Annotated in this window: 89 protein-coding genes (2 of these 89 cut by a window edge); 30 read left to right on the top strand and 59 right to left on the bottom strand. The window is 42.5% G+C overall.

Annotated features, from left to right (window positions below; all coding sequences use genetic code 11):
- From V6252_RS06430 to V6252_RS06470, 9 genes are all read right to left on the bottom strand, one after another.
- On the bottom strand, positions 1 to 5 hold the 5' portion of the coding sequence (locus V6252_RS06430; protein WP_341609792.1) for an enoyl-CoA hydratase/isomerase family protein. The gene continues 805 nt to the left of window position 1, outside the view; the window shows 5 of its 810 coding nt (coding positions 1-5); its start codon is at positions 3 to 5; its stop codon lies beyond the left edge, outside the window.
- Positions 6 to 170: 165 nt separating this feature from the next.
- Entirely contained in the window at positions 171 to 1,781 is a 1,611-nt protein-coding gene (locus V6252_RS06435; RefSeq protein WP_341609793.1) for a carboxyl transferase domain-containing protein, read from the bottom strand.
- A gap of 239 nt (positions 1,782 to 2,020) precedes the next feature.
- On the bottom strand, positions 2,021 to 3,796 hold the full coding sequence (locus V6252_RS06440) for an AMP-binding protein (RefSeq protein WP_341609794.1): 1,776 nt from the start codon (positions 3,794 to 3,796) through the stop codon (positions 2,021 to 2,023).
- 371 nt (positions 3,797 to 4,167) lie between these two features.
- Positions 4,168 to 5,418, bottom strand: a complete 1,251-nt coding sequence (locus V6252_RS06445) for an FAD-dependent oxidoreductase (RefSeq protein WP_341609795.1) — start codon at positions 5,416 to 5,418, stop codon at positions 4,168 to 4,170.
- A 99-nt stretch (positions 5,419 to 5,517) separates the two neighbouring features.
- The gene (locus V6252_RS06450; RefSeq protein ID WP_341609796.1) at positions 5,518 to 6,126 is read right to left on the bottom strand and encodes a DJ-1/PfpI family protein; all 609 of its coding nucleotides are present in this window, start codon (positions 6,124 to 6,126) and stop codon (positions 5,518 to 5,520) included.
- 403 nt (positions 6,127 to 6,529) lie between these two features.
- Positions 6,530 to 7,261, bottom strand: coding sequence for an amino acid ABC transporter ATP-binding protein (locus V6252_RS06455; protein ID WP_057762314.1), 732 nt, complete (start codon positions 7,259 to 7,261; stop codon positions 6,530 to 6,532).
- 171 nt (positions 7,262 to 7,432) lie between these two features.
- Entirely contained in the window at positions 7,433 to 8,101 is a 669-nt protein-coding gene (locus V6252_RS06460; RefSeq protein WP_296209595.1) for an ABC transporter permease subunit, read from the bottom strand.
- Entirely contained in the window at positions 8,098 to 8,844 is a 747-nt protein-coding gene (locus V6252_RS06465) for an amino acid ABC transporter permease (protein ID WP_057758328.1), read from the bottom strand. Before V6252_RS06465 ends, V6252_RS06460 begins: the two co-directional genes overlap by 4 nt.
- Before the next feature lie 97 nt (positions 8,845 to 8,941).
- Complete coding sequence (locus tag V6252_RS06470; protein WP_180958124.1) at positions 8,942 to 9,916, bottom strand: glutamate/aspartate ABC transporter substrate-binding protein; 975 nt, start codon at positions 9,914 to 9,916, stop codon at positions 8,942 to 8,944.
- A 376-nt stretch (positions 9,917 to 10,292) separates the two neighbouring features.
- Here V6252_RS06470 and V6252_RS06475 point away from each other — a divergent pair, with 376 nt between their 5' ends.
- Positions 10,293 to 11,273, top strand: coding sequence for an Hsp33 family molecular chaperone HslO (locus V6252_RS06475; protein ID WP_341609797.1), 981 nt, complete (start codon positions 10,293 to 10,295; stop codon positions 11,271 to 11,273).
- 118 nt (positions 11,274 to 11,391) lie between these two features.
- Here V6252_RS06475 and V6252_RS06480 read toward each other — a convergent pair whose 3' ends face one another.
- The 11 genes from V6252_RS06480 to V6252_RS06530 form a co-directional block, all read right to left on the bottom strand.
- Positions 11,392 to 12,054 (bottom strand): hypothetical protein, encoded by a 663-nt coding sequence (locus tag V6252_RS06480; RefSeq protein ID WP_341609798.1) that lies wholly within the window; start codon positions 12,052 to 12,054, stop codon positions 11,392 to 11,394.
- Positions 12,055 to 12,102: 48 nt separating this feature from the next.
- Positions 12,103 to 13,596: an alpha/beta fold hydrolase gene (locus V6252_RS06485; RefSeq protein WP_341609799.1), complete on the bottom strand. Its 1,494-nt coding sequence runs from the start codon at positions 13,594 to 13,596 to the stop codon at positions 12,103 to 12,105.
- Positions 13,597 to 13,832: 236 nt separating this feature from the next.
- Positions 13,833 to 16,049, bottom strand: coding sequence for a PhoX family phosphatase (locus tag V6252_RS06490; protein ID WP_341609800.1), 2,217 nt, complete (start codon positions 16,047 to 16,049; stop codon positions 13,833 to 13,835).
- 293 nt (positions 16,050 to 16,342) lie between these two features.
- Entirely contained in the window at positions 16,343 to 16,972 is a 630-nt protein-coding gene (locus V6252_RS06495) for a fumarylacetoacetate hydrolase family protein (RefSeq protein WP_425355866.1), read from the bottom strand.
- 216 nt (positions 16,973 to 17,188) lie between these two features.
- On the bottom strand, positions 17,189 to 17,914 hold the full coding sequence (locus tag V6252_RS06500; RefSeq protein ID WP_341609802.1) for an ABC transporter permease: 726 nt from the start codon (positions 17,912 to 17,914) through the stop codon (positions 17,189 to 17,191).
- 12 nt (positions 17,915 to 17,926) lie between these two features.
- Positions 17,927 to 18,661, bottom strand: a complete 735-nt coding sequence (locus V6252_RS06505; RefSeq protein WP_057758316.1) for an ABC transporter permease — start codon at positions 18,659 to 18,661, stop codon at positions 17,927 to 17,929.
- 436 nt (positions 18,662 to 19,097) lie between these two features.
- A complete protein-coding gene (locus V6252_RS06510) occupies positions 19,098 to 20,051 on the bottom strand; it encodes an ABC transporter substrate-binding protein (protein ID WP_341609803.1) in 954 nt (317 codons plus the stop codon).
- A 72-nt stretch (positions 20,052 to 20,123) separates the two neighbouring features.
- On the bottom strand, positions 20,124 to 21,020 hold the full coding sequence (locus V6252_RS06515; protein ID WP_341609804.1) for a transporter substrate-binding domain-containing protein: 897 nt from the start codon (positions 21,018 to 21,020) through the stop codon (positions 20,124 to 20,126).
- A gap of 152 nt (positions 21,021 to 21,172) precedes the next feature.
- Positions 21,173 to 21,973: a transporter substrate-binding domain-containing protein gene (locus V6252_RS06520; protein ID WP_179799075.1), complete on the bottom strand. Its 801-nt coding sequence runs from the start codon at positions 21,971 to 21,973 to the stop codon at positions 21,173 to 21,175.
- Between the two features lie 335 nt (positions 21,974 to 22,308).
- On the bottom strand, positions 22,309 to 23,106 hold the full coding sequence (locus tag V6252_RS06525) for an ABC transporter ATP-binding protein (RefSeq protein WP_057758311.1): 798 nt from the start codon (positions 23,104 to 23,106) through the stop codon (positions 22,309 to 22,311).
- A 348-nt stretch (positions 23,107 to 23,454) separates the two neighbouring features.
- Entirely contained in the window at positions 23,455 to 23,760 is a 306-nt protein-coding gene (locus V6252_RS06530; protein WP_179799076.1) for a hypothetical protein, read from the bottom strand.
- A gap of 431 nt (positions 23,761 to 24,191) precedes the next feature.
- On the opposite strand from V6252_RS06530, the gene V6252_RS06535 reads away from it, so the two are divergent.
- The 4 genes from V6252_RS06535 to gltS all read left to right on the top strand — a co-directional run bounded on the left by V6252_RS06535 (position 24,192) and on the right by gltS (position 28,225).
- Entirely contained in the window at positions 24,192 to 25,493 is a 1,302-nt protein-coding gene (locus tag V6252_RS06535; RefSeq protein WP_134292587.1) for a glutamate-5-semialdehyde dehydrogenase, read from the top strand.
- 121 nt (positions 25,494 to 25,614) lie between these two features.
- Entirely contained in the window at positions 25,615 to 26,361 is a 747-nt protein-coding gene (locus tag V6252_RS06540; RefSeq protein ID WP_341609805.1) for a ribonuclease domain-containing protein, read from the top strand.
- Position 26,362: 1 nt separating this feature from the next.
- Entirely contained in the window at positions 26,363 to 26,812 is a 450-nt protein-coding gene (locus tag V6252_RS06545; protein ID WP_341609806.1) for a barstar family protein, read from the top strand.
- 138 nt (positions 26,813 to 26,950) lie between these two features.
- On the top strand, positions 26,951 to 28,225 hold the full coding sequence (gene gltS, locus V6252_RS06550) for a sodium/glutamate symporter (protein ID WP_102078318.1): 1,275 nt from the start codon (positions 26,951 to 26,953) through the stop codon (positions 28,223 to 28,225).
- 115 nt (positions 28,226 to 28,340) lie between these two features.
- On the opposite strand, the gene V6252_RS06555 is transcribed toward gltS, so the two are convergent.
- From V6252_RS06555 to V6252_RS06580, 6 genes are all read right to left on the bottom strand, one after another.
- On the bottom strand, positions 28,341 to 29,426 hold the full coding sequence (locus tag V6252_RS06555) for a helix-turn-helix domain-containing protein (protein ID WP_341609916.1): 1,086 nt from the start codon (positions 29,424 to 29,426) through the stop codon (positions 28,341 to 28,343).
- Positions 29,404 to 30,087, bottom strand: coding sequence for a hypothetical protein (locus tag V6252_RS06560; RefSeq protein ID WP_057758299.1), 684 nt, complete (start codon positions 30,085 to 30,087; stop codon positions 29,404 to 29,406). Before V6252_RS06560 ends, V6252_RS06555 begins: the two co-directional genes overlap by 23 nt.
- 327 nt (positions 30,088 to 30,414) lie before the next feature.
- A complete protein-coding gene (locus tag V6252_RS06565; RefSeq protein WP_341609807.1) occupies positions 30,415 to 31,950 on the bottom strand; it encodes an alanine/glycine:cation symporter family protein in 1,536 nt (511 codons plus the stop codon).
- A 409-nt stretch (positions 31,951 to 32,359) separates the two neighbouring features.
- The gene (gene glyA, locus V6252_RS06570) at positions 32,360 to 33,616 is read right to left on the bottom strand and encodes a serine hydroxymethyltransferase (RefSeq protein ID WP_057758295.1); all 1,257 of its coding nucleotides are present in this window, start codon (positions 33,614 to 33,616) and stop codon (positions 32,360 to 32,362) included.
- A 687-nt stretch (positions 33,617 to 34,303) separates the two neighbouring features.
- On the bottom strand, positions 34,304 to 34,792 hold the full coding sequence (locus V6252_RS06575; RefSeq protein ID WP_341609808.1) for a chorismate--pyruvate lyase family protein: 489 nt from the start codon (positions 34,790 to 34,792) through the stop codon (positions 34,304 to 34,306).
- An 80-nt stretch (positions 34,793 to 34,872) separates the two neighbouring features.
- A complete protein-coding gene (locus V6252_RS06580) occupies positions 34,873 to 36,243 on the bottom strand; it encodes a GNAT family N-acetyltransferase (protein WP_341609809.1) in 1,371 nt (456 codons plus the stop codon).
- 607 nt (positions 36,244 to 36,850) lie between these two features.
- Here V6252_RS06580 and V6252_RS06585 point away from each other — a divergent pair.
- Positions 36,851 to 39,070 (top strand): NADP-dependent isocitrate dehydrogenase, encoded by a 2,220-nt coding sequence (locus V6252_RS06585; protein WP_191114679.1) that lies wholly within the window; start codon positions 36,851 to 36,853, stop codon positions 39,068 to 39,070.
- A gap of 235 nt (positions 39,071 to 39,305) precedes the next feature.
- On the opposite strand, the gene icd is transcribed toward V6252_RS06585, so the two are convergent.
- On the bottom strand, positions 39,306 to 40,565 hold the full coding sequence (gene icd, locus V6252_RS06590; RefSeq protein WP_341609810.1) for an NADP-dependent isocitrate dehydrogenase: 1,260 nt from the start codon (positions 40,563 to 40,565) through the stop codon (positions 39,306 to 39,308).
- 401 nt (positions 40,566 to 40,966) lie between these two features.
- Here icd and V6252_RS06595 point away from each other — a divergent pair, with 401 nt between their 5' ends.
- Positions 40,967 to 41,581, top strand: a complete 615-nt coding sequence (locus V6252_RS06595; RefSeq protein WP_341609811.1) for a pseudouridine synthase — start codon at positions 40,967 to 40,969, stop codon at positions 41,579 to 41,581.
- Positions 41,582 to 41,755: 174 nt separating this feature from the next.
- Here V6252_RS06595 and V6252_RS06600 read toward each other — a convergent pair whose 3' ends face one another.
- Positions 41,756 to 42,631 (bottom strand): P63C domain-containing protein, encoded by an 876-nt coding sequence (locus V6252_RS06600; RefSeq protein ID WP_341609812.1) that lies wholly within the window; start codon positions 42,629 to 42,631, stop codon positions 41,756 to 41,758.
- A 420-nt stretch (positions 42,632 to 43,051) separates the two neighbouring features.
- Between V6252_RS06600 and copM the strand changes: the two genes are divergently transcribed.
- The gene (copM, locus tag V6252_RS06605) at positions 43,052 to 43,915 is read left to right on the top strand and encodes a CopM family metallochaperone (RefSeq protein WP_341609813.1); all 864 of its coding nucleotides are present in this window, start codon (positions 43,052 to 43,054) and stop codon (positions 43,913 to 43,915) included.
- Positions 43,916 to 44,086: 171 nt separating this feature from the next.
- Here copM and V6252_RS06610 read toward each other — a convergent pair whose 3' ends face one another.
- Positions 44,087 to 46,117 carry a M61 family metallopeptidase gene (locus V6252_RS06610; RefSeq protein ID WP_425355862.1) on the bottom strand — a complete coding sequence of 677 codons (2,031 nt, stop codon included), beginning with the start codon at positions 46,115 to 46,117 and terminating at the stop codon, positions 44,087 to 44,089.
- A 326-nt stretch (positions 46,118 to 46,443) separates the two neighbouring features.
- Here V6252_RS06610 and V6252_RS06615 point away from each other — a divergent pair, with 326 nt between their 5' ends.
- On the top strand, positions 46,444 to 46,929 hold the full coding sequence (locus V6252_RS06615; RefSeq protein WP_057758283.1) for an FKBP-type peptidyl-prolyl cis-trans isomerase: 486 nt from the start codon (positions 46,444 to 46,446) through the stop codon (positions 46,927 to 46,929).
- A gap of 505 nt (positions 46,930 to 47,434) precedes the next feature.
- Here the strand turns inward: V6252_RS06615 and V6252_RS06620 are convergent.
- Positions 47,435 to 49,645, bottom strand: coding sequence for a carboxy terminal-processing peptidase (locus V6252_RS06620; protein ID WP_341609814.1), 2,211 nt, complete (start codon positions 49,643 to 49,645; stop codon positions 47,435 to 47,437).
- Between the two features lie 461 nt (positions 49,646 to 50,106).
- On the opposite strand from V6252_RS06620, the gene nagZ reads away from it, so the two are divergent.
- Positions 50,107 to 51,183, top strand: coding sequence for a beta-N-acetylhexosaminidase (gene nagZ / locus V6252_RS06625; RefSeq protein WP_341609815.1), 1,077 nt, complete (start codon positions 50,107 to 50,109; stop codon positions 51,181 to 51,183).
- Between the two features lie 112 nt (positions 51,184 to 51,295).
- Here nagZ and V6252_RS06630 read toward each other — a convergent pair whose 3' ends face one another.
- A complete protein-coding gene (locus tag V6252_RS06630) occupies positions 51,296 to 52,894 on the bottom strand; it encodes an OmpA family protein (protein ID WP_341609816.1) in 1,599 nt (532 codons plus the stop codon).
- 294 nt (positions 52,895 to 53,188) lie between these two features.
- On the bottom strand, positions 53,189 to 54,820 hold the full coding sequence (locus tag V6252_RS06635) for a hypothetical protein (protein ID WP_341609817.1): 1,632 nt from the start codon (positions 54,818 to 54,820) through the stop codon (positions 53,189 to 53,191).
- A 436-nt stretch (positions 54,821 to 55,256) separates the two neighbouring features.
- Between V6252_RS06635 and V6252_RS06640 the strand changes: the two genes are divergently transcribed.
- The 6 genes from V6252_RS06640 (at position 55,257) to V6252_RS06665 (ending at position 60,484) form a co-directional block, all read left to right on the top strand.
- The gene (locus V6252_RS06640) at positions 55,257 to 55,865 is read left to right on the top strand and encodes a rhomboid family intramembrane serine protease (RefSeq protein ID WP_341609818.1); all 609 of its coding nucleotides are present in this window, start codon (positions 55,257 to 55,259) and stop codon (positions 55,863 to 55,865) included.
- A gap of 103 nt (positions 55,866 to 55,968) precedes the next feature.
- Positions 55,969 to 56,925: a metallophosphoesterase gene (locus V6252_RS06645; RefSeq protein ID WP_341609819.1), complete on the top strand. Its 957-nt coding sequence runs from the start codon at positions 55,969 to 55,971 to the stop codon at positions 56,923 to 56,925.
- Between the two features lie 107 nt (positions 56,926 to 57,032).
- On the top strand, positions 57,033 to 57,584 hold the full coding sequence (gene purE, locus V6252_RS06650; RefSeq protein WP_341609820.1) for a 5-(carboxyamino)imidazole ribonucleotide mutase: 552 nt from the start codon (positions 57,033 to 57,035) through the stop codon (positions 57,582 to 57,584).
- Between the two features lie 197 nt (positions 57,585 to 57,781).
- The gene (locus V6252_RS06655; protein ID WP_341609821.1) at positions 57,782 to 59,158 is read left to right on the top strand and encodes a 5-(carboxyamino)imidazole ribonucleotide synthase; all 1,377 of its coding nucleotides are present in this window, start codon (positions 57,782 to 57,784) and stop codon (positions 59,156 to 59,158) included.
- Positions 59,158 to 59,607, top strand: a complete 450-nt coding sequence (locus V6252_RS06660; RefSeq protein WP_102093310.1) for a YaiI/YqxD family protein — start codon at positions 59,158 to 59,160, stop codon at positions 59,605 to 59,607. The genes V6252_RS06655 and V6252_RS06660 overlap by 1 nt, the downstream gene beginning before the upstream one ends.
- A 235-nt stretch (positions 59,608 to 59,842) precedes the next feature.
- Positions 59,843 to 60,484, top strand: a complete 642-nt coding sequence (locus tag V6252_RS06665) for an NAD(P)H-binding protein (RefSeq protein ID WP_341609822.1) — start codon at positions 59,843 to 59,845, stop codon at positions 60,482 to 60,484.
- A 158-nt stretch (positions 60,485 to 60,642) separates the two neighbouring features.
- On the opposite strand, the gene epmA is transcribed toward V6252_RS06665, so the two are convergent.
- The 3 genes from epmA to V6252_RS06680 form a co-directional block, all read right to left on the bottom strand.
- Positions 60,643 to 61,671, bottom strand: a complete 1,029-nt coding sequence (epmA, locus tag V6252_RS06670) for an EF-P lysine aminoacylase EpmA (RefSeq protein ID WP_341609823.1) — start codon at positions 61,669 to 61,671, stop codon at positions 60,643 to 60,645.
- 50 nt (positions 61,672 to 61,721) lie between these two features.
- Positions 61,722 to 62,831 (bottom strand): 4-phosphoerythronate dehydrogenase, encoded by a 1,110-nt coding sequence (locus tag V6252_RS06675; RefSeq protein WP_341609918.1) that lies wholly within the window; start codon positions 62,829 to 62,831, stop codon positions 61,722 to 61,724.
- A 108-nt stretch (positions 62,832 to 62,939) separates the two neighbouring features.
- Positions 62,940 to 64,067: an AI-2E family transporter gene (locus tag V6252_RS06680; RefSeq protein WP_201548554.1), complete on the bottom strand. Its 1,128-nt coding sequence runs from the start codon at positions 64,065 to 64,067 to the stop codon at positions 62,940 to 62,942.
- A gap of 875 nt (positions 64,068 to 64,942) precedes the next feature.
- Here V6252_RS06680 and V6252_RS06685 point away from each other — a divergent pair.
- Positions 64,943 to 66,634 (top strand): NAD+ synthase, encoded by a 1,692-nt coding sequence (locus tag V6252_RS06685; RefSeq protein WP_341609824.1) that lies wholly within the window; start codon positions 64,943 to 64,945, stop codon positions 66,632 to 66,634.
- A gap of 212 nt (positions 66,635 to 66,846) precedes the next feature.
- On the top strand, positions 66,847 to 68,121 hold the full coding sequence (locus V6252_RS06690) for a hemolysin family protein (protein ID WP_341609825.1): 1,275 nt from the start codon (positions 66,847 to 66,849) through the stop codon (positions 68,119 to 68,121).
- 46 nt (positions 68,122 to 68,167) lie between these two features.
- Here the strand turns inward: V6252_RS06690 and V6252_RS06695 are convergent, their stop codons facing one another.
- Complete coding sequence (locus V6252_RS06695) at positions 68,168 to 68,884, bottom strand: YggS family pyridoxal phosphate-dependent enzyme (protein ID WP_341609826.1); 717 nt, start codon at positions 68,882 to 68,884, stop codon at positions 68,168 to 68,170.
- Positions 68,885 to 69,241: 357 nt separating this feature from the next.
- On the opposite strand from V6252_RS06695, the gene V6252_RS06700 reads away from it, so the two are divergent.
- Positions 69,242 to 70,297, top strand: coding sequence for a type IV pilus twitching motility protein PilT (locus V6252_RS06700; RefSeq protein WP_296209488.1), 1,056 nt, complete (start codon positions 69,242 to 69,244; stop codon positions 70,295 to 70,297).
- Between the two features lie 131 nt (positions 70,298 to 70,428).
- Complete coding sequence (locus V6252_RS06705) at positions 70,429 to 71,550, top strand: PilT/PilU family type 4a pilus ATPase (protein WP_114701246.1); 1,122 nt, start codon at positions 70,429 to 70,431, stop codon at positions 71,548 to 71,550.
- A 126-nt stretch (positions 71,551 to 71,676) separates the two neighbouring features.
- Here the strand turns inward: V6252_RS06705 and fur are convergent, their stop codons facing one another.
- Complete coding sequence (gene fur / locus V6252_RS06710; RefSeq protein WP_057758249.1) at positions 71,677 to 72,111, bottom strand: ferric iron uptake transcriptional regulator; 435 nt, start codon at positions 72,109 to 72,111, stop codon at positions 71,677 to 71,679.
- Positions 72,112 to 72,428: 317 nt separating this feature from the next.
- On the opposite strand from fur, the gene V6252_RS06715 reads away from it, so the two are divergent.
- Positions 72,429 to 72,848, top strand: a complete 420-nt coding sequence (locus V6252_RS06715; RefSeq protein WP_102078086.1) for an outer membrane protein assembly factor BamE — start codon at positions 72,429 to 72,431, stop codon at positions 72,846 to 72,848.
- Between the two features lie 33 nt (positions 72,849 to 72,881).
- On the opposite strand, the gene V6252_RS06720 is transcribed toward V6252_RS06715, so the two are convergent.
- From V6252_RS06720 to V6252_RS06735, 4 genes are all read right to left on the bottom strand, one after another.
- Positions 72,882 to 73,253, bottom strand: coding sequence for an RnfH family protein (locus V6252_RS06720; protein WP_341609827.1), 372 nt, complete (start codon positions 73,251 to 73,253; stop codon positions 72,882 to 72,884).
- On the bottom strand, positions 73,241 to 74,374 hold the full coding sequence (locus V6252_RS06725; protein ID WP_341609828.1) for a hypothetical protein: 1,134 nt from the start codon (positions 74,372 to 74,374) through the stop codon (positions 73,241 to 73,243). Before V6252_RS06725 ends, V6252_RS06720 begins: the two co-directional genes overlap by 13 nt.
- A 354-nt stretch (positions 74,375 to 74,728) precedes the next feature.
- The gene (locus V6252_RS06730) at positions 74,729 to 75,397 is read right to left on the bottom strand and encodes a c-type cytochrome (protein ID WP_101205531.1); all 669 of its coding nucleotides are present in this window, start codon (positions 75,395 to 75,397) and stop codon (positions 74,729 to 74,731) included.
- 318 nt (positions 75,398 to 75,715) lie between these two features.
- Entirely contained in the window at positions 75,716 to 76,051 is a 336-nt protein-coding gene (locus V6252_RS06735; protein ID WP_057758239.1) for a c-type cytochrome, read from the bottom strand.
- A 404-nt stretch (positions 76,052 to 76,455) separates the two neighbouring features.
- Here V6252_RS06735 and yihA point away from each other — a divergent pair, with 404 nt between their 5' ends.
- Positions 76,456 to 77,226: a ribosome biogenesis GTP-binding protein YihA/YsxC gene (gene yihA, locus V6252_RS06740; protein ID WP_341609829.1), complete on the top strand. Its 771-nt coding sequence runs from the start codon at positions 76,456 to 76,458 to the stop codon at positions 77,224 to 77,226.
- Between the two features lie 124 nt (positions 77,227 to 77,350).
- On the opposite strand, the gene V6252_RS06745 is transcribed toward yihA, so the two are convergent.
- Together V6252_RS06745 and V6252_RS06750 are read right to left on the bottom strand one after the other, a co-directional pair.
- Positions 77,351 to 78,058: an HAD-IA family hydrolase gene (locus V6252_RS06745; protein WP_341609830.1), complete on the bottom strand. Its 708-nt coding sequence runs from the start codon at positions 78,056 to 78,058 to the stop codon at positions 77,351 to 77,353.
- 133 nt (positions 78,059 to 78,191) lie between these two features.
- A complete protein-coding gene (locus tag V6252_RS06750) occupies positions 78,192 to 79,202 on the bottom strand; it encodes an RluA family pseudouridine synthase (protein WP_101205527.1) in 1,011 nt (336 codons plus the stop codon).
- Positions 79,203 to 80,392: 1,190 nt separating this feature from the next.
- On the opposite strand from V6252_RS06750, the gene V6252_RS06755 reads away from it, so the two are divergent.
- Positions 80,393 to 84,544 carry an Rne/Rng family ribonuclease gene (locus tag V6252_RS06755; RefSeq protein ID WP_341609831.1) on the top strand — a complete coding sequence of 1,384 codons (4,152 nt, stop codon included), beginning with the start codon at positions 80,393 to 80,395 and terminating at the stop codon, positions 84,542 to 84,544.
- A gap of 116 nt (positions 84,545 to 84,660) precedes the next feature.
- Here the strand turns inward: V6252_RS06755 and V6252_RS06760 are convergent, their stop codons facing one another.
- Positions 84,661 to 85,602 carry a DUF808 domain-containing protein gene (locus tag V6252_RS06760; protein ID WP_341609832.1) on the bottom strand — a complete coding sequence of 314 codons (942 nt, stop codon included), beginning with the start codon at positions 85,600 to 85,602 and terminating at the stop codon, positions 84,661 to 84,663.
- Between the two features lie 405 nt (positions 85,603 to 86,007).
- Here V6252_RS06760 and V6252_RS06765 point away from each other — a divergent pair, with 405 nt between their 5' ends.
- The 5 genes from V6252_RS06765 to V6252_RS06785 all read left to right on the top strand — a co-directional run bounded on the left by V6252_RS06765 (position 86,008) and on the right by V6252_RS06785 (position 91,969).
- Positions 86,008 to 86,859: a DsbC family protein gene (locus tag V6252_RS06765; protein WP_341609833.1), complete on the top strand. Its 852-nt coding sequence runs from the start codon at positions 86,008 to 86,010 to the stop codon at positions 86,857 to 86,859.
- A gap of 417 nt (positions 86,860 to 87,276) precedes the next feature.
- Positions 87,277 to 88,617: a homoserine dehydrogenase gene (locus V6252_RS06770; RefSeq protein WP_341609834.1), complete on the top strand. Its 1,341-nt coding sequence runs from the start codon at positions 87,277 to 87,279 to the stop codon at positions 88,615 to 88,617.
- 109 nt (positions 88,618 to 88,726) lie between these two features.
- Positions 88,727 to 89,908: a thiolase family protein gene (locus V6252_RS06775; protein ID WP_102090797.1), complete on the top strand. Its 1,182-nt coding sequence runs from the start codon at positions 88,727 to 88,729 to the stop codon at positions 89,906 to 89,908.
- A 398-nt stretch (positions 89,909 to 90,306) separates the two neighbouring features.
- Positions 90,307 to 91,155: a DUF2382 domain-containing protein gene (locus tag V6252_RS06780; RefSeq protein ID WP_191114655.1), complete on the top strand. Its 849-nt coding sequence runs from the start codon at positions 90,307 to 90,309 to the stop codon at positions 91,153 to 91,155.
- A 247-nt stretch (positions 91,156 to 91,402) separates the two neighbouring features.
- A complete protein-coding gene (locus V6252_RS06785; RefSeq protein ID WP_341609835.1) occupies positions 91,403 to 91,969 on the top strand; it encodes a YsnF/AvaK domain-containing protein in 567 nt (188 codons plus the stop codon).
- A gap of 125 nt (positions 91,970 to 92,094) precedes the next feature.
- Here the strand turns inward: V6252_RS06785 and V6252_RS06790 are convergent, their stop codons facing one another.
- Positions 92,095 to 92,628, bottom strand: coding sequence for a hypothetical protein (locus tag V6252_RS06790; protein WP_341609836.1), 534 nt, complete (start codon positions 92,626 to 92,628; stop codon positions 92,095 to 92,097).
- A gap of 241 nt (positions 92,629 to 92,869) precedes the next feature.
- Positions 92,870 to 95,671: a preprotein translocase subunit SecA gene (secA, locus tag V6252_RS06795; RefSeq protein ID WP_102090801.1), complete on the bottom strand. Its 2,802-nt coding sequence runs from the start codon at positions 95,669 to 95,671 to the stop codon at positions 92,870 to 92,872.
- Between the two features lie 455 nt (positions 95,672 to 96,126).
- Between secA and mutS the strand changes: the two genes are divergently transcribed.
- Both mutS and fdxA read left to right on the top strand, forming a co-directional pair.
- Positions 96,127 to 99,228, top strand: a complete 3,102-nt coding sequence (gene mutS / locus V6252_RS06800) for a DNA mismatch repair protein MutS (protein ID WP_341609837.1) — start codon at positions 96,127 to 96,129, stop codon at positions 99,226 to 99,228.
- 206 nt (positions 99,229 to 99,434) lie between these two features.
- Positions 99,435 to 99,758 (top strand): ferredoxin FdxA, encoded by a 324-nt coding sequence (gene fdxA / locus V6252_RS06805; protein WP_101205516.1) that lies wholly within the window; start codon positions 99,435 to 99,437, stop codon positions 99,756 to 99,758.
- 97 nt (positions 99,759 to 99,855) lie between these two features.
- Here fdxA and tfpZ read toward each other — a convergent pair whose 3' ends face one another.
- The 13 genes from tfpZ to dsbD all read right to left on the bottom strand — a co-directional run.
- Complete coding sequence (gene tfpZ / locus V6252_RS06810) at positions 99,856 to 100,599, bottom strand: TfpX/TfpZ family type IV pilin accessory protein (RefSeq protein ID WP_341609838.1); 744 nt, start codon at positions 100,597 to 100,599, stop codon at positions 99,856 to 99,858.
- Positions 100,600 to 100,687: 88 nt separating this feature from the next.
- On the bottom strand, positions 100,688 to 101,137 hold the full coding sequence (locus V6252_RS06815; protein ID WP_341609839.1) for a pilin: 450 nt from the start codon (positions 101,135 to 101,137) through the stop codon (positions 100,688 to 100,690).
- Positions 101,138 to 101,229: 92 nt separating this feature from the next.
- Positions 101,230 to 101,661 (bottom strand): pilin, encoded by a 432-nt coding sequence (locus V6252_RS06820; RefSeq protein ID WP_341609840.1) that lies wholly within the window; start codon positions 101,659 to 101,661, stop codon positions 101,230 to 101,232.
- Between the two features lie 587 nt (positions 101,662 to 102,248).
- A complete protein-coding gene (locus V6252_RS06825; RefSeq protein WP_341609841.1) occupies positions 102,249 to 102,692 on the bottom strand; it encodes a type IV pilin protein in 444 nt (147 codons plus the stop codon).
- A complete protein-coding gene (locus V6252_RS06830) occupies positions 102,692 to 103,246 on the bottom strand; it encodes a type IV pilin protein (RefSeq protein WP_341609842.1) in 555 nt (184 codons plus the stop codon). The genes V6252_RS06825 and V6252_RS06830 overlap by 1 nt, the downstream gene beginning before the upstream one ends.
- 173 nt (positions 103,247 to 103,419) lie before the next feature.
- Positions 103,420 to 107,388, bottom strand: coding sequence for a pilus assembly protein PilY (locus tag V6252_RS06835; protein WP_341609843.1), 3,969 nt, complete (start codon positions 107,386 to 107,388; stop codon positions 103,420 to 103,422).
- Positions 107,389 to 107,484: 96 nt separating this feature from the next.
- Positions 107,485 to 108,312 (bottom strand): PilX N-terminal domain-containing pilus assembly protein, encoded by an 828-nt coding sequence (locus V6252_RS06840; RefSeq protein WP_341609844.1) that lies wholly within the window; start codon positions 108,310 to 108,312, stop codon positions 107,485 to 107,487.
- Between the two features lie 32 nt (positions 108,313 to 108,344).
- On the bottom strand, positions 108,345 to 109,229 hold the full coding sequence (locus V6252_RS06845) for a PilW family protein (RefSeq protein ID WP_341609845.1): 885 nt from the start codon (positions 109,227 to 109,229) through the stop codon (positions 108,345 to 108,347).
- A 50-nt stretch (positions 109,230 to 109,279) separates the two neighbouring features.
- On the bottom strand, positions 109,280 to 109,933 hold the full coding sequence (gene pilV, locus V6252_RS06850; RefSeq protein WP_341609846.1) for a type IV pilus modification protein PilV: 654 nt from the start codon (positions 109,931 to 109,933) through the stop codon (positions 109,280 to 109,282).
- A complete protein-coding gene (locus V6252_RS06855) occupies positions 109,930 to 110,415 on the bottom strand; it encodes a pilus assembly FimT family protein (protein WP_341609847.1) in 486 nt (161 codons plus the stop codon). Before V6252_RS06855 ends, pilV begins: the two co-directional genes overlap by 4 nt.
- A 327-nt stretch (positions 110,416 to 110,742) precedes the next feature.
- Positions 110,743 to 111,579: a ComF family protein gene (locus V6252_RS06860; protein WP_341609848.1), complete on the bottom strand. Its 837-nt coding sequence runs from the start codon at positions 111,577 to 111,579 to the stop codon at positions 110,743 to 110,745.
- Positions 111,580 to 111,654: 75 nt separating this feature from the next.
- Positions 111,655 to 113,103 carry a phospholipase A gene (locus tag V6252_RS06865; RefSeq protein WP_341609849.1) on the bottom strand — a complete coding sequence of 483 codons (1,449 nt, stop codon included), beginning with the start codon at positions 113,101 to 113,103 and terminating at the stop codon, positions 111,655 to 111,657.
- 384 nt (positions 113,104 to 113,487) lie between these two features.
- Positions 113,488 to 115,343: the 3' portion of a protein-disulfide reductase DsbD gene (gene dsbD / locus V6252_RS06870; RefSeq protein ID WP_341609850.1), read on the bottom strand. Its footprint extends 274 nt past the window's final position; 1,856 of the gene's 2,130 nt are visible here — the last part of the coding sequence; its start codon lies off the right edge, out of view; it ends in the stop codon at positions 113,488 to 113,490.

The following is a 115,343-nucleotide window of genomic DNA, read 5'->3' on the forward strand; positions in this document are numbered from 1 at the left end:
TGCATAACTTTCTCTATATTTTTTATATAAATATTTAAACAAACTCTTGGTCAATCCATAATAATATTAATACAAGGAAACCAAGTGCAAAGACTAAGCGTAGATGTACAAATCGTACTTCAAATGAGGTTAACGCAGTAGTCGCTTATTATGAGAACACCTTAGAATGCTTACATTCTAAAGACACCAAACTTTGTCTCTTCAATCGGCGCGTTATACGCAGCGCTTAATCCTAATGCTAATACATTACGCGTATCAGCAGGGTCAATTACGCCGTCATCCCACATACGTGCGGTAGCATAATACGGATGACCTTGCTCTTCATACATCTCGCGAATCGGCGCTTTAAATGCGGCTTCGTCTTCATCACTCCACGCTTCACCCTTACGATCGAAATTATCACGTTTGACCGTTGCCAGTACTGACGCTGCCTGCTCACCGCCCATGACAGAAATACGGGCATTTGGCCACATCCATAAGAAACGCGGGCTGTAAGCGCGACCACACATACCGTAGTTACCAGCGCCAAACGAACCACCGACGATGACCGTGAATTTTGGCACTTTTGCATTGGCCACTGCCATTACCATCTTGGCGCCATGACGAGCGATCCCTTCGTTTTCGTATTTGCGACCCACCATAAAGCCAGTAATGTTCTGGAGAAATACTAATGGGATTTTGCGCTTACAGCACAGCTCAATGAAGTGCGTACCTTTTTGTGCTGATTCACTGAACAAGATACCGTTATTTGCAATAATACCAACAGGCATCCCTTCGATATGAGCAAATCCACAAACCAATGTCGTACCAAAGCGTGATTTGAACTCATCAAAGGCACTATCATCAACGACACGCGCGATGATTTCTCTGATATCAAATGGCTTGCGCTTGTCTGTTGGAATCACACCATATAGTTCTTTTGCATCATAACGCGGCGGACGCGGTGTGATTTGATTGGGGATATTTTTCGCAGGGCGATTTAGATGACTGACGATATTACGCGCAATCGATAACGCGTGAGTATCATTCTGCGCTAGATGATCAACCACGCCCGAAAGTCGGGTATGTACATCGCCACCGCCCAAGTCTTCTGCGGTGACCTCTTCGCCCGTCGCTGCTTTAACCAGTGGCGGACCACCCAGAAAGATCGTACCTTGCTCTTTGACGATAATAGATTCATCGCTCATGGCAGGCACATAAGCACCCCCAGCCGTACAGCTGCCCATAACCACAGCAATCTGTGGAATGCCTGCCGCACTGAGGTTAGCTTGATTAAAAAATATACGGCCGAAATGTTCTTTATCAGGGAACACATCATCTTGGTTGGGTAAGTTGGCACCACCGGAATCGACTAGATAGACGCATGGCAAATGGTTTTCTTGCGCAATCTCTTGAGCTCGTAGGTGTTTTTTGACCGTCATTGGGTAGTACGTGCCGCCTTTTACCGTGGCATCATTACAGACAATCATACACTCAATGCCATTGATACGGCCGATACCCGCAATTACGCCAGCCGCTGGAATCTCTTCGCCATACATATCATGTGCGGCCATCGGCGCCACTTCTAGGAACGGCGTACCTACATCCAATAAACGCTCGACGCGCTCACGTGGTAACAACTTGCCACGCGCTAGATGCTTGGCTCGTGCGCACTCTGAGCCACCTTGGGCAACTTTACGCAAGTGTACATACAGGTCATCGACTATCTCTTGCATCGCGGCACTGTTTTGCTGAAAATCGCTTGAGTTTGGACTCAGTTTACTGGTTATGATAGCGCTCATGATATCCCTTTTTTCTTATACATAGATAGATACGTAGATGTGAGTAGCTTGTTATATAAATGATACTAACTACTATTTTTAAGCGTTGCTCACATATAGTCGATTCAATTTAAAAGTAGTACAAGGCAACCGAGTGCAGATGTATGTGTGATACTTCAAGCGAGGTTAACGCTGTAATACTTTCATAGTGAAATGAATATGGTTAGTCTTTTGTTTTTTAGAGCAGATAAGTAAGCTTACTACAAACCCAACTCTTCTTTCATTTGCTCAATGATTTTATATTTTTGAATTTTCCCAGTGATGGTCATTGGGTATTCAGTCACAAATCGATAGTAAGTTGGCACTTTATAATGAGCGATATGCTCGCTACAGAACTCGCGTACTTCCTGTTCAGTTAAGCAGCCAGGTTCTTTCGGAATAATCCACGCCGCGAGTACTTCACCATAACGCTCATCTGGTATACCCACGATTTGTACATCACGAATCTTCGGATGACGATAGAGATAATTTTCAATTTCTACTGGATAGATATTTTCGCCGCCGCGAATCACCATATCTTTACTACGACCGACGATTTTGACGTAGCCGTCTTCATCCATTGTGGCCAAGTCACCCGTATGCATCCAACCATCTTGGATAGCCTCACGCGTTTTAAAGCGGCTGCCCCAATAGCCTTTCATCACTGAATAGCCTCGTGTAAGCAACTCACCCGTCTCGCCTAGCGGTACAATTTCACCTGTTTCTGTATCGACGACTTTCACCTCAAGCGCAGGCTGTACCAGTCCTACCGTCGAGACCTGTTTATCAAGTGGCGTGTGCTCATTGGTCTGACAAGATACAGGACTGGTCTCTGTCATACCATAGGCAATAGTGACTTCGCTCATATGCATCTTATCGATGACACGGCGCATAACCTCAATCGGACAGCTAGATCCAGCCATGATGCCAGTACGCAGGGTAGACAAATCAAAGTTTTCAAACTTAGGATGGTCAAGCTCTGCGATAAACATCGTTGGCACGCCGTGCAGACCTGTACACTTTTCTTCTTCGACTGCTTGTAATACGGTCAATGGCTCAAAGCCATCGTTTGGATATACGATACAGCCGCCATGCGTGAGAATCGCTAGATTACCAAGCACCATACCAAAGCAATGATACAAGGGTACTGGAATACACAGCCTATCCTCTTCAGTAAGGTTCATGGCCTCACCGATGAAGTAGCCATTATTTAAGATATTGCGATGGCTTAAGGTTGCACCTTTTGGTGTACCTGTCGTACCACTGGTGAACTGTACATTGATGGCATCGGTGTTTTTAAGCTGGGCTTGGCGCTCGGCAACACGCGGATCGTTGGCATCGCCCTCGCTCATCCACGCAGAGAATTTTTGCATAAAACCAAAGGTCTCGTCCGACTCTGGCTCATCAATCCAGATGATACGTTCAATCGTCGGAATCTCAACCAAATCAAGCTGAGTGTAATCTTTGTGGTAAATCTCAGGACATAGCTCACGGATTAAACTGGCATAGTCACTGGTTTTGAAATGACGCATTAGTACCAGCGCTGAGCAGCCCAGTTTATTTAAGGCATATTGCAACTCAAAAGTACGGTAGGCAGGATTGATATTAACGAGGATAACGCCGACTTTTGCCGTGGCCAATTGCATGAGCAACCATTCAGCATTGTTGTGTGACCAGATACCGATACGATCGCCAATCTCTAGTCCCATCTCAATCATACTACTGGCTAGCTGATTCACTTGCTGCTGTAGCTCACGATATGTCCAGCGGATATTTTGATGGCGGACGACCAGTGCTTCGCGCTCAGGATATTTGGAAACAATAGCATCAAAAAAGTCACCGATTGTCGCTTCAATCAGCGGTACATCAGGACCTTTGTCATAGCTTTGAGTAAGTGGTGCATTGGCTGAGCGTGCGCCCATATTGATACTAGGAATGTTGTTTAAAATAGTGTCGAAGTCAACGCGAGTCGAATCGAAATCAGGAGTTTGAGTCATAACGAGTCCTTTCGTTTTACTTTTTATATTATTTATAAATAGCACTTATTGATAGCCTGCGTGTAAACCTTCTTCCTTGGGCAGGTCTTACATAGCATTCAGCTACTATAACGCCATCAATGAAAGCCTGTCAACAATATCAATACAGTATGTATCATTTAATTAGATAGTCTGCCTTTCTACTTAGTAAAAGGTAGCATAGAATCATGGCAAATATTTGACACAAAAAAGCCAGCCACATCATAAATAATGGGCTGGCTCAATCATCGATACTGTCTTTTCACAGAATTGTCTGGAAAGGAATCTAATAAAGGATATTACTTATAAATACTGTGCTTTTATTAGTTTTTCAAAAGACGGCATTGTAATTTTTATGCTTTAGGAACTGCAGGCGCTTTAATCGTTATTGTTGCGCTAACGGCTTCATTATCATCGATCAAATCCATGATTAGCTCATCATCACTTTCAGACTTTACTTGCCAATTGCCCGCTGCTTGCGGTACGCCTGTCACCATCACAGAGATAGCTTTGTTCTTAAGGCGAATCATTGGCGGCTTATGATCATAGCCACTATGCTCGTGACCTAAGATATCGTCAGCGATAGTCGCAGCCTGCGCGCGTAATGGCGCAACATAACGACATGCAACCCCGTTGATAGACATACAGTCGCCGATGGCATAGATATTCGCTGCATTGGTGCGCAACGTCGCTGCATCCACCACGATACCCGTACGGCGATCGAATTCCACACCAGCCGCAGCAGGTAATTGCTCATCGACTGTCAGACCTGTACTGGCAATCACATGATCTACAATCAGTGGTTCGAGCGGCTGAGTATCAGTATTATCTGCATCCGATGATAACGGTGCATAGTCCACTTGTAGCTTCTCAGCATCGTCGCTGTCGTCGTCGTTACTGCCAACACGAGTGACAGCTGATACTTGATAACCACCTAAGAATTGAATACCCTGCGACTCAATCGCTTTGGCGATACGTGCAGTCGCTTTTGCTGGTAGCATCTGTGAAAGCGGTGCATCGTTTAAGTCAATGAGCGTTACTTTATGACCAGCTTTAAGTAGGTCTTCTGCGATTTCTGTACCCACCATACCAGCACCAACGATCGCAACATGCTGGCTACCGGTTGTTAGCTTTTCTTGTAGCTGACTAAAGCGCTCGATATGATTGACATGCCAGACCAAATCTTGTGGCAGACTTTTAGGAAAGATAGGATGCGCGCCCATCGCTAGTACCATTTTCTCATAGCCGATAGTCGTCAGTGCGTCATCTGACTGTGCAGTAGATCGTACCTGTACAGTTTGGCTCACTGGATCAATATCTGTCACTTGCGTATTGGCTAACAAAGTCACTTCTGCTGTGTTCGCCGCCTCGCTACCAGATGCCCGTACCAAATCTGATGCTCGTTTGTTTTGGCTGATTGCCATTGTCAACATCGGCTTGTGATAACGGTCGCCACTATCAGCCGTGATTAGGGTAATTGGAATCTCTGTATCTTTGGCACGAATGGCATCAATGACATGCCAGCCTGCCAGTCCTGCACCAATAATAACCACACCTTTTTTTGCTGCTGTGCTCGATGCTACAGATGGATTTTCTACGCTCATACAAACTCCAATATGGTTTATGAATTATTTTAATTATCAAAAATATTGACCGCTATTGTATCAGTAAACAGCCATTCACTCACCTATCTAGCAATTCACTTAGTCAATATCGAACTCCATGCGATGCGCTGTTGCACGCATGGTTTCACTATCTATTAATTTTTCTATACAGTATAGACTTGCATGGATGCCTGCACTTATCCCCGCTGATGTGATGATATTACCAGTATCATCACTAGCATCTACAAAACGAGTATGCGAGATTACATCGATATCAGGATAGGATGCTAAATTATCCAAATCCATCCAGTGCGTGGTTGCTGGCTTACCAGTTAGCAAACCTGCCTTAGCCAACAGCAACGCTCCTGTACACACTGAAAGCGTCAGCTCTGCCAAACTTGCTTGAGTGATAATCCAATCAATTACCACCTTATTATATATTTCTGTTTTTTCGGCACCGTATCCACCGGGGACGATTAAGACATCAATATCTGGATGATTGGCAAAACTATAGTCAGGAATGACTTGTAGACCGTTTCTAGCGGATATTGGAGCTTGGTTCTCAGCTATAGTAATAACATCAAAGTACTTATCATCACTAGCACTGGCAGCATTTTCAGCCAACGAAAACACCTCAAAAGGTCCTGCAAAATCCAATACTTCTACTTCATTGAACAGTAGTATGCCGACGGTTCGTTTTAGCGTCATATTCAATCCTAATTCAGTTGATAGCGTTAAATTAAATTAAGTTTATCTATATTACGATTATTACCTTTTTAAATTTATTTGATTAATCAGATGTGCCATTTCATCTGCCTTTACCGTTTGCGATTTCTCTAACCCTGTGACTATTCCCGCTCTATTTTCAGCGGCTTTATAGTCTCACAGCTATCTTATTTAAATTCCTTATGTGTAAACATCATAGGCTCTAAATCGTTTTTCAAATAGCTATACAAAAAAGGCTAAATACAAAGCGCCCTATTAAAGATAGCGTTTAACTGTCTTTAATAGGGCGCTTTGTATAATTATTAGCAGTGGAAAGAAAAGTAAGCTTTAAAACACGTCTTCATATTCTAAAAACTGCTATAAACAATCGTAAATCAAAGTGTTTTTAATGATTCAAAATCTTCGATAAGAACATCTGCGCACGGTCACTTTTTGCCCCTTCAAAAAACTCATCCTTACTACAGTTTTCTACGATATGTCCTTCATCCATAAAGATAATACGATTGGCCACCTGACTGGCAAAGCCCATTTCATGCGTCACGCACATCATAGTCATACCATCGCGAGTCAGCTCGACCATCACATCTAGCACTTCTTGAATCATCTCAGGATCAAGCGCGGAGGTTGGCTCATCAAATAGCATTGCGACTGGATCCATGGCTAACGCTCGTGCAATCGCAACACGCTGCTGCTGACCACCAGAGAGTTCTGCTGGATATTTCGCCGCTTGTACTGTCAGACCAACACGGTCGAGATAGGCCATCGCTTTTTGTTTGGCCTCAGACTCTTTACGGCCCAACACTTTGATTTGTGCCACGGTCAAATTATCAATAATAGTCAAATGTGGAAACAACTCAAAATGCTGAAACACCATGCCGACACGGCTGCGTAACTTGGGCAAGTTGGTCTTTGGATCACCGACAGAGATACCATTGACCATGATGTCACCTTTCTGAAAAGGCTCAAGTCCGTTAACTGTCTTAATCAAAGTTGATTTACCACTACCTGATGGACCACAAACAACAACGACATCACCTTTATGTACATGCGCCGTACAGTCAGTCAGTACTTGAAAATCTCCATACCATTTACTGACATTAGATATCTCAATGACCATCTCATCACTAGCATGACCACTATTGGTAACCAGCCCGCCAAAGGCATTTAAGTACGTATCAGCATTGCTCATCACTGGCTCCTAACCACATTGTTTTCGATAATCATTATTTAAAAAAGGTAAATCAAATACTCAAGATCTCAACACTCAAAAGAGCAAGCGATAGATGTACTAAAATCGCAAACGCTTTTGTAATTGTTGCACACCAATAGAAGCACTTAAGCTAATCACAAAATAGACAGCACCAGCACCTAAGATATACGGCGTGAGTAATCCCATTAGCTCACCGCGAACGTAGGCTGCGCGGAAAAAGTCGGTCAAACCAATGGCAAATACCAGTGTCGTATCTTGGAATAAAATAATACATTGCTGCAAAATCAGTGGCAGCATCTTACGAAAGGCTTGTGGCAAGATGACCAGACGCATGGTCTGCCCATAAGTCATGCCGAGCGCTTTTGCCGCATTGACCTGCCCGCTACCAATCGATTGAATACCAGCACGCACTACTTCTGAGAAATAAGCCGCCTCAAACATCATAAATGCGACCACACAAGAGGCAAACGCAGCATCGAGTTGCAGGTACTTACCCGCTACCCAAAGATAAATCATCGGTACGGCAAAATAAAACCATAGCAGTACCAATAGCAGCGGCACGGAGCGAAAGTAATTGACGTATAGTTTAGCTGGAATCTCAAGTGCTTTAATACCTGACAAGCGCATCAATGCCAGTACAGTTCCTAAACTGATACCGCCCAAAATAGCCAAGAACAATACTTTTAAAGTGGTAAGCATGCCACCCATCAAACCAGGATAGGCTGTTGCCAATTCGGCCATATTCATTTCTGACCTCCCGCAATAAGCCCAGGCACACGCAATTTACGTTCAATCAACCCCATAATAGCGATCAAGGATAAATTGAAAACCAAATAAATAATCGTCGCGTAAGTATATATCTCGATACTATTTTGAGTATATTCGCTGATGGTTTTGGTTTGGCTAATCAGCTCCATTACCCCCACTAGCGAGGCCACAGAGGCGTTTTTGAAACAGTTGGTTAGCTCAGAGCTGAGCGGTGGTAAGATAATACGAAATGCCTGCGGTAGCAGTACTTCTTTATAGACTTGTGGAATGCTAAACCCTAACGCATAGGCCGCGTTAATCTGTCCATCTGGTAATGATTCAATACCTGTCCGTACCTGTTCAACAATACGAGCAGCAGTAAATAAGCCCAAACCGATACTGGCTGATAGCATGGCTGAAGTATTCGGAGACAAGTCCTTATACCACCATTCTTGTATCGTCGGCGTGAGCCAACCAGGGGCGATATAAAACCAAAAGAACAGTTGAACAAGCAGTGGAATATTACGAAAAAATGTCACATAAGCCGTACCGATTGCACGAGCGGTCTTGTTTGGCAAGGTACGCATGATACCGAAGATAGTACCGACGACCATCGCAATGGCCCATGCGATACTGCCAATCAATAGCAGCCAGCCAAGACCAGTGATCATCCAATGGATATAGAGCTCGTTGCCAATACCAGTCTGCTCAAAGAGCACACCCCAGTTCCAGCTATAATTCATGGTTGTCTCTCCGAGCAACGATTGATAAGCCTATACGTCAAATAAAATTACTGGCTATCTGAACGTATAGGCAAGCTATGTTGAGGGACAATGAGCGTTACTGCGCTGCTGCTTCTTTAGGCTGAGCGCTGTCATGCGGATTGGCAATCAAGGCCTTTAAGTTGTCTGACATCTCAAAGTTTAGATTGACGTTCTTTGGTGGGATTGGGTTCAAGAACCACTTGTCATAAATGCTATTGATTTCGCCTGAGCTAAAGACATTAGCAAGTGCTTCATCGACCACAGCTTTGAATTCAGGATCATCTTTACGCATCATACAACCATAGATTTCAAACGATTGCGGCGTACCGACGATGACCCACTCATCAGGATTTTTTGCTTTGGCTTTTTCGCCCGCGAGCAGTACATCATCCATCATAAAGGCATCAGCGCGACCATTTTCTAGCATTAGGAAGCCTTCGCCATGATCTTTTGCTGAGATGATATTGGTATCCATTTTATTATCATCGTTGTACTGACGGATATAACGCTCTGAAGTCGTGCCTGCTGTCGTTACCAGAGTTTTGCCTTTTAGGTCTTCAAAATCTTGAATACCAGAGTCTTTTTTGGTCAACAGACGCGTACCAATTTCAAAGAAACCGTTTGAGAAAGCAACTTGCTTTTGTCGTTCTTCGTTATTAGTAGTTGAGCCACACTCAAAATCTACCGTGCCGTTTTGTACCAATGGGATACGAGTTTGCGAAGTGATCAGGTTATAGCGAACGTTAAGGTCTGGCATGTTTAGCTTTTGCTTAACGGCTTCAACCACTTTCATTTCCAAATCGTGTGCATAGCCAATCGGCTGATTAGGATCATCAGCGATATAAGAAAAAGGAATAGAGGAATCACGGTGACCGACGACGATGGTGCCAGAATCTTTGATTTTCTGTAGCGTGCCGTTGGTGGTGGTTTCGGTCGTCGCTGCATCATCTGCTGGCGCATCAGTGCTGGTCTGGCTGCTGTTATTACATCCCGCTAAGCCTAATGCCATAACAGCAGCTAAAGTCAACGGTTTGGAAAATGAGTATGTCATGAAATACATCCTTTTATCGCAAGATTGAGTGAGTGCTTGGACGACATAGGTCTGATTGACCCGACTGCCCCGCATCCGTACGGTTGTTGCTGTTGTTTATCACAATGCAACTTAATGTTACTGTACAACAAATTTGCAGTAGAGGGTGAATTTTTTTTGAGAGAGTACATATTTATGAATATATTTATATTCTAACTATAAGATGATGGCTTATAGCGGCTATCTACTCAGAGTTTTGTACAGACAGCTGCTTGGTTTTTTAAGCCTATTATTAACTTTTGCTGCTTATAATCATCAAAACAGTCTACTAAGTGAGATTGATAAATCAGCAGTAATCCCCATAAAGCAAACAACTTCTCTATACTACAAATGACTTATGACTCAAGATATCCAAGTCCCAAATACGGACAGCCAAACTACTGGCAATCATGGCAGCAACGACATTCGCCAACGTTTCTTCGTTGAAGACTCGCCTGTGCGCGGTGATGTGGTACGCCTATCACGCAGCTACGCAAGCACGATTGCACAAAAGCCCTACCCTGAAGCCATCAAACGCTTATTGGGTGAAATGCTAACCGCAGCAAGTTTGCTAATCAGTACGGTCAAAATCAATGGTCGCCTGTCTATTCAGTTGCAGTCATCAGACAGTGACAGCTTACTAAACTGGGCGATGGCAGAATGCGATCAAGACGGTATCATTCGTGCACTTGCTAGTTGGAAAGGCGAAACGGATGAGCAAGTACAAGCGTGGGACAATATGATCCATGCCAAAGAAGCGTTTGCTGAGCTTGGTGCGATGGGACAAGGCGTATTGTTTATCAATATTCAGCCTGATGGCGGTGAGCCATACCAAGGTATCGTTGAGCGTAGCCATGACAATCTAGCGGACTGCTTAGCGCATTATCAAAAGCAATCAGCCCAGATTCCAACGTTGATTAACTTGGCATCTGACGGCTTGCAAGCCGGAGGTATCTTGGTACAAATGCTACCGCGTACTGCTGAAGAAACGTCTGAAGTTGAGCAAAACCAAGATGCGGGTATCGACGATGATTTATGGACACGCTTGTCTGTATTGACGCGCACGGTAAAAGCAGAAGAGCTAACAACACTGGATGCCAACGAAATACTCTATCGCTTGTATCACGAAGAAAACATCGTTGCCCCTGAGCCTGCGCCTCTATCATTTGGCTGTACTTGCTCACGCGAGAAGTGTGAAATAGCAATCGAGCAAATCGGCGAAGTAGAAGCGTTAGATATTGTCGAAGAGCAAGGCGGTACATTTGAGATGGATTGCGGATTCTGCGGTGAAGTCTATAAGTTCAATAAAGATGATGTAGCAGCGATATTTGCTGAGTAATTTTTTTTCTTACCTACTATAAGTCAGCCTTTATAAAAAAACCCTCAAACGTCATGCTTGAGGGTTTTTTATTTTTGGAATTTTAAAAATATATGACTGCTTTTACGTTGAATTGCCTTTAGTCTTGATGCCATTTTTTCATATAATCAATCGCCATAGTGTTGATTGCCTGCCAGTCAGCTAAATGATTTTTTGAAAACTGAACTCTTACATAATTATTGTATTCAGTATACATATACTCCATTTGGCACATTCTATCTTGGTCTTCATTAATTGTAGGCATACAGCGAATCGTAATCGGCGCGTCTGTATAAGTACTTCCTATATAGTATATGGCATAAAGATCACCTGACCCAACGTATGCCTCTAATTCATAGTCATCTCTATCAAAATCTCTATTCTCTTCCTGCTTGATACTATCTATTCTAGTCGGTATATCAGCACCTTCAATTTTCGAGTTTTTAGCTGCCCAGTAAAACTCTATAATATTATTGTCATAATCAAAGACATTTGGATTTTTATCACTATTATTAAGGCCACGACCGCTAGGCCAAAAGAAATAACCATGACCCATATCCGTCTCAAAACTGGCATAACTACCAGTATCTGGTCTGACAATATGGTTTAAGGGAATGAGATAATTGTCACCATCTACATTTACTTCAATTTGAGCGTTAGGGTCGTATATATTTGGCTTTGCACAACTAATGACTATGAGTGCGCCGCCTAATAGCAAAGACAAATTTCTCAGTAGCCCTTTCTTAAATGATAAGAACGTCATTGCGCAGTACACATAGCGTAGGTAACTCGAAATGATACCCACTGTTCTCTACACCGCCACATCTAAACTTCTAGGATAAGAATGTATGCGCGGACGTCCAGCATAGTCACTTCGACCATTATCAAGTAGCCATTCAACCACTTGTTCGCGTACTCGTCTACTATGAATCAAGTTCATATGATTGACGCCGTAGAATACCGCTTTATGACCATCTGGCACAAACAAAGCATGCTCAGCGTCATCTTCACCTAAGGCTGAAGCCACCGATACCAAACTGTCTCCTAGAAGATCCGTCACCTTAGAATCATAATGCGTCTCAAGCAACGCACTGGCGACAAAGTAAGTTTTAATACCACTTGGTAGCCGCGCAGGATGACGAAAATCTTGTGGTAGTACGCTACGCCCTTCTAATGCTTTCCAATCTGCATCCCGAATACTGCCATGACGTAGATCGATAATACCGGCACTGCGCATATCACCGAGCTTGGCCAGTGAGCCTGCAAACGGCAGCTTGGCAATGATGTCTTGCACATAATTACCGATACGCTCAAGCACTGCCCCATGATGCGGCGAACCTAGCGTGATGAGATTGCCCACGCGCTTGATCCAGTCTAGGCGGTCTTGCTCACCATAGAACAGTGCACTGCGAGAGACCAAGCCGCCCATACTATGTCCAACCAGATCTATCTGACTGATATTTGGGTTGTCATCGACTAGCGCTTGTAGCAATTGAGAGAACTTACGGCCGCTACGAGAGATACGGCGACCTGTGTTGTAATCCAAATACAGCACCGTGGTATCAGGCTGGCTGACATGAATGGCCTCGCCCAAATCATTATCCGCTTGGGCTTGCCAGCTCAAATGACTCATGCATAGACCATGGCACAAAATAGCGATGCGGCCTGATAGCACTTCATTCTGTGGCTTGCCGTCTTGAGTGTATAGCATCATCGGAATGGCAAGCGCATTTTGATTATTTACCAGATGATCACCCATGACACCATTGAGTACATTAACCAGTTTTTTTAGTGAATCTGGTAGTGGCTGCACTGACTTTTGGAGAATCAGGTTTTTGTATATGCGTAGTACAGACGCCAGATTATTACCGACCATTTGCATGACATGACGTATCGTGCCATAGATACGTCCAGTAAATCCGCGCGACCATTTATTTAAATGTTTGTCATTGAAGCGGCCTAGCGGACGCAAGATAACTTCACGGTGGATGGCTTCTACGATTTCTGTAACCTCAACCACACCCATGGTAGCAAGTTGCGCCAATCCTTCAAAAAAATCAGCCAAAGATACAGGTGTTTTGTTGATCTCATCGCTGTCATCCGAATCTGCCAGTAGCTTTACTAACTCATCCATATCGATGGCTTCGAGTTGATCGATTTGCTCATATAGATGACTATGTAGCGGTACACTAGCGTCTGGGACAAAATGCGCATCGAGCTCATGATGAGTACGAGTATAGCTGCTATCATTTTGAGCGTCGCTGTCACTAACACTGTCGTTATAAAACACCTTTGGACTGCTCATAATATTTGCACATTCAGCGAGAAAAGTAATGGTCTATATTATCCTGTAACTGCAGCAAAGAGAAGTGAATGGTTTGACTTTAGAGCGGGATGACGACTAGCAGAGCTAGATAGGTGATAGACGGTCTCTTTAACTATTAAATCAATATAATAATAAAAAATCCCAAGCCTTAACTTGGGATTCTTATGGTTATGAGTACTCTGGTTGTGTCTAATATACGCTTACAGCTTATCCATCTACGTCGTACTGTCAGCCGTATCAAATGATTCTGCCAGAATGACATCGCCATCCTCGCGAGTAATCATCACAGTCGCTGAGCGAGGAATACTACCGCCAGCGACAGCGCCCCATGTGTTGCCCGGATGCTGGATGTTGATAAACAGCGTTTTGAAATCTGGCGCCATGGTGATACCTGTTACTTCGCATCCTTCAGGACCGACAAAGAATCGTTTGATATTGTCATTGCTGGCAGATGTACCGACTCGGGTCGACTGCCCTGCCGATGTGGTCGTCATCGATCCATCACTGACCTTACCCGGTAGTGCCGCGAGCAACATACAGCTACTGGTATCAGTATAAGCGCCGTCATCTGTCTGAATCCATAAGACACCGCGCGGGTCAAAATATAGCCCATCAGGTGAAGAAAAGTCATTATTATCATTTAATTGAGAAAGGTTTTCTGCTGATAAGTCACTTGGCGCACCAAACAGATAAATATCCCATTCAAAGCTCGTTGCGGCATGGTCGCCGCCCGCTTCTGCCCAGCGAATGATATGGCCATTGTCATTACCAAGCGCTTTTCCGCTTGATTGATAGCTACGCGGATTGGAAGCTGAGACAGGCTGGTCGTCACGCACACCGCGATATTTGTTATTGGTCAATGTCACATAGACATCGCCCGTCATAGGACTGACCGATACCCATTCAGGTCGATCCATTTTGGTAGCACCAGCGGCATCGGCAGCTGCACGAGCAAAGACCAATACTTCATCTTGTCCATTGAATGGCAGTACACTATTAAAAGCATCCAGTCCGTTTTGACCATGGACGAGTGCCTTCCACTCACCGCTACCATCTTCGTTAAATACCGCCACGTATAGCGTACCGTCATTCAGATATTTGTCACCTGCTTTTAGTCCTCCACCGATGTCCAAGTTTGACCACATCGCTTTGGAGACAAACTTATAAATGTACTCACCTCGGGCGTCATCACCCATGTAGAACACCACTGGCTTACCTTGCTCAACCGGAGCATACGCGCAGTTTTCATGAGCGAATCGGCCCAGTGCGGTACGTTTCTGCGGTATAGAGTTTTGGTCAAATGGGTCAATTTCAGTAATATAACCAAAAGTGTTAAAGCCGTAGCGATAATCTTCAGCAGCACTGGCACCGACAGCTGTCATATCCCAACGTGAGAACTCGTCTGCTATCTTGGCATCCTTTGCCTCTGGGGTATGCCATAGATACTCCCAACCTGGGAAATTTTCGGTCGCACCGTAGCGCTCGCGTGCATAGTTATCACCAGCGCTCAATTGGCTGGCATCTTGTCCACGGGCAAACACACCTAAGAAGTTCTCTTCGGTCGTCAAATAAGTACCCCAAGGTGACAGACCTGCGCCGCAGTTGTTATTGATACCGCGAGTCTGATAGCCTGTCGGGTCAAACTTGGTCTTAACCAGAGCAGAGCCTGCCACAGGGCCAGCCAATTGTGCTGTTGTACTACTGGTGATACGGCGATTGTATTTAGAGTCAGGTACCATCTCATAACCCATACCATCTGCGCGGCGAGTTAACTCAACTACCGAGACGCCATGACAGTTGACTTCACGGCGGACGTCGCTCGCGAGACGACGGTTTTGAAAGATAGGCGCAGCATCGTTGTCTTGAGTAACGTAATAGCCAAATGGGCTAAGCTCACTGCTATTAACGTATTCATGGTTCATGACTAGCAAGCTATTTTCTGACGCTTTAGCATCGTAAGCGTTACCATTTTTGCCAAAGAACCACATCCCATCATGGTTGTCACCCATACGCCATTCAAATGACTCTGCTGATTGCTCACGATTGTCTTTCCAATCCTCGATACCAGAGTTCAGCGGTGTACCAAGTGGTAATATCATCTCTGCCTTGTAGCCTGCTGCTACGGTCATCGTATCAGCTGTTGAATGCGCGACTGCCTCAAACTTTAGGGTATCAGGACGCTTTAGATCACCTTGTGCAGGGATAGCGGCATTATCGTCATCACCAACAATACTGCTATCGTCGTCTTCACTACAACCGACCAAAGGTAATGCGCCAAAAAACGCAGCAGCCGTCAACCCTGTGCCACCTTTTAGGATACTACGGCGGTTCAATCGACGATTGATAATCGTCTGAAAGTCAGTATTGTTAGTAGGATTTGAGTCTTCAACCACTTCGTGGGCAAGCGTTCGCTCATTGTTCAATAATGTCATTATCAGTCACCTTGCTATTAGGCTAGATTGGCAGAGAGTTGATCGCGGCTTTATAATTACGACCACAAAAATACGAATTCCGCTTAAGTCTACTCAACCTTTATGACAGCACGCTGAACAATAGGTGACAAACTGATGACAATCGACCGTGCTAATAATCTAGAAATAGAATAATTTGAAGATAGAATTATTTTGCAGTTAGTGAACTTAAAAAATAAATATAAAAGCTTAAAAGTAAAAACCCCAAGCAATTGCTCAGGGTTTTTAATATGCATTTGTTATTGCAATCAAGCTTACTGTACTTGTGACACCCACTCATGAGCACCCAGTTTTAGCTTAAGCTGATCGCCTGCTTGCAATACACCAACGCCGCTTGGCGTGCCAGTCATAATCACATCACCTGCTTGCAAGCTAAAGGCGTGGCTAATATTGACCAGCAATTCATAGACAGGAAATAGCATTAAGGCACTATCGCCATCTTGCGTTAATTTATCATTGATAGATAGCTGATACTGTACATTCTGCAGATTGCCAAACGCTTGTGGGTCGACCCAATCAGCAAGGACGCAAGCTCCGTCAAAACACTTAGCACGCTCCCACGGATGACCTTTTTCTTTTAGCTTGCTTTGCAAATCACGCAAGGTCAAATCCAGTCCCAATGTCACGCCACCAATCGCTTGCTGAGCTTGCTCAATTGTCGCCATAGATAAGTCAGCTGATAGCTGAATACATAGCTCGGCCTCGTAGTGAGTCTCGCCAAATAGCTCTGGACTTGGGCGAACCACATCACCACGGATAGAGACCACTGAAGACGCAGGCTTCATAAATAGTATTGGCGTGGTTGGTACTTCATTGCCCAACTCTGCAGCATGTGCCGCATAGTTGCGACCAACACAGACGACTTTACCAATAGAAGCACGCAATCTTTCATTATGATTGATAGCGCCCTGCTCGGCATTGACACCAGCTGCAATGGCGTTCGCTAATGACTCGTGTGGCGATTGGCTCATACTAAACTCTCCCTGTAAATGATGGCTATTCTATCAGCAGTTCATACTCTATTGTCTACAGTGACTTTGACGATTTTTAGTTGCTAACTGCTAACTGCTAACTGCTAACTGCTAACTGCTAACTGCTAACTATGGAATCGTATTGGTCACCACATTTGGTGGTACATAACTGGCGTGGCGGTTCATACGTTTTTCAAACATTCTAAAGCTAAACAAGATAACCCATGACAGCAATAAATAGACGATACCAGCGGCAAAGAATAGCTCCATCAAGGTATAGGTACGCGCACTAATCGTACGAGCAACACCTGTGATATCCATCAATGCAATAGTCGAAGCGAGCGCACTACCTTTTAGCATAAAGATAACTTCGTTACTGTACGCTGGAATCACAATGCCAAATGCGCGCGGCAGCGTAACGCGTGTTAGCTTTTGCCATTTTGACATACCAAGCGCATCAGCCGCTTCAAGCTCTCCAATCGGAATCGTCTGAATCGCACCGCGTATAATCTCGGCTAGATAAGCACTGGTATTCAGGGTAAAGGCAATAATGGCACACCAATATGCTTGGCTAAGCACTGGCTCCCATAAGAACGACTCGCGTACGGCCTCAAATTGACCTAAACCATAATAAATCAGGAATATCTGTACCAGCAGCGGCGTACCACGGAAAAAGAAGATATACAGGAATGGTAGTATCTGTACCACCCAATTCTTAGACAGTCGTAATAACGCCAAAACCAAACCAAACAGCAATCCAATCACACCTGAAAACAAGACCAGCTGTACGGTCAATACCGCGCCGCCTAGTAAATCAGGGATATGGTCAAAAATGACCTGCCAATTCCAATCCATAGTATCTCTCCTCTACCCTATGGTCGATTGACTGTGAGTGGATTGACGGCTTATCTTTTTGGCATAGCGTGCCGCAGGATTGGCGCGCCACTCAAGCCACATCATAAAGCCAGTAATCAACATGGTCAGACCCAAATAAATAATCGCTGCTGCCATATAAAAGGTAAACGGCTGCTGTGTAGACTGTGCCGCACGCGATGACTGATACATGATGTCCTTGAGACCCACGACCGATACCAATGCGGTATCTTTGAGCAGTACCAGAAACAAGTTACCCAGACCTGGCAAAGCAATCTGCCACACTTGCGGCAAAGTGATGCGATAAAAAGTCTGAAAAGGACGCATACCAATTGCTTGCGCAGCCTCTCGCTGCCCTACTGGAATCTCTTGAATGGACATGCGAAAAATTTCAGTCGCATACGCACCAAAAGCAATAGACAGTGCCATGACACCACCCCAAAAAGCGCTAATCTCGACATAGTCGTTATAGCCGAACTTTTTGAGGATGCTCATCAATAAAATAGAGCCGCCATAATAAATAAAGAGCACCAATAGCAGCTCAGGAATACCGCGCATCGTCGCAGTATAGACAGTCGCAAGTTTACGCAGCAACCAGATATTGGACATCTTTGCGGTTGCGCCGAGCAAGCCTAAAGCCAGACCAATGATCAAGCTGGTCACAGCTAGCTGTATGGTGACGGTAGCGCCGCTCAATAAAAGCGCGCCAAATCCTTGTAAGTCAAACACGATTATCCACTCAGTCTCTTTATATTAGCAATTTGCAAAATATGAGTTAAAAGAATCAGCATCAATAGCTGAACGCGGCGAAACACCGTATTTTATACCAAATCAATAGGGATGGTCGGCGTCAAAAAATGACGTCAGAAGAATACGATTAACGCTGCGATAATTGACACAGTAGAAATGAGCGCTGATTTTATCATATTCACTCGCCGTGATGTTAATACTGACGCGTAAAAGCTGTGCCTAAACCGTACTTAAACAGACACTTGCCTCTAGAGACATACAATCAGCCGACTAAATTTGAGCAAAATTGATAGGCGGCTATTATGTATATTCTTTGATATAACGACAAATAAAAAAGGACATCACCATGAAGGCGATATCCTTTTATTGATCAAAACAATATTTTTTGACTGCTATCTTTGACTACTGTTAGCTATTAACTAGCGTTTGCTGTCGCTGGTTGCTCGCTAATATCTGTATCTGTTTCCGCACCTGTATTTGCGCCTTCATCAACTGTACTCGTTGCAGACGCTGGTATCGCAAAGTACTTTTGATTGATCTTATCGTAAGTACCATTAGCTTTTATATTGGCAAGAGACTGATTGATCTTTGCTTGTAGCGGATCACCTGGGCGTACTGCTATCGCAAAGTTATCATTGATATCAATTTCATCACCTTTTAGCGCATATTTGCTACCAGCATTTGAGCTCAGCCATTCTATGGCAGGCAGCTTATCAGAAATCATCGCATCGACACGGTTTGAACCGAGATCCAAAAACGCATTGCTCAACGTATCATAAAGCTTCATATCGGCTTTTGGATACGTATCTTCTAGCCACTGCGATGAGATAGTTGAACGCTGTGCAGCAATAGAATGCGAGTCGATATCGCTGTTGTTGCTAGGATCAAAGCTGCTGTCTTTTTTGGCCAAAAAAACCAAGGCATTGCTAAAGTACGGATCGGTAAAGCTCACCTGCTGCGAACGCTCTGGAGTAACAGACATCGCGGCTACGATTGCATCGTACTTACCCGCTTTTAGACCAGGGATAATACCGTCCCAGTCCTGCGCCACAATTTCACAAGTAACCTGCATATCCGCACAGAGTGCATTTGCTATCTCAACATCAAAACCACCCAGTGTCCCATCGGCATTGGTATAGTTAAAAGGCGCATAGGCCCCTTCTGTACCAATGCGTAATACATCACCTGTAGAGGCTGCCGTTGTTTCGGTAGCCTCTGGATTGGTATCAGCGGCACTCTCTTGGCTATTGCTACAGCCAGCAACGGTAAAAGCCGTCGCTAGTGCAAACAATGACATAGACAGACGACTGGCTACATTAATGTTAGATTTGCCAGTCGTGGTACAGATTGGGGCACAATGGTTGCTCATGATCATCCTTGGTTTTTTCTTGAGTAAACAACACGTCTTTAAACAACAGCAGTAAAACTGCTAAATATCGTATTAGTTAGCTGGTGCTTCTTCTTCAGCGACCACTACTTCTTCGACACTATCAGTTGTTGCCACAGCTTTTTGAGCAGCAGCAGTTGAGCTAGTACCAAAATAGCTACCCGTGATTTGATCATAGGTGCCGTTGTCTTTTAGCTCAGCCAATGCCGCATTGAACTTAGCAACTAACGGATCGCCTTTACGGAAGGCAATACCCATTGCGTCGTCATTGGTGCTGATTTCTTCACCTTTGACTTCGTAGCCTTTGCCTGCATCTGTTTTTAACCAGTCGATACCCGTTACTTTGTCAGACATCATACCGCGCACACGGCCTGAGGTTAGATCTAGATAAGCATTGTCTTGCGTATCGTATAGTTTGATATCAGCATCTGCATGCTCGTCTTGTAGGTATTGCGAGGCAACAGTTGAGCGCTGTGAGGCAATTGGTAGACCTGTTAGTGACTCAACGCTTAAGTCATCACCCTTTTTGCCGATCAAGATGATACCGCTATGGAAGTAAGGGTCACTGAAATCAACCACTTCTTTACGCTCAGGCGTGATAGACATACCTGCGATAGCTGCATCAAACTTCTGTGCGTTAAGCCCTGGAATCAAACCATCCCAATCTTGAGAGATAACTTCACACTCAGCTTTCATTTGTGCACATAATGCGTCAACTAGCTCAATCTCGTAACCAATCAGCTTGCCATCTGCATCGGTATAACTAAAAGGCTTATAGCTTGATTCTGTCGCAATTTTGATATTTAAAGGCGTTTCAGTAGCGGTATCAGCTTCAGCATTTTCTGCTGGTGCTGAGCTATTGTTACAACCTGCCAGCATTAGCATTGCTGCGCTAAGCGGTGCTAGCCACAATGCTTTTTTGCTCATTGATGATGTCATTGAAATTGTCATAAGTTTTATCCCTTAATATATTTACCAGCTGTATCGTCAATCACTGCTTGCTGATTTATGCTTATAAACACCGTTTATTTGAAACATACTTGGTTTTAAGCATTACTTGTATCAAACGTTATGTGTTTTAAGCATAAATCTTCAGTGAGTCATTATTGACCAAAGTTCATCTGCTCAAGACGTGCAAGCTCACCGTTACTACGGATTTCGCTCAATGCTTTGTCAAAGTCAGCTTTGAGTGAGTCACCTTTACGTACAGCAATGGCAATATTGTCATCGTTATCAATTTCATCACCAACGATACCGAAGCCCGCTGCATTTTCTGCTAACCATGATTTGGCAGAAACTTTTTCAGCCAATACCGCATCGCTACGACCAGATTTTAGATCTAGATAGGCATTGTCATAGTTGTCATACAACTGAACTGTGTTGCCTTCTTTGCCTTCGTAGTTATCCTGTAGATAAGCACCTGGCGTAGTAGAACGTTGACCACCAAGCGTTGCATCTTTGATCGCCATAGGATCAAAACCACCATCCGTATTGGTTAGCCATACCATCGTATTGGCAAAGTATGGCTCGCTGAAATCAACTTTTTCTTGACGCTCAGCAGTAATAGACATACCTGCAATCACCGCATCATATTTTTGTGCCAATAGACCAGGGATAATACCGTCCCAATCCTGTGCAACGATTTCACACTTAGCTTGCATTTGATCACACAAGGCATTGGCAACATCGATATCAAAACCTGCCAAGCTGCCGTCAGCGTTGGTATAGTTGAATGGAGGGTAAGCGCCTTCGGTGGCGATACGAATGGTTTTACCAGTGGTTTCTGCTGCAGGGGCGTCAGCGTTGGTATCGGTAGTTTCATCGGCAGGTTGGCTACAAGCGCTCAACATCAATGCAGCAGTAACGGTCATCGATGACCACAATAGGCGAGAATTCGACATCATACGTTCCTTAAATTCTGATGGGTTTTACATAAGTTTTTGACAGGATTTTCTGACTTAGGGTTCTGATATTTTGTTCTCTGACGTCCCTGCCAGACAAGCAATATAGATAGCAGAATAACAGACAGCCACGAGACGCGACGGCCTATAAACCTTTTGATAATACCTGAGTAAAATATCAAAAACAAACGTTTTGCATACTCATAGTTATCATTGGGCAATAAACAGTCAACAATGGTTACGTTACAGTGATTTTACGTTTGGCAGGGCAAATGGTGACAAGAGTGTTGCCACCATTAATATTAGACATGATATTAGGCATGGTATTAGGTAAAAAATTAGGTAGGACGGTGTGATGCCATAAAGTCTTTAACACGCTCAGAGGTAGGGTTATCAAAGACTTGCTCAGGTGTGCCAATTTCTTCAACCACACCTTGATGTAAAAAGACGACTTTGCTTGATACTTCACGGGCAAAGCGCATTTCGTGAGTAACGATAAGCATCGTACGCCCCTCTTCCGCTAGCTCGCGCATTACCGCAAGCACTTCGTTGACTAGTTCAGGATCTAGCGCAGAGGTCGGTTCGTCAAATAGTAGAACTTGTGGCTGCATAGCAAGCGCACGAGCAATAGCGACACGCTGACGCTGACCACCAGATAAGTTGGCAGGATAAGCGTCTTTTTTGTCGAGCAGGCCGACTTTATCGAGCAGTTTTTCCGCATCGCTAATCGCTTGGTCTTTTTTAATCTTTAAGACCTGCGTTGGCCCTTCGATGATGTTTTGTAGAATTGTCTTATGCGGCCATAGGTTGAAGTTCTGAAAGACAAACCCCACACGAGCGCGCAAGCTTTCTAGCTGCTTCACGTCTGCCGCTTGTAACTCACCTGATTTGGCAGGTTTTAGCATCAGCTCTTCATTACCGATCAAGATACGGCCATGATTTGGGTTTTCTAGAAGATTAATACAACGCAGCAACGTCGACTTACCTGAGCCAGATGAGCCCAAAATAGAGATAACATCGCCATCGTAGGCAGTCAGGGATACCCCTTTTAATACCTCTAATGAGCCGTAGCTTTTATGGATGTCTTGTAAGTCTAGGGCGATAGGCCGAGTCGGGTTTTTTGCAGTATCAAGCATGGTTCAGCAGACTTCCAATAAATATGAGTGAAAACACGAATAAAATAAGAGCTATATCTATATATAGTACAAGCATCTAGATGCATTATCGTAATATGCCTGATGAGGCAAAGAGAAAAATGCCATATTGTCTCTTATTACGCAGTAAAAAGGCAAATATTGTATTTAACCAACGGGTTAATCAGCTTCTAACAAACCGCGAATACAAAAAAGCCCAGACTGCATTTATCGCTCTGGGCTTTATTTTATCACTTTAGAATACGAGACGTTGTGTTATCTGATAACTGCCTATTTATAGTATCTAGTTAGTACACTTATGATGTAGCTAATATATTCTATAATATGCGATTAATACGTCGATACATGCTCTGAGTCTTCAGTACCATCCATCATATCCGCATCTTCTGCTGTCGCCACTGCCACATCATCGTTATTGGTAACGTCCATACCTTCATCATCGGCACTAGCCACGGCCACATCATCATTGTCGCTCGCTGTTGCACTTTCTTCTACAGAGGTTTGAGCGTCTACAGTAGTATCAGCTTCAGTCTCCATCGGTGTGTCGTCTTTTTTGCTACAAGCGCCTAATGCTAGAGCACCTGCTACCAAACCAACCGTTAACCAATTTTTATAAGTTGTATTTTTCGTAGCCATGTTCGTTCTCCATCACTCATCATAATAAGATTAAGTACTATCTACTGATAGCCTTGCTGTTTTAATGCTTACTATACTGAGGATATCTCGCAGCTACCTTAGTATTTACAGCGCAATTCTGTTAAAAACACGTAAAGATATAGTGTAGTACTGATAACGCGGTTATTTTAAATAAACACCGCTTAGCATGAACAATATTACTTTGAATAAGCCCTTACAAGAGCGTTGCAAAGCGGATTCTGTTCACAAAATCATCTTTACTATCGTCTCAATCTGCTCTATGTTAAATAGCATAATGACCTATCACTATTTGAGTAGGCATTCAAAACTTCTTTTTTTGCGACATTTTTCGCCTTTTTAGGTACTTTTACCTATATAAAATTGGGCGCTTTTAGTTATAAAAAACCTGTATTACATAAGGAAAATAATTTATGAGTCAATCAAATACTACGGATATTACGACCTATATGCAGTCTGTCGGCAAGCAAGCACGAGCTGCTTCTCGCGCACTCGCTGCTGCCAACACTGGCGATAAAAATTCAGCACTCTTGGCCATTCATGATGAGCTGGTCAATGCCAAACAAGACATATTGGCAGCTAATAAAATCGATATGGATAACGGTCAAAAAAACAATCTTGATAGCGCACTCCTCGATCGCTTGGAGCTAAACGAAGCACGTTTTAACGGTATGCTACAAGGTCTTAAAGACGTCGCTGGCCTTCCTGACCCAATCGGTGAAGTCACTGACATGACATATCAGCCATCGGGTATTCATTTGGGCAAAATGCGAGTACCACTTGGTGTGGTTGGTATGATTTATGAGTCGCGTCCTAACGTAACATTAGAGGCTGCCTCACTGGCACTCAAATCAGGCAATGCCATTATTTTGCGCGGTGGTTCTGAAGCATTTGAATCTAACCAAGCGATTGCTAAATGCATCATCAAAGGTCTTAGCCATACTGATCTATCAGAACATAGCGTGCAAGTGCTACAGACGACCGATCGTGCAGCCGTTGGTGAGCTGATTACCATGACTGAATACGTCGATGTCATCGTCCCACGTGGTGGTAAAGGTCTGATTGCGCGTATCAGTAACGATGCAAAAGTACCTGTAATTAAGCATTTAGACGGTAACTGCCATACCTTTATCGATAGTGATGCAGATCCTGAGATTGCGATTAAAGTCAGTGTCAATGCCAAAACACATCGCTACGGCACTTGTAATACAATGGAGACGCTACTGGTCGATGAAGCAGTCGCTAATGAGCTATTACCTAAAATAGCAGAAGCCATCGTCGCGGCTGATGACGCAATGCAACTACGCCTTGATGACAAATCACAAGCTATCCTAAATGAAAATGCTAAGCTTAAAGGTCATCTATCAGCGGCCACCTCTGAAGATTGGGATACCGAATATCTAGCTCCTATCCTAGCGGTAAAAGTGGTCGCAGGTATTGATGAAGCGATTGAACATATCAATACGCACGGCAGCCATCATACCGATGTTATCATCACTGATAACTATACCAAATCGCAACGCTTCATCCGTGAAGTTGACTCGGCCAGCGTGATGATTAACGCCTCTAGCCGTTTTGCTGATGGTTTCGAATACGGTCTCGGTGCTGAAATTGGTATTTCAACGGACAAAATCCATGCACGCGGCCCTGTCGGTCTCGAAGGTCTGACTTCGCAAAAATGGATCGTTTATGGGCATGGCGAAACCCGTGCTTAATCATACTAGCATCGACTATCGAAACGAGTAATCAGAAACGTCAGCAATTATGCTGGCGTTTCTTCGTTTAAATCACAAGTATTTTAGTTAAGGTATTTAAATTATAGGGAGCGGTACGACCATGCAAAGTGGCAAGATTAAGCACTGGAACGAAGATAAAGGCTATGGCTTTATCGATGTAGATAATCAAAGTGAAGATGTGTTCTTTCATATTAGCAAAGCAAGACTGGCGAAGCCTATAACGGTTGGTCAAAGTGTCTACTTTAACAGTGCCCGTAACGACAAAAATCAATTAAGAGCCACTGAAGTGACCTCGTCTTCGTTGAGCCTTGACCAAGATACTGCATCAGATGTTCCAAGCTATACACCTGCTAATACTAATAGCCATCACAGCATTCGTAACTCAAATCGTAGCAGTCACAATAGCAGACCCAATAAAAGAAGCTTAGGCTCTACGTTATTTAGCCTTATCGCTATCATCGCCGTCGCTTTCTATTTCTTTGGCGATTTAAATTCGACATTGCTTGCTGATAGCATCGAGTCGACAACGGTGTCGCAAGACGTCACTAATAATACGAACCAAGTCGCCACTGCTGGTATAACAGGTGACGCACAGGTCGATAATACGATTGCGCTTATTCAGCAAGGCGGCCCGTTTCCATATCCAAATAAAGATGGCACGACGTTTTATAACCGTGAAGGCAGACTACCCACCCAGTCACAAGGTTACTATCGCGAATATACCGTGCCCACCCCTGGTGTCTCTCATCGCGGCGCACGGCGTATCGTCACAGGTGGTAACCCGCCTACTGTCTATTATTTAACTGTCGATCACTATGATAGCTTCCAAAGACTACAGGTGCCTTAATATGAAACGAGCTGATATGAAACAAGCGAATACGGACAAAGCCGATATGAATCGAGAAAGTATAAACCAAGCCATTCATTACGTGAATCAAAGCCACGTGAATCAAGACCACATTAACCAAAACGGTACAGCACTGGGTACTAGCATTCCTGCGCAGGCTGTTACTATAGCCGTAGGTGACACGCTCGAAAAAACTGAGCTATTGACGAGTTTGGCCAAGGCCTGTGACTTTCCTAGTTATTTTTCACACAACTGGGACAGTGCATGGGATTGTCTAACAGACAGTGAAGCAATTCATTTAAGGCTTGATTTGACAGACGTCAGAAGGATAAACACTGAAGACTTCAATGTCTTTAAAAGCATCATTGAGGATGCCTTTAGAGAATTTGGCAAACCACAATTGTGGGTCATCGTGCCATCTGAGGATGAAGCTTATGCGTTAGAAAATTAGTCATTAAAAGCCTATATATTGCAAGCTTGACCGCCGATAGTCACCGATAATTATTCGTCATCATAGAAACCTGAATTCGAGATAAAGCCATATTTATCCCGAATTCAGGTTAATTTATTTTATAGAAAGGATTAACCTATGGAGATTACCTTAAACGGTTATTACACCCTGATATTGGCCACCTTAGTGCTGCTGCTTGGGCGGTTTTTGGTGCGGAGGGTCAAGTTTTTAGAGGACTTTAATATTCCAGAACCGGTTGCTGGTGGTTTGGTCGCGGCGATTGTTGTCTATGCTCTCAATATGGTTTGGGGATATAGTTTCAACTTTCATCAAGGACTACAGACCGCCACCATGTTGATGTTCTTTGCCTCCATCGGTCTGAGCGCTGATTTTAGTCGACTAAAAGCAGGCGGCACACCATTACTAATTTTTACTATCGTTGTTTCAGTGTTTATTGTATTGCAGGACGTCGTCGGTGTGGCCATGGCAAGTGCATTGGGACTTGATCCTTTGCTCGGTCTAGTGACAGGTTCTATCGCTCTAACTGGTGGTCATGGTACAGCAGGCGCTTGGGGCATTACGCTAGAACAAGACTACGGCGTGGTCGGTGCGACTACACTTGGTATCGCGGTTGCTACTTATGGTTTGGTCGCGGGTGGTATTGTTGGCGGTCCTGTTGCCCGCCGCTTGATTAATCGACTTGGCCTAAAACCAACGCCAGCTAACCCTGATCCTAGCGATATCGAAAAAGTTGCTGGTGCACAGTCGTTATATAGCACCAAACACGATGAGGAGTCTGCAGGTAGTAATAAAGATATCTTTGAAAGACCTGATAGCATGCGCTTTATCACCGCTTCTTCTACTATCGAAACCTTGGCACTATTCGCAGGCGCTTTGGCTTTTGCCGATGTGATGGCCATAGTCGCTGAAGGTACATGGTTTGAGCTGCCTACTTTCGTATGGGCACTGGCAGGCGGCGTCATCATTCGCAATGTGCTGACGATGGTCTTTAATTTTGATATGTTTGACCGCTCAATTGATGTACTTGGTAATGCGTCTTTAAGCCTATTTTTAGCGATGGCATTGTTGTCTTTAAAACTTTGGCAGCTGACCGATTTGGCAGGCCCTGTACTAATTATATTGGTTGTACAGACAATCATTATGATTATCTACGTTTACCTGATTACCTTTAAAATTATGGGTAAAGACTATGACGCAGCTGTATTATCAGCAGGTCATTGTGGTTTTGGTATGGGTGCGACACCGACAGCGATTGCCAATATGCAGGCAGTTACTGATCGCTATCTACCTTCACCTAAAGCATTCCTAATCGTGCCAATGGTAGGTGCGTTCTTTGTTGATATCGTCAATGCCACGATACTACAGATATTTACGAAGTTGCCGTTTATGTAGGCTACTTAGTAGAAAGTTAGACTGATTTAATGTGAATAAACCCCGATTATATTTTTATAATCGGGGCTTTTATTGTGTAAAATGATGATAATGCTAATTAGAATTTATTCTTATATTAATGCTCTATAAGAACTGGCATAAACATTAGATTAGTTACTTCATCTAGAGGTAGTTTCAATTCTTTAGCGAAGGATTTCACGCCTAAGCCCTCCTTAGCTAACACCGGCATTATCTTTTCAAAAATTAAAGATTTCTCTCTAGGAATAGGCTGAGGTTCTTGCTTTCTATACCCTCTTATTGAAGCTTCTTCCATAAGTTTTCTATACTGCCATTCTGTAATAAGATTAACTTTATGTAGTCTAAATATTAAGCTAACAGCGGAGACTGACCACCTACTTTTTATTTCAATGATGTCCTCTATAGTTATATAGTTAGGAATAGCATTTGCAACACTTGCCTTTGGCATCAAGAATGCAGAAGCAAAATTATCAGCTTCCTGTTCAGCAACTCGACTAGGAGATAATGAAACGTCAATAGAGTCATCGAAAGGTGAAGCATGCTTGTGCAGTAGTAAATGTCCTAATTCGTGGGCAGCGTCAAACCGACTACGTTCTGCTGACTTTCTATTATTAAGGAAAATAAATGGCAAGCCATCTTTCCAAAAAGAAAAAGCATCCACATCTAGAGTATTTTCTGACAATGAAAAAACACGAACACCTTTTGATTCTAATAGATGTATCAAATTACCTATCTTCTTACTTCCAAGCGCCCAATGCTCTCTAATTGTCTCTGCTGCTACCTCAGGATCACAACCTCTTAAATCTATAAAATCTTGTTTAGGAAGTTCAAAATTGTCTTGTATGTAATTATTGACGATGAGACTAAGTCGTCCAGCAGATATAGCAGCATCTCTTTGTGCAGCTGTCATTTTACTTAATGCACGAAATGAAACTGTCTCAGTAGATATTTCATCAATATCATCTTCAAAGAAGAACTGTGCAGGATAACTAAGAACTTGCGATATTTTCTTCAAAGACTCACTAGAAGGCGGGTTGTTGATACCATCTTTCTCGTATTTAGATATCGTTTTTGAAGACAACCCTGTTTGCTCAGCAAGTCTCCTATATGTCATCTTGCGTCTTAGTCTTGCAATTTTAAATCTATCAGGATTGAACTCTTTATCCACTCTTTCTAGGCACATCAAAATCAATCCCTACAGTTGAGTCTTCTTCACTCGTTACGGATGTAAATTTAGGCTTATTCGAAATGTCAATAGGTGACAAAATAATTCGCTTTTTATAGCCAGAAATAATTCTATTCTCTATCTTTGTAGGCAGTAATAGCTCAAATCTAATTTCTTCCTTCCTCTCGTCAATATGAAAAAGAAGTAACCACGTTTGATTTGGATCAGTAGATTCTTCAGTAATAGAGTTTGCGTCAAATAAGTCATCACAAGAAGTGAATAAATCTAAATTATCACTCATCAGAACGTTATAGCCCGAACCTTTTTGATTTTTAGGTTTTGGCTCTTTATCTTTAATACCAGTATTCTTATTGCCTGAATTAACAATAATTGTAATTTTTCTAAGTGGGCTTTTAATACCTTCAATACCATTACTCTCGAAAGGCACTCCCCAACTATGTTCTAACGCCTTTAGCCTTAATTCTTTCACAGCATAATTCCAAGCATTGTACCCTGCTGCTGATTTTGTGGAAAAACTATTGTCTTCACGTTGGTAAGCTCTAAATGCTGCATCTACTGCCTTCTCAAACACTTCATAAGGAAGACCAATTTTTTTGAAATCACTATCATCCTTAGGTTCATTTGACTGGGTGATATGTTCAACTTTATAAGCGTGCATTTTTCTTCCTTTATCAATACTAGTTCCACTATTTTAACCTCAAATGAGGGAGAAAAACAAGAACTAACTACTTTTTAAGTGTGTATGTATGCAACCACTAAATACAAAGTATATATTTGAAATTTTGTACGTAAGCACTAAAAAACCACCTAACAAAAGCTAAGCGGTTTTCTTGTATAAACAGGCAACTCTTTACAGATTGCTTCTATCTAAAACTTAATAGCTATTTAGTAAATAACAAATAACAGCCATCGAAAAGCCCGCCAAGACTCATCTTGGCGGGCTTTTTTAATTATCAAGTTATAATAGAGTGTTCAATCAAACCTATTATTTATACTTTTTAATTTCACCACTTTTCACACGAGCTATGAAAGAATTAACCTCTCTTTTCACAATTGGCATCAAGAAGTACAGACCGATGATGTTAAAGATTGCCATAGCGAACAGAGCTGCATCTGAGAAGTCGATAACAAAGCTAAACTGTACGATGGTACCGATAACAACGAAGATTAAGAAGATAAGTTTGTATATCATCTCGCCGCCTTTACCTTCACCAAAGAGGTAAGTCCAAGCTTTTAGACCATAGTATGACCATGAAATCATCGTTGAGAAAGCAAACAACAATACCGCGACAGCTAGGAAATACTGGAAGATAGGCGCCGTTTCCATAAAGGCCGCTCGGGTTAGATCCACACCAGTAAGCGCTTGGGTTTGTAAGTTTGCGGCAGTATTTACCCCAGAGATAGTAATAACAAGCGCCGTCATCGTACAGATAACAACCGTATCAATGAAAGGCTCTAATAGCGCTACTAGACCTTCAGTAGCAGGCTCTTTGGTTTTTACTGCTGAGTGAGCAATAGCAGCTGAACCAACACCTGCTTCGTTAGAGAAAGTTGCACGTTTTAAACCTTGAATCAACGCGCCAATAAAGCCACCAGCCACACCAGCACCAGTGAAGGCACCCGAGAAAATCTCGCCAAATGCAGCGCCGATATGATTAAAGTTAGCAATTAGTACGATTACCGCCATAGTAATGTATAACAAAGCCATAAAAGGTACGACTTTTTCGGTAACGGTTGCGATGCGCGGCATACCACCAATGATAACCATACCGACTAAAAATGCTAAGCCAATACCAAAGAATACACTGTAATCCGTTGGAATGCTAAAAGTAGAGCTCATGACTGCAAAGGCTTGGTTACCTTGGAACATGTTACCGGCACCAAAGGTCGCCAATATACACATGAGTGCAAAACCAACAGCCAAAAACTTACCTAATCCGCCCATACCACGTTCAGCCATACCGCGGCTTAGGTAGTACATAGGGCCACCTGATACAACGCCAGATGGTAGTACCGTACGATATTTGACACCTAACGTACATTCTACAAACTTGGTCGCCATACCGAATAGGCCGACCATAATCATCCAAAAGGTAGCGCCAGGTCCCCCAATAGCAAGTGCTGCACCAACACCTGCGATATTACCAAGACCAACGGTACCTGATAAGGCAGTAGCTAAGGCTTGAAAGTGGCTGACCTCGCCTTCTTCTTTGTTGGCCGGATTGGGATCGGTATATTTGCCTCTGACAATATCTAGAGACAAGCCTATTTGGCGAAATTGAATAAATCCAAAGTAAAAAGTGAATACGAGTGCGGCAACTAATAACCAACCCACAATGAGCGGGAAGCTGACGTCTCCAAGAGGTACTGAAAAGAAAATGAGGTCGACGAACCAGCCAAATATATTGGCCATAAAGCCATCGAGACCTGCTCCAAATGCTGCTAAACCTGATTGTTCTGCTGCTTGCGCAAGAGTCGTGCTGAGTAATAGCATCGTTGCGACTAAAGATTGTTTTTTCATGTAAATCCCTCTATTGAAAATAATATTTATATAATTATTCAATCAATTACAGCGATACTAATACAAAGTGTAACTATTTATTATAATTTGTATTAGTATTATTACTAAATGTCCAATACTGACTATATACTAATATTTTTGTATAAACAAAGAGATTTACACATTTTTCTTAATTAAACATCAACTTAGCTCCTCAAAACTAATACCAAAACTTAGTCAAGCTCACTACACTTATCGAAAAATGTCGGTAATAATCTTCAGTTTAAATAACAGACTTAAATATAATTAAAAGAGCTAAATAGCAATCCCAATATAGGTTTGCGTTAAATGCTCTAATATTTATAAAGAGCAATAACAAAAAAACCGCTAAGCAAAAGCTTAGCGGTTCTTTTTATTACCATTCTAAAGTTTACTGATTTTTAGCATAGACTGGTAATTCTGCACAAATCGCTTCTACTTTAGCGCGTACTTCAGTAGCAACCGCCTCATCACCGCGGCTGTCTAGTACGTCACAGATCCAACCTGCCAACTCGCCCGCTTGTGCTTCGTTGAAACCGCGAGTAGTAATCGCTGGCGTACCGATACGGATACCAGAAGTCACGAATGGTGATTTTGGATCGTTTGGTACAGCATTTTTGTTGACAGTGATGTGTGCTTCACCAAGCCATTTGTCCGCTTCTTTACCCGTCATTTCTTGCTTAACGAGGCTGATCAGCATTAGATGGTTTTCAGTACCGCCAGAGATGACTTCATAGCCGCGCTCTTGAACCACTTTTGCCATAGCTTGAGCGTTTTTCACTACTTGCTGCTGATAGGTTTTAAAGTTATCTTCTAACGCTTCTTTAAAGCAAACCGCTTTTGCTGCGATGACATGCATCAACGGGCCACCTTGGTTGCCTGGGAATACGGCTGAGTTTAGCTTTTTAGCCAGTACTTCATCACGTGCCAAAATCATACCTGAGCGTGGGCCACGTAGAGTTTTGTGCGTCGTCGTTGTAACTACATCAGCGAAAGGTACTGGGTTTGGATAAACACCGCCAGCAACTAGACCAGCAACGTGAGCCATATCGACCAATAGATACGCGCCTACTTCGTCCGCGATGTCACGGAAACGCTGCCAATCAACTACTTGTGAGTATGCTGAGAAACCCGCAATGATCATTTTTGGCTTATGCTCACGCGCCAAGCTCTCTACTTGGTCATAATCAATAAGGCCAGTGCCATCTACTAATCCGTACTGTACGGCATTGTAGTTCAAACCTGAGAAGTTGATATGTGCGCCATGCGTCAAGTGACCACCAGCGTCTAAGCTCATGCCTAGTACAGTGTCATTTGCCTCTAACAATGCTAAAAATACGGCTGAGTTTGCTTGGCTACCAGAATGTGGCTGAACGTTCACATACTCTGCACCGAACAACTCTTTAGCACGGTCAATAGCCAATTGCTCAACCACATCTACATGCTCACAACCACCATAGTAACGCTTGCCAGGATAGCCTTCTGCGTATTTATTGGTAAGGTCAGTACCTTGTGCTTCCATCACTGCTTGTGAGCAGTAGTTTTCAGAGGCGATAAGCTCGATGTGGTTTTCTTGACGAACGCTTTCTGCGGCCATCGCTTCAGCAAGTACTGGATCAAAATCTTTGATAGAAATATCTTTAAACATAGTGATGTCCTAAGTAGTGACTGTCATTAAAAAACGTCATTGAAAAGAAGCTTATAGCCTGCCCACAATAAAACAACTACTGCGTCAACGTCGCTGAAGTACGCTTGATACCTCTGCACGCTGTTTTTCTGCAGTCTGTTTTATGGTACGACCATTATTGTGAATGGAGTCTATTAGCAAAGATTGAAATAAGAATAAATACAGGCGACTGACCTGTTATTAACTTGACTGATTCGTCAATAAAATCGATGTACATTTGCATCGATATCATCACGAAAGATTAAGTGTAACATGAAAATTTGTGCTGTGAGCGCAAAAAAACCTCACCTTAGGATGAGCGAATTAAATGACTATATAACACAGATAAATAGCCAATAAAATAAAGGATTTACCCGCTGAACTTTTTCCCTTGCCCACCCTTTTATGCTGTTTTAGGCATAAAATATTTTTAAGCGTGGCTAGATATAGTCAATTTAATATAATTTTGATACAAGGAAACCGAGTGCAAGTTATACATTAGTATGCTTAGCGAGGATGACGATGTAGCGGATTTATATAGACTTGACTATATAGTCGATTCAATTTAAAAGTAGTACAAAGCAGCCGAATGTAGATGTATATCAAATACCTTAAGCGAGGTTAACCCAGTAATACTTTTATAGTGGAGTGACTATTATAGTGAAGTGATTATAAGAACGCCGGTAGGAACGTTTCACTGATCATTATCTTACGACCATGCCAGTCATAACACGTTTGTCGTTGCCAACCGTTACTCGTATGACTGATAAAACGCTCATTTGGCAAGGTACGGCGACGCTTAAATAAAACGTAACCGATAGGTGTGTTTTTCAGATGCTGAAGACGACGCGACTGACCTTTTAAACTGTTTAAAGGAAAGATGCTCTGTGCTTGCACCCATGGCATTTCATCATTGCCATATAGCTGCACTTCCCGTATCCATGCCAGCATTGGACGATTTAGCATCATGCCTCGTACACCCAGTTGCTTTTTTTGACCTAAAGTTAGCGAACGATAGCCCTCAAAGCTGCGTTTTACACGCAGCGGCTGCCCTGCCTTCTCTTCTAATATCGCAGTGAGAGAGCCTTCAGCATTGAGCCAAGGCAAGAGGTCAGTAGGAGGTAGGTCATTGGTAGAACTAAAAGAATTGCTGGTCATAGTTTATGGCTAGTATTTTTTATAGGATGTTTGATAGTTAAAAGGTGCTTGCAAATAAAAGCAGATTTATTCACAGCTGATTACCGTGATGAAGCACTGCCATCAAATTCAGGCATATTGTCAGCATTAAAAGGCAAAGCTTCAAAGGCCTGCTGACGATACTGCGCCATATGCAACCGATCTCTAGCACAAAAATCGCCAATCGCTGGTACAAAACGCGGATCATAGATACGATGGATGGAATGTGTCGTCGTTGGAATAAAGCCACGTACCAGCTTATGCTCGCCTTGCGTACCTGGATCAAAAGACATCAACCCTTGCTCGATAGCAAACTCGATACCTTGGTAATAGCATAGCTCAAAATGCAAGCTGTCATACTCACCTAGCGCACCCCAGTAACGACCATATAAGGTGGCATTATTATCAACACTACCATAAGCCTTGTCACTATCAGGTCTGTCATACAAGAACAAACTACTCGCGATAATCTCACCACTGGCGTCGAGTGCTTGCGCAAGCATTATATGCTCAGGCATGCTCGCTGCCAACGCCATAAAAAAATCTATCGTCAAATAAGGCTGCTGTCCGCGTACTGCATAGGTCATCACATAACAGTGATAAAAAGCCTTCCAGTCAGCATCGCTAATAGCATCTCCGCACTTGCGCTGGCAACTAATGCCTTGCTCGGCAACTTTACGGCGCTCAGCCCGAATGGTTTTACGCTTTTTGGCTTTTAAGGTCATCAAAAACGCATCAAAATCTGCAAATGGCTTACTGTCATTAAGTAAGTCTTTGTTTTGCCATAAGAACTGGCAACCTTGACGCTCAAATATCGGTAGCTCAATAACAGCTGACTCTACGCCGCTTTCTTGAGCCGCTATGGCAAGCTCTACATCAATTTCAGTTGGTATAGATGCGGTGGCGATAGAGGCAAGCTCTGGTGTCACAAATAGTCCATGCCAGCTGGAAGCACCCACTTGTTGAGCGATATCATCGATACCTGCGATGGCTATTTTGAGGATATCCTCATTCAAAGTTTCACCTTTTGCCAACCAAATCCTTTGGCCAGTAATCGGTGTATATGGTGCGCTAGTGACCAATCGCGGATAGTAATCAACACCATAGCGCGCATAAGCTTCAGCCCATGCATGATCAAATACAAACTCACCGCGATGATGACCTTTTATAAATACTGGCATGACAGCCACAGGCTGCAATGTGTTTTCTGCCGCGCTATCTACTAAGGTATCGGTGTTACCTTCACTATCGGCATAGTCTGTGACACGATGTACCAAAATAAATATTGGTAGCCAACCTGCCTGCTCACCTATCGCACCCGTGTCTGCCAGTGCTTGCCAAAAAGCAAAAGACATAAAGGGCGTATCTGGTATTTGCCAGTCTGCTTGGCTCTGCCAACTGGTATCATTAATCAGCGCATACTCTAAACTCATATTCACCGTCACTATTATAATCGCGATATATTTATCGATAACCAATCTATTGATGACCTAGACTAGCAAATTTTTACGTCATTGCTGTCACAATTTGCAAAAACTTATCTGCACCCAACAAAAAACCACCAACGATAACGCGGGTGGTTTGTAAGAATGCGCTTATGGGCAGTGAGATCAATATAAAACGTCATGAAAAAACAGTAGTTGTATGGAAAAGATGATATCGAAGCCGATGACTGGTAGAATAAGGTTGTTATTAGCTTAGTATAATTCGAAACCATAGGATACGAGCTAAAACAGTATACTTAGTTCATGGTATACGATTGACATCCTATCGGATTTATAGTGGATTGATTATAATGTAGCGTCAGTGATTCACTTTTAGGCAATTTTGCACCGACCGTTAACGTGTTGCCTTTAAATGCTTTTTTCGTGAATATTATTAAAAGAAAATGTCTGACCTGTCTTAAAAATTTCTAAGAAGCTACATATGAAGTACTTGTTCTAACCATATCATGGATTATTGCATAGTATCATTGACGCATATTCAACACTATATTTGAGCTTTATTATTAACTACAGCCTAAAGGAAGATCTAACTAAAATGTCAAAAATTATTTATACAAAAACTGACGAAGCCCCAGCGCTGGCGACTCTGTCGTTCTTACCTATTGTCGAAGCATTCACAAAAACAGCAGGCGTTGAAGTTGAAACCAGCGACATCTCTGTTGCAGCGCGTATATTGGCAGAATTCCCTGAATACTTGACCGAAGAGCAACGTGTTCCTGACAACTTAGCTGAGCTAGGTCGTTTGACTCAAGATCCAAATACCAACATCATTAAACTGCCAAACATCAGTGCTTCTGTACAGCAGTTAAAAGCCGCTATCAAAGAGTTGCAGAGCAAAGGCTATGCTATTCCTAACTTCCCAGAAGATCCACAAACTGACGAAGAAAAAGAGCTACGCAAGCGCTATGGCAAAAGCTTAGGCAGTTCAGTGAACCCAGTACTGCGTGAAGGTAACTCAGATCGCCGCGCTCCTAAAGCCGTTAAAAACTATGCACGTAAGCATCCGCACTCTATGGGTGAATGGAAGCAATGGTCAAGCACGCACGTATCACACATGCATGGCGGCGACTTCTACGATGGCGAGCAATCTATGACATTAGATAAAGCTCGTACGGTACGTATGGAGTTGTTACTTGATGACGGTACTCAAAAAGTATTAAAGCCTAAAATTGCTTTGCTTGATAAAGAAGTCATCGACCTGATGGTCATGAGCAAAAAAGCATTGTTAGAGTTTTATGAGCGTGAAATGGAAGATTGCCGCGAAGCTGGTATCTTGTTCTCATTGCACGTAAAAGCAACCATGATGAAAGTCTCGCATCCTATCGTCTTTGGTCATGCGGTTAGAATCTACTACAAAGAAGCCTTTGAGAAACATGGTGCTTTCTTTGATGAGCTAGGTATCAACGTCAACAACGGTATGGCAGATTTGTACGACAAGATCTCAACGCTACCAGCTTCAAAACGTGAAGAGATTGAGCGTGATTTACATGCGTGTCAAGAGCATCGCCCACGTCTGGCGATGGTTGACTCTTCAAAAGGTATCACTAACTTCCATTCTCCAAGTGATGTAATCGTTGATGCTTCTATGCCAGCGATGATTCGCTCAGGCGGTAAAATGTGGGGTGCTGATGGCAAAATGTATGACTGTAAAGCCGTCATGCCAGAGTCTACCTTTGCCCGTATTTACCAAGAAATGATCAACTTCTGCAAATGGCATGGTAACTTTGATCCAAAAACGATGGGCACCGTTCCTAACGTTGGCCTAATGGCTCAAAAAGCTGAAGAATACGGCTCGCATGACAAGACTTTTGAGTCTAGCGATGCTGGTATTGCACGTATTGTGGATATTGATACTGATGAAGTATTACTCGAAAAACGTGTTGAGAAAGGTGATATCTGGCGCATGTGTCAGGTTAAAGACGAGCCTATCCAAGACTGGGTAAAACTTGCCGTACGCCGTGCTCGTGAATCAGATACGCCTGTTATCTTCTGGTTAGACCCATACCGTCCACATGAAAACGAGCTAATCAAAAAAGTTAGAACGTATCTAAAAGATCATGATACTACTGGCTTACATATCGAGATTATGTCTCAGGTTCGTGCGATGCGTTACACCCTAGAGCGTGTTGCTCGTGGTCTAGATACTATCTCTGCGACCGGTAACATCTTACGCGATTACCTAACTGACTTGTTCCCTATCCTAGAGCTAGGTACCAGTGCCAAGATGCTATCAGTTGTACCATTAATGAAAGGCGGCGGTTTGTTTGAAACTGGTGCTGGTGGTTCTGCACCGAAGCACGTTGAGCAGCTAACAGAAGAGAACCATCTACGTTGGGATTCACTTGGTGAGTTCTTGGCCTTGACGGTATCTTTGGAGCATCTAGCAAACAACGACAACAATGCTAAAGCTCAAATCTTGGCAGACACGCTAGATACAGCAACAGAAAAACTGCTACTAAACGACAAGTCACCATCACGCAAAACGGGCGAGTTGGACAACCGTGGTAGCCACTTCTATCTAGCGATGTACTGGGCAGAAGAGCTTGCAGCTCAAGATAAAGATAGCGAGCTAAAGGCGCAATTTACACCATTCGCTCAAAAGCTAAAAGAGAACGAAGAAGCCATCGTTAAAGAACTTAACCAAGCCCAAGGCAAGCCAGTAGACATTAAAGGCTACTACTATGCTGATGAAGAATTGGCTAAGAAAGCAATGCGTCCAAGCGCTTTGTTTAACGAGACGTTGGCATCGCTATAATTTTAAGCGATTGCTCTTAAACCATTAAACCTAATCGCTTTTGGTTTTTATACCCAGAAGTGATTAAGCAGGTTTAAGTCTTAGTAAAAAAACACCTCAACCGTCTTCGAACGTTGAGGTGTTTTTTTGTGTTTTCTAAAAGTTTTATAAAAAGTGAAATAAAAAAAGCCACCTATATAATCAGGTGGCTTTTGATACATAGTAATAAAATAGAATGCTTAGAGTTTAAGTAGTCTTAGGCTTCCATATGCTTAATAATCGCCTTACCAAACTCAGAAGTACTCAGTAAGGTAGCATCTGGCATCAGACGCTCAAAATCATACGTGACTGTTTTATTGGCAATCGCACCTTGGATACCACTGATGACAAGATTAGCTGCTTCCGTCCAGCCCATATCACGAAGCATCATCTCAGCAGACAATATCAATGAGCCTGGATTTACTTTGTTCTGACCAGCGTACTTGGGCGCAGTACCGTGCGTTGCTTCATAAACAGCGATTGCACCGCCTTTGTTTGCACCAGGCGCGATACCAATACCGCCTACTTCAGCGGCCAATGCATCAGAGATATAGTCACCGTTTAGGTTAAGTGTTGCTACTACAGAATAATCTGCAGGACGCATCAAAATCTGCTGCAAAAACGCATCAGCGATGACGTCTTTAATAATAATATCGTTACCCGTTTTTGGATTTTTCATGGTCATCCATGGACCGCCATCTAATAACTCTGCACCAAAACGCTCTGCCGCTAGCTCATAGCCCCAATCCTTAAATGCGCCTTCAGTGAACTTCATGATATTGCCTTTGTGCACTAGGGTCACATTTGGCAAATCATTATCGATGGCATGCTGAATTGCTTTACGTACCAGACGTTGTGATCCTTCTTTTGAGACAGGTTTGATACCGATGCCGCAGTCTTCAGGGAATCGAATACTGGTTACCCCCATCTCATCTCTTAAGAAATTGATAACTTTTTTGGCATCGTCGCTGCCCGCTTTCCACTCGATACCCGTGTAGATGTCTTCTGTGTTTTCACGGAAGATAACCATATTGGTCAGTTCTGGATGCTGCACTGGACTTGGCACGCCTTCAAACCAGCGTACGGGGCGTTGACATACGTATAGGTCAAGGTTTTGGCGCACTGCGACGTTTAACGAACTAAAGCCACCACCCACTGGCGTGGTCAATGGACCCTTGATACTAATGACGTAGTCTTTTAGAATCTCTAGCGTCTCGCTTGGCAAATAATCGCCGTCATATACTTTCGCTGCTTTTTCCCCAAGATAAGTCTCCATCCAAATGATAGACTTCTTGCCGTGATACGCTTTATCAACCGCTGCATTGACTACTTTTATCATAACAGGCGTGATATCTACACCGATTCCATCACCTTCCACAAACGGAATGATCGGATGGTTGGGAACATTTAATGTGAGATCTGCGTTTACGGTTACTTTTTCGCCGTCTCTTGGCACGATAACCTTATCATATGACATCGATGATACTCCTTGGTTGTATGTTGGACGTCGCAAGCGAACTAGACACTTTGTTATGCTAACCGTTTTATTATAGTTGTAACGCTCTGGGCGCTTATCAGCTAAGCAAAGCTTTGATGAGTACGACACTTGTGACATTGATGTGAACAATGTTAAAAATAGCTCGAAGCTAAAAAAATTAAAATAGAGACCCAAACAATGATTGCCGTTAGTAGATAATTCTCTATTAAAAATATAAATACCACTATCAGAATGCGGATTTAGAATAACAGCAAATCTATACAAGCGCTGTCCTACTTTTGTAGCAGGTTATGTAGTCTTGCCGCTTAATACTAGCTCTGCATCACAAAACATACGCTACAATGATTCATTGTCCATCTAAAACTAGGAAACACCGTTTTATGTCTACTTCTAGTCTCATTCTATTCAACAAGCCTTATGGCGTGCAAAGTCAGTTTAGAGATGATAGTAACAACGATCACACCACCCTATCGCAATACTTTACTGACAAGGCTTTGCGAGTTGCTGGTAGGCTAGATGCCACTTCGGAGGGCTTGCTGATTTTGACCGATGATGGTCGCGTTAATAAAGCAATTACGCATCCGCCAAAAGCCAATGCAGGGCGCAAACAAGGTAAAACTTACTTAGTACAAGTAGAAGGAACGCCTACTGCTGAGCAACTCAATAAGCTCAAACGTGGCGTGGTTTTAAAAGACGGTAAAACGCTACCTGCTGAGGTCAGACACGTCAGTGAAGAAGAACTACCGATGGTGCTCTGGCAGCGCAATCCGCCAATACGTGAGCGTAAAAGCGTACCGGACTCATGGCTAATGTTGACAATATATGAAGGTAAAAATCGTCAAGTCAGACGTATGACAGCTCACGTCGGTCTGCCTTGTTTGCGTTTGATACGTTGGTCAGTGGCAGGATTTGAGCTAGGTGAGTTAGCTGTTGGGGAGTTTGTACGCGTTCATCTAACTAGCGAACACTGTCGTCAGCTAGGTATTAGCCGTTAATGTATTTACTGTGTTGATAATAGAAAAAAAAGCTCGTATTACTGGTCCCAAAAAATACTTGGAACCAAATGATGACAATTTATCAATGTATTTTGATTTTACGTTTATGGCAATCAATATAGCTTTGTTAACGACTTAGCCTAGCATTAAACCCACAGAATTGATTTAGTGAGTTCATTGTTCATCATCTAGAGATAGTTCAAGAGTATTACCATATTTTGGGGCCACACGATTTAGTAATTTATCAAACTCTTTTGCATTACTAGATGCATCCATAAGTAACATTACTTTGCTTATATGTTCCTTCAGCTCTGGTAAGCCATAGTCATCAGTTAATAGCTGATGATGTGTAGTTTTTCTATGGCCATTGTTAGTTCGTGGGTTTTTCTCCTGAAGTGTTTTTTTAATACCAGGAGCTAGCCGTGAATAAACAATATCATTAACCCAATGGCCAACAAAAGCTGGTCTCTTAAGAGCCATATAACTATCATACCCTTTTATCTTAACAAGCTTAAACCAAAATTCGTCAGGAAATGTTTTTGTCCACTTCCGGCGAGGTTCATCACGGATATACTTTTCTAGTATCGCACTAAGTGCTTTTTTCTCGCGAACCTCTTGATAGCCAGTAGCTTCATCGATTAGAGCAACAATACCAACTCGAGCAAATCCTCGAATTAATGTTTCAGCGTATTCTGCGTAGCGGATATCTTGTTTGGTTGTCAATACACCATCTTTACGGGCTTCAAGAATAGCATCACATAAATCAGCTAAAATCTCGCCTCTAAAGCCATGTACAGGCCTAGGCGTTTGACCAGTAAGGACGATTGGACTCTGTAACGCCATGCTAAGTGCATGATTCATGTAGGGGGCTAATTTTGTGTTCGATACTAGCCGTGTAACACCTTGACCTCGACCTTTCATTCCAATGGCACCCGTCATGCTTCTACCTGAAATAAATCGCTCTCCATCTTCCGTGACAAAGCATTTTAGCTTAATTGGACCAATATCAAGATCCCCTTGGTAGCTAGCTTTTTTCTCTATATGCTCCACAATCAACACCTTTATTAGAAAATTTTCCTTATCATAATACTATCCTTATCTTATGTCCATTAAATAAATTAAATTAGTTTTTTTACACCATTAATGGACATAAGATAATCCACATTAGCAAGTAGATGTGATTTTAGTTTTGGAAGTATGTTCATTCTAGATAGTGTTGTTTTTTTAGTCCCAAATTCAAGAAAATAACAATATGTTTGACACAAGAGCTATAGTAACCACTTTTGTATCATGTTTCTTAGTACCTAGCTAACAGCATGTGTTTCTCGTATAGCATATAATATATTACGACCTGTTAAACATAGTGTCTCGAATGGGTAAGGTTTATCTGCTAACATTCAGCACGTAATTGATTATGTATAATAAGTATTATCCATTTATCGTTTGGTTTTTTCATAATAGGGATATGTCATGATTGCTTCTCGTCGTTTTCTTTCGTTGGTCACCAGTATTTCTGCAGCGCTTGTATTGAGCGCCTGTCAGCCAACGACTGAGGACAACCAATCAAATCCTGCAGAAGAAACCTCACCGCCAGTGACTGATATGCCACATGCTGAGCATGACGGTATGGCAGACGACACTCTAACAAATGACAGCGATAACAGTGTCAATGATGAGTCTCAAATGAGCGATATGCTCAGAGACTATACGAGATCAATGACTAGAATGCATGACGAGATGATGATTGGTATGGGTTATAACGATCCTGATACCGCTTTTGCTAAAGGCATGTTGGGACATCATCGCGGCGCGGTAGAGATGGCAAAAATAGAGCTCAAGTATGGTACTGACGAAGCGATGCGCCAACTTGCTCAAGATGTCATTACGGCACAGCAAGCTGAAATCGATGTCTTAAACAAGTGGCTGGCTAGCCATCCTGATGCTGCCAAACCTAAGCCAAATACTGTGGCGATGCAGCAAGCATATGCTAAGAGCATGGAAAATATGCATGGCGAAATGACTTTGGGTGTGGCTGATCCTGTACCTGATATGGCATTTGCACGCGGCATGCTACCGCATCATATTGCCGCTGTTGATATGGCAAAAGTTCAGCTCGAATATGGGACAGATGAAGAGATGCGTCAGTTGGCGCAAGACATCATTGATAACCAGCAAACTGAAATTGATATGATGAAAAACTGGATTGCTGCGCTTGAGGCTGCAAGTAGCAACGAAGTCGATAGCTCTGTAGATGAAAACATAACGCCTGAAACTACCGATAATAAGAATCCAGATAACCCAGATAATCCAGACAACAGAGCTAAAGAGCAGTAAACGTATATCTTCTTGCCAACCTCTGACCTATCGAGCATTTAAGTTGCTTGGATATATCTACAATATTAAAAGTGATTTAAAAAAACCCTCTTCTAAGCAGTATTGCTCGGAAGAGGGTTTTTTATATGGAAGGGTTTTTCATATGGAAAGGTATTTGATATAGCATTGAGGCTACCGTTTCATAACATTAAGCCATGTCTCCCAACCTGCCTCACCTTTTAATTGCTCATTATCATTCTCTAAAGTCTTATCTCCTTTTGCTAAGCGTAGGCTTACTTTATGAGGAGGGACTGCTCCAGTCATGCCAGTTGTCTCATCTCGCGGCTTAACTTTAGTTGTCGTTTCAGGTTGAATCTGAACACACATCAGCTCATCACGACGGAATAAATAGCACTCAACAGGATGCGCTGCATTAACCAAGGCAGTAAGCTGTTTCGTATCCGCTTTGATGCCGTCAATCGCGATAATAACGTCATGTGCTGAAATACCAGCTTTAGCCGCAATACTATCTCGCATCACACGATTGACCTTTAGCCCAGCTGGCGTTTCGTTACATCGCATACCCCAAGGCACATGCTTGTCAGCGGTTTCTTTAGTATTCGCCTGTATTTTGACACCGTTTGCCACTAGCAACGCTTCAATGGGCAGCTCTTCTACCCCATTGACGTAACGGCGCTCAAAATCTTCCCATTCTGCTAGCGGCATAAACTGCTCAATGACGGAGCCCATATCAGCACTACTTATGCCAATTCGCTTACTGTCGTTCTGCTTGGCTTGAGTATAAAAAGCTTTGACCACATCAAACAAACGATAACGACCGTCGCTATTTTTGAGTAAGATTAGATCCAGACATAGAGCTACCAACGCGCCTTTATTATAGTAGCTGATACCCGCATTGCCTGTATTTTCATCGGTACGATACAGCTTAATCCAAGCATCAAAACTTGATTCTGCTACGCTTTGATTACCACGCCCTGGAGTCTGGTAGTAGCGATTGATTTGCTCTGCTAGCAGTCGCAGATAATTGGCTTTATCAATTGCACCTGACGCTTGCAACATGAAATCATCGATATAAGACGTAAACCCTTCGAACACCCAAAGTAATGGCGTAAATGCTTCACGACGCAAATCGACATCGATCATGACATCAGGACGTACCGTCTTCACCCACCATGAGTGAAAATACTCGTGACTACATAATCCTAAAAATCGCTGGTAATCTGTACTTGGTAACTTGGGCTCATTAGTGCTGGGTAAGTCATTGCGCGGGGTGATAAGGCTAGTAGAGTTGATATGCTCAAGCCCACCATAGTCTTGACCACTTGCAAAGGTCATAAACGTATAATCGTCAAATGGCGCATCGCCTAACCAATCTACGTAGGTCTGACAAATCTGAGTAATATCTTGCTGCAATCGACCCAGATTGGCATTCTGCTTGCCCGACAGGTAAAAACTATGATGTAGCGTCTGATGCTCATTATCATGAATAATAAAATCAAATTTTTCTTGTTCTGCGATTTCGAATGGATAATCAATCAGCTCGTGATAATTGGCTGCCTGTAACTTATAAATGTGCTGACTGTTCGCTTGCTGACGGCCTTTTTGCTGCTGACCAACTTGCAGGTGCGTAGCGTCCAAACCACAGGCCATCAGTACTTTGCTACTTTCTTTGTCTGTAAAAAATGTCTCAGGCACAATCAAGCTAACATGGACAGGTGCTTGCTCTTGCCCTTCGACGGCGAGCGCAAGTGAGGTGAAATTACCGTAAAGTCGTTGCTGATCGACGTAGGCCGTACGCACGGATAAATCATAGCAATAGACTTCGTACTCGACGATGACAGTCTGCCCAGCTTGCACCGCTGGCAGCTGCCATGTATTTTTGTCAATTTTTTGCGCGCGATAAGTCTCTGGTTGCTTGTCACTATCCGCTGTTGGAGCTTCTATTATTTGATAATGTACCGCAGTGATGTTTCGAGCAAACTCGCGCATCAGATAACTACCTGGTATCCACGCTGGTAACCAAAGCTGCGGCGCATCGGATACAGCTGTAAAGCTCAGTGACACATCGACCAAATGCTCGTAGAAACGGGCAAAATCAAAATGATAGCTTATATCAGCTATCATTTTAGCCTTAGTAGCATCGTGATTGGTTAAAACATTGCTCGCTGGTTGTTTAGTAGTGGTATTGGCAAATGCAGTCATCGTCTCTCTCTCATCCTTATTTTTATAATTATGCTAGAAGTCCTGCTCTAAAAAAGCAACTCCTAAACCATGAATAGCCACTAGCTATGCATTAACTATAGAAAATAGCAGTTATTATTGTAAATTGTGGCATTAATTGGCATTTTTTATGTTTTTTGCCTTGAAAGTTATGTGAGCCATCTCAATTAAAGATGCTAACTGCTAAAGTTACTTTAATAAACTGATGATAATTGACTAATGACGTGGCCTTTTGGCTTGCAGATTGGCTTTTTTAGGTTTATTGCAACCGTATTTAATTTTTTACATAGATATATTTAGGATATTTTATGACTACTATCGCAAAAGACACTGCCGTCAAATTCAATTACACACTAAAAGACGACGAAGGCAATATCCTTGACCAGTCACCAGAAGGTCAGCCACTTGCTTATCTACATGGTCACAGCAACATTATCCCAGGCCTAGAAGCACAATTAGAAGGTAAGTCTGCTGGCGAAAAAGTTAATGCAGTCGTTGAACCTGCTGATGGCTACGGCGAATACCAAGAGCAAGCAGTACAGCACGTACCACGTGACAACTTCCAAGGCGTTGATGACATTCAGCCTGGTATGCAGTTCCAGTCAGAAGCTGGTGGCCAAGTAATGTTGGTTACTGTGACTGCTGTAAACGATCAAGAAGTTACTGTTGATGCAAACCATCCATTGGCTGGCAAGCGTTTGACATTTGATGTTGAAATCCAAGAAGTACGTGCAGCAACTGAAGACGAACTAAACCATGGCCATGTACATGGTGCAGGTGGCGTTGAGCACTAATCTCTTCTAGAGTATATTGACAATAGTTAGATGATAAATTATTAAATTTATTACCTAATCTAAAAGGTCAGTAGCCGATCAGGTTACTGGCCTTTTTTATACTTATTTCATGGTAAATTTCAAATTAATATAAATATGATCAACTTAAATATTATCTACTTAGAAAGTCCGCCATAGAAATTATTAATATCCAGACGTAACAAAGCCGCATAACGACAAGCGTCATGCGGCTTTTATTACCAACCATCCATGTTAGCGTTACGTGATACCTAATCCCGGGGCATCTCATAACTGACAGGCATCCAGCCTTATCATCCTTAATCAGCAAACTACTTATCCCTAGTGCGACCTTTAAGATACCAATCCCTAGTATCAATGAACCGTTTCGTTCAATCGTGCCGTACAGTTATAGTCGCAGATTGACCCTTTATTGGTAAGAGGTCTAAACGTCAATCTATGTAAGCATATGCTTACATAGATTACGTAACGCTATAATAACTTCACATTATAGCTTCTCTTCAGGGCTAAGCATTGTCTTAGGTTCAGCGCTGAGCATCAGGTAAGCTGCCTCATCGATGAACGCCTCATCCTCTGGTAATTCTGGACGTTCAGCGGCTTTCATACGACTACGTTCTTCAAATTTTGCGTCCATCGCTGCCTGATAAGTGTTCCAGTTAGAGTATGGACGCTCGCCAGTTGCGATGAGGCGCTTGTTTTCTGCTTCTAATGAGCGTTTCTCAATTAGTTGCATTTTAGCTCGGCGACTATTGATATCTAATCGAACAGGTTTCTTTTCATCATCCATGTTACGAATATCATTTAGCGTCGACAGATAAGTAAACTGCGGGTCTTTTTGTTGGCGAATCTTAGACTGCTGATTGAGCGTCGCCAATGTATCACTGGTAAACTTCCCTTCAGGCTTATATGGTGCTGTTCTGATAGTGTCCCAAGGCAATGCTTTTTTCTGAGCACGCTCGCCAAAGGTCGCATCGTCATAGATATTGACTAGCTCAACGTCCGGTACGACACCTTTATTCTGTGTACTACCGCCAGTAACACGATAAAATTTACGCTGAGTTAAGGTGGCAGAGCCTAAAGCTAAGCTATCAAGCTGAATTTGCGCAGAGCCTTTACCAGTTGTCGTACTACCAACCACTAATCCGCGACCATAGTCTTGAATAGCAGCGGCAAAGATTTCACTGGCTGAGGCCGATGCTAAGTTGGTAATGACCGCCATCTTGCCATCATACAATTGCTCGCCACCATCATTGTCGCGATACACTTGAATATTGCCACGATTATCACGAATCTGTACTAGTGGTCCACTCTTTATAAAGAAACCTAACATCTTGGCAACTTCATCTAATGAGCCGCCAGGGTTGTTGCGCAAATCAACCACTAGGCCATCGATATTTTGTTTATTCAACTCTTTTAATGCTTTTTCAGTATCGATACTGACGCTACGGTAGTCTTCACCATTACGGCGCGCACGATAGTTTAAGTAAAAGCTTGGTATCTCAAGTACGCCAATACGTTTTGGTGTCTTATCAATATTAGGACGCTGCACTTCTACCACTCGCTGAGTGACGCCTGACTCTTCTTGCTGGATGATATCACGTACTACCGTGACCGTACGGGCGCTAGCATCTGGGGTGTTAGGTTGACGTAGTTTCAGTGTGACCGATGTACCGCGTTTACCACGAATCAAGCTGACAATTTCACGCGTTGACCAGCCAACCACGTCCGTCATGGTTTCGCCATCTTTTGCGATACCAACGATCAAATCATTGGGCTTAATCTGACCCGACTTAGCGGCTGGACCACCATCGACTAAGGTCACGATACGAGTATAATCTGGATTTTTGCGATCTGGACGAATAGAGACACCTATGCCCTCCAACTGAAGACTAGACTGGATTTGCAGTTCGGTCGCTTGAATCGGTGCATAGTAATTACTATGCGGATCATAAGTGAGCATCGCCGTATTTAAGATGGTCTCCATGATTTCATCATCTTTGAGACGCTTAAACTGCTCTTGTTGACGCGACAAACGATTTTGCAAAATCTCATTTGGCGTACGCTCATCGTTACGTACCAAGTCTTGTCCACGAGTGATATCTGGATTGCTTAAAAATACTTTCTCTTTGGCTTTTTCGTCTTCTTGACCGAGGGTAATGCTCATCAACTGAAACTTTAGCTGACGTTCCCAGTAATCACGCTGCTCTTTTTTGGTTTTAAAATGGCCGAGTTTTTCGCGATCAAGAATGATTGTGTCATTACCTGTCAAATCAATGTCTGTTTTGAGCATCTTGGTGGCCATTGCAAAGTACTCGTTTGAGCGTTTGCGGTAACGATTAAACACCTCTACCCCTGCAGATAGATCACCTTGCTTTAAACGAGCACCAAAGTCTTCAGCATGTTTTTTCTTCAGCTCATCGACATCAGATTGCAAAAACAACGTATGATTTGGGTCAAGGCTATCGATATACATTGATAGGATTTCGCTACCGGTCTTGCTATCTAAAGGCTGATTAAGATAATGACTCCGATCCAGCAAGGCGGCTACTTGACGGGTGGTGACTTTTTGCTCAGGGGTCTGAACGAAACTTCCCGTGTTGGTCTCGGCGACTGCAGTACCGTAGCTTTGGGTCAAGATAATACCGGCGATGCCCACTGACGCTGCACTGAGTAACCACTGTGCTGGTTGTTTTTTCATCATATGTACCTAGTTATTTGAAGTTAATAGTATTGGGTGATTCATCAGAATTAGATTAGAAATGCTCGAATCTGTTATAACCTATAAATGCTGCGCTTTTTATTCTTATACTTTATGCATCATTAAATACTGATATATACTCAAAAATCAATCAATATTATCACGCGCATAAATACCGAACTGTCTCAAACTGTATAAGCAATCTTACACGCTACACCTGTACATACCAAACTTTCTATCACTTTTATCATACATAGTAATTGAGGGCTATAAACATCGATTTGATGACTGAATCTAATGGCTATTAGCAAATTGATTTGACCCTAATAATCTGCCACATTATGCTCAATTAATAATAACTGTCATAATAAGATATTTGAACAATGACTGATAAGTGATAAGACAGGCATAGTCAGTCACATTCATAATATAACCATATATAAAATAATAAGGAACACACGATGTACGGCGTTTTAATGATAGATATCGATAGTACCGCTCTGACCGCTGAAGATGTCAGTTTGATTAAACAAGCACAGGTCGGCGGAGTAATATTGTTTGGTCGTAACGTCACAGATGCGGCCCAAGTTAGAGCACTGTGCGACGATATACGTTATCACAACCAAGACATACTTATTGGTGTGGACCAAGAAGGTGGACGAGTCGCGAGGCTACGTGAAGGTTTCACGCCCCTACCTGCTATGGGTCGATTGGGTGAGCTATTCAATCAAGACCCGAGCCAAGCACTCAGCTGCGCCTACGATTGCGGTTATCTAATGGCGGCTGAAGTGCTAGCCGTAGGAATCGATTTGAGCTTTGCACCCGTACTGGATAGAGATGGTATTAGCCAAGTTATCGGTGATCGCAGCTTTCATCATGAGACGCAAGCCATCACTGCGCTTGCAACACAATTCATGCGCGGAATGAAAGCGGCTGGTATGGCAACCACTGGTAAACACTTCCCCGGTCATGGTGCCATCGCTCCTGACTCGCACGTATCAGAAGCCATCGATACGCGTAGCTTAGATGAAATCATCAATAGCGATATGCAACCTTTTGCTCAAACACTACATAGTCTGGACGCTCTTATGCCAGCACATGTGATATTTTCGCAAGTAGACGACAAGCCAGCAGGATTCTCCAAAGTTTGGCTACAAGATATCATTCGAGATGAACTTAAATTTGATGGCGTACTATTCTCTGATGATTTATCGATGGCAGGTGCAAAGGCGGCTGGTGATGTCAGTGCTCGCGTAAAAGCGGCCATTAATGCTGGTTGTGATGTTGCTCTCGTGTGCAACGACCGTGTGGCTGCTCATGAGGCGGCTAAAGCTGCGCAAGATCTGCCTTACCCTAACCAGCAACGTATCAAAACCATGCGCGGCAACATCCCAACATGGCAAGGCGATCTTGAATCTACCTGCCAGCAGTTTGAATACTGGCAGCAAGCCAAGCAAAATGTTACTCAGACTTTTTTTAATGCCCAAGCTGATGCTCAGACTGCTAAAGAATCGACAGATCCTACTCTGTATAAATAATAGCTTACTTAACTATCATCGAACAGCATGCAAAAAACCGCACCTTTATAAGATGCGGTTTTTGTCATTTAGCTACTATAGTCTAACTATAATCAAAATAAGAATCTGTAGATTAATTGCTTGGGTCTATCGCAGTACCTTGGGTAGCGTCATCGCCATCTGGTAACAAATCATCATTATTACTATCTAATGGGTTCATATCTGGATCTAGCGAATCACTGTTTATCATCATGCCATCATTTGCACTAACAACCTCGTCATTGACCATAAATTCAATACGGCGATTGCGGAAGCGACCTTGTTCAGTTGAATTGTCTGCGACTGGTTCTGATTCGCCCATGCCTTTGGTCGTTAGTTTACTGGCATCAACCCCTTTAGACACTAGATACGCTTTCACTGACTCAGCACGCTCCTGAGACAGCTCCATATTATAGGTATCAGAGGCTTGACTGTCCGTATGACCGACAATCATTAGCTTCATGTCAGGTACGTTATTGATGATTTCTGCAGCACGGTCTAGCAGCGCCTTATTGACTTCAGGTATAACCGCTTCATCTACTTGGAAGTTAATCACCTGAATACTTAAAGCACGGGCAACATCACGTGGATCTGGGTTTTCACCCAGATTGGTCATCGCCACATCTGCAGCAGCTAGACTATCATCAATCTCGCCTTGCAAATCTAATGGACCTTCAGCTTGAACCGTCATAGCAGGAGCAGCTGCTTGTAGGTCAGCAACCAACTTGTCCAACGCGGCTTTATCAGGAGCATTAACAGTGATGTTATCGCCTTTGATAATCATGCTCGCGTTCGGTACATTTTTGATAATTGGTAATATCGTTGCCAACTGAGCAGATGCTGGCATATCTACTGCAAAATTATCATCAACGTCAGCACGGCATTTATTAGCTTCGTCACCAAATGCACCAGTCAAAGCATTCATAACATTGGTTTGTAATGTCTCATCACCTACACTCATACGACAAGCATACAGCTCGCTATTTTCACCAGTTGCGATACTCAGTGATGCAAGCTCAATTGCGCCTGCAACCGCTAATGCCTCATTACCTTGTGCCCCTTGCTGCACTGTAGCCGCTGGTGTTGCTACAGGTTCAGGGTTTTCTTGACAGCCTCTGAGTAGTGCCCAAGCCAATGCACCTAAGATAATCAAACCAATAATAGGTAGCAGCGCTTTCATAAAGCTCTCTTTTGGCTCTTCTTCTTTTTGTAGTGGCGCTGTACTGGTGGTATCAGAAATCGGTGTGCCAGCCGCAGTAGAAGTAGCAGCAACTGTACTAGCAGGCAAAACAGTACCTGCCCATGCAGGGATATGATGCTGGTAACTGTTCAGATTGTCATTCAAAAATTGCGGAACGGGCGTGGTACCTGCTAAGCTTTTTATCTCATGAAAAGCTAGGGGCGCTGCCATCGCAATCAGACCACGTGAAGTGGTTGCATCGACATTATGCTTGCCTGCCAATTCGCGAGAGATTTGGTCGCGGTGTGCTCCTTCTGTCCATACACGGTCATAAAAAGCATTGTCGTCACGGGCAATGTTCTCATTAGCAAAGCGGCTAAAAGTATCGTTGTCTGCAAGACGAGCAGCAAAAATGGCATAAAACTGTTCTAGTAGATTTTTCTTAGCTGGGCTACGGTCATCTTCCAATACGGCTGGGCTGACGGTGCGTGTCAAGTGGCTAATAATATCCATAATATGGCTCTCCCCTTAATTTTTATTTATATCATTCGTTTGCTCAAAAAGCAGCTATTTCATTCTTTTGTATTCAATCGTCATAGTAGTCATGGTGGCGATAAATCCATCAAACTACTTTATTTGGTTTTGATTATTATAAAATTCTTAAGCTGCTATTCACAGTCTGTACGTTGTTGTGCAAATGATACAGTAAGTAATGTTTCGGTTGGCACACGTAACTACAGCCAGGCTACATGAAAAGATAGGCCATATAAAAAGACACACCCTATGAAATAGCGTGCCTTATAAAAACTATCTAACTTGAGCTGGTTCAGCAACGATAACCGTGTTTGCCATCTCATCCACTTCTGAAGGTGAAAAAGGGCCTGGCGGTCTGGTCGTTTGATTATTCGAAGGAAAATTGTTGGGAATATTACTCGCGCCATTGGTAGGCAGATTGTTGGGCGCATTATTAAAGCTATTATTGTTAGGCAAAGGAGTTGGTATCACACGATCTCCAGTATCATCATCTGATGCTTGGTATTCGCCAGAGTTACTATTTACCCCATTATTGTTGTATTGATTATTAATCCCCGCCCCGTCATCTACAAACTGATTATTTGCGTTTGCCATGTTGTTCGTATCATCACCAATGTTGCTATTATCAGGCAACGGCAGTGGCGCTGTACTCTCGACTACCATCGCTGGTACTAAGTTGCGTACTTCTGTGACCAGTTTTTGTAGCAGTATATTGTCTGGCGCCTCCAGAGTGAGACGGTCGTTTTGCACATGTAAACGTGCAAACGGTGTTGATCGTAGCATCGTCAAGACATTAGGCAGTGTCTCCGCAGGCATATTAGCGATTGTGGTTGCTACTCCATCCTGTATGTTTAATTCACAAATACTTGCCTGCTCGCCAAAACTTGTATTAAGTGCCTGTTGCAACGTGCTTTGTAGCGCAGCATCGCCAACGGTCGCACTACAAGTGTACAAATTACCGCCGTTGTCTACACCGACAATAAGCTCAACAGGAGTCGTTGTTGGTACAGGAGGCACGGGTGCTGGCGGTGGTTCAACAGGTGCTGCGGCCACAGGTTCTACTGGTATTTCATTATTGGGTTTCACTAACAATGCCCATGCTGCTAGTGCAAGCGCGGCTAGGGCTACTATTAATAAAAACACACGTATTAGTAGATCATTTCGTTGATTGCGAGTACGCACCTGTGCACGCTTCAAATTACTGTTTTCTGCCAAATGGTAGGCTGCTGGATTAGCATGAATAGCATCACTACTGGCAATCGTATTGTCATCTAATGCTTCAGTGTTTGCACGCTCAGCAGTTGATATTTGCTCTATACTTTCTGCATCAGTGTTCGTTATTGGTGTGACTATGCTAGCTATGCCAGTATCTAAAGTAGAATCGTCAATTCTATTCGATATGTCGTCACTTACTGGCATATGGTCATTATCTGAATTGAAGCTTGTTTGTACTTGCTGATCCACACTTTGAGTAGCCGTAATCAAAGTGGCTGCCCAGATAGGTAAATATGGACGTAAAGCAGCCTGCTTTTCTTGTAAAAATGCTGGCAAGAACTGCCCTTTGGCCAATACTTTTAGCTCACGATATGCCAATGGGGTAGCACTAATTAGTAATTGCTCAGTTGTCTGTTCATCAATGTGATGGGTGGCTGACAACTCTTGGACGATAGTCTCTTGCAGGCTTTTATCTTGCCATATTTGTTCAAATAAAGGGCTTTCATTGTTGCTGCTAGTGATTACTTGATCAGTGCGCAGCAGCTGTGAGTAAACCTGTGGCACAGCTAGGCGCGCGGCCAAAACAGCATAAAACTGCTCAAGTAAACTGACATAGGCGACATTATTGCTGTCATCATTACCCATTACAGCTGGGGTTACCGTTTGTTCTAGCTGGTCAATAATGTTCATATTCCACTGCCTCTATCAGCCTTATTTGAATGTGCAAGATTAAGCACTTATTTTATTTTTATCCATGTCGCTTGGGTATATTACTTCTTTATCAGTGGTAGCACTTGTAACTAGTCTGAACATTACATTAGTTACTGGTGTCTTCATTAGCTACGTTCTAAAAGTTTCACTTATGTTGCATGGTACACTGCTACATTATTCACTATAACCGCATAAAAAAGCATCGTTTTGTCACACAATAGGTATTCGCGTTATCGCAACTGCTGTTAGTATTAGTCTATTGCTAATGGTTAGTACTTAATACGGATCAGACGTCAAACTTATTTTTTAATCAGCCGTAACGCTTAGGCTTTGAATATTGTCATTTGTAGCTTGTCATTTGTAGCTTGTCATTTGTAACATTGTCACATATCAGGCACGGCCTAAGGATTTTCCTTTGTTAAACCATACGACGCTTATTATCATTATTACCGTTATTGTCAGCTTATTGGCTTGGCAAAACAAGGTGCTATTTAATCGATTGATTTTTTACCCACCAGCAGTTAACAATGGGCAATGGGATCGCTTTGTGACCCATGGCTTTATCCATGCTGATAGTATGCATTTGCTCTTCAACATGTTTACTTTGTATTTCTTTGGGCGTGCTATTGAAGGACTATATCAGCCGTTTTTATTCGGCTACGGTTTTGTGGTTTTTTATGTATTGGCAATTATCGTTGCCATGATTCCAAGTTACGTGAAAAATAAGAACAACGCCAGTTATTTGAGTCTAGGCGCATCAGGTGGCGTATCGGCTGTGCTGTTTGCTTTTATTCTGTTAGCACCATGGGAGAGGATTTATCTCTTTGCCGTGATTCCTATTCCTGCGATACTATTTGCCGTCGCTTATATATTTTATAGTATCTATGCTGATCGACGCGGTGGCTCAAACATCAATCACATGGCTCATATGTGGGGCGGCGCATTTGGTGTTATCGCTACGATTGTTTTGGAACCAAAAGTACTACCGCATTTTATCAATGCGTTACTATCACCGGGATTTTAGACATTTTTACGTACCATGAAGCTATCATTTTAAACACAGTTATATTTTATAAACTCTATTTTGTACACGGTACACTTCTACATTTGAGATTTAGTAATACATTATGATTATAGATATTATCGGTGATATACATGGTTATGCAGACAAACTGGTTGGTCTGCTGCATCAGTTGGGCTATGAGCATAACGGTCAGCATTTCGTGCCACCGACAGGTCATAGGGCTTTGTTCATCGGTGATTTGATCGATCGTGGTTCGCAGCAACTAGCCACGCTAGAGATTGTCTTTGCGATGCTAGATGCCGATGTGGCCGATGCAGTGATGGGCAACCATGAATATAACGCGTTGGCATATGCTACGCTTGATCCTGATAATACTAGCCAGTATTTACGCTCGCACAATGATATCCACAGACGCCAACACGAGGCGTTTTTAGCAGAGATACCATTTGGCTCAGAGCAACATGAGTACTGGTTGCAGCGTCTATACGAAATTCCATTATGGATTGAGACCGACTACGCCTGTTTTGTACATGCTTGCTGGGATACAGATAGCATGGCAATACTAAAGCCTCTTCTGACTGACGATAACTGTCTGACTCCAGCAGGTTTAATCGCGACGGCTAAAGAAGATACCATCGCCTTTGACGCTTTAGAGCGAGTGTTAAAAGGGGTTGAAACAGGCTTACCTGATGGTATTGTGATGGTAGATAAAGAAGGTACTGAGCGTACGCGAGTGCGAGTACGCTGGTGGTTAGATGAGCTAAATACACGTACCTTGCGTGAAGTGTCTCGTGCTCCATCGTCCGCATTGGCACAAATACCGCCTGACGCACTGGCTGAAAATATTGACTTTGCGCTAAAAACTCATAAACCTGTGTTTGTCGGGCATTATTGGCTCACTGGCACCCCTGAGCCACTCAGCCCGCAAGTTGCCTGTACCGACTACTCTGCAGCAGTGGATAGCGGTTATTTGACCTGCTACCAGTTAGATACCGAACAACCATTACCATTGACAGCCAATCACTTTGTTCAGCATTATCACGATGAAAAACATATATAAAATCGTGATATCAATACAATTAGAGCCATACAAGTATTAAAAGTCAAACTTGGCTTTACGAGTGTAGCAAAATTTTTGTATGATGGTCTTTTTGAGGATATCCAATCATGAGCACCACGAATACTGCTGCTAACCAGAACGGTCCAATCACCTCCCCTGCTGGTCAGCCAAAAGTCGGCATTATCATGGGTTCGCAGTCTGACTGGGCAACTATGAGTGCTGCTGCGCAATTGCTTGCAAACTTTAACATTGCTTTTGATTGTGAAGTTGTCTCTGCACACCGTACGCCTGATAGATTATTTGATTATGCTAAAAGCGCAAAAGATAATGGTCTACAAGTGATCATTGCTGGTGCAGGCGGTGCCGCTCATCTGCCAGGCATGTGTGCCAGTCAAACGCCGCTACCTGTCTTTGGTGTCCCTGTAAAGTCATCTATGCTGAGTGGTTGGGATAGTCTACTGTCTATCGTACAAATGCCAAAAGGCGTCGCTGTTGGCACTTTGGCGATTGGTGCTGCTGGTGCTTATAACGCTGCCCTACTTGCAATTCAAGTACTGGCATTGCATGATGATACGATTGCTACTAAGCTCGATCAGATGCGCCAGTCTCAGACTGAGACTATTCTTGCTAGCCCAACACCAGGTATTATCAATCCTTAGGTAGATGTAAGTCGATCGGCTTTTATAGCAGCGTCTTTTATATTTATAGCTTAACGATTGAAGCTATCACTGTATATTTTTAAGCAATTCCGAGTAGAGATAAGGTGCATACAGTGCACCTTTTCCTATTTTCACCCATTGAGTTTTAGATTTTAATAGCCCAAACACCTTATTCACTTTTATTCAAAGAGCCTGCCATGACTACAGCAAACGCTTATCCTGTTACCCAAACCATTCGTACCATCGGTATTTTAGGCGGTGGTCAGCTTGGTATGATGCTTGCCGAAGCCGCTATGCCATTGGGTTACCAATGCGTATTCTTAGAAGACAATCCAGAATGCCCTGCTAGCTTATATGGCCGTGTCTTTCATAGCGACCAATTAGAAGACTTTATCGCAGCAGCGGACGTATTTACCTTAGAGTTTGAAAACACACCAACGTCTACGGTCGAGCAACTGGTTAGCTTGTCAAAATCTGGCAGCAAGCAAGGCATGTTCCCACCGCTGATTGCGCTTGATATCGCTCAAGATCGTCTAAAAGAAAAGCAGATGTTCAACACACTTGATATCGCAACCGTGCCATTTATGGAAGTAAATTCTGAAGCTGCTCTCAAGCACGCTTGTAAAGAGTTAGGACTGCCTATCGTTCTAAAAACCAGCCGAGGTGGTTACGATGGCAAAGGACAGTTCGTTATCAAGCAAGACAGTGATATTAAAGCTGCTTGGCTAGATTTAAAGGACGCTGTCAGTGGTAAAGGCTCACTTACGCCAACACCTGCGCCGTTAATTGCTGAAGGTTTTATTAACTTTAGCCGTGAAGTCTCTATCATTGCAGCAAGAGCGCAAAACGGTCAGGTACGCTGTTACGACTTGGTCGAAAACCATCATCACCATGGTATTTTGGCCAAAACTCAAGCACCTGCTGTTGGCACGAGTCACCTGTTTCAGCAAGCAACAGATGCTATCACCAAAGTCATGAATCACTTGGATTATGTCGGGGTTATGGCGCTTGAATTATTCGTCACCAAAGATGCTCGCGGTCATAACGCGATATTGGCGAATGAGATCGCACCACGGGTTCACAACTCTGGACACTGGAGTATCGAAGGCGCTATTACCAGTCAGTTTGAGAATCATATCCGTGCCGTGGTTAACTTGCCATTAGGCGATACAGACAACGTGCATCCTGCGATTATGGTGAATGTACTGGGTCAATATCCTGATATCAGTGCAGTATTAAATATTGATGGCGCTCATTATCATAGCTATCATAAGGCTGAGCGTGACGATCGCAAGATTGCTCATATCACTTTGATGCCTAATGACGTGACTGATTTAGAGCCTGCTATGGCAAAACTGGTTGCTATATTGCCAAACAAGGTTGGTCTGGATAAAGAGTATGCAAGTGTAGATACTCAGCCTAGTAAAGCAGACGTCGATGCTAAGAGTAATGCTAAAAACAGTGCTCAGAACAGTGTTCAAAGCGATGCCACAGCTGGTGAACTAGACACTAAAGATAGCCAAACAGACAGCCTGACTGCTACTCCATTAAAATCTGAGAAGGCCAAAAAATAATGCAGATTTGGGTGGACGCAGACTCGGTACCATTGATTGCCAAAGACTTGATTATTAAAACGGCTGAACGTACCAAGACCATGGCTATATTTGTGGCCAATCAGCCGATTAAGCTACGCAAGTCGCCCTTACTTGTCATGACAGTCGTGCCATCAGGGTTCGACAAAGCTGATGATTATATCGTCGAGCAGATACAGGCTGGTGACTTAGCTATCACTAGCGACATTCCTTTGGCCAATGACATTTTGGACAAAGGTGGTATGGTATTGACGACGCGCGGCGTGGTCTACGATAAGAACAACATCAAGCAAAAGCTCAATATGCGCGACTTTATGGACACCATGCGTGGTACTGGCGTCCTAGAGTTACAGGAAATGAGCGGTCAGAAACCCTACGGCGATCGAGATAAAAAAGCCTTTGCCGATGGGCTTAATCGCTTGGTCCGTTAGTATTTTTTATCGTTCTATCTGACGCCTACCCATCCTGTCTTCTATTAAGTAACATTATCTAGCCAACGTTTGCTTCCTTGCAAACGGTATACACTCTATAACCAAACACTATTCAATCAGCACGCTTTATAACGAAGCGTGCTACCTATCTTTGTTACTCTATATTCGGTTTTTAAGATAAATAAACTTACTGAATAATTCAAACAATAGCATTTAAATAAGAATAGGAATGATTATGAAAATTTTAGTCGTTGGTGCAAGTGGTCGAGTGGGCGGTGATTTGGTTAAGCAGTTATTGGCTGATGACCATCAAGTTATTGGCACGACTCGTCAGAAAGAAAAACTATTTGATAATGACAATTACACCCAGCTAGATCTAGACATTACAGCCAGTAAAGACTCTATTGAAAAACAACTAGATCAGGATATCGAGGCTGTTTACTTTGTAGCAGGATCTGGTGGCAAAAATGTCTTAGAAGTTGATTTGCACGGTGCCGTGAAAACGATGCAGGCTGCACAAGATAAAGGCATTAAACGTTATATTATGCTGAGCTCAGTCTTTTCATTAGAAACTGACAAATGGGACGAAAACCCTGGTATTGCAGATCTAAAAGAATACTACATCTCTAAACACTACGCAGATCACTGGTTAGTGAATAACAGCTCGCTGGATTACACTATCGTACAGCCAGGCGCACTAAAAGAGCGCGCAGGCACTGGTAAAATTACTATTAATGATACCAGTTCTGGTGAGAATGCCATCGAAGATGTAGCGACAACGCTAGCCGCGGTGCTAACCACAGATAACACCATAGGCAAAGTCTTCAATCTACATAATGGTGATATCGATATCAATGAAGCAGTTGCTACGGTATAAATAAATTTAGTATTAGCAAAATTGGTTGTAGACGCTAGATTTTAAAAGCAGCCAATACAAAAGGTCGTTATCGATTCGCCAATATCTAATTGGTAAATCGGCAACGACCTTTTTATTATGTATTTAGATTACAGCTAATCTAAAAGAAGCTCATTCAATTATGCTTGCCCACTGGGAAAAGGAATGACTTCTTCCAAGCTGCTTGCACCTGTCAACACCATTAGCAATCTATCCATACCGACTGCGATACCGCTACATGGCATCAAATCATTGGATGCATCTAATAGATATTCATCGATTGGCATTTGAGGTAGGTTATGACGCGCACGTAATTGATTGTCTTGTTCAAAACGGTCATGCAATGCTTGACCATCTGCTAGTTCATCATAAGCATTGGCAATCTCAACGCCATTGATATACAACTCAAAACGTTTTGCTATTTTATTACCGTCTTTGTCCATAGCTGTCTTCGCTAGTGCAGCGGTCGCAGGTGGATACTCTATGATTAATGTCGGCAAATCATGACCTAGGTTTGGCTCTACGGCATGACTGAATAACAAATCTAACCAGCTCTGACGACGGTTTTCTTCGCTATCATCAGCATTATTAAAATCAAATCCTGTCAAACCCATATCTTCTGCCACGGCTTGCAATGCAGTTAAACTCGCTGTCAACGGATGTATGCCAACATAATCCATAAAAGCATCGACATAGCGATAATGGCTCATCACAATTGAATGACCATAGAGCGTCTCTAACAACTCATTAAGTTCAGTTGCCATCTCGTCCAGACTATAATTAGGTCGATACCATTCGAGCATCGTAAATTCAATATTATGACGAGTACCTATTTCATTATCACGAAAGACAGGACAAATCTGATAAATAGGTACTTGCCAGCTGGCTAATAAACGTTTCATCGCAAACTCAGGCGAGGTATGCAAATAATAAGTGCGTGGACGGTCTTGATAGGTCACATGAGCTGCTACAGACTGTAAAAAAGTGTCTGTATTGCCTGCTTGGGATAATAACGGTGTCTGCACCTCTAGCACTTGTCGACTGGTAAAAAACTGCCGAATATTGCTAATGAATTGCGCGCGTTGTTGTGCCATCGCAAGTGTCATGGTTGGGGCGTAGCTAGGCTTAGGAGTAATAAGCTGCGAAGAAATGTTATTTGCTTGAGTCATTGGGCTCTACTGCGACTGATGAATAATTGGTTGCTCAGTATCTTGTTTAATTAAAACTGCCACTCACGGCGCAAGTGGTAATCACGTCTCAGACCATCAAAGTCAGCACCATTTACTTGTCCATCAACTGCTTTATTTCGCAACGAGGCATCATCTTGCATGATGTCATAAAACTTTGGCAGTCTGTCTGGATATGATTTTAGTTCAGACCATAAGAACATATTTAGCGGTAGCAGATTAGACATAGATTGAGCTGGAGGTATCGCTAATTTTTCACACAAGGCGTCATAAATGATTTGTGTGCCACGTAGCTTACCTTCTAGTGTATAGCCAGCGATGTGTGGTGTGGCAATAGCAAGTTTGGATAGTAAGCTTACTGCTATCTCTGGCTCATGCTCAAACACATCTAGCACCACTTGACGTCCAGTACGCTCAATGTCTGTTTCAAGCGCACTTTCCTCAATTACAGGTCCTCGCGCACTATTAATCAGCATTGTATCAGCAGGCATTATTGCTAATGCAGCTACGTTGATAAGATGACGTGTTGGGTAATCACTACCTTTAGGATTCGTCGCATTCTTTTCATTGGTTAAAGGCACATGCAGACTAACCACGTCACTTTGGCTAAGTACCTGCTCCAAGCTAGCATTATTAGTTTTAGAGGCTGGCAACAAGGGATCATAACCTAGCACCTGCCAACCCAAATCATAGGCATATTGAGCAAGCGTACTACCGATATTACCAAGACCAATGATACCTAATGTTAACGACGCCGATTGCTGCCAATACTGCGGACGCAAAGTGAAAACAGCCGTCAATACATATTGAGCCACAGAATGCTTGCTACAACCAGCCGCATTGGCGAAAGTGATATTGCGAGACGCTAGATAATCTTGATCTACATGGTCGGTCCCAATAGTCGCAGACCCAACAAACTGCACACTGTTATTATCAACCAGTAAAGTATTACCTACTTTTGTCACCGAGCGTATCAGCAGCACATCTGGCTGCACTTCGGCAAGTAGCGCTGCATCGATATCTCGACCAGCGACAGTAATAATCTCAACCTTATGCTCAGTCAGCTGACCTAGCATAGAATCATTAAAAAAATCATTCAGACTGGCGATGTTGCTGTCCGCTAAAATAGTGATATTTTTAATTGTACTTAATTTATCAGTCTTATTATTCGTCGATTCTGCCATATTCTCATTTGTCATTATTCATCGTCTCTATCGATAATTTTTTAAATCGTATTTGCTAGCGACTCGTTATTCTGGTTCGTGCACAGGATCTATCGCACGAGAGTCAGAAAGCATAACCTCTTGCTGAGCAAATATCTCATTCTTATGCTGCGATATCCACTCGCGCCATACCGCAAGCCCGATAGCCAATACGACAGGTCCAATAAACAAACCAACAAAGCCAAACGCTGTTAGACCACCCAGTACACCAATAAAAATAATGATGAAAGGAATTTTGGTCGCGCCGCTAATGACGATAGGACGAATCAAGTTATCCACCCAGCTAATCACCAGTACACCCCACAGTGCCAAACCAATACCTTCTGCAGTATGCCCTTGACTCAATAGCCAAATCGATACACCGCCCCAAACGAATGGCGTGCCAAACGGAATCAAGGCAATAATAAACGTGACAATGGTCAATAAGATAGGACTTGGCGCACCAGCGAAGTAATAGCCGATACCAGCCAATAAAGCCTGAGCCAATGCCGTCAGCCCGATGCCGTATACCACCGCACGCGTAGTTGTACCTACAGAGTCAATATAGCCGTCGATGCGATTGCCGATGATATTACGCAGCGCTTGGCGAATCTGCCGAACCAGACTGGTGCCATCTCGGTAAAAGAAGAAAAGCGTCATTAACGCCATACCGAGTTTGGCCAAACTACTGAACACCACATCGAATGCTATTTTGCCATAATATAAATGCGACTGAACCCAAATTCGAAAAGCTTCTAGCGTCCCTTCTGGGTTTTTATTAATACGCCATAGTACGTCTTTGACTTGCTGACCGATGATAGGCAAATCTTTAAGAGAATCAGGCACATCTAAGTAACCTACCTTGATACGATAAATCAAGTTGCTGATCAAGCTCAAAGCTTCTTGCTGTAAGATAAACACACCGATGACCAGTGGCACGCCTATTATCAGTGAGATGCTCACCGTCATAATAGCGGCGCTAAAGTCTGGGCTTAGCTTCACTTTTTCATGGAAGAAATTATAAATAGGAAAAGTTACATAGGCCAAAATCGCTGCCCACAGCGCTGGTACAATAAAAAACTGTACCACTTGAAAACACAATACGAATAGCACCACTAGCAACGTAATTGCTAATAAGCGTTGAATAATAAATTCTTTTGTCCAGTTTTCAATCATAGCGTATAAACCAAAAGCGGACAGCAAACGATAGTTTTGCTGGCGAGTTTATAAATGTGTGATGAATATCAGCTCTTAGACACTGTCTATAAGCCATATCCATTAGCGAGAGTTGTGAATCATACAAAAAAGCATTGCGTCGGACTTATATTGCTATGGACTTATAAATTCGCATTACGATTAAGTAACATGACAATTAAATAGTGTGACTGTGTTCAGCTCCATACTACAAATTCATAGCCATTTATTATCATAGATAACACAATAAAAATGCAGTTAGCACGCTTTATTATGCAATAAAGCGTGTGAATTATATAACGCGTTGTTGTAATCTTTACTTACAACTTTGTCTATGCAAGCTTACTAGATGACGACGATAATGACTAGCGCATAATGCATGAATTTAGTGTGTAAAAATGATGTATTGAAAACTGCTTTTATGTTCAGCTTTTAAACTGTTATCTTATAAGGGAATCCACTGGTGCGTTCTATTTGTCGCGACAATTGATGTTATACTAAAGCAATTATTTTAAGCTTTTCAGTGTAGTTAAGTTTATTTGCACATGTTTATTTACATCGTCGTACAGACATCGAATCCTCTGATCCAGATTTCAACACCTGCTTATACCGTCTTCTTTTAGACTATCATAAGTTCTAATTTTAGGGTGTCGCTATCACTTAGAGTGAGTTACTTGAGCAAAATAATAAGTCTTTTATAAAGGCTTATACGGGATTTAGACTCAGCATATCAGCTCAATATTTGAGCTTTGTATGCAAGATCGCAGTTTTGAGTTAATTTCGGATTTACTTTGATTTTATTTAAAATCAATACAGACACACCAAATTTTAATAATATATCGATAGGAACAATAACAATGTCAAAAGACACTGATAACCCCAACTCTAACACCTCAAACGAAGCCAGTAAGACCAATAAACCACAAGATACTGTCACTTTTGCCCTAGCTCAATCGCATTTTTTGGTCGGTGATATCGCAACCAATGTCGAAAAAATGCGTACCCTAGCATTACAAGCACGCGAACAAGGTGCTGACGTTATCGTATTCCCAGAGCTAGCTCTGTTAGGCTACCCTCCACAAGATTTATTGCTACGTCCAAGCTTGTCAGGTCGCGTTAAAAGCGCTTTGTCTACTTTGAGTGATATCGATGATATCGTCATGATCGTTGGCTATCCGCATGTCGATCATCACGGTACTTTTAACTCTGCTGCCATCCTACATAATGGTCATCAAAAAGGCTTTTACCATAAGCAAATTTTGCCAAATTATGGCGTGTTTGATGAGCGTCGCTACTTCGATAAAGGTCGCAATCAAGTTTTATTTGACTATAAAGGTATTACTATTGGTCTGCTTATCTGTGAAGATTTGTGGGAAAAAGGGCCTATCTCTGAGCTTAAAAAGCAAGGTGCTGATTTAATCGTAAGCTTAAATGCCTCACCTTTTGAGATTGAAAAACAAGACAATCGCAAAACCATGCTAGCCAAGCGTAGCCGTGAAAACAAGCTACCTATCGTCTATGTCAACGCAGTGGGCGGGCAAGACGATCTAGTGTTTGATGGTGGCTCTATGGCTGTACAAGCTGACGGTAGCATTGCTCATGAAGCGCCGCGCTTTATGAACCAGTTGCTACTGGCCACGTTAGATGTAAAAACTGCGAAGTTTAACGAGCAGACCAAAGCACCTCTAACCTTGAGCCGCGAGTCTGAAATGTATCAAGCGTTAGTCGTCGGTCTACGCGACTATGTCAACCACTCAGGATTCTCTGGCATTATTGTCGGGTTGTCAGGTGGTATTGACTCAGCATTGACACTCTGTATCGCTGTTGATGCCTTAGGCGCTGACAAAGTATATGCAGTTATGATGCCATACGAGTACACCTCTCAAATCAGTCTAGAAGATGCTCAAGCACAGGCGCGCCGCTTAAATGTTTCTTACACCGTCTGCCCTATTTTTGACGCTGTCGAAGGCATCCGTCATACGCTAGCGCCGTTGTTCAATAAGTCGCCAGCAGATACGACTGAAGAAAACATCCAAGCGCGCGCTCGCGGTGTTATTTTGATGGCCTTATCTAATAAATTCGGTCATTTAGTTATCACGACTGGCAACAAGTCTGAGTTGGCGGTTGGTTACTCAACACTATACGGCGACATGGCTGGCGGCTTCGATGTCCTAAAAGACGTCTACAAGTCTCAAGTTTATAAATTGGCAAGCTATCGTAACCGCTTAGAAGACACCCCTGTCATCCCTGAGCGTGTCATTACTCGTCCGCCATCCGCTGAGCTACGTCCAGATCAAAAGGATCAGGACAGCCTACCTGACTACGATGTATTAGATGGTATCTTGATGTCATATATCGATGAAGACATGGGTTATCAAGAAATTATCGATAAAGGTTTTGATGCTGAGATGGTCGCAAAAGTCATCAAAATGGTAGACAACAGCGAATACAAACGCTTGCAATCTCCTATCGGTACTAAGATTAGCCACAAAGCTTTCGGACGTGAACGCCGTTATCCGTTAGTCAATAAGTGGTCAATCAAAGGTTAATTACTACACACCTCTCAACTTCTCCATTTACAAGTTGAGAGGTACTAGTTAGCCAGTTTTACAAGATATCGAATTTTTACTATTAGCTGGGTGCTTGCCCAGCTTTTTTGGTTTTTATCTACCAAAAATTTTTATACCTAGCCGTATTCTTTTCCACACAGTTTCACCAACGATTTTGCCTTAATTATCTTTATTTCTTTTTCGAGTACGTCATGAGTTTGCTAACCGCTAGTGTTTTTCTTCTTTTACTGCTTGCCTTAAGTACCTTTGTCTCTGCTGCTGAGATTGCCATCGCTGCAGGCCGCAAAATCAAGCTCCAAATTATGGCAAAAGAAGGCGATGTTCGCGCACTTGACGTCCTTAATATGCAGGAGCATCCTGGAAGTTTTATTACCGTCGTACAAATAGTGCTAAATGCGGTCGCTATTTCAGCTGGTGCCGTCGGTGAATCAGCCATCAGTCCTTATCTCAAGCAGTTATTAAATAGTGAAACGATAGCATCGGTTATATCATTTGTACTTATCACGAGTTTGTTTTCACTACTTGCCGACCTAATGCCCAGACGTTTGGCCATGTCAAATGCAGAGACGATAGCGGTACGGCTTGTACGCCCGATGATGTTGTTAATATTTATACTAAAGCCCATTATATGGGTGTTCGATGGGGCTGCGAATATTCTGTTTAAACTCTTTGGCATCTCAACCATACGTCAAGATGATATGACACCAGAAGATATTTATGCAGTGATGGATGCAGGTGCTGAAGCAGGTGTATTAAAGAAGCAAGAGCATCACTTAATCGAAAACATCTTTGATATGCAAGAGCGTACCGTCACCTCAGTGATGAATCCTCGAGAAAATATCGTTTACTTCGATACTAAGACAAGTACCGAAGAAGTCGTGAATATAATGATTGAGCAGCCACACAATAAGTTCTTAGTCTGCCATGATGACGATTTAGAGCATATCGTTGGTTATGTGGAATCTCGCAGCTTTTTAGCTTTGGTTTTGAACCAACAAGAAGTTAGCCTGACAAACAAAACTCTATTAAAACCAGCACTTTTCGTGCCTGATACTTTATCTCTATTTGAAGTATTAGAAATGTTTAAATCTACTGGCGCTGATTTTGCGGTCATCGTGAATGAATATGCACTAGTCGTTGGTGTTATCACCTTAAAAGACGTGATGAGCATTGTGATGGGTGAGTTGGTAACGCTAGAGGAACAGCCTATCGTCCAACGCACTGACAACTCCTGGTTAATCGATGGCATGACCCCTATCGAAGATGTGATTCGTGCATTAGATATTGTCGACTTACCACGCAGTCAAAATTACGAGACTATCAGTGGATTTATGATGTATATGCTCCGAAAAATTCCTAAAAAGACCGACACGATTGAATATGCCAATTATCGATTTGAGATTATTGCGACTGACAATCTTAAAATCACGCAGATGCTAGTCACTAAATTAGAAGATGTCATTTAATTTACTGGCTAGTTAAAGGATGCCTAACTAGCCTATTTATATCGTTTTAAGCACGTTGACCAAAGATAGCTGTACCGACACGTACCATCGTTGTGCCGTTTGTTATCGCTTCTGCCATATCACCACTCATACCCATGCTAAGCGTATCCCAGCTACTTAACTCTGGATAGTCGGCTTTGACCTTTTCAAACAACTGCTTAGTTCGAGCAAAGGCATCCGTATTTGCTTTAGCAGGAATAATCATCAAACCTCGCAGTTGTAAGCGCTCGTACCCTTTTATCGCTGTTATCAGCTTTGGCAATTGGGCTGGCAGGCATCCTGACTTGCTATCTTCGTTATCGATATTTAACTGAATCAAAACATTCAATGGTGGCAGGTCAACTGGTCGTTGGTCATTCAATCGTTTGGCGATGATATCGCGCTCAACCGTTTGCACCCAATCAAAGTGCTCTGCAATGTCACGTGTCTTATTACGTTGAATACTACCGATATAATGCCAAACGATACTCTTGCCTACAGGTTGAGCTTTAAGTTCAGTAATTTTCTCGATGGCTTCTTGTAGATAGTTTTCACCAAAATCACGCTGTCCTTGTTCTGCTAAAGTTGCAATCATATCGGTAGGTTTCGTTTTCGAAACAGCCAACAACATAACATTATTAGCCTTTCTGTCAGCATGATCACACGCTTGCTTCATCTGCTTATGAACTTGCTGCCAGTTATCGATAAGTGTCACTTCATCAATATTTTGATCTTTTTCTTTCATATTCGGCCTTTAATACTTATTAGGTTTCCAAAACTTCTTCAAAAAATAATTACTCGATATTTATGACTATTTTATGCAGAATCGTTTAATAAAGATTGATAAAAGATTATTCATATAAAAATATCTTTATTAAAACTAATTTTGAGTTTTATTAACTTAGTAGATGGTTAAATACTCACAGTCTTGTTATGATATTGTTACATGCTTTAACATATGCTACTGAATGTGCTAGCGATAGTAAAAAAATTGGTTATCTCTTCAACGTTTCTTGTTCAGTTGAAATTGCTGATAGATAGTTTACCACGTGTTTTTGTAGTGTTCTGTTTTACCCGAACTAAGTGATAGGAATATCAAATTATGGCTGAAAAAAATAATCTAAGTATCGAAGATTTGCTGCGTTTTACTGTTAAACATAAGGCATCAGATTTACATATTTCAGCAGGCATGCCGGCAATGATTCGTGTTGACGGTGAAATGACACGTATCAATATGCCAGAGATGACCCATCAGGTTGTGCATCAGCTTATTTATGACATCATGAATGATAAACAACGTGCTGACTTTGAAGAATTTTTTGAGACGGATTTTTCTTTTGAGATCCCTAATCTAGCACGTTTTCGTGTCAATGCTTTTAATCAAAACCGCGGTGCAGGCGCTGTATTTCGTACCATTCCTTCCAAAGTATTAACGATGGAAGACTTAGGTATGGGCGATGTCTTTAGACGCGTTTCTGACTTTAAGCGTGGTGTGGTACTGGTAACGGGCCCAACAGGTTCAGGTAAATCGACAACGCTTGCGGCGATGATTGATTATATTAACGAAAGCCGTAAGGAGCATATTCTAACTATCGAAGATCCGATTGAATTTGTTCATGAATCAAAGAAAAGCTTGATTAACCAACGTGAAGTTCATCGTGATACTTTGGGTTTTGAACCAGCATTACGCTCTGCTCTACGTGAGGATCCTGATGTTATCTTGGTCGGTGAGCTACGTGACCTTGAGACCATTCGTTTAGCATTGACCGCAGCAGAAACTGGTCACTTAGTATTCGGTACCTTGCATACTAGCTCAGCCGCTAAGACAATTGACCGTGTCATCGACGTGTTCCCTGCTGCTGAAAAAGACATGATTCGCGCGATGCTGTCAGAATCATTGCAAGCCGTTATTTCACAGACCCTGTTACGTCGTCAAGCAGGTGGACGTGTGGCAGCCCATGAAATCATGTTAGGTACCCCCGCTATCCGTAACTTGATACGTGAGAATAAAATTGCTCAGATGTATTCTGCTATTCAAACTGGTGCAGGCGAAGGCATGATTACGCTCGATCAAACATTAAAGAACTTGGTAGGCAAAGGTACTATTAGCAAAGATGTGGCGCGTCCTTATGCAAAACAGCCTGAAGCGTTTCTATAGTATATATAGAGAGACCATTAGAAGTGAATAATTGGTGATATCCACTATTATTTAATAGCCTTCTACTTACGAACTTTACAGCATGATTTTAAATATTTTCTTAATCGATTTACATCTAGTGCAGGTACGATATGGACATTGATAAACTATTGCAGTTAATGATTAATAAAAATGGCTCTGACCTTTTTATTACTGCTGATGTAGCGCCTTCCATGAAAGTAAATGGAAAGATATTGCCTGTTGGTAAAACGCCCTTGAGTGCTGAGCAAACCATGAGGTTGGTCAAGGGTGTGATGACGCCAAGCCAACGAAAAGAGTTTGAAGATACCAATGAGTGTCAGTTTGCTATTGCTGATGAGGCGCAGCAAGCACGTTTTCGAGTCAGTGCATTTATACAGCGTGATATGGCAGGAATGATTTTACGGAAAATCGAAAACAACATTCCAACGGTCGAAGAGTTACGTTTACCGCCAGCACTAAAAGAGCTGTCCATGAAAAAACGCGGTATTATTCTATTAGTTGGCGCAACGGGTACAGGTAAATCTACTACCCTTGCTGCAATGATAGGACATCGCAATCAAAACTCTCATGGTCATATCATTACGATAGAAGACCCTATTGAATTTGTCCATAAGCATCGCGGCTGTATTATTACCCAACGTGAAGTTGGTATCGATACCCATTCATTTGAAGCAGGCCTAAAAAATACGCTACGCCAAGCACCCGATGTCATCTTAATCGGTGAGATTCGTAACCGTGAAGTCATGAGCTATGCTATTCAGTACGCAGAAACTGGCCATCTAGTGTTTGCAACGTTGCACGCAAACAACGCTAACCAAGCAATCGATCGTATCATTCACTTCTTTGAAACCAGTCGCCATAACCAGTTGTTTATGGATTTGTCGTTGAACCTCCAAGCTATTATCGCGCAGCAACTTATCCCCACACCTGATGGTAAAGGGCGACGCGCTGCTATTGAAATCTTGCTAAATTCGCAGCTGATTAGTGACTATATTCGTAAAGGGGAAGTCCATGAAATCAAAGATGTGATGACACGCTCACGAGACAGTGGCATGCAAACCTTTGATCAGGCACTTTTTGATTTGTACGAACAAGGAGAGATAACGTATAAAGAAGCGATTCTACATGCCGACTCCCCTAATGATCTACGCCTCAAAATTAAGCTCAGTAGCAAAAACGGCAAGGCTAATTTAGATGAAGGTGCTGATAGTTTATCGTTAGATGTGAGCTAAGTCATTGAGTTTCCCATACAGAATAGACATATATAAAAACCCTCGTTATAAATAACGAGGGTTTCTTTTATTGTTCGATATCGTAGTACTGATAGAAATAAGCGTTTCTACTTATACGCTAGACAATTACTTCGCGCTGTCTCTACACGCTTGATCTGCGCAAATGCCATATAGCACGAGAGAATGCCCAGACAGTTTAAAGCCATGTTTTTCTGCTACTTTTAGTTGTTCTTCTTCAATGACTTCATTATGAAACTCTATAATCTTGCCACACACATCACAAACTAGATGATCGTGATGCTCTTCTTGGGTAATCTCAAATACAGATAGATTGTTTTCGAAGTTATGACGCTCAACAATACCTGCTTGCTCAAACTGTGTTAAGACACGATAGACAGTGGCAAGACCTACGTCTTCACCTTGCTCGATAAGCGCCTTGTATACTTCTTCTGCACTCATATGATGCAGCTCTGCGCTTTCTAATAGCTCTAAAATTTTGATACGAGGTAACGTGACCTTGAGTCCTGCTCTACGTAAATCTTGATTGGTAAAAGAAGCCATAATATCCCTTTTGACTGTGACAGCCTTAACAAATAGAAAATATGAGATAAATAATCAACAAAGATTATTTTTATTTAATATAAAGTAAATGATTAATAATAAACTGATGAAACTTACGCAGACATCTCTCTTATTATTTTCTAAATATCGAGATGCAAGCCTATGAATTTAAAATATAATTAATCTAACTATTCAGATTGTGTTTGGTAAATAATGTCGTAAGTGGTAGGCAATTGCAAGTAAATGACGTATCATTTGTCCAAGATTGTCGGTCAGACTGGTACGACCTAACGCTGGCCACACCTAATTCATTTCTTATGAGTCATCTTACCATGATAAAGACATTAAATTTCCGTCCGTTAAGCCACACAAGCGCATTACGTAAGATCGTTATCACCAGTATGCTTAGCGCTACTATTGCTATGTCTGGCTGCTCATTATTGAGTGTTTATAAGATTGATTTGCCGCAAGGCACAGCGATTACTCAAACCCAAGCCCAGAAGCTAAAAGTGGGTATGAATCAAAACCAAGTTCTTTATACTCTTGGCAGCCCTGCGATTCGAGATACTCTTGAGCCTAAACGCTGGGATTATATCTATGACTACAAAGCAGGCACTGAAGGTAGCCGTAAAGGCATCGCAGATGTCAAAAACGCTAGCCAGCATTTAGTTGTTTACTTTGATGATAATGGTTTGGTCACGCGCATCGAAGGTATTGAGAGTCTGCCAGCATCATAGTTAGCGAAACCTATTGGCTTAGATAGTTAACGGTTAGCTACGAGATTTATTTTTGCGCTGAGACATAGGATCAGCGCTTAAACTGCGATATACCTCGATACGGTCAAAAGGCTGTAGCAAATAGCTTAATGGCTGTTTCTGTGCATAAATCCCTACGTGCCAACGTTTCGCAGTTGGCGTGGTGATACCTATTACTTGCTCACACCACTCTGCCAGTTCTGCAAATTTCTCAAGCCACCCTGCTTGCGCCAATGCTTCATATAAACTAGTACCTTGTTTGACCTGCAAAGCTAGGTAATGCTGGCGCTGCTCATCTTCAGCATACGCCAGATATACTGTTATTAGATTGGCTTGCGTAGACTGTGGCACACTGCTGTCACGACCTTCGACTGTTAGCTCAACCACTGCATCACCCAACCTATCAATGCTAGCAGCAATGCTAATGGTACGACTAAACGTATCGCTACTCGCCACAAGTTATAAACTGCTTCATTGCTAAAATTTAACGACTTGCGTAGATGGCTAATCTTCATCTGCCAACCCGCAAATACTGATAATAACAGTACAGCAATGCTACTAATAATGACCAAGATGCCAACTAACCATGCTGTTGGAATCGCAACCACTAGTAATAACGCTACAGCAAAAGTGATTATCAAACTAACCACTAATCCAAATTTGTGCGTTAACTGTTGCGTGCTGTAATGAAGCAAGTAACTAGCCACAAATAACACCCCGCCCCAATATAACAGCTGTCCAATTGGTGGTAGCGACATACCACTGGTAAATAAAGCCACTACTCCTATCAGCAGTTGCAATACCCAAATCGGTAACACTAACTTGGTTGCACGGTACTCACGAGTAGCCGCTCTGTTTTTTGCTTGCTGATTGTTTGCTTCTACTGCTGTGACTGTTTGCTTACTCACCAAGTTCTGACCGAACCAGTATAATCCTGTACCTGCACCAACACTGACTAATGCTAACGCGACTGCGCGAGCCCATTCGGTCAAACTGACATCAGTCATAGCAAAACCAGCATTGGGTACACCGTTTGCGAACCCTAGCAGCAACCCTATTACCATCAACCCCAAACCAATAGGTAAAGGCGCAACACCCAGCAAGCTTAAAAGTAACGCAATGACCATTAGTCCTGCAGCAATTGCAAAGCTCGGTACATCGGGTACGCTATTTAGCTCAGTTAATGCAGACAATATACCTGTACTTGCACCAGATATAACCAACGCTGCAATCACTATAGAAACCAGTGCCGCTAACCAACCAAAGCTACGCCAGATCGGACTGACATCTGCTTCACGAGTGAGCTTTTGCATACCCGCTAGAGGTCCTTCGACACTGCGATAGGCCAACGCTATCTCAGCGTAAACAACTGGCAGCGCAACCAATACCATGGCTAATAGCCATAGTAACCAAAAGTCAATCTCACCAATTGACGCAGGTGCAAACCAACGAAATAGCAATAACGGTAGTAGCGCCGCGATAAAATAAGAAGCATAACGGATCATCATAATTTCAATCCAAACGATCTAATACCATTCACAAAAACTGGATTAGCAAACAAAACAAGTGCAAATACCACGCACGGCAGACTGAAAATGTTTGACACGGCTAATCGTATTTTGAAAATTGGTATAAAGTGAATAACGATAACTTATAATTATACAGAGCAACGACTGGCCTCTGTAAGTGAATTCATCTAAATACTGTCTTAATATAAGGGACAAACAGTTATAAAAAAACCCCGAAATCGGGGTTTAGTCATTCAGATATAATCAATATACGATTCAGTACTCAGTGGCTTTACTTAATGGCCTTCTATGCAAAGCAAAGCATGTATCAGATATTGAATCAGTGCGACTCAATTAGTGAATAGCACTTACATAGTCTGACAAGATACGAATATCACGATCTGATAGTTTCGATGCAACTGTTTGCATCATACCCATCTCGCCTTCTTTGGCTGCATCATTGACTCGTTTTTGATCATCGCTATCGATATCATCAACACGTCCAGCAGCACGGAATAGTTTTAGCTGAGTAGCAATATACTGAGCATGCTGTCCGCCTAGCTTTGGAAATGCAGCCCAAGTATTACCTGCAGCATCTGGACCATGACAGCCGGCACAGCCAATAACACCGCGCGACTTGTCGCCGCCCAAGAATAGTTTAGTCGCTTCTTGGTTAGTTGCAGGATTACCGTAACCGACGCCCCAAGGCGCTTGACTGGCGTAATAACCTGCTACGTTGGCTAGGTCTTGTTGAGACAGATTAGCAACTTGTGACTGCATGATACCGTTTTTGCGATAGCCTGCTTTAAAGTTGACTAGCTGTTTATATAGGTACTTTACGTTTTGGCCGCCAAGGTTTGGCTGTGCAGGAACAATGCTGACGCCATTAAGACCATGACAAGCGGCACAAACGGTTTCTGCAACTTTTTGACCTGCATTGACGTCATATTCAGGAACAATAATAGCAGCTTGTACGCTGAAACTTGCAACGCATAAGCTGGCAGCAGCGATTAACTTTTTCATTGATACAAATCCTACTAGCTCGGCGTAAGCATTATTTAGAGTGATTGCACTGGTAAGATACCTAACATAGCCGTCTCATTACTTAAGAGAATGACGTATATTTTGAGGTCTTGGACACAAGCAGTCTGAAAGTACTTACTAACATCAGGGTTTATTTTCGATTATTATAGCAAGACTTTGTATCATTTGCCTACTTAATCATAGTATCCATCAGTTTTCTGGCAACACAATATGCAATATGACGCAAAAACAAAAAGCGCAGATAGGTTGTTAACCCAGCGCTTTATTTTATATGTTTAAATTATATTTATAAGTCGATTATTTGCTCATATATTCGATAAGTTTACGATAGTCGTCATCACTACATTTGTCGCAAAGCCCACCTGCTGGCATTTGCGGCATCCCACCTTTGACAGACTTGATAAGCGTCGGCATACTTTTTTGTTTAATCAGCTGTTGCCATTTGGCACTATCACCTTTTTTAATGGCATTTAACGCCCCACTATCGTGACAGGCTGCACATGAGTTATTATAGGTAGTGGCGATATCCGCCGCACCTGCGCTGCTAATCATAATGCCACTTAATAATAGTGCAGCACTACTAGCCGTTATAGCGCGATAACTCGTGCTAAGAAGTTTACTGATTGAAAACATAGAGCACCTCCTCGTGATATTTCACGTGTCTCATCAATCGTTCTATTAAACATCCTTCGTTAAACATTGTAACAATATATGTCATATAAACATAGTGAATTTGGATATGGCTTTGTTAAAGCTGAGAACTTGTCTTAATGACTGGCCAACTTTAATGTTATCCTACTATTTATATGATGCTAATCGCAGTTATTTCAATAAGTAAGACACGGAATAGTATAGAATAGCCAGTAATATTAAATAGCTACTTTTATGATTTGCACATAACTGTATTGATAAAGAACAGCCTTTTAACTTGATTTACCTATCGCTTGACCAATTACTTGACCGCACCGATGACTTGAATCATCAGCTGACTAAAATTTTATAATCGCATCCAATTTTTTGAGATTAATGAGCCATTTATGAGTACCCCGTTTAACGATGTCGCCGCTGAACATGCCTTGTTCAATACCAAATCTCGTCAGAAAATTCAGCAAACTGAGTTTATGATGTCAGCACCTACTTTTCGTCTCTGTCCACCTGACATGGGATTGGAAGTCGCTTTTGCAGGTCGCTCAAACGCTGGCAAATCATCAGCCATCAACGCCTTAACCAATCAACGTCAATTAGCTCGCTCGTCTAAGACACCTGGACGCACGCAGATGATTAACTTTTTTAGTATCGGTGATACTGACAGACGTTTGGTCGATTTGCCTGGTTACGGCTATGCAGCTGTTCCGCTAGAGATGAAAAAAGAATGGCAGGTTGAGCTAGAAGAATACTTGGTATCACGCTCAAGCCTTGCAGGTCTGGTATTGATGACAGATATTCGTCATCCGCTTAAGTTTTTTGATGAGCAAATGCTGCACTGGGCAAACGATGGTGAACTACCAGTACACATTCTGCTAACTAAAGCAGATAAACTGAAGTACGGTGCTTCTAAAAACGCTCTCCTTGAGACTCGTAAAAGACTGAAAAAACTGGGCTTAAACTGTACCATTCAGTTGTTTTCGGCTCTCAGAAAAGAAGGTCTTGACGAGTTGGCTGGGATAATGGGCAACTGGTATGAGTATCAGCTTGATGCAGACAAAATCATTGAGTCATCTTTTGCGTTACTAGAAGGCGATGAGTTAGAAGATGCTATTGAAAAAGAAAGCGGTGAAAAAGAGAGCATTGAAAAAGAAAACAAATAGATATCGTTGTCTTTAGCAAAAAAGGGTTTATCGCTATTACGATAAACCCTTTTTTATTGCCTGTTTATTCACTCATTATTATTATCGTTATGTTATAAAAACAATAAGAATTATAAAAGTAGCTCTACCCGCATAGCAAAGCCGCTAGCGCTTGTGGAGTATCAACCTGATAGGTTGGATTTTGCGCAGCAAGCTCTGCACTCGTTGCCGTACCATAGTTCACCGCTATACTGGTCATGCCCAATGCTGTTGCCATTTGAATGTCATAGATACTGTCACCGATAAACACAGCATCAGAAACCTGCTGCTGCGTATAATCCAAGATATCGGTCAACATCTGCGGATCAGGTTTTGAGCCTGACTCATCAGCACAACGCGTAATCGCAAAGTAATCATGGCTATCGGAGGCATCTAATACACGATCTAGCCCTTTTCTTTTTTTGCCAGTTGCTACGGCGAGCGTTTTGCTTTGCTGTTGCAAAGTTTGCAACATACGCTCTATCGGTTCAAAGAGCGGTGTACTGTGACTATTTGCAATATAGTACTCTGCATAGGTTTGCTGAATGGCAAGCAACTGCGCATCGTTTGCCTGCGGATATAAAATCTTAATGCCATTCATTAAACTCAGACCAATAATGTCTTTTACAGCTTTATCAGTCGTCTTAAACCCGTGTGTTTCCCCAGCCACATGCATAGAATCAACAATCAGGCCGATTGAATCCATTAACGTGCCGTCCCAATCAAAAATAATCAACGTCTTATCAGACAGATTGTGTTCTGCTGATGGTTGAGCATTTATGATGTTTTCTGAAATTGTAGCTGGTTTGGTCATGGGTTTACCTTAATGAATAAAAGTAATAAATAGCAGATACTAAAACGTCACGGTGGCTTATTCGTAAAAATAAGATATCGTGACGTTTAGGAAAATACAAAAATAGTTTGGCTTAAGAGTTTATTTTAAAAAACTATTCAGGCAATTTCGTTGTTTCTGGTAACCAATCTGCCATATCGTCTGGCAATGGCGCAGTAATGGTCTTGTAGCCTGGAATGTCTAAGCGCCATGCATGTAAACATAGACGATGGACGCCTGATTTGTCATGAACGTTATATTTGTCATCACCCAAGATAGCATGACCGATATGTGCCAAATGCACACGGATTTGATGAGTGCGACCCGTCAATGGCTTAGCTTCAATTAAGCTGACTGGTTGACTATTAATCGTAAAGCGATCATGAATAATAATATCAGTCTGGCTTTCTTTCGCTTGTGGGTCTTGGCTATCTACTTTCACTCGGCGCTCACCACTGGCAAGCGTATAACGTAGCAATGGCGCATTAATACGTTGCTCATTAAGTGCAGGTTGACCTTTGGCAAGACACAGATAGTGCTTTTGAATGGTCTTATCTACCAAGTGCTGCTGCAATACTTTGAGCGTTGAGCGTTTTTTGGAAATCATCAGTAGCCCTGATGTGTCTTTATCAATGCGATGGATTAGCTCTAGGTATTTTTTACCCGTCACTTCACGCATCGCTTCGATAACCCCAAAGTCCAAGCCGCTACCGCCATGCACAGCTATACCAGAGGGCTTATTTAGCACTAACAAACCGTCATCTTCATAGACCACACGAGCCAGCAAGCTCTTGGCAAACTCGGTACTAATAATTGGTTTCTCGCGCGTTGCTAGCTCTACAGGGGCGATACGTACCACATCTTCACGCTGCACTCTATCGTGTGCTTTGCAGCGCTTATTATTGACACGTATCTCATCTGAGCGAATCATTTTATAGATATGTGATTTTGGCAAACCTTTTAGACGGTTTAACAAAAAGTTATCCAAACGCTGGTCGTGTTGATGGCGTGTTACTTCAAGGTAGTTCACCTTACCGAAGTTGCTAATCTCATCGTCAGCGCTTTGTGGACGTGTTTTGCTATTAAAAATAGCAGGGGCTTCATGGGTAGTAGCGTCGTCAGTCATTTTTGAGTTTGTCATTTTTAGTTAGGTATTTACACAAAGATTTGCTATAGTTTAGCATGTTGAGCGACAATTAAGCAGAGGCGACAGCAATAATCATTGTTGTTACAAATAGTTGACCACCATTTTATTGCTTGTCAGTTTTCTACTACTTGCCAGTAAAGAGGTTGACACTATTTATCCTGCTGACATGACACGTTTCATCTGATTTTAGGGCGCGTTATTTATTTAGAGGTATTACTTACCAAATATATCCCTACAAATTAAAAATACTGTACTGAATGTTATTCGGTACCATAAAATAAATAGTGACACTAAATACCTTCGCGTTAATAACGCTGATAATAAATCAGCTTATTAACCGATTACAACACAACACTGACTCACTAATTGCATGACAACGACCGTACTCGATAACCAATCATTATCTAATGACTATTTATCTGATGGTTCTTTATGCCAGCATAGTTGAGCAAGTATGGGTAGTTTAGCGTTAGGATCGAAAAGTATATCGATAGCTGCCTAAGTATTGGTGGTCAAACAGATGACGATAACAATGTAAATACGATACCACGCTGACAAGCTGGTCCATTACTCTGTTTGCCAAGTACGCCCCGCTGATAACAAAAGCTGCGACACCTAACCTTGAGACACCCAAGATATTATTGACGTTATACAAAGAACGATAAACAAAGAGTAACCAATTGCTTCCCCTGAACAAACAACCGCTGAATGACGCCACTATATAGTAGCAATCATGACCGCGATATTATTGTTAGACTTTGATGGATGAATGGCAACAGCACCATGCCTTTTTAATATCAGTATTTTTTAGAACTGTAACTGACCCTCGCCCACGCTTACAACGTGCGCTGAAATCACTACCAATAGAACGTACTGAGAACAAAAGCGCTTTGACTCGCTGACCCAATCATATATGTACCAAGTTTACTGATGATAAAATATAAGTACCGTAGCCTTACACCCTATATTACTGATATTAACGTGAGCGCCGCTCATTACTTCAGGTAAAAAAAGAAGCCATTGAAAAAGCCCATGTGCTTTATGAAACCCACGATTTACGTTCTACCGTTAATGAACATCTACACACGCTAATCACAATATTAGCCACACTTGCTACTATGTCCTAAAGACTGTCTTATCGTTGTCATGCGTACTCATAGGATACAAATATGAAACGCATTTTGATCAACGCCACTCAAAACGAAGAAATTCGTGTCGCCTTATGCAAAGGCAATCATCTGTACGATTTCGACCTAGAAAACCGTACTCGCGAGCAAAAAAAGTCTAATATCTATAAAGGCCATGTGACCCGTGTCGAGCCATCGCTTGAAGCAGTATTTGTCGAATACGGTTCTCAGCGTCAAGGCTTTTTGCCGATTCGCGAAATCTCTGCTGAATACCTAAGCGGCAACCCACGCGACGAAAATATCAAAAAGCTGATCAAAGAAGGTGACGAGCTAATCGTCCAAGTCGAAAAAGAAGAGCGTGGTAATAAAGGCGCTGCCCTATCGACGTATGTCTCATTAGCCGGTCGTTATCTGGTATTGATGCCAAACAACCCTCGCGGCGGTGGTATCTCACGTCAAATCTCGGGCAAACTACGCGAAGATATGAAGCGTATGCTGAGCAATCTTGATTTACCAAAAGGCATGAGTGTCATCATTCGTACTGCGGGTATTGGTAAAACTCAAGAAGACTTGCAGCACGATTTAAATCACTTGCTCAACATTTGGCAAGCCATTCAAGAACAGAACCAAAAATACCCATCACCGCGCTTAGTTCACCAAGAAGCGGGCGTTGTCACACGTGCTGTTCGTGATTATCTGCGTGATGATATCGCTGAGATTTGGATTGATAACGAAAACGCTTACATTGAAGCGGCTGGGTTTATCGATGCGGTAATGCCAAAACAAGCCGAAAAGCTACGCAAATATACCGATTATGAACCGATGTTTTCGCGCTTCAATATCGAAAAACAAATCGAAACCGCTTATCAGCGTGAAGTTCGTCTGCCCTCAGGTGGTTCAATCGTTATTGACCAAACAGAAGCACTGGTCTCTATCGACATTAACTCAGCTAAGTCAACCAAAGGTTCAGATGTTGCTGAGACCGCTTACCATACCAACTTAGAAGCAGCCGATGAGATTGCTCGTCAGCTTCGTTTGCGTGATATGGGTGGTTTGATCGTTATTGATTTCATCGACATGAATGACAATAAGCACCAAAAAGAAGTAGAAAAACGTCTCATCGACGCGACCAAATACGATCGTGCACGCGTTCAATTTGGTGATATTTCTAAGTTCGGTCTAATGGAAATGAGCCGTCAGCGTCTACGTCCTTCGTTAGAAGAATCAACTGGCTATATCTGCCCACGTTGTCATGGCAACGGTATGATTCGTGACTTGCGTTCATTGTCGCTATCTATCATGCGTCAAATTGAGCAAATCGCCCTTAAAGAACGTCAAGGTGAAGTACAGGCAGAAGTCCCGACTGACATCGCAGCATTCTTATTAAATGAGAAGCGCGATAGCTTGGTTTATCTTGAGCAAGACAGTGGCACGCGTATCACTATTTTGCCACACGCGCATTTAGAATCACCAAACTTCAAGCTCCATTTCAACCGTGATGGCTTTGCACCATCGAGCTATGAGCGTATCACTGATACTCAGCAACAAGAGCACAGTGACCTTGGCTACAACGTTGACTGGCAGACTGCTGAAAAAGAGCGTCCTGAACAGCAACCTACTCGCCAACCTCGTAAAACTGCAGAGGATAAGCAGAGCCGCTCAAACACGCAGTCGAATGCAACTACGCAAGCACAGAACGATACGGTAAATCATAGCAATGATCGTCGTAATCATAAAAACACCAACGACGTGTCGCCTGCACCTGCACCGCAAGCCAATAAAAACGTTAGTGTTGCCGCCCCAGTAGCACCGCAAACACAGAGTGTTGAAACTACTGCTCAACCAAAAGCCGTTGCGTGGTTATCAAACCTATTTGCTCAAGCACCGCAAGCTACTACAACACCTAGTGTCAGTAGCCGAGATGCCGCTGAAGCAATCGAAGCGCTAGTAAACACGGGCGCGCAAAGCTTAGGCTCGTTTGGTCAAGTTGATAGCAATGCATTGAATAGTGCCGCTTCAACTGGTGAGCAGCCAACTCAACAAAATAACAGTCAGAAAAACGACAGCCAACAGTCAGATAACAACGCTAATCGCCAACAGGCGCGTCGTAATGATAGCGATACTGACGACAGCAGCAATGAAGACAGAAGAAGACGTAAGCCGCGTAAGTCTAGATCTTCTAAGCCGCGTCAAAGAAAAGAGGCAACTGACGAGACTACTGGCAACGTAAACAGTAGCTCAGAAAATACTGGCTCAAACAGTGCTGATGACAAATCGTCTGATACTCAAGACCAAAGACAGCAAGACAAGCGTCAGAACGATAACAGACGTACGAACGATCGCAATCGTAATAACCGCCAAGATAGCAATCAACAGAACAGCAATCGTAACGCAAGTGAGCGCAATGATGCTGATAACGAAAACAGCTCTAAAGCAGATGAGCAAACCCGTACTAAGCGTAAATCGCATAGCCAACGCGGCTCACGCGGTAAGCTAGAGCGCGGTGAGACACTAACGGCTGACAGCGTTAAGCATAGCAAACAGCAGAACGCTAGAAACAACGATGCTGCCAATAGCAAAAATCAATCTAACACGCGCCGCAATCAGGACCCTAACGAGGTCGTGCTACAGGTTAATGAAGCGCCAACTGAGCTAAAGGCGCCTGAAGTGGTTCATCTATCTTTGGATGATAGCAAATCTACACAGGCCAAAACTCAGCCTAGTGAGCAGCGAAGCACGACGAATAACGTAGCAAAAGATGAGCGCTCAAACGAAACAGCCGCTCAAAAACCTACTGATAAGCATAGTAGCAGTGAGCAGAACACTGGCAAGCAAAACACCAGTGCTCCGAATGCTGACAAGAAAAATGATAACGAAAAAAGTACGGTGGAAGGGAATGCTAATCAGGTAAATGATGATAAGCGTGCATCTACCGTACAAGCTAAGGTACAAAACGATGTACCTAAGCATGAGCAGGCTGCTGAAGAGAAAAAAGCACCTGTAGTTGTAGAAGCTCAATCGACCTCTACGAGTAACACCGAAAGTAAAGCGGAAGCTCCAACGTCGGTAACTACTGACGTAGAAGAAACTAAAGAAACTCAGACTCCAAAACAGCAGGAAACCAAGACTGCCGAAAATGTGAGTAAGAGTGATGAAGCTCAAAATACTCAGGCTGATAGTAATAGTGCAAGCACAAGTAATGTAAGTAACTCAGCACTTGAGCTAACCCATGAAGCACTATTTGGCACACGTTACGTAACTGCTGAGAAATTCGGTCAAGCGAGTAACGATCCACGTGTAGTACTCGCTCAGCAAGCCGCTCAAGCGGACAAGCCAGCTGCTACTAAGGTGCCAGCAATACGCGGCACGGTTGGTGAGTTTATTCGTGCCACGCTACCAGAGGCGCAAACGCGCTTAGCAGAAGAAGGCATTATCAACTGCTTTATCGCGACTATTGCGTTGCATAATGAGCAATCTCAGGGTGCTAATAATAGCTCTAATGCTGCTAGCCAGAGCTTTGACTTTAGCAATTATGGCTATCAACCATTGGCTGCCGACTACCTTGCACGCTTTGAAGTGATGACTCAAGCAGTCAGTCAATTCGCAGCAGCACAAGGTAAGACAGACGTTGAACCACGTGCTATCACTAAGCGTGCTAGCAACGATCCGCGCGGACAGCATCCTGATTATCAGGAACCCGCTGTATTGAGCGTGCCTGCTGAACAAGCTATCGTCGAGCAAACTAATAGTGAAGTCGATGCGCATCACGTTGAAGCAACTGCCCTAGCCAATCAGACACAGACAGAAAACGTCAGTTTTGATAGTGAGCACTTGCTAGAAGTCGAGCGTGCTCAGTCAGAGGCTAAGGATGTAGAAGTCGAAACCTCTACAGAGCAAACTGTCAATGAGGTAGAAGATGCTGCAGAGACTGAGCAGACGATTGAATCGGTAGTAGTAGAAGATACTAAAGAGGCTAGCAAAGATGATAGTCAAGCAGCTAAGTCTAAGACGACCATAGCCAGCTATAAAAACATGATCGAAAATGTGGCTGAGCAATTGCTACCACAGACCGGTATGTTTAATCTGACTACGCCAAAAGTACCAAAGGCGCGCAGTCGTAAGCCTAAGACGGAGCATAAGAAGCCGACGCAGGCTGAAAAGCTCGCATCTGATGATACAGATAGCGATAGCTAGTTACATAAGCTCAAACGTAAAAGCCCCAAAGCTATTCGTAGCTTTGGGGCTTTTTATTTTAATACAGTTAAACTTACTTGCTAATTCAAACGAGAGACAATAAAAAGCAGATAAGCTTAGTGTGCAGAAGACGCTGTGTCATCTTTACCACGGATTTTACCAATAGTAGTAACAATAGCTACTACAATAGCGCCAACAATCAGTCCGACCAATCCATTTAACAATGACACGGTTAACCCTTCAAATACCCCAGTAAGATGAGCAATATCTTCTACACTGTGATGCAAAAAGCCGATACCGTGAACGATAATACCGCCGCCCACCAAGAACATCGCAATCGTGCCCGCTATGGATAAAAACTTCATAAGCTTTGGCGCAGCTGCAAGCATAAACTCGCCAAACTTGCGCTTACTATCACCTGCTTGTGAGTTTTCAATCAAGTGCAGACCTGCATCATCAATCTTTACGATGCCTGCAACTAAGCCGTAAATACCGACGGTCACGACAGCAGCCACTATCGAAAGTACGATGCCTTTTTGGACAATATCGCCACCAGCTGCTGTAATTGCGCCTAAAGAGATAACAATAATCTCAGCTGATAAGATAAAGTCTGTACGTATGGCACCTTTGATTTTGTCCTTTTCAAACGCGACCAAATCTACCGACTCATCTGCATTGGCTTTTAAACGGGCATTTTGCTCTTCATCATGAGGCAACAACTTCGGCCAAAACTTGTGAATGACCTTCTCAGCCCCTTCATAACTCAGGTATAACCCTCCGATCATCAATAGCGGAGTAATCAACCACGGTATAAAATAACTGATCAATAGCGCCGCTGGTACTAAAATCACTTTGTTTACGGCAGAGCCTTTGGCAACTGCCCAAATGACGGGGAGCTCACGATTTGGCTTAACCCCTGTGACCTGCTCGGCATTGAGTGCTAAATCATCACCAACTAAGCCCGCGGTTTTTTTGGCGGCAACTTTGGTCATGACGCTCACATCATCCATTAAGACGCTGATGTCATCGAGTAAGGTTAATAAACTGGCACCTGCCATGTGTGCTCCTTAAAGCAAATTTGTTAAAGTAAGTCGTTCTCAAATAGTTTATACAACGCATTTTATATAGATTTTTATAAAAACAATGCGATTAGCCTTAGACTACAAGTTCAAGCAACTATGTTAAATAGCACAAATGTATCTTGTTTTTTGAATTTATGTTGATAGCTATTCTTTAAAGTTGGCTTTATTGATACTTCTTGGCTGCCTTCCCTTTGCTATTATTTAGCGTAAATATGGTAATATGAAGGCTGTTATTACCTATCTTTTATTATCAATAAGTTATAAAAACTTCTTCAATGTTAGACCTTTAAAACACTGCCAAGACACATTACTATATAGAAAAGTTTATAGCGCTTTTTATAACGAACTCATGATTAGGCGCGACGCCTATAGGAAACCCGTATGCCGTTCCCCACTATCAAAAATACTACCTTGCGTAATCCTCTTTCTCGTACCGTTCTATCTCGTTTTATGATGAGTGCGCTGTTAGTTGGTATCGCTGCTGGCTGCTCAAACAATGCCGCTGATGCAACCAGCAATACCAGTGTTGTAAACGCTGCACAGACCAAAGCTACTACTAAGCCTTCAGCTGGTAATGATACAACCGTGGTGAAGGCGTTACAGGCGAATCTAAAAAGCTCTGGTATCGAGGAAACTATTGTCTCAGCTGTACCGACAGATATGGATGGTATTTATTGGGTGACCGCTGAAGGTCTACCTTCTTTCTTTACTGATAAAGCTGGCAAGCATATTATTCAAGGTCAGATCATCGCTGTGGGTGATGCCGCTCCGGTTGATATCAGTGCCGCCCTAGTTGCTACGACAGCACAAGAAGCGCTAAAAGCCGTAGATAAAAAAGACATGGTGATTTATCCAGCAAAAGGCGAAACCAAAGCTGTCATCTATGCCTTTACCGATGCAGACTGTGGCTACTGTCGCAAATTACATTCAGAAATGGATGATATCAATGCGCGCGGTATCGAGGTTCGTTATCTGGCATGGCCACGCAGTCAAGAGTCTGTACCAAAAATGGAAGCTATCTGGTGTAGTCAGGATCGTAAAGCTGCGATGGATCAAGCAAAAATCGGTGCCAATGTACAAGGCCCTAGCTGTGCCAACCCTGTGCAAGAACATATGGCTCTAGGCTCAAGACTTGGTGTGCGCGGTACGCCTGCGGTGTTTACCGAAACAGGACAACAAGTAGGCGGCTACTTACCTGCAGCAGAATTGGCACAAGCAGTAGGCGCTAACTAATCATATGAATTACCAGTATTAATCACTCATATTAGAGTGACTAATACTGGTAACCAAGCATAAATGACATATACATATGCCAAACAAGATTGAAGCTACTGCTTTTTTATAATCGTAAGCTGATATAACCTTGATGACGTTGTCTTTATAACATTGGCTTTTATGACATTAACCTTCAGAACATTGGATTTTATGAGGTTGTATAGACGTCACAATGCCTTGTCGGTATGATACGATAAAGCGCGATGCAAAATGAGTAACACCCTTTTTATTTGAGCTTTTTTATTCAACTATGATGAAGTAGATAGGCAGGTAGCACTAGACAATGCGCACAGACGTTATGTTTGATGTCGCAGACTCATTTGACACTGTCACCGCTTATACTTACTTCATTATATTTAACCTCTTGAGGATACTGTGAGTAATTCCATCAAACTAGCGATACTTGGTCTAGGCACCGTCGGAACGGGCGTGATCAATCTGATCAATGACAATTTAAATGAGCTAAAACGCCGTAGCGGACGCGACATTATTATTACCGAAGTCGGTACGCGTCGTCAGCGTGATGATATTGATACCAATATCATGCAAAACAGCGACTTGATGGCAATTGCCGCAAGCGATAATGTCGATATTGTTATCGAAGTGATTGGTGGTACTACCTTAGCCAAAGACGTCATTATGCAGGCTATTAAAAACGGCAAGCATGTGGTCACGGCAAACAAGGCTCTACTCGCTGAACACGGTAATGAGATTTTTGCCTTCGCTGAAGAAAACAATGTGCATGTTGCTTATGAAGCAGCGGTAGCAGGCGGTATTCCAATTATCAAGGTAATGCGTGAAGCACTTGCTGCCAACAAAATCGACTGGCTCGCGGGTATCATCAACGGCACTGGTAACTTTATCATGACCGAAATGCGTGATAAGGGTCGTCCGTTTGCTGACGTATTGAGCGAAGCACAAGAGTTAGGTTATGCAGAAGCAGATCCTACTTTTGATGTTGAAGGTATTGATGCTGCTCATAAATTGGCGCTACTCGCCTCTATCGCTTTTGGTATTCCGCTACAGTTTGATAAAGTCTACTGTGAAGGTATTACTGGTATTACCCTGCAAGACGTAAACTATGCCGAAGAACTTGGCTACCGTATCAAGCATTTAGGGTTTGCAGTACGCCGCGATAGCGAAAACGATGATGACGCAGGGGTTGAATTACGTGTACATCCGACACTTATTCCACAAGATGCGCTATTGGCTAACGTCAATGGTGTGAAAAACGCAGTACTGGTCAACTCACATCCACTTGGGCAGACGCTCTATTGTGGCGATGGCGCTGGTGCTGGTGCAACTGCTTCTGCAGTGATGGCCGATGTCATGGATTTGGTTCGTGTACTGGGTAGCAAAGACCGCGACGATCAGAGCAACACTGGACACCATGTCCCGCATTTAGCGTTTATCCCTGAGCAGCTATCAGACACGCCTATATTGCGTGCTGATCAGATGGTAACTGGATATTATTTGCGTGTGCATGCTTATGATAGCCCAGGCGTATTGGCAGATATCACGCGCATCCTAAGTGATGCTGGTATCAATATCGATGCAATCTTGCAAAAGCCTGCGCATAAAGTAGGCCAAGTGCCGGTGATTATTCTGACGCTACCTGTGGTCGAAAGTCAGATGAATCTTGCTATCGAAAAAATTGAAAAATTAGAGACCATTACTGATAAAGTGGTACGCATACGATTAGATGAGCTAGCATAAACCACATACTGAAGAAGACAGATGCTTATAATATAAGCAAAAGCTAGCCAATCGGCATCTGATTTCTTGGTAGATACTTAATCAAAACGCACAACAAGGAATAATAACGATGTCAAATGATGCAATTGTAATCCTAAACGGCGCACGTACACCAATGGGCGGCTTTCAAGGCGCACTAAAAGACATGAGTGCTACCGAGCTGGGTGCCGCCGCTATCAAAGCTGCTGTCGAACGCTCAGGTGTTAGCGCTGACAGTGTTGATGAAGTCATTATGGGTTGTATCTTGACGGCAGGTTTGGGTCAAGGCCCTGCTCGTCAAGCCATGCGTAAAGCAGGTCTGCCGGATGCGACTGGTGCTGTCACAATCAATAAACTTTGTGGTTCAGGCCTAAAAGCAGTCATGCAAGCGCATGATGGTATTAAAGCAGGCAGCTTCAACGTCGCTGTTGCAGGTGGCATGGAATCAATGACCAATGCACCGTATATCATGCCAGGTTCACGTGGCGGCTATCGTATGGGTCACAAAGAAGTCAAAGACCATATGTTCTTAGATGGCCTAGAAGATGCTGATACTGGTAAGCTAATGGGTATGTTTGCTCAAGAAATGGCTGATGAAAAAGGCTATACACGTGAGCAAATGGATGAGTTTGCTATTGAATCATTGAACCGTGCGCTGACTGCTATCAAAGACAACCATTTTAAAGATGAGATCGAGCCTGTCACGTTTGCCACTCGCAAAGGCGAGCAAACTGTTGATACCGATGAGCAACCTGCCCTTGCTAATGCTGATCGCATTCCTACTTTACGTCCAGCATTTGCTAAAGACGGTACGATTACTGCTGCAAACGCTAGCTCAATCTCAGACGGTGCTGCAGCCGTCGTAGTAATGAAAGAGTCACAAGCGAAAGCTGAAGGCCTAGACTATCAAGCTCGCATTGTTGCTACTGCCTCAAACTCACGTCACCCAAGCGAGTTCACCATTGCGCCAATCGGTGCCATCGAAAAAGTATTAGCAGGCGCTGGCTGGTCAGTAGATGATGTAGATCTGTGGGAAATTAACGAAGCCTTTGCGATGGTTACTATGGCTGCGATGGACGAGCTGAAACTTGATCATGCCAAAGTAAATATCGAAGGCGGTGCATGTGCCCTTGGCCATCCAGTAGGCTGTTCAGGTGCTCGTATTCTGATTACGCTTATCAACTCTCTAAAACGTACTGGTGGCAAAAAAGGCATCGCAACGCTATGTATCGGTGGTGGTGAAGCGGTAGCTGTTGCTATTGAACTTGCTTAAATAAAGTAGGTTTAGCTGACTTAAAGTAAGTTAGCTAAATAATACTTAGATAATTATTGTTTATTGAGAAACCGCATTGCTAATGGTAATGCGGTTTTTTTGTGTCTGCTTTCTTTCGATGAATGTTGAATATTACTCTATGTAAAGACTCGTTAACTTCTACCCCCTCCTATGTTATGCCACTTACAGCCTATTACACGCAATTACTGCAAGCGCACACTTTGCTACCTTGCTCATATATCTCATCAAAAATCACGGTGTTAGGATAGCTACAAGTTGATAGGGAAGCTATTCATTTGGCTTACCGTTAACTGCAATAAATATGGTTTTACTAAAAATTAATAACAACATCAACCATTACATTATAAAAAATAAACTCGCAAAAAAGGAATATAACAATGAGTCAACTAATCCGTTTAAAAGATATCCAAGCTACTCATCAAGATTTGATTGGTGATGACTATTATGATCCAACACACAAAACTGCTTACGGTATTAACGAAGAAAAAATTGGTAAGATTGAAGGTGCCTTAGTAGAAGACACCACTGGTCGTATTCGTTACTTAATCGTAGACGCAGGCGGCTGGTTTAGTTCAAAAGAAGTACTAGTACCAGCAGGTCTAGCACGTATCGTTGGTGATGATGTCTTCTTTGATAGCTTGACCAAAACACAAGTAGAGGCCATGGAAGTATACGATCACGATTATCAGTACAGCTACAAAGAGCAGTACGAAAGAGATCGTCAAGCGTTTACTGCTGATACACTCCCTGTAGAAGATCGCGTTGATATTGCCGACCACTCTTATGACGCGCCAAATACACTAGAGCTATTAGAAGAGCGTCTGACAGTAAACAAAGACCGTATCGTTGCTGGTCTAGTAAAAGTGGGTAAGCATGTCGTCACTGAAGAGCGTAATGTCGATGTAGATCTAGAAGAAGAACATGCCAATATTCAACGTACCAGCGTAGATCGTCCAACAGACCGTCGAATCGGCGATCTCGATGCTACTGAAACAGTTGAAGTCGAACTACAAGCTGAACGTGCTCGTGTCAGCAAAGAAACCTATGTTTCTGAAGAAGTAAACGTGGGCAAGACGACCGATCACCATACTGAGACGTTAATTGAGACCATTCAACGCGAAGAGCTAGATGTTGATGGCGACGGCAACGTAGTAGACCGTGAAGGTAACTTGGTAGACCGCGATGGTATTACAGCAGAAGATGTACGCCGTGCTCGTGGCATGTAACATGCTAATACGTCATAGTTTAACGACGTAAGTTTCCTGTATCGTTAGTTAAATATGATAGTAATAAGTAGCTAAGCTTATATGTTTAGCCATTAAGATCAGAGCATGTCTCTGGTCTTTTTTGTATTCATAACATGAGCGAATGGTTTATAGTATTCAATGTAGCTAGTTAATATATGTGGTTGGTTAACATATAGCGTTTTAAATTATTAGAAATTCATCATTTTATAATTATAAAGGAATAACAATGACTACTGAAAATGGAAACAGCCTTTACCAAGATAACTTGGATAAAGAACAGAATATCTCAACGAAGCAGACGAACAATACTGTCAATGTTGGCCACTTAGAACTATTAGAAGAACGTCCTGTGATTAACAAAGAACGCTTGGACGTGGGTAAAGTGACCGTCACCAAGCATTCACGTACTAAAACTGTCGAAGTGCCAATTGAGTTGGTAGAAGAATATATCACCATTCGTACTGAGTACCATGACGTGGAGAGCCAAGACTTACTCTCTGGCAATTACGATGAAAAAGACATATTGCGCCACGTCGAGCCTTCTTTGGATAGCAAAGCTGTAGTGACCATTAATGGTAAACAAATAGAGATTGGCGATGAACCGATTGATATTGTGCTATCTCGCCAAGTGGCTACTATTACCAAAGACACCTACGCTATTCAAGACATTGAAATTAACAAAAGCACCCATGTGCATACTGATAGCATTCAAGTAGAGCTCAAGCATGAAGAGTTAGATGTGACTGAAGAAGGTCTGTTGGCTCATGGTTCTGATACAACTCCGTTAAAATAAGCGCTGATAGTTTAGTTACTATAAAATAGTATGATTGATAAAGATTATTTCACAACATGAAAAAGCAACGCTATCTTAGCGTTGCTTTTTCTAATGCCTATCACTCACTAAGTATTGCAGACCAACTATGAGGCTTCATTACACTCGAATGTATTAACATTCGACTCATCGGTACCAGCAGTACGCATAACGCCAGTTTTACGAGCTTCGTGCCCTACGCGCCATTGTGTGAACCCTTGACCACCATCAATTGCGGTCGCCACTTCAAACACTTCAGGATTACTACCTTCATTTGTCTGGTTCAACGTTACTGTACCCATGTCGGTTGCGACAACAACTTGATTGGCATCTTCTTTATAAGTCGCCTCAACTTTTAGTTCAGGGGTACATAGATATGACATCTGCATCACGCCGCTGTTTACTGAAGCGGTGGTATCACCTTCTACTTCGTTAAGTGAAGCGTCTTCGGTATCGACGACGACATCACTAGGTTCAGCAGGCTCCGCTGACATTGGAACAGACTCTTCTATATTAGCACCGTCTTCCATGCCCGACTCTGGCTCTGCCTGTTGCTGACAAGCACTGACCGTCAAGGCGCCAGCCAACAAACTTGATAAAACTACTGAGCTGCGTACTTTTTTTAAGAATTCTACACTCATGACACTCTCCCAAATAAATATGTTAAACACTATAGCGTGTCCATAAATTCACGCCTATGCTGAATTTGTAAGTAATCAATACAAAGTGTTTATTGGTCTTAGTCTAGCAAGTTTTAAGTTTGCATAAGTTATTTAACAGATATAAAAAAGCCCCTATCTACTTAAGATAAGGGCTTTTTCAGGTAAGAGCTTGCTTTAATAGCATTTCAGTATATAGCTAATAATTTGCCATAACTAACGATTAGATTTTACCATGACACTGCTTGTATTTAAGACCTGATCCACAAGGACACGCTGCATTACGACTGATATTCATACCTGCATATGGGTTTGGTTCATTAGCATTACTACCATTACCTGCTATAGCAGCACCAACGCCAGCTGCCGCAGCACCGCTGTTTAGAGTGCGGCTTTGTGGTTGCGGCTGAGCAGCTGAACCACTCGCATTGCTATCCAAGTTATCTACATCGTCATGCTCAAACTGCATTTGCATATGGGCAGCGTTCTCACGTTGCTGAATTTCTAATGCTTCCAGCTCTTCCTTGGTTGGGATATGAACACGTGATAAGTCTTGTACAGTCTCAGACTTAATTGCACCAAGCATCATTTGGAACAATTCAAACGACTCACGCTTGTATTCCTGCTCAGGGTTTTTCTGTGCATAACCCCGCAGATGAATACCTTTGCGTAGCTGATCCATTTGCGTTAAATGCTCTTTCCAATGCTTATCTAGACTCTGTAGCATGAAATGACGCTCAAGCTGAGCGGCGTCTTTTTCACCCATCTGCTCACGGCGACTGTGATAACGATCTATCGCCGTTTGAACGATTTTCTCACGCAGCCCTTCTTCATCCAGACGACGATCCTCATCTAACCAATCATTAATCGGCATTGAGATTTTGAATTCGTCTTCTAACTCGTCTTCTAAGCCGTCAATATTCCACTGATCATCAATAGAGCCAGGCGGAATAAACTGATTTATCATCGCGTTATACACTTCATGATGCATCACTTCGATGGCTTCTAATAAGTCCATCTCTGCTAATAAATCATCACGCTGACCATAGATAACTTTACGCTGCTCATTGGCAACATCATCGTATTTCAATAGGTTTTTACGGGCATCAAAATCGCGACTCTCAACTTTGCCTTGCGCATTTTCGATCGATTTAGAGACCATTTTATGTTCGATGGCTTCGTCTTCTTTGAGACCCATCGCACGCATCATGTTGACCACACGATCGCCTGCGAAGATACGCATCAGATCATCTTCGAGCGATAAGAAAAAGCGTGACATGCCAGGGTCACCCTGACGACCAGCACGACCACGTAGCTGGTTATCGATACGACGTGACTCATGGCGCTCAGAGCCGATGATATGTAAACCACCAGCTGCTACAACTTGGTCATGTTTGACTTGCCACTGAGACTTTAGACGCTGCATCTCCTCTGGACTAACCGCATCGATATCTTCGATAAACGACTGCCAGTTACCACCAAGGATAATATCCGTACCACGGCCCGCCATGTTGGTGGCGATTGTGACTGATTTTGGGCTACCTGCCTGTGCAATAATTTCTGCTTCACGCTCATGCTGCTTGGCGTTTAAGACGTTATGCTTAACGCCTTCTTGGTCAAGCAAGTAAGACAACTCTTCACTAGCCTCGATCGTCGCTGTACCAACCAGTACTGGCGCGCCTTTGGCTTGAATTTCTTTAATTTCGCGAATGATGCCTTTGTATTTGCCTAACTTAGTTAAGAAAATCTGGTCATCCATATCGATACGAGCAATCGGCTCATGCGTTGGAATCACGATGACATCTAGATCATAAGTAGATTTGAACTCGGCAGCTTCAGTATCAGCGGTACCCGTCATACCAGATAACTTGTCGTATAAACGGAAGTAGTTCTGGAATGTCGTGGTGGCAAGCGTTTGGTTCTCTGCTTGGATCTCAACGTTCTCTTTCGCCTCGACTGCTTGATGCAAGCCTTCTGACCAGCGACGACCAGGCATGGTACGGCCTGTATTTTCATCAACGATGACCACTTCGCCTTCATCCACGATATAGTGAACGTTTTTGACAAATACGTGATGCGCACGGATGGCAGCTTGAACGTGAGCCAAAAGTGGCAAACGACTTGGGCTATATAAGCTTTCGTTTTCACCCAGCTCGCCCACTTCGATTAAGAAGCGCTCGATTTTTTCATAGCCTTTTTCACTGATCTCAATCTGGCGATTCTTTTCATCAATCCAGAAGTCTTCTTCTTCATTGTTCTTGTTTGCTTCTTCATCTTTTGAACGAATCAGCACAGGAATAATCGTATTAATCAGCGCGTACATGCGTGAAGAATCTTCAGCTTGACCCGAAATGATAAGCGGCGTACGAGCTTCATCAATCAAGATTGAGTCAATTTCATCGATAATACAAAAGTTCAACGGGCGCTGTTTTTTCTCAGCAAGACTAAACACCATGTTATCGCGCAGATAATCAAAACCGTATTCGTTATTGGTACCATAGGTAATGTCGGCTTGATAAGCTTCGATTTTTTCTTGTGGCGGCTGCTGTGAGTAAATCACACCAACAGTCATACCCAAAAACCCAAACAACGGACGGTTTAGCTCAGCATCACGTGCAGCCAAATAATCGTTGACCGTGACCAGATGAACCCCTTTACCGCTGATCGCATTTAAGTACATAGCCAAGGTTCCCATTAGGGTTTTACCTTCACCAGTTTTCATCTCAGCGATTTTGCCTTCGTGCAAGGTGATACCACCGATCAGCTGCACGTCATAGTGACGCATGCCATTGACACGCAATGATGCTTCGCGGCAGACAGCAAATGCTTCTGGCAGTAATGCATCTAAGCTTTCACCTTTTTGATGTCTGGCTTTAAATTCTTCAGTTTTTTGTTGTAGTTGCTCATCAGACAGGGCTTGTATTTCAGCCTCTCGTGCGTTGATCTTGCTGACCACTTTACGCATGCGTTTTAATTCGCGGTCATTTTTGGTGCCAACCACACTGCCTATAATCTTTGATAACATAATTTTTTGACCTATGGAATATTCGATAATTAGTGCGCATTAGCCAAAGCTTAGCTCTCTGCCTTGTCATCACCCGACTAAGTACTACCTAATTTAGTATCGCCCAATTAAGTGTGCCGTCATTATATATGGTTATGACGCTGATGGATACAAGGGCAGCGAGTAGATATTTGCCACAGTAAAAACCTAGTAGGACGTGTTAAAATAGCGAATACCTTCTTAAATTTCTTAGCTTTTTCAGCGACTTTATTTGTTTGTCGCGGTTTGATTTTTATACGTTTGCTACCACTGCATCTTGGCTCAAAACTTGTCGTGGAGCCATTTATCTACAAGTGACTAGCTTCTTAATAAAGCTAAAGCTATCTATCAAATTCGTACATAAGACAAATAACCCTTTAGTATCTCTATCACAAAATACTTATTAACACTCATTAAAGCACTATAAGAGACTCTGCATGACCGTAAAACCATCTGTACAAAATCAGTCGTCAACGCCTAATTCATCAGAAAAACCCTTATCAAAACAAGAGACCTCTGACTGCTTAAATATAGGCGATACCGTCTATAACCTAGCAGACCATACACCGATGATGGTGCAATATCTAACCATGAAAGCCAACTATCCACAAGCATTGCTCTTGTACCGGATGGGTGACTTCTATGAGCTGTTCTTTGACGATGCCAAGCGTGCAGCGCAAATACTAGATATCACATTGACGCGCCGTGGTACGGATAAAGCAGGCAATACGATAGCTATGGCGGGTGTGCCATTCCATGCAGCCGATAGCTATATGGCACGCTTGATCGCGGCTGGTCAGACAGTAGTCGTATGTGAGCAAATTGACGAATCGACAACTGGCAACGCTGATAATAAGTCTAATGTCCCTGCGATGGGCGATAAACAGAAAAAAGATAAAAGCAAATCTGCTGCTGGTAGCATCATGCGCCGTGAAGTAGTTAAAACACTTACAGCAGGTACCATTACTGATGACGCGTTGATTGCACCTAATCATACGCCGACTGTGGTTGCCATCGATATTGCGACTGTGAAAACGCAAGACAATAGCCAGACGTTACAAGCAGCCGTTAGCCAGATGGATTTGGCTGCGGGTACACTGACTACCCAGACATTGATAGCAGATAAAAACGATATAGATGGTCTGCAAACCCAAATGCTTACTGTGTTGGCACGTTTTGCGCCCAGTGAATGCATCATTAGTGAAGCGCTTATTGATGGCGTTGGCGGCAGCATTGGAAGCAATGATTCAGCGTGGCTACTGTGGTTACGACAAAATCTGGACTGCCCTATTATAGAAGTCGCTGCCAATGACTTTCATCGTGAGCATGCTAGTGACACACTTTGTCAGCAGTTCGAAGTCCAGCGTCTCGATGGGTTAGGCATTCATGAGGCTCCACTTGCACAAACCAGCTGCGCTGCGCTTATTCACTATGCACGTCAAACTCAGCAACGCCACGTGCCTCAAGTGAACCAACTCATTGTCGAGTACAGCGATGACTACCTAATTATCGATGCCAATAGCCAACAAAATCTCGAGCTATTTACCCCTGTTAGTAGCAACGGCACTTCTTTGATATCTGTGCTGAATCAATGTCAGACTCCGATGGGCAAGCGTTTACTCGTGCAGCAAATGAAGCGTCCACTGCGTCAGCATTCCCGTATCAATATGCGTCTAGATGCGATAACTTGTTTGCTAAATCCAAAGAGTGACTCTATTGAGTCAAACCAAGACTCGAAAGATAGTTTACTGGTTACACGTTTACGAGAAACGCTGAATACTATTGGCGATATTGAACGAATCAGCAGTCGAATCGGGCTAATGAGTGCCAAGCCTCGTGACTTGCGCAAGCTTTCCGATGGTATCGCTAGTAGTGCTCAGCTTACTACTCTATTGACAGAATCCGGTATCAGCCATGAAGACGCGGGTCTATTACCAATGCTGATGCAGCAATTGCCAGCTGAGTTACCTGCTGTTCAATCCGTCGCCGAATTAATCGAGCGCGCTATTATCATTGAACCGCCTGCTCATATCCGTGATGGCGGAATGCTAGCGGCGGGCTACGATGAAGAATTTGATCGCCTTACCCATTTGCATGACAATATCCAATCGACGCTAGACGAAATGGTAGAGCATGCCCGTCAAGACAACCAACTACCGAGTCTAAAAGTCGGCTTTAATAAAGTTAGTGGCTTCTATTTTGAATTGCCCAAAATGCAGGCGAAGAATGCCCCTGCCCACTTTATCCGTCGGCAAACGCTCAAAAGTAGTGAACGCTTTATCACTGATGAGCTAAAGGAAGTCGAGACAGAATATCTAAGCGCCCAGTCCTTGGCATTAGCGCGTGAAAAACAGCTATATCAAGAGCTGCTCACTCAATTAAACCAACATTTGGCTGATCTACAACAGCTTAGCGCGGCTATTGCCCAATTAGATGTACTAAGCAATTGGGCCCAACTTGCCATGACGTATAACTGGCAGCGTCCAATCATGGGTCTACATACAAAAGACCAAAGCGAATCAGTGACCAAAAATCAAACCAGCATTGATATTCGTCAAGGTCGTCATGTTGTGGTTGAAGCAGCATTAAATCAAACCTACTCAAACAGCAGGAACGGTAATTCGTTAAATACAAACCACTTTGTCGCCAATGACTGCGCACTAGGTAGCAATGAACACCCTGAAAGATTACTTCTGATTACCGGTCCTAATATGGGTGGTAAATCTACCTATATGCGCCAGACCGCGCTGATTGTACTGCTCGCGCATTGCGGCAGCTTTGTGCCAGCAGCTAGTGCTCATATTAGTGATATCGACCGCATCTTTACGCGTATTGGTTCAGCTGATGACTTGGCAGGTGGCAAATCGACCTTTATGGTAGAGATGATTGAGACGGCCAATATCTTAAATCAAGCTACCAATAAATCACTGGTATTAATGGACGAAGTCGGCCGCGGTACTGCCACTACTGATGGTCTTGCCATTGCTCATGCCTGTGTCAATCGCCTAGTCGAGATTGGCTGCCTGACATTATTTGCCACTCACTATTTTGAGCTGACACAATTGACAAAGGGTACTGGTAACCACCATGCTAATATCCGTAATGTCCATGTAGCAGCCAGTGAAGTTGATGGTCAGTTATTGCTATTGCACCAAATTAAAGATGGTGCAGCGAGTTCTAGCTTTGGGTTACATGTCGCAAAGATGGCTGGTATTCCCACCCAAGTGCTAGAGGATGCTAAGCGCTATTTAGCAGACAACTTACAGTTAGACCATTTAACCGTAGATAAAGCAAAAACTATTGATGATAAAAATGAATTAGCTAAGTCAGTAAAGGATAAACGAGAAGAGAGTTATAATGATGCTACTCTAGATCAAGAAATAAATCATACTGCTCAAGCGACAGACATAACGGATAATCCAAAACAAAATCAGCTATTTAGCCTACAAGATGAGCTGAGCATGATTGATCCTGATAGTCTAACGCCCAAGCAAGCGCATGATTTACTTTATCATCTGAAGAAAATCATTAGTCATTAAAGGGAATTGTCAAAGTGTAGTAAAGGCGCTAAAATACGCTTTATTTTCCAACTATTCTATGTAGCCCTTATAGTTGATTCAATCCAAAAGAATTACACTGCAGCTGAGCGCAGAGGTATAAATCATACTTCAGGCAAGGCTGACACGATAATTCTCTTGAAAGAGATTGACTATATCAGCCAATCCAATAACAGGTAGACCTCACTATGACCTTTGTCGTTACAGATAACTGCATTCTTTGCAAATACACCGACTGTGTAGAAGTCTGTCCTGTGGACTGCTTTTATGAAGGACCAAACTTCCTAGTCATCGATCCTGATGAGTGCATCGACTGCGCGCTATGCGAGCCTGAATGTCCCGCCAATGCTATCTTCTCAGAAGATGAAGTACCCAAAGACCAAGAAATGTTCACTCAGCTAAATGAAGAGCTGGCACAAAAATGGCCAAACATCACTGAGATGAAAGGGCAAATGCCAGAAGCTGAAAAGTGGGACGGCGTAGAAGGTAAGATTCAGTATTTAGAGAGATAATCATTTTCTTAAAGTATCTATATATTAAACCAATAAAAAACCACCTAATGGCGATATGCGGTTAGGTGGTTTTTTATTGGTTCATTTTCGTTTTCTACTAAGGACGCAAATCAACTACTTCTACAATACGCTTTTCATTTTTATTAAGCAGTACTACCGCATCTAAATCATAACCTTTTAGCGGCAACCAACTATCTGCTTCTGCATAGTTAGCGACTATATCTTCAACTTCGCTCGCTTTATTATTCTGCTTGAGTTGAGCCAGCGGTTTTGCTTGCTCGCTTAAAATTGACCACTGCTTATCTATCGGCTCATATAGATTTGGCTGCATACTTGGAGCGACACCTGTCTCGAGCTCTACGAATAACCTATCATTCTTTTGTTCAATACTTTCTATAGGTTTAACTGCTACAAATTTTGGCTGTCCCCACCCTAATGTATTGTAAGGTGCAGATGCTTGCTCTAGGCTTTCTACAGGAATATTATTGGCTTGTACTACTTCAAAACGAATGGTGTCAAAAGCGATATATACGGGCCTACTAATAGCGATATTATATATCCCATATATAAATGCCATAAGCTGTAAGACAACAATAATAACCAAATCAAACTTTAACGATTTTTTGTCTTTTTTGGCAGTAATGAAAGTTAATAGAGGTCCCAAAACAACATCAATACCTAACATCATGATGAAGATATGAGTAACGCCCACTACCTTAGCTAATGGTGCAGGATTCCATACCATAAATACAACATATAAGCTTATAAGGGCAATTAAGACAGAGGCACCCAAGTGATAAGCAAATGCTTTAAGCCGAAATCTAAGTGAGGAATTTAACATATTTATACTGATTTATAAGCGTTTATAAGGGGTGCTTTCATTTACTGATGTAAAATTAAAAGCTTACATTATAGGTAACGATTAACGGCTAATCTTGACAGCCTAATGGTAATTTATTTGCATCTACTGTACCACTACAAACCCATTTCATAGCTTGTTGATTGTTAGCAGTATTTATTTCAGGCGTCATTACTAATGTTTTACCTGCTATGTTTCCCGCATCAAAATTGACAGTAACAACACCAGTATCTGCCGTAACACTTACCCCGTTTGTCGCGACATACTTTCCATCAAGTGTATCAGCCTGTTGACCAATATCACCTGTGACAGCAACATCAGCTGTATTAGGAAAACGTTTATGTTCCCACAAATATAGACCAACCTTACTACGCAGACTATCTGACACCATAAACCCTTCGACTACCTGTGCACGCCCCACTTGAGTCAAATAATTAGGTATCGCAATAGCAGCTAAGATCCCAACGATAGCAATGACAATCATTAGCTCAACTAGAGTAAAACCTGTTACGAGTTTCATAGTAGCCCCTTTATTGAAAAAAGTACTTGAAAAAAAGCCCTAGCAATTGCTAGGGCTTTTTTTACGTTCAGAGTACTAGCAAATTATACTAATTACTGACATGCTGTAGGAAGGTACTTAGCGTCTAAGCCACCACACGTCCAACCAGAAACTTGTGTTGCCGCAGCATTAACGTCAGGTGTTAAAGTCATAGTATCGCCACTATGTACACCATTTTGAAAGGCAATATCTATAACACCAGTACCATCAGCTAAACTTACATTCCCTGCACCAAAGTACTTACCTTCCAATTCCTGAGCTGATGTTTGAGCTCTTGAACCTGCAGCAGGAAAAGCACCATCTTCAGAATATACTACGCCAATTTCTGAACGAAGACCAGCTGTCGCTGATAAACCTTCAGATGCCTGCGCACGTCCTGTATAATCTTGATATGCAGGGATAGCGATCGCCGCTAGAATACCGATAATAGCGATAACGATCATTAATTCGATTAAGGTAAAACCTTTTTGGGTAGTAGCGTTCATAGTACGTCCTTTAAAGTAAGGTGATAACAAGTCGGTTGATATACTGTTCAATATCACTAACTGCTATCCATTATAGATATGGGGTTGTTATTATGAGTAGTTACTTAATCTACTCATCTAACCTTCGTACTATTATTGTTGCAGGTAGCGTGCCAACTTTTTGGTTGATGCTTAGGTTTCTTTATATAAACTTCAATACTTGTATCAGTAATACATATATTACTGAAGCTTATTAGCCTAAATCTATCTTTTAAAAGCATAATTAATAAGTACACAAACTACTGTTAGTAGAGAAACTAGGTAAAGTACACTTACTTTGCAAAGATAGAAGATACCATCCATACCTTAATTCTGCATAGCTAACCTTTTAACAATCATTGTCAATTTTTTATTGTTGCTATTTACTTGCTGAAATTTGTCAGTTTAAGAATATTTAGACAAATTAAGTAAATAGACGTGACATTTTTTGTCATATAATAGAGCGATACTTCGTTGGATTTAGTAAAAAGAGCCATTCTAGAAAAATCTGATTTAGAAGATCCCTTCAAAGTATTTCAAACATATTTTGTTTATATAAGACGAATGCCCTAATCATTCCAGTCATCGCCAGTACTACAAGTAGTCGAACGACATTTAGTACCTTGATAGTCTAGGCTTAATGTGTCATCGCTAGCCATTTGTCCTCCTGCTACTGGAGTAGCAACGATAGTCCAATTAGAGGTAAGCGGATCAGGGGCAAACGTCACTTGATACAAAGCTGTACCTTGAGCCGGGTAGCTACCGCCCAAACCTGTGATTAAGTCATTGCTATAGCTACCTTGTGCCAGTTTATTACTTTGGATTTGAGTAGCGATATTTTGCATTTCACTCATCATATCAGTACGTTTGGTCTTGATCACATACTGTTGATAGCTTGGATAAGCAATAGTAGCCAATAAACCGATGATAGCAACAACGATCATCAGCTCGATCAAAGTAAATCCTCGCTGCCGGATTGATAAGTTTTCAGATATTTTATTGACGACAGACATTACCAGCTCTCCTCTCCTGTCCCACAATCAGTATCAGCGATGCTAATGTTATTGTTTATGCTTTGACAGCGTAGACCAGCACTGGTTAACAAGATCTCATTAGCATTGGCCGTAATGCCTGTAGGATTGGGTATTGCTAGCATCTTCCACGTACGTCCCGTACGGCTATCAACATTAGCACTAGCAGCAGGGACTAGAGAGCTAGCTGTATTATTACCATCTACAAGGGTTATCAAATATCGATAGTTAGCTGCATCACTATCATTTGGCACATAGATAGTGGTGTTGTCCGTTTCATCATAGCTGTAGCTAACCGTATTCGTCGAGCTATCGATGACTTGTGGCTGAAAACCTTGATAACTCAATGCTTTAGAACGCCAACGCTCAAGCTCTACTTGTAGCTGTAGCATTTTTGCTTGTGCCTCACGCTCCGCATTCATCACCGCATATTGTCGATAGCTAGGTATTGCAATGGCTGCTAGAATACTAATAATCATTACAACAATCATTAGCTCTATGAGCGTAAAACCACGTGCGCTGTTATGCATTGTCATACTTACTATCTTATCTTGATACGATTTGGTCATATACCGCGCCCTATTAACAGTACCATGAGAGTCATCATTCATTACTACCTTTTATCATTAATAATGAATGGTGTTAGTAGTGAATAGCATCTTGAGATGGTTATCTCTACCTATACTTTCATTCAGTTTTTCTGTGCTGCTTACTGCGTTCGCCTATACCATGCTCGTGGCTGTAACGTGTAACGCTCGTTGAATAAGAATTCGGCAGCGCTACCATCACCACCTGTAACCGTAGGACGGACAGTCTCGCCTGGATATAAATCTTTGATATTGCTAGTGTCCTTATTCCCATCGTTACCATAGCTCTCACGATTGGCTGCTTGTATACGTTCAGTTAGTGTTGTCGTACCGATGAGCACCTTAACATTTGTGTTGTCTTCATTGTAAGCACCAAGGGTCAATTCTTGAATACCTTGGCCAGCAGGAATGTAGCCACCTGTACCAGATATCGAGGTGTCATCCATACAGATACCATAAGGTAAGCAATAGAGCTGACGCTCTGAACCGCCTGTTATCTGTGCGGCACAACTAGCAACTGAGTCATCGTATTGCTTATCAGGATTATATATTGTGGTATATAGCAAATTATTAATAACCGCACTATCTCCTACCGCTTTATTATATCTAACATTATTGTAGCCATCGAATCGAGTCAATGGATAATACCAGCCTTGGCTAGCACCTCTAATCATACCTTGTTTAGCAGTCATTTTTATCGCTGCTGTGGGCTCAGAACCAAGAGTAGTAGCCAATGCAGTCAAGTTACCTTCTGTTAGACCTTGAATTGTAGGCGTAAATGTATTGTTTAATATGTCTGTACTTGTAACGTCCGTATCAATAATACCATAGACACGGTTAGCGAAATTATTATCATTACGCAAGGTAGATAAAGGAGCACTCCGGTTACCTGAAATAACATTTACCAATGCAAAGAGCTGACCGTTATTAGCAATACTCTCCCCAATGATGCCTTCATTACGATAGAAACTTACAACTGGACGTTCATAGAAACGGTAGGCATATTTTTTGTTTGTAGCACTAGTAGGTGCAGTATTAAGTACTTGTGTCACACGTTTATTAGAGAAGTTATTTACTACAGCGAAACCATTAGCAGCAGGACGAGCATTTTCAAAGTCGGCGCGAAATACTTGACCACCTAAGTCTGCAGCGTATAGGTGATCCATCAACCCGTCGTTATCTCTATCCAATATCGTAATACCGCCAACAATACTATTAATCATACTATTAGTTTTACGGTTTTTTGTACTGCCAGCTTCACCACTGGTTGACCATATCAACTCACCTGTCGCGGCATTGATAATATAGATAGCATTGCCTTGTGCTGGTGCACTTGTTGTCGGCACATAACCATCTTCTTCATAACTCATATCATAGCCGCCACCGAATACCAGTACATCAATAGGATCAGCATCTCTAGTGAGACGAATTTTCGCAGATGTAGGCTTGCTCCAGATTTGGCCTAAACGACTGAATCCTACTGTAGTAGATTTGCTAGGTGTGCTAGAACGTAAACCTTGTTTAGTGACTGTAAATAGTATTTCAGGCGCAGATAGTTCGGTAATATCCATGCCATAGAAAGCTTCTCCACCCATACGTAATCCACCATAAGCAAACATACCTTTACCTGCAGAGGTGTCTACCGTTACTCTTGGATTGTTGGAGTCTAAATCATAACTATAGTCTGTCGTTACCAACCATGGTGCATCAACACCAAAATAAGGTTGACCTATTTTGTCTATAACTGAACCATCCACTAGCGCTTCTGGCTGTACTTCCAACATATACTTGGGGATGATAGCGACAGATTCTTCGCCATTATCTGCATCGACGACATGCAGAGCACCATCCATAGAGCCAAATAACACATAGTCATCTCGGGGGTCAGTAATACGCCCGTTGGCATCTAAAGCTGAGCTATATGAGATTGCCACAGGCTTAGAGTGAACAACCCCACCTAGGACTTTCGTCTCTGTGGTTGGTATAGACAGCGTTAAGTTTTCGACATTCGTTGTACTTGTTGGCTGACCATCATTGGTTAATACATTGTTAAAGCCTAAAAAGCTTAGTAACCGGCGCTTATTCAGTTGAGTATAAGTGGTCGTGTCTTTTAGTTGATCAAACCCTTGTGGTTTACCACTTCCATTGACACTCAGCCTACGCAATACTGGAGTCGTGTCACTAGCAGAAGTATAATCTTCGACATACAATGTACGTAAGCTGCCTAATCCTGCATTTGGCGCTTCTAATTGCGCATAGACACCACCAGCTGTAATATTATTATTAGCATTACTACCATCTACTGCGAAATTAGATGTTTGCCATACATCTTGAGTGTCTTCATCAAGATTACCTGCGACATCTTTATACAGCAATCTATCACTGTTACCAAACAGTGTACCTTGATCTAAATTATATTTTTTAAGGTTGCCACGCCAGGTACTCGCTCCTGATGCGATATCAGGGTCGAGCATTGGAAGATAAGCAAATGGTAGTTGATTTGCAGCGCGATAAGGATCTTCAGGAATTGTAATTGTACCAGATGGGGCAGTATTTATTGTATTAACAAGACCAGTCGCGAAATCAACAATACTCGCTGCAATATCTGCAGACTCTTCTGTATAATAAAAACCACCATCACCAAAAGTCTTAGTCTCATTATCACCTTTGCGTTCACCTAATTTACACAAATTACGAGTGTTTTGGTCTACTTTATTACTACCACTCGTAGGACCGCTATCACAGTCAGTCACCTCCTTTGATTCATCATTAACTGTGATGGTGCGTGTGCCAGTGAGTCCGGCAAAAGCACTACCAAAACCGACAGTCGCTGTCTTAATAGGTAAGTTAAGCGGATTATTAGCGGTGTTCCGCAATAAAGCCGCATACTCTGCCATACAGCCCCAAGCACCATTGCTACTACCACCAGTCAAACCATTACAGCTGTTTACAGATAGTGATGATGAACCTAATAATGAGGTATTCATGATTGTTTTGGCTCTAGTATCACTACTCGCATTAGGTTCACCATCCGTCAATAGATAAATACCATTACCACTACACTCTTTAGAGTTGAGTGGGGAAAGGTATTTATTATCATATTCACTTTTAGAAGATGCTACTGAGTTAATGAAGCCACTATCTAAGTTATCACGTAAATAATAAACATCGTTAAGGAACAGATCATAGCTTTGACTGAATGAAGTTGAATAGTACCAACCACCCCAACTTGTACAAGCATAGACATTGCTTCTTAAACTGCTATCAAAAAATACAGAGGTACTATTTGAATTACATTGGCGATGTATAGTATATCCATTGTAAGTACCTTTTTGACCAGTGACTTTAACACCCTTTTGAGTACTAGTTCCCATCATGTATGCACCCGACTCTGCTAGTGCATGAGCAGTCGGGGTGTTACCTGTTGCGGTTAAACCTGTTGTCGCTTCGATTAATGTTTCGCGTTGAAGGGCCGTCAACGCTTTAGTAGGCGCCAAAACTACAGCTGACCTGCCATCTCCACTATAACTATAGTTGCCTAAACCGACTTCATAGTCATCTGATAATGATCCTGTATCTTTCAAGCTACCATTTATCGTGTAAACTTCATCAGCTAATAATTCAATAAGTGCTATCTGTAAACGCGTTAATCTAGAGTAACGTATTGTATTTCCAGTACCGACTTTACAACCAACAGGGGTGAAGCTTACTTCCTTTTGAATGCTCGTAAGATCTTTAACTGTATTTCCATTTTCATCTCTAAGCAACCCGTCAGTAGCCGATCCATCGGCCTGACGCTTATAAATAACTGCTCGGATTCGTTCTGAGTTTTGAGAGGTATAACTAGATCTACATGAACCATAGTCGTTACTGATACTACCACTACCCATACTACCCGAGGTATCTAGCATCATAAAGATAGTTGCAGTACCTGGTGTAGCTGCCTTATAGATCTCCAAATCTCCGACTGGCTTTCTACTAATGGTATCTGCCTGTGCTACAGTACCACTAAATCCTAGCAGTACAGCTATCGCTAACGCCTTGACACGCCATGGCTTTCGGTTAGATATCTTATTACTCAGGTGTGTCATGATTTATTCCTTATGATAATTGGGGCGATGCGCTAACCATATTTTTAAGCAATGAAACTCTATACTGTCACAAGCTTAGAAAAAATATCTAAATTTTTAGCTTGATGGTAACGTACAAAGTAAACCACCACCTGTTCCAAATTCGACACACTTGGTACGCTGTGATTGGTTTTCTACATTGGCTTGTTCATAGATAACAGCATTGGGAACACCAGCAGCTGCCATACAGCCGCCAATGGTATCCTCACTGTCTGTAACCGTGTCTAACTGACTAGTTTGTTCAAAACAGTTTTTGCTACCTATCCCTGTTTCTGCATAAGCTGGCAATACAGCCGTATTATTAATATCAAACATATACGCTTGACTGGAAATTGAGCCGCTGTCTTGCCCGATAGTATAGCTACTGAACGCTTCAGTATCAGCACTCGGCGGTGTCAATGATATATTAACTTGAGTCATGCTAGCGTTACGACTACTCACATAATCTTCTGGCTCAGCCGGATCGCAATAACCATTGTTATTACCAAAGATGGTTCCACCCGAAGCCAAAATTGAGGTTCTGTTGATGTCAAAAAATCGATCTCTTGGTCGAAAACAGAATACATACTCATGCTCAGAGCTATTGGTATCCAAGATAAAGTATCCAAAAGGTCCAGTCCTTGATAACATATCATCATAGATATCTTCATCACTACTACCATTGACACTCTGCTCAATATTTTGATGCGCATCATCAGCTGACTGTAACAGTAAAGTATTAATCTGATCACTGGTTGCAAGTCGCAAATCAGTCGTACTTTGCTTAACAGCAATGACACCTACCAATATAATCAGAATCAAAAATAACAATACCACAATGAGCACAGCACCTTGTTGTGATGATGGAGATACTTCAGGATATTGATACTGCTGAAAGTTTGACATATTGCCTCTTCTAATGGTGACACACTATTATATTAAAGACCGGTCACTGACATAACTCGCGCGTTACGTAACAAGATGGTTGATTCATAGCTACGGCGATAGAATTTTTCACGCGTCGCATCAGCTGTTAAGCTTTGCTCTTTACCTAGTACAGTAAAATTGATTTTATCTTCTGTACTTATTAGTGGCGTACTACTGCGAATTACAAACCCAAGTTTCACGGTTGTAATTGAGGGTTTTTCGGTTAACTGGACATATATACTTGCTGGTAAATAAGTTAAGTTATCTATATCCGTCTGCACGCCTAGTAGCGCTTGAAACTGATCAACACCTGGTGTAATGATAGTACCATTGCCACCAAAATTTTCTGTAACTACACCAGCATCTGTCACCCGTCCAGCATCACAAGCTAATACTAAATCATCCGCTGCTGAATCTGCACGGATAAAATATCGTTCAACGATCCAATCATCCGTACCCGAAGCTACTTCTGTCCCTTCACAATCGAATAAAGAGCTCTCAGTAATATTTTTATATTGAATAGTCAATTGATCACTGTCAACATTCTCCATATTTGACAAACCAACCCAACCTACTGATCCAGCGCTATTCGTAAAATTTGCACTATCCGTAGCGTTATTCGCACCTAAATTTGTCGTCGAGAGCACAATACCGCCATGACTGGTTTCATCGGTAATATTAGTAATGGGATTACCTAGGTTAGCGATACGAATGTGATCTTCCACACCTTGTAAAGCAAAAATAGCACTGTCTTGTACTTCTGAAGCACTTTGCTGTACTGTCAGAGTGCGTGTATTAATCAAATATACTTGCATCACTGCAGCCGATATAAGTAAACCTAAGACCAAAGATATCATTAGCTCAATAAGCGTAAAACCCTGAGATTTACTAAACATACTTATCTTCAGTCCGTTCTTATTACGAATATCATTATAGTTACAGCTCATTAGTAAGCCTCCGATATCAAACATTGGCTACCAGTTTTATAGACCCCACTACTATTTGCACATGCTTTAGCATCACTATCATCTAATAACGCTTTAGTGTCATTCCACGCAGTAATCACACACATTTGTTGCTGAATTGCCTGCGCTGAAGTTCCAGGACACATAGTGACAGCAATATCTATATCCTCATCTGCTGCCATTTTTTTAATCATCAACGCATCCCTTGCAGCAAGCTGATTAATACTACAAGGCTGTTTTGGTACGTTGTCTCCACCTGCTGTAGTTACCATTTCTGTCGATAGGCAGTTATTACCACTGGCTAAAATACTAATCACCTCACCATCAACAGTGACCGTTCCAGTTGCTGAACTACCAACAATAGCCTGAACTGTTGGCTCTGCATTAGAGTCTGTAGGGGAAGCATCGCTAAAAGTAGTCCCGCTTACTGTAACGTACGCCTCAGGATAGGCACGCATAACTTCGGCCAAGTTACGAATGACTGTTAAAGACTTAGTCCTAACTAGACTCTCATCTGTGGCTGTGATTGCCCGCATTTGTAGTGCACTGAAACCTAGTACGGCAATAGATAATAATAAAACGGCAACTAAGACCTCTACTAGACCCACACCACGCTGATAACTTAAGAAATTCATGGACAAGATCCTCCTAGTTGACTGCTAATATTGGCAACCGCAGTAATGATGACCTGTCTGGGTAATGCAGAATCATTGCTATCACAAATAGTATAGACCATCGCATCCGCCGTTTTACTTGGCTTAAACTCAATCTGACTCGCAGTGGATGTGATGGTACTATTAGCATCATATTGATAAGTAGCAATCGTATCACTGTCATTTTCTATTTCAATTGTGCCAGCATCATCTCCATCGTTATCATAAGAAAATATTATATCTTGACGACGAATTATACTCTCAACCTTAGCCTCTTTCAGCGCGTTAGCAACCGTTGCAGCTGTCGACTTAACCCGCTGGTCTGCAAGCTGAGTACTAATATTAGGCGCCGCAATACCTGCAATAATGGCGAGTACAGCAATGGTTACCATTAGTTCAATCAAGGTAAAACCTGAACTAGTATTTTTTAGCTTAGGTGATAATTCGTTCAAAGATGCGTTCACATCATATTCCTATTTAAAACTACAATTAACTATCTTTCGTCTATATCTCACTAAAACTTATTGTAAGTATCTTATATTTTTAGCTTACTACTATTTTTATACTTATTACCCTAATAACATGCAATTTTCGTTCCACGACATATAACTAATAATGTTTAGAAAAGTCGACATTTATTAATTTATATATGTAACTTATCCATAAATATGTAAAATCATTATCGTCGTATATAGCTATAGAAAACAAATTAATATACATAGTTATAATAATATAGCGTTAAGGAAATATATTAGCAATAATTAGATATTACTGGCAAAGATATCTTGGGTTTAGGATTTGCTGCCATGTGCTAATACGTAAGCAGAAACTTGATAACTACTGTTGCTGCTATCCGTTGCTGATTTTACTGCTGCAGGTGGAATGAACGCTCGCGCTAATGCTTGTAAGCTTGCACCTGTAGTAGATACGTCATCAAATAATAGTAAGCGTTTTGTAGGGGGCTTTTCGATTAGAGCAAAGGCGTTATCTAAGTTGCTAAGACGTTCGGCACGAGACAGTCCCTGCTGACTAACTGTATCATCAATACGCTTAACGCCCTGCCATACAGGAATTTGCCAGTGTTTAGACAATTGCGCAGATAGAATACTGACAGGATCGAACCCACGTTTGACCAATCGTTGACTTGTCGTTGGTATAGCAACAATCACGCTGTTATTACGATGACAACCGTGTGGACGCGGTAATTGACGTATGGCATGTAATAATAACGGTAATTTCGTCATATCCTCTTGATGCTTAAATGCTCGGATAGATTGACGTATTGGATACTCGTAGTAAGTAGAGGCTTGGATAGATAGAGATATACTAGGAGCGATATCCACTTCAAAAGGTCTTGGTAACCAAGTGATATCGTTGTGACAGTGAGCACAAAGTAAACCACTGCTCAAATAGCTGTTTGCTAGATGAATGATATCAGTAAGAAAAGAGTGTTTCTTTAAGGCTGTCCGTGTAGGCGGCATATCCGTTATATTATGTAGGCTAGATTGCGCTTGATAATGCAGTAGTTGAGATTGTGGCGTACTACGACAAATACGGCATAGTTGGCAGCGCATATCCATATACTCTGCCAACCACAGTCCAGTTTGATAAGGCGCTAAGCGGCGCATAAACTATAATTTGTCATAATTTATAATAAATTTCACCTATATTAGAGCCTTTCTCAAATTGATGCCCTTTTCGAATTAAAGCCCTTTCCAATCGTTCAGTACGATACCAAAGCCGATAGAGGTATTTTCATGATTATAATCAATGATCGACTCACCATAGCCTTGGAATAGCTGAACCATACCATTAACGTTCTCTGATATAGGATAGATATAGTCGATTTGCGCAGCACCTTTATTGGTACCTGGATTGTAGCGCAAAGTACCGCTAATGCTTTGATCAGCAGGCAAGTCATATAAGAATTTGATATCACCATAGCCCATGTAGTCTTCGATATCTGGATTATCGTCATCGCTACTACTTTCGTTATTTACTCGAGCCCATAAACGCGGTATGACTGATAGCTTGCCCCACTCTGCGCCTGCCATGAGGTAAGCACGATTCCATGAACGTGATAATGGATCATCTTGTCCATTCGAGTGATGCACAGCACCTGCGCCCAACATACGCAGACGTCCACCAAAAGGCAGATCTGCTGTCACAGGTTGGGTTAAGAATATTTCAGGTTGATAATCGGTAGCACGGAATGGACGCGAGTTGTCTTCGTTATAAACTTGCCAATGTGACTCTTGGGTATAGCCAAACCATAGATCAGCACTGGTATCAAACAAATCTTCTGCGACTTTTGTTTTTAAAGATAATTGGAATTTTAGCTCAGTTTCGCGTATATCATTAGAATCAAAAGGATCTGTTTCTTGTGATGGTGTGCTTGGATTTAAATTGGGATCGAAAGTATAAAATAATGGCAACAGATACGTTGGTCGATATGGTCTGACCGTCCAAGTACCACGCTCACTGTTTTTATCTAGGTCATAAGATAGACTGAGTGGCGAGAATTTTTCGATGTCTGCTTGAGTGACACCGACATTTTCTAAAATCTGTGCCTCACTATTCGTTTCAGCATCTACTTCTACGTTGCCATTTGCCTTCAATTTGCTAGCTGCTGTTTGCTGACTGGTCATTAAGATGGTATCTGCATCTTCAACTGTCGTCCCGCTCATCGCCGTTTGAGACTCAGCCAATATCACTTTTGGATTACCTGAGACCGTACTTTGAAAGGTTTTTGCCAAATCAATTGGTTGTTTGGTTGAGGTGTAGCTTGGTGTCTTACCTTGTTCAGCCACCTTATCAAAACAAGCGAGGCGAGCAGCACTAGACTGGACTTGAGTACATTCAGAAAATAGCTTGGCTTGCTGGGCAATAAATTCTTTGCTAATTATTTTGCCATTTTGTGTACTCATATCAGAAGATATCGCACTTTTATCAAGACTCTGTGATAGGTCAAGATCCTCATATTCAAACGCAGCTTCGGGTGCTGGCAGTTCGTTATAAGTCTGAGAATCATCAGCAGCTTGTACTTGTATCGCGGTACAACTCAACGCAAGAGCAACTGCAATACGAAGAGGCATATGCGCATTCTGGTAAGACGGCTGTTGGTGACGCTGAGTAATGGTATGGGCAAACATAAGTGTCCTTTATCTAACTAGCATTAGCGCTAGCAGAGTATATGAGGTAATTAATATAGCCATTAGCGTTATCGCTAAAATAGAATTGACTGAGACTATCAGCTAATCGCAGATATTAGGAGCGAAAAAAATGACAATTAGTGCCCCTGCTGCATTGTTTCTTTATTGTAATGAAAATATAAGCACGATACTAGCTTTATCGATAGTTAAAATAAGCATCTATCAATATAATTACTTATATAACAAATACTTAATAAACATTCTATAGTATGAATTTAAAGGCATCAAAAAAGCCAGCATACTTTCTTAGTATACTGGCCTTCTTAATATTCTTAAGAATTTTCGAAATATTACACTGGTTTCTTAAGTGTTCATTGTTAAATGTTAGTTGTTCAACGCCGATAATGTTTGCTCAAATTCTGAGCGACCAATCTCACCCACTTGCTGATTTACTAGCTGGCCATCAATATAATACAGTAGCGCTGGTGGACCGAAGAGTTGGTAACGAGACAACACGGCTTTTGAGTCTGCCGTCGTTTCAGTAATATCGAGCTTTACTAATTGCCAATCTTGCATTTGTGCTGGGCGATTATGAAACAGGTTCTTGTCCATAATACGGCACTCAATACACCACTCTGCTGTCAGATCGACAATGATATTCGGATTGGCTGCGACAATGGCATCTAGCTCTGCAAGCGTCGTGATCGTCTTATCAGTGGTGCTATCACTATTCACTGGTTGACCAGATGTTGACTGTACCATCATCGGTGCTGCACCCAACGACGCTAATGGATGTAGGCTATCATCATTACCCAATGCAGCGCCGACTATTAGGCAAGCAGCCCAAATACCAGCGATAAGGCTCAATGCTTGGGTCAGTATACGACCTTTACCTAGCCAACTCCATGCCCATGTTGCCACGACCATAAACCATAACGCCCACACCATCAGCATGACTGGCGATATAAACACGCGCTCAATCAATAGCAGTGCTACGGCAAATAGCAGTAAAGCAAAGCCTTGCTTAACCCAATTCATCCACTCGCCTGCCTTTGGCATAATCTTGCCTTGGGTAGCACCGATTAGGATAAGCGGCGCTGATAAACCAAAACCCAGCATGAATAAAGCAGCAAAGCCGAGCAACGGACTACCAATGGTAGAGACCGCTAATAATGCCCCAAATAATGGCGCAGAAACACAAGGTGACACGACTAGCGCTGATAAAAACCCAGCGATCAAACTGCCGCCTGTACTACCAAGCTTACTGTCACCTGCTTGGCTTAAGCCTTGCATCTTTCGACTGATCGCTTGTGGTAATCGCACACTGAAAAGACCTAACATGTATAGTGCGAGAAGTATAAAAACGATAGCAAAGCTGATGAGAATGATCGGGTTCTGCAGCCAACCGATAATACCTAAAGACTCACCGAATACTGCGATAACAGCGCCCAAAATACCATAAGCAGTCGCTACCCCAATCGCATAACTGGTGGTCAAGATGACACCGCGTTTGACCGTTGGGTTTTGTTCGCGGGCTACAATGTTGGCCACGATAGGTAACATCGGTAATACACATGGCGTCAAGGCCAAGCCTAAGCCTGCTAAAAATAATAGTACTAATGCCAGCCAAGGGTGAGAAGCCAAACCAAAAGGATCGCTATCAACAAAACTATTGTTTGATGCGTTTTCGCTATTGGCCGTCTCGCCTGTTACGCTGCTATTTGCTGCAGAAATCGTATTCGTCGCTGCATTACTATCTAAAGAATCATACTCTACAGCGCTGTCATCAATGAGATCATAATCAATAGCGCCATCGTCTGTCAGTGCTTGCACCTCATCAGGCAAAGTATTATCAAGAGCTGTTGAGCTTACTTCCTCTGGTGACGCCGTAGCACTATTCTCTGAGTCGGTCGAGCTCGCAGTACTCTCACTATCTGCTGATACCTGCGTCGATGCAGCTGCAATATCGACAGTCGTATTAATCTTTTCAGGTGGATAGCACAGTCCTGCTTTTGCACAACCCTGCCAGCCGACGACGATAGCTCCGTCTTCTATATTCTTGCCACTATTGTTGGTCAGTGTGGTGGTAGCGACCATATTTGCTTGGTCAAATACCAGTACTTTGCCAAATGTCGGATCATCTATCGAATATGGTGTCTGGCTAAAGGTAAAAGGTGCAGCCGTCACGCCAGCGGGTAGCGTAAGCTTAATTTGCTTTTTATAGACGTAATGTTCAGGAG

Origin of the sequence: Psychrobacter proteolyticus, assembly GCF_038155145.1 — a bacterium.
Taxonomy (GTDB): Bacteria; Pseudomonadota; Gammaproteobacteria; order Pseudomonadales; family Moraxellaceae; genus Psychrobacter; species Psychrobacter proteolyticus_B.

Excerpts from the sequence above, each read along its gene's own strand:
- V6252_RS06435 (WP_341609793.1), bottom strand. The coding sequence starts at position 1,781 with ATGAGCGCTATCATAACCAGTAAACTGAGTCCAAACTCAAGCGATTTT.
- V6252_RS06440 (WP_341609794.1), bottom strand. The coding sequence starts at position 3,796 with ATGACTCAAACTCCTGATTTCGATTCGACTCGCGTTGACTTCGACACT.
- V6252_RS06445 (WP_341609795.1), bottom strand. The coding sequence starts at position 5,418 with ATGAGCGTAGAAAATCCATCTGTAGCATCGAGCACAGCAGCAAAAAAA.
- V6252_RS06450 (WP_341609796.1), bottom strand. The coding sequence starts at position 6,126 with ATGACGCTAAAACGAACCGTCGGCATACTACTGTTCAATGAAGTAGAA.
- V6252_RS06455 (WP_057762314.1), bottom strand. The coding sequence starts at position 7,261 with ATGGTCATTGAGATATCTAATGTCAGTAAATGGTATGGAGATTTTCAA.
- V6252_RS06460 (WP_296209595.1), bottom strand. The coding sequence starts at position 8,101 with ATGAATATGGCCGAATTGGCAACAGCCTATCCTGGTTTGATGGGTGGC.
- V6252_RS06465 (WP_057758328.1), bottom strand. The coding sequence starts at position 8,844 with ATGAATTATAGCTGGAACTGGGGTGTGCTCTTTGAGCAGACTGGTATT.
- V6252_RS06470 (WP_180958124.1), bottom strand. The coding sequence starts at position 9,916 with ATGACATACTCATTTTCCAAACCGTTGACTTTAGCTGCTGTTATGGCA.
- V6252_RS06475 (WP_341609797.1), top strand. The coding sequence starts at position 10,293 with ATGACTCAAGATATCCAAGTCCCAAATACGGACAGCCAAACTACTGGC.
- V6252_RS06480 (WP_341609798.1), bottom strand. The coding sequence starts at position 12,054 with ATGACGTTCTTATCATTTAAGAAAGGGCTACTGAGAAATTTGTCTTTG.
- V6252_RS06485 (WP_341609799.1), bottom strand. The coding sequence starts at position 13,596 with ATGAGCAGTCCAAAGGTGTTTTATAACGACAGTGTTAGTGACAGCGAC.
- V6252_RS06490 (WP_341609800.1), bottom strand. The coding sequence starts at position 16,049 with ATGACATTATTGAACAATGAGCGAACGCTTGCCCACGAAGTGGTTGAA.
- V6252_RS06500 (WP_341609802.1), bottom strand. The coding sequence starts at position 17,914 with ATGGATTGGAATTGGCAGGTCATTTTTGACCATATCCCTGATTTACTA.
- V6252_RS06510 (WP_341609803.1), bottom strand. The coding sequence starts at position 20,051 with ATGAGCAACCATTGTGCCCCAATCTGTACCACGACTGGCAAATCTAAC.
- V6252_RS06515 (WP_341609804.1), bottom strand. The coding sequence starts at position 21,020 with ATGACAATTTCAATGACATCATCAATGAGCAAAAAAGCATTGTGGCTA.
- V6252_RS06520 (WP_179799075.1), bottom strand. The coding sequence starts at position 21,973 with ATGATGTCGAATTCTCGCCTATTGTGGTCATCGATGACCGTTACTGCT.
- V6252_RS06525 (WP_057758311.1), bottom strand. The coding sequence starts at position 23,106 with ATGCTTGATACTGCAAAAAACCCGACTCGGCCTATCGCCCTAGACTTA.
- V6252_RS06530 (WP_179799076.1), bottom strand. The coding sequence starts at position 23,760 with ATGGCTACGAAAAATACAACTTATAAAAATTGGTTAACGGTTGGTTTG.
- V6252_RS06535 (WP_134292587.1), top strand. The coding sequence starts at position 24,192 with ATGAGTCAATCAAATACTACGGATATTACGACCTATATGCAGTCTGTC.
- V6252_RS06540 (WP_341609805.1), top strand. The coding sequence starts at position 25,615 with ATGCAAAGTGGCAAGATTAAGCACTGGAACGAAGATAAAGGCTATGGC.
- V6252_RS06545 (WP_341609806.1), top strand. The coding sequence starts at position 26,363 with ATGAAACGAGCTGATATGAAACAAGCGAATACGGACAAAGCCGATATG.
- gltS (WP_102078318.1), top strand. The coding sequence starts at position 26,951 with ATGGAGATTACCTTAAACGGTTATTACACCCTGATATTGGCCACCTTA.
- V6252_RS06555 (WP_341609916.1), bottom strand. The coding sequence starts at position 29,426 with ATGTGCCTAGAAAGAGTGGATAAAGAGTTCAATCCTGATAGATTTAAA.
- V6252_RS06560 (WP_057758299.1), bottom strand. The coding sequence starts at position 30,087 with ATGCACGCTTATAAAGTTGAACATATCACCCAGTCAAATGAACCTAAG.
- V6252_RS06565 (WP_341609807.1), bottom strand. The coding sequence starts at position 31,950 with ATGAAAAAACAATCTTTAGTCGCAACGATGCTATTACTCAGCACGACT.
- glyA (WP_057758295.1), bottom strand. The coding sequence starts at position 33,616 with ATGTTTAAAGATATTTCTATCAAAGATTTTGATCCAGTACTTGCTGAA.
- V6252_RS06575 (WP_341609808.1), bottom strand. The coding sequence starts at position 34,792 with ATGACCAGCAATTCTTTTAGTTCTACCAATGACCTACCTCCTACTGAC.
- V6252_RS06580 (WP_341609809.1), bottom strand. The coding sequence starts at position 36,243 with ATGAGTTTAGAGTATGCGCTGATTAATGATACCAGTTGGCAGAGCCAA.
- V6252_RS06585 (WP_191114679.1), top strand. The coding sequence starts at position 36,851 with ATGTCAAAAATTATTTATACAAAAACTGACGAAGCCCCAGCGCTGGCG.
- icd (WP_341609810.1), bottom strand. The coding sequence starts at position 40,565 with ATGTCATATGATAAGGTTATCGTGCCAAGAGACGGCGAAAAAGTAACC.
- V6252_RS06595 (WP_341609811.1), top strand. The coding sequence starts at position 40,967 with ATGTCTACTTCTAGTCTCATTCTATTCAACAAGCCTTATGGCGTGCAA.
- copM (WP_341609813.1), top strand. The coding sequence starts at position 43,052 with ATGATTGCTTCTCGTCGTTTTCTTTCGTTGGTCACCAGTATTTCTGCA.
- V6252_RS06610 (WP_425355862.1), bottom strand. The coding sequence starts at position 46,117 with ATGACTGCATTTGCCAATACCACTACTAAACAACCAGCGAGCAATGTT.
- V6252_RS06615 (WP_057758283.1), top strand. The coding sequence starts at position 46,444 with ATGACTACTATCGCAAAAGACACTGCCGTCAAATTCAATTACACACTA.
- V6252_RS06620 (WP_341609814.1), bottom strand. The coding sequence starts at position 49,645 with ATGAAAAAACAACCAGCACAGTGGTTACTCAGTGCAGCGTCAGTGGGC.
- nagZ (WP_341609815.1), top strand. The coding sequence starts at position 50,107 with ATGTACGGCGTTTTAATGATAGATATCGATAGTACCGCTCTGACCGCT.
- V6252_RS06630 (WP_341609816.1), bottom strand. The coding sequence starts at position 52,894 with ATGGATATTATTAGCCACTTGACACGCACCGTCAGCCCAGCCGTATTG.
- V6252_RS06635 (WP_341609817.1), bottom strand. The coding sequence starts at position 54,820 with ATGAACATTATTGACCAGCTAGAACAAACGGTAACCCCAGCTGTAATG.
- V6252_RS06645 (WP_341609819.1), top strand. The coding sequence starts at position 55,969 with ATGATTATAGATATTATCGGTGATATACATGGTTATGCAGACAAACTG.
- purE (WP_341609820.1), top strand. The coding sequence starts at position 57,033 with ATGAGCACCACGAATACTGCTGCTAACCAGAACGGTCCAATCACCTCC.
- V6252_RS06655 (WP_341609821.1), top strand. The coding sequence starts at position 57,782 with ATGACTACAGCAAACGCTTATCCTGTTACCCAAACCATTCGTACCATC.
- V6252_RS06660 (WP_102093310.1), top strand. The coding sequence starts at position 59,158 with ATGCAGATTTGGGTGGACGCAGACTCGGTACCATTGATTGCCAAAGAC.
- V6252_RS06665 (WP_341609822.1), top strand. The coding sequence starts at position 59,843 with ATGAAAATTTTAGTCGTTGGTGCAAGTGGTCGAGTGGGCGGTGATTTG.
- epmA (WP_341609823.1), bottom strand. The coding sequence starts at position 61,671 with ATGACTCAAGCAAATAACATTTCTTCGCAGCTTATTACTCCTAAGCCT.
- V6252_RS06680 (WP_201548554.1), bottom strand. The coding sequence starts at position 64,067 with ATGATTGAAAACTGGACAAAAGAATTTATTATTCAACGCTTATTAGCA.
- V6252_RS06685 (WP_341609824.1), top strand. The coding sequence starts at position 64,943 with ATGTCAAAAGACACTGATAACCCCAACTCTAACACCTCAAACGAAGCC.
- V6252_RS06690 (WP_341609825.1), top strand. The coding sequence starts at position 66,847 with ATGAGTTTGCTAACCGCTAGTGTTTTTCTTCTTTTACTGCTTGCCTTA.
- V6252_RS06695 (WP_341609826.1), bottom strand. The coding sequence starts at position 68,884 with ATGAAAGAAAAAGATCAAAATATTGATGAAGTGACACTTATCGATAAC.
- V6252_RS06700 (WP_296209488.1), top strand. The coding sequence starts at position 69,242 with ATGGCTGAAAAAAATAATCTAAGTATCGAAGATTTGCTGCGTTTTACT.
- V6252_RS06705 (WP_114701246.1), top strand. The coding sequence starts at position 70,429 with ATGGACATTGATAAACTATTGCAGTTAATGATTAATAAAAATGGCTCT.
- fur (WP_057758249.1), bottom strand. The coding sequence starts at position 72,111 with ATGGCTTCTTTTACCAATCAAGATTTACGTAGAGCAGGACTCAAGGTC.
- V6252_RS06715 (WP_102078086.1), top strand. The coding sequence starts at position 72,429 with ATGAGTCATCTTACCATGATAAAGACATTAAATTTCCGTCCGTTAAGC.
- V6252_RS06725 (WP_341609828.1), bottom strand. The coding sequence starts at position 74,374 with ATGATGATCCGTTATGCTTCTTATTTTATCGCGGCGCTACTACCGTTA.
- V6252_RS06730 (WP_101205531.1), bottom strand. The coding sequence starts at position 75,397 with ATGAAAAAGTTAATCGCTGCTGCCAGCTTATGCGTTGCAAGTTTCAGC.
- V6252_RS06735 (WP_057758239.1), bottom strand. The coding sequence starts at position 76,051 with ATGTTTTCAATCAGTAAACTTCTTAGCACGAGTTATCGCGCTATAACG.
- yihA (WP_341609829.1), top strand. The coding sequence starts at position 76,456 with ATGAGTACCCCGTTTAACGATGTCGCCGCTGAACATGCCTTGTTCAAT.
- V6252_RS06745 (WP_341609830.1), bottom strand. The coding sequence starts at position 78,058 with ATGACCAAACCAGCTACAATTTCAGAAAACATCATAAATGCTCAACCA.
- V6252_RS06750 (WP_101205527.1), bottom strand. The coding sequence starts at position 79,202 with ATGACTGACGACGCTACTACCCATGAAGCCCCTGCTATTTTTAATAGC.
- V6252_RS06755 (WP_341609831.1), top strand. The coding sequence starts at position 80,393 with ATGAAACGCATTTTGATCAACGCCACTCAAAACGAAGAAATTCGTGTC.
- V6252_RS06760 (WP_341609832.1), bottom strand. The coding sequence starts at position 85,602 with ATGGCAGGTGCCAGTTTATTAACCTTACTCGATGACATCAGCGTCTTA.
- V6252_RS06765 (WP_341609833.1), top strand. The coding sequence starts at position 86,008 with ATGCCGTTCCCCACTATCAAAAATACTACCTTGCGTAATCCTCTTTCT.
- V6252_RS06775 (WP_102090797.1), top strand. The coding sequence starts at position 88,727 with ATGTCAAATGATGCAATTGTAATCCTAAACGGCGCACGTACACCAATG.
- V6252_RS06780 (WP_191114655.1), top strand. The coding sequence starts at position 90,307 with ATGAGTCAACTAATCCGTTTAAAAGATATCCAAGCTACTCATCAAGAT.
- V6252_RS06785 (WP_341609835.1), top strand. The coding sequence starts at position 91,403 with ATGACTACTGAAAATGGAAACAGCCTTTACCAAGATAACTTGGATAAA.
- V6252_RS06790 (WP_341609836.1), bottom strand. The coding sequence starts at position 92,628 with ATGAGTGTAGAATTCTTAAAAAAAGTACGCAGCTCAGTAGTTTTATCA.
- secA (WP_102090801.1), bottom strand. The coding sequence starts at position 95,671 with ATGTTATCAAAGATTATAGGCAGTGTGGTTGGCACCAAAAATGACCGC.
- mutS (WP_341609837.1), top strand. The coding sequence starts at position 96,127 with ATGACCGTAAAACCATCTGTACAAAATCAGTCGTCAACGCCTAATTCA.
- fdxA (WP_101205516.1), top strand. The coding sequence starts at position 99,435 with ATGACCTTTGTCGTTACAGATAACTGCATTCTTTGCAAATACACCGAC.
- tfpZ (WP_341609838.1), bottom strand. The coding sequence starts at position 100,599 with ATGTTAAATTCCTCACTTAGATTTCGGCTTAAAGCATTTGCTTATCAC.
- V6252_RS06815 (WP_341609839.1), bottom strand. The coding sequence starts at position 101,137 with ATGAAACTCGTAACAGGTTTTACTCTAGTTGAGCTAATGATTGTCATT.
- V6252_RS06820 (WP_341609840.1), bottom strand. The coding sequence starts at position 101,661 with ATGAACGCTACTACCCAAAAAGGTTTTACCTTAATCGAATTAATGATC.
- V6252_RS06825 (WP_341609841.1), bottom strand. The coding sequence starts at position 102,692 with ATGTCTGTCGTCAATAAAATATCTGAAAACTTATCAATCCGGCAGCGA.
- V6252_RS06830 (WP_341609842.1), bottom strand. The coding sequence starts at position 103,246 with ATGACAATGCATAACAGCGCACGTGGTTTTACGCTCATAGAGCTAATG.
- V6252_RS06835 (WP_341609843.1), bottom strand. The coding sequence starts at position 107,388 with ATGACACACCTGAGTAATAAGATATCTAACCGAAAGCCATGGCGTGTC.
- V6252_RS06840 (WP_341609844.1), bottom strand. The coding sequence starts at position 108,312 with ATGTCAAACTTTCAGCAGTATCAATATCCTGAAGTATCTCCATCATCA.
- V6252_RS06845 (WP_341609845.1), bottom strand. The coding sequence starts at position 109,229 with ATGTTTAGTAAATCTCAGGGTTTTACGCTTATTGAGCTAATGATATCT.
- pilV (WP_341609846.1), bottom strand. The coding sequence starts at position 109,933 with ATGAATTTCTTAAGTTATCAGCGTGGTGTGGGTCTAGTAGAGGTCTTA.
- V6252_RS06860 (WP_341609848.1), bottom strand. The coding sequence starts at position 111,579 with ATGCGCCGCTTAGCGCCTTATCAAACTGGACTGTGGTTGGCAGAGTAT.
- V6252_RS06865 (WP_341609849.1), bottom strand. The coding sequence starts at position 113,103 with ATGTTTGCCCATACCATTACTCAGCGTCACCAACAGCCGTCTTACCAG.